The organism is Roseateles paludis (assembly GCF_039872745.1).
Classification (GTDB): Bacteria; Pseudomonadota; Gammaproteobacteria; order Burkholderiales; family Burkholderiaceae_C; genus Pelomonas; species Pelomonas paludis.
In genome coordinates this window covers 464176-571572 of the sequence record NZ_JBDPZD010000002.1, presented here as the reverse complement: position 1 = coordinate 571572, position 107397 = coordinate 464176, and the positions used below count along the sequence as shown (strand labels likewise).

The 107397-nt window shown below is 68.0% G+C and carries 112 protein-coding genes and 2 tRNA genes (2 of these 114 cut by a window edge); 71 read left to right on the top strand and 43 right to left on the bottom strand.

The window, feature by feature from the left end:
• Positions 1-573: the 3' portion of an HD-GYP domain-containing protein gene (locus ABDJ85_RS08595; RefSeq protein WP_347704341.1), read on the top strand. Its footprint begins 537 nt before the window's first position; 573 of the gene's 1110 nt are visible here — the last part of the coding sequence; the start codon falls outside the window, past its left edge; it ends in the stop codon at positions 571-573.
• Between the two features lie 21 nt (positions 574-594).
• Here ABDJ85_RS08595 and ABDJ85_RS08590 read toward each other — a convergent pair whose 3' ends face one another.
• On the bottom strand, positions 595-1230 hold the full coding sequence (locus ABDJ85_RS08590) for a LysE family translocator (protein WP_347704340.1): 636 nt from the start codon (positions 1228-1230) through the stop codon (positions 595-597).
• Between the two features lie 31 nt (positions 1231-1261).
• Here ABDJ85_RS08590 and ABDJ85_RS08585 point away from each other — a divergent pair, with 31 nt between their 5' ends.
• The 5 genes from ABDJ85_RS08585 (at position 1262) to ABDJ85_RS08565 (ending at position 5141) form a co-directional block, all read left to right on the top strand.
• Positions 1262-2101, top strand: coding sequence for a DMT family transporter (locus ABDJ85_RS08585; protein WP_347704339.1), 840 nt, complete (start codon positions 1262-1264; stop codon positions 2099-2101).
• A 49-nt stretch (positions 2102-2150) separates the two neighbouring features.
• Positions 2151-2882: an urease accessory protein UreE gene (ureE, locus tag ABDJ85_RS08580; protein WP_347704338.1), complete on the top strand. Its 732-nt coding sequence runs from the start codon at positions 2151-2153 to the stop codon at positions 2880-2882.
• Positions 2866-3552 (top strand): urease accessory protein UreF, encoded by a 687-nt coding sequence (locus ABDJ85_RS08575; RefSeq protein WP_347704337.1) that lies wholly within the window; start codon positions 2866-2868, stop codon positions 3550-3552. Before ureE ends, ABDJ85_RS08575 begins: the two co-directional genes overlap by 17 nt.
• 109 nt (positions 3553-3661) lie before the next feature.
• The gene (gene ureG / locus ABDJ85_RS08570; protein WP_347704336.1) at positions 3662-4300 is read left to right on the top strand and encodes an urease accessory protein UreG; all 639 of its coding nucleotides are present in this window, start codon (positions 3662-3664) and stop codon (positions 4298-4300) included.
• Positions 4293-5141: an urease accessory protein UreD gene (locus ABDJ85_RS08565; RefSeq protein WP_347704335.1), complete on the top strand. Its 849-nt coding sequence runs from the start codon at positions 4293-4295 to the stop codon at positions 5139-5141. Before ureG ends, ABDJ85_RS08565 begins: the two co-directional genes overlap by 8 nt.
• A gap of 22 nt (positions 5142-5163) precedes the next feature.
• Here ABDJ85_RS08565 and ABDJ85_RS08560 read toward each other — a convergent pair whose 3' ends face one another.
• The 4 genes from ABDJ85_RS08560 to ABDJ85_RS08545 form a co-directional block, all read right to left on the bottom strand.
• Positions 5164-6321 (bottom strand): carboxylesterase family protein, encoded by a 1158-nt coding sequence (locus ABDJ85_RS08560; protein WP_347704334.1) that lies wholly within the window; start codon positions 6319-6321, stop codon positions 5164-5166.
• A gap of 75 nt (positions 6322-6396) precedes the next feature.
• Complete coding sequence (locus tag ABDJ85_RS08555) at positions 6397-7158, bottom strand: TerC family protein (RefSeq protein ID WP_347704876.1); 762 nt, start codon at positions 7156-7158, stop codon at positions 6397-6399.
• 61 nt (positions 7159-7219) lie between these two features.
• Positions 7220-8233 carry a 2-dehydropantoate 2-reductase gene (locus ABDJ85_RS08550; protein ID WP_347704333.1) on the bottom strand — a complete coding sequence of 338 codons (1014 nt, stop codon included), beginning with the start codon at positions 8231-8233 and terminating at the stop codon, positions 7220-7222.
• 171 nt (positions 8234-8404) lie between these two features.
• Positions 8405-8944 (bottom strand): Mpo1 family 2-hydroxy fatty acid dioxygenase, encoded by a 540-nt coding sequence (locus tag ABDJ85_RS08545; protein ID WP_347704332.1) that lies wholly within the window; start codon positions 8942-8944, stop codon positions 8405-8407.
• A gap of 98 nt (positions 8945-9042) precedes the next feature.
• Here ABDJ85_RS08545 and ABDJ85_RS08540 point away from each other — a divergent pair, with 98 nt between their 5' ends.
• The gene (locus ABDJ85_RS08540; protein WP_347704331.1) at positions 9043-9762 is read left to right on the top strand and encodes a YceI family protein; all 720 of its coding nucleotides are present in this window, start codon (positions 9043-9045) and stop codon (positions 9760-9762) included.
• On the opposite strand, the gene ABDJ85_RS08535 is transcribed toward ABDJ85_RS08540, so the two are convergent.
• The 3 genes from ABDJ85_RS08535 to moaA are packed head-to-tail and all read right to left on the bottom strand — an operon-like array spanning position 9740 to position 11958.
• Positions 9740-10279 (bottom strand): GNAT family N-acetyltransferase, encoded by a 540-nt coding sequence (locus tag ABDJ85_RS08535; protein WP_347704330.1) that lies wholly within the window; start codon positions 10277-10279, stop codon positions 9740-9742. The two genes, ABDJ85_RS08540 and ABDJ85_RS08535, sit on opposite strands and share 23 nt — an antisense overlap.
• Complete coding sequence (mobA, locus tag ABDJ85_RS08530; RefSeq protein WP_430765534.1) at positions 10266-10787, bottom strand: molybdenum cofactor guanylyltransferase MobA; 522 nt, start codon at positions 10785-10787, stop codon at positions 10266-10268. Before mobA ends, ABDJ85_RS08535 begins: the two co-directional genes overlap by 14 nt.
• A gap of 55 nt (positions 10788-10842) precedes the next feature.
• Positions 10843-11958 carry a GTP 3',8-cyclase MoaA gene (gene moaA / locus ABDJ85_RS08525; protein ID WP_347704328.1) on the bottom strand — a complete coding sequence of 372 codons (1116 nt, stop codon included), beginning with the start codon at positions 11956-11958 and terminating at the stop codon, positions 10843-10845.
• 94 nt (positions 11959-12052) lie between these two features.
• Between moaA and ABDJ85_RS08520 the strand changes: the two genes are divergently transcribed.
• Positions 12053-12997 (top strand): carbohydrate kinase family protein, encoded by a 945-nt coding sequence (locus ABDJ85_RS08520; protein WP_347704327.1) that lies wholly within the window; start codon positions 12053-12055, stop codon positions 12995-12997.
• 7 nt (positions 12998-13004) lie between these two features.
• Here ABDJ85_RS08520 and ABDJ85_RS08515 read toward each other — a convergent pair whose 3' ends face one another.
• Entirely contained in the window at positions 13005-13739 is a 735-nt protein-coding gene (locus ABDJ85_RS08515; RefSeq protein ID WP_347704326.1) for a LuxR C-terminal-related transcriptional regulator, read from the bottom strand.
• Positions 13740-13856: 117 nt separating this feature from the next.
• On the bottom strand, positions 13857-14831 hold the full coding sequence (locus tag ABDJ85_RS08510) for an NADPH:quinone oxidoreductase family protein (protein ID WP_347704325.1): 975 nt from the start codon (positions 14829-14831) through the stop codon (positions 13857-13859).
• A 95-nt stretch (positions 14832-14926) separates the two neighbouring features.
• Here ABDJ85_RS08510 and surE point away from each other — a divergent pair, with 95 nt between their 5' ends.
• From surE to ABDJ85_RS08480, 6 genes are all read left to right on the top strand, one after another.
• Positions 14927-15670, top strand: a complete 744-nt coding sequence (gene surE / locus ABDJ85_RS08505) for a 5'/3'-nucleotidase SurE (protein WP_347704324.1) — start codon at positions 14927-14929, stop codon at positions 15668-15670.
• On the top strand, positions 15667-16470 hold the full coding sequence (locus ABDJ85_RS08500; protein ID WP_430765525.1) for a protein-L-isoaspartate(D-aspartate) O-methyltransferase: 804 nt from the start codon (positions 15667-15669) through the stop codon (positions 16468-16470). Before surE ends, ABDJ85_RS08500 begins: the two co-directional genes overlap by 4 nt.
• 71 nt (positions 16471-16541) lie before the next feature.
• On the top strand, positions 16542-17510 hold the full coding sequence (locus ABDJ85_RS08495; protein ID WP_347704323.1) for a peptidoglycan DD-metalloendopeptidase family protein: 969 nt from the start codon (positions 16542-16544) through the stop codon (positions 17508-17510).
• A 44-nt stretch (positions 17511-17554) separates the two neighbouring features.
• The gene (gene rpoS / locus ABDJ85_RS08490) at positions 17555-18550 is read left to right on the top strand and encodes an RNA polymerase sigma factor RpoS (protein ID WP_347704322.1); all 996 of its coding nucleotides are present in this window, start codon (positions 17555-17557) and stop codon (positions 18548-18550) included.
• A 48-nt stretch (positions 18551-18598) separates the two neighbouring features.
• On the top strand, positions 18599-19954 hold the full coding sequence (gene rlmD / locus ABDJ85_RS08485) for a 23S rRNA (uracil(1939)-C(5))-methyltransferase RlmD (RefSeq protein ID WP_347704321.1): 1356 nt from the start codon (positions 18599-18601) through the stop codon (positions 19952-19954).
• A 220-nt stretch (positions 19955-20174) separates the two neighbouring features.
• A complete protein-coding gene (locus tag ABDJ85_RS08480; RefSeq protein WP_347704320.1) occupies positions 20175-21698 on the top strand; it encodes a glycoside hydrolase family 5 protein in 1524 nt (507 codons plus the stop codon).
• A 65-nt stretch (positions 21699-21763) separates the two neighbouring features.
• On the opposite strand, the gene ABDJ85_RS08475 is transcribed toward ABDJ85_RS08480, so the two are convergent.
• Positions 21764-22453, bottom strand: a complete 690-nt coding sequence (locus ABDJ85_RS08475; RefSeq protein ID WP_347704319.1) for a Bax inhibitor-1/YccA family protein — start codon at positions 22451-22453, stop codon at positions 21764-21766.
• Between the two features lie 93 nt (positions 22454-22546).
• On the opposite strand from ABDJ85_RS08475, the gene ABDJ85_RS08470 reads away from it, so the two are divergent.
• The 5 genes from ABDJ85_RS08470 (at position 22547) to ABDJ85_RS08450 (ending at position 28650) form a co-directional block, all read left to right on the top strand.
• Positions 22547-22948 carry a GlcG/HbpS family heme-binding protein gene (locus ABDJ85_RS08470; protein ID WP_347704318.1) on the top strand — a complete coding sequence of 134 codons (402 nt, stop codon included), beginning with the start codon at positions 22547-22549 and terminating at the stop codon, positions 22946-22948.
• 198 nt (positions 22949-23146) lie between these two features.
• Complete coding sequence (gene carA / locus ABDJ85_RS08465) at positions 23147-24316, top strand: glutamine-hydrolyzing carbamoyl-phosphate synthase small subunit (protein WP_347704317.1); 1170 nt, start codon at positions 23147-23149, stop codon at positions 24314-24316.
• 15 nt (positions 24317-24331) lie between these two features.
• On the top strand, positions 24332-27607 hold the full coding sequence (carB, locus tag ABDJ85_RS08460) for a carbamoyl-phosphate synthase large subunit (RefSeq protein WP_347704316.1): 3276 nt from the start codon (positions 24332-24334) through the stop codon (positions 27605-27607).
• A gap of 108 nt (positions 27608-27715) precedes the next feature.
• A complete protein-coding gene (gene greA / locus ABDJ85_RS08455) occupies positions 27716-28192 on the top strand; it encodes a transcription elongation factor GreA (RefSeq protein WP_347704315.1) in 477 nt (158 codons plus the stop codon).
• Positions 28192-28650, top strand: coding sequence for a DUF4149 domain-containing protein (locus ABDJ85_RS08450; protein ID WP_347704314.1), 459 nt, complete (start codon positions 28192-28194; stop codon positions 28648-28650). Before greA ends, ABDJ85_RS08450 begins: the two co-directional genes overlap by 1 nt.
• Here the strand turns inward: ABDJ85_RS08450 and ABDJ85_RS08445 are convergent.
• Positions 28628-29101 carry a YhbY family RNA-binding protein gene (locus ABDJ85_RS08445; RefSeq protein ID WP_347704313.1) on the bottom strand — a complete coding sequence of 158 codons (474 nt, stop codon included), beginning with the start codon at positions 29099-29101 and terminating at the stop codon, positions 28628-28630. The genes ABDJ85_RS08450 and ABDJ85_RS08445 overlap by 23 nt on opposite strands.
• A gap of 14 nt (positions 29102-29115) precedes the next feature.
• Here ABDJ85_RS08445 and ABDJ85_RS08440 point away from each other — a divergent pair, with 14 nt between their 5' ends.
• From ABDJ85_RS08440 to glmM, 4 genes are all read left to right on the top strand, one after another.
• Positions 29116-29787 carry an RlmE family RNA methyltransferase gene (locus tag ABDJ85_RS08440; protein WP_347704312.1) on the top strand — a complete coding sequence of 224 codons (672 nt, stop codon included), beginning with the start codon at positions 29116-29118 and terminating at the stop codon, positions 29785-29787.
• Between the two features lie 113 nt (positions 29788-29900).
• A complete protein-coding gene (ftsH, locus tag ABDJ85_RS08435; RefSeq protein ID WP_347704311.1) occupies positions 29901-31805 on the top strand; it encodes an ATP-dependent zinc metalloprotease FtsH in 1905 nt (634 codons plus the stop codon).
• A 56-nt stretch (positions 31806-31861) separates the two neighbouring features.
• A complete protein-coding gene (folP, locus tag ABDJ85_RS08430) occupies positions 31862-32704 on the top strand; it encodes a dihydropteroate synthase (RefSeq protein WP_347704310.1) in 843 nt (280 codons plus the stop codon).
• A gap of 15 nt (positions 32705-32719) precedes the next feature.
• Positions 32720-34048, top strand: a complete 1329-nt coding sequence (glmM, locus tag ABDJ85_RS08425; RefSeq protein WP_347704309.1) for a phosphoglucosamine mutase — start codon at positions 32720-32722, stop codon at positions 34046-34048.
• Positions 34049-34051: 3 nt separating this feature from the next.
• Here the strand turns inward: glmM and ABDJ85_RS08420 are convergent, their stop codons facing one another.
• On the bottom strand, positions 34052-34534 hold the full coding sequence (locus ABDJ85_RS08420; protein WP_347704308.1) for a fasciclin domain-containing protein: 483 nt from the start codon (positions 34532-34534) through the stop codon (positions 34052-34054).
• A 169-nt stretch (positions 34535-34703) separates the two neighbouring features.
• Here ABDJ85_RS08420 and pstS point away from each other — a divergent pair, with 169 nt between their 5' ends.
• The 7 genes from pstS to phoR all read left to right on the top strand — a co-directional run bounded on the left by pstS (position 34704) and on the right by phoR (position 41407).
• Entirely contained in the window at positions 34704-35756 is a 1053-nt protein-coding gene (pstS, locus tag ABDJ85_RS08415; RefSeq protein WP_347704307.1) for a phosphate ABC transporter substrate-binding protein PstS, read from the top strand.
• A gap of 67 nt (positions 35757-35823) precedes the next feature.
• A complete protein-coding gene (pstC, locus tag ABDJ85_RS08410; RefSeq protein WP_347704874.1) occupies positions 35824-36819 on the top strand; it encodes a phosphate ABC transporter permease PstC in 996 nt (331 codons plus the stop codon).
• Positions 36816-37676 (top strand): phosphate ABC transporter permease PstA, encoded by an 861-nt coding sequence (gene pstA, locus ABDJ85_RS08405; protein WP_347704306.1) that lies wholly within the window; start codon positions 36816-36818, stop codon positions 37674-37676. Before pstC ends, pstA begins: the two co-directional genes overlap by 4 nt.
• Before the next feature lie 9 nt (positions 37677-37685).
• On the top strand, positions 37686-38471 hold the full coding sequence (gene pstB, locus ABDJ85_RS08400; protein ID WP_347704305.1) for a phosphate ABC transporter ATP-binding protein PstB: 786 nt from the start codon (positions 37686-37688) through the stop codon (positions 38469-38471).
• Positions 38468-39175 (top strand): phosphate signaling complex protein PhoU, encoded by a 708-nt coding sequence (phoU, locus tag ABDJ85_RS08395; RefSeq protein ID WP_347704304.1) that lies wholly within the window; start codon positions 38468-38470, stop codon positions 39173-39175. The genes pstB and phoU overlap by 4 nt, the downstream gene beginning before the upstream one ends.
• A gap of 130 nt (positions 39176-39305) precedes the next feature.
• Positions 39306-40007 (top strand): phosphate regulon transcriptional regulator PhoB, encoded by a 702-nt coding sequence (phoB, locus tag ABDJ85_RS08390; RefSeq protein WP_347704303.1) that lies wholly within the window; start codon positions 39306-39308, stop codon positions 40005-40007.
• Between the two features lie 29 nt (positions 40008-40036).
• The gene (gene phoR, locus ABDJ85_RS08385) at positions 40037-41407 is read left to right on the top strand and encodes a phosphate regulon sensor histidine kinase PhoR (protein ID WP_347704302.1); all 1371 of its coding nucleotides are present in this window, start codon (positions 40037-40039) and stop codon (positions 41405-41407) included.
• Here the strand turns inward: phoR and ABDJ85_RS08380 are convergent.
• The 4 genes from ABDJ85_RS08380 to trxA form a co-directional block, all read right to left on the bottom strand.
• On the bottom strand, positions 41385-43025 hold the full coding sequence (locus ABDJ85_RS08380) for a hypothetical protein (protein WP_347704301.1): 1641 nt from the start codon (positions 43023-43025) through the stop codon (positions 41385-41387). The genes phoR and ABDJ85_RS08380 overlap by 23 nt on opposite strands.
• Before the next feature lie 100 nt (positions 43026-43125).
• Entirely contained in the window at positions 43126-43380 is a 255-nt protein-coding gene (locus ABDJ85_RS08375; protein ID WP_347704300.1) for a type B 50S ribosomal protein L31, read from the bottom strand.
• Between the two features lie 194 nt (positions 43381-43574).
• On the bottom strand, positions 43575-44840 hold the full coding sequence (gene rho / locus ABDJ85_RS08370; RefSeq protein WP_347704299.1) for a transcription termination factor Rho: 1266 nt from the start codon (positions 44838-44840) through the stop codon (positions 43575-43577).
• Between the two features lie 231 nt (positions 44841-45071).
• Positions 45072-45401: a thioredoxin TrxA gene (gene trxA / locus ABDJ85_RS08365; RefSeq protein WP_347704298.1), complete on the bottom strand. Its 330-nt coding sequence runs from the start codon at positions 45399-45401 to the stop codon at positions 45072-45074.
• An 89-nt stretch (positions 45402-45490) separates the two neighbouring features.
• On the opposite strand from trxA, the gene ABDJ85_RS08360 reads away from it, so the two are divergent.
• From ABDJ85_RS08360 to ABDJ85_RS08350, 3 genes are all read left to right on the top strand, one after another.
• The gene (locus ABDJ85_RS08360; RefSeq protein WP_347704297.1) at positions 45491-48061 is read left to right on the top strand and encodes a PD-(D/E)XK nuclease family protein; all 2571 of its coding nucleotides are present in this window, start codon (positions 45491-45493) and stop codon (positions 48059-48061) included.
• The gene (locus ABDJ85_RS08355) at positions 48058-51261 is read left to right on the top strand and encodes a UvrD-helicase domain-containing protein (protein ID WP_347704296.1); all 3204 of its coding nucleotides are present in this window, start codon (positions 48058-48060) and stop codon (positions 51259-51261) included. Before ABDJ85_RS08360 ends, ABDJ85_RS08355 begins: the two co-directional genes overlap by 4 nt.
• Positions 51262-51273: 12 nt before the next feature.
• A tRNA-Pro gene (locus ABDJ85_RS08350) sits at positions 51274-51350 on the top strand.
• A gap of 46 nt (positions 51351-51396) precedes the next feature.
• Here ABDJ85_RS08350 and ABDJ85_RS08345 read toward each other — a convergent pair.
• A complete protein-coding gene (locus ABDJ85_RS08345; protein WP_347704295.1) occupies positions 51397-52551 on the bottom strand; it encodes an alpha-hydroxy acid oxidase in 1155 nt (384 codons plus the stop codon).
• A 57-nt stretch (positions 52552-52608) separates the two neighbouring features.
• Here ABDJ85_RS08345 and ABDJ85_RS08340 point away from each other — a divergent pair.
• Positions 52609-52685, top strand: a tRNA-Arg gene (locus ABDJ85_RS08340).
• A gap of 96 nt (positions 52686-52781) precedes the next feature.
• Here ABDJ85_RS08340 and ABDJ85_RS08335 read toward each other — a convergent pair.
• The gene (locus ABDJ85_RS08335) at positions 52782-53147 is read right to left on the bottom strand and encodes a hypothetical protein (protein WP_347704294.1); all 366 of its coding nucleotides are present in this window, start codon (positions 53145-53147) and stop codon (positions 52782-52784) included.
• 166 nt (positions 53148-53313) lie between these two features.
• On the opposite strand from ABDJ85_RS08335, the gene ABDJ85_RS08330 reads away from it, so the two are divergent.
• The gene (locus tag ABDJ85_RS08330) at positions 53314-53727 is read left to right on the top strand and encodes a hypothetical protein (RefSeq protein WP_347704293.1); all 414 of its coding nucleotides are present in this window, start codon (positions 53314-53316) and stop codon (positions 53725-53727) included.
• A 180-nt stretch (positions 53728-53907) separates the two neighbouring features.
• On the opposite strand, the gene ABDJ85_RS08325 is transcribed toward ABDJ85_RS08330, so the two are convergent.
• The 4 genes from ABDJ85_RS08325 to ABDJ85_RS08310 all read right to left on the bottom strand — a co-directional run bounded on the left by ABDJ85_RS08325 (position 53908) and on the right by ABDJ85_RS08310 (position 55608).
• Positions 53908-54258: a GFA family protein gene (locus ABDJ85_RS08325; protein ID WP_347704292.1), complete on the bottom strand. Its 351-nt coding sequence runs from the start codon at positions 54256-54258 to the stop codon at positions 53908-53910.
• Positions 54259-54274: 16 nt separating this feature from the next.
• On the bottom strand, positions 54275-54814 hold the full coding sequence (locus ABDJ85_RS08320; protein ID WP_347704291.1) for an SRPBCC family protein: 540 nt from the start codon (positions 54812-54814) through the stop codon (positions 54275-54277).
• Entirely contained in the window at positions 54811-55197 is a 387-nt protein-coding gene (locus ABDJ85_RS08315; protein ID WP_347704290.1) for an ArsR/SmtB family transcription factor, read from the bottom strand. The genes ABDJ85_RS08320 and ABDJ85_RS08315 overlap by 4 nt, the downstream gene beginning before the upstream one ends.
• A 63-nt stretch (positions 55198-55260) precedes the next feature.
• The gene (locus tag ABDJ85_RS08310) at positions 55261-55608 is read right to left on the bottom strand and encodes a thioredoxin domain-containing protein (RefSeq protein ID WP_347704289.1); all 348 of its coding nucleotides are present in this window, start codon (positions 55606-55608) and stop codon (positions 55261-55263) included.
• Positions 55609-55680: 72 nt separating this feature from the next.
• Here ABDJ85_RS08310 and ABDJ85_RS08305 point away from each other — a divergent pair, with 72 nt between their 5' ends.
• Positions 55681-57495: a phage tail sheath family protein gene (locus ABDJ85_RS08305; RefSeq protein ID WP_347704288.1), complete on the top strand. Its 1815-nt coding sequence runs from the start codon at positions 55681-55683 to the stop codon at positions 57493-57495.
• A gap of 29 nt (positions 57496-57524) precedes the next feature.
• Positions 57525-57764, top strand: a complete 240-nt coding sequence (locus ABDJ85_RS08300) for a hypothetical protein (RefSeq protein WP_347704287.1) — start codon at positions 57525-57527, stop codon at positions 57762-57764.
• Here ABDJ85_RS08300 and ABDJ85_RS08295 read toward each other — a convergent pair.
• The gene (locus tag ABDJ85_RS08295; RefSeq protein ID WP_347704286.1) at positions 57747-58781 is read right to left on the bottom strand and encodes a DUF72 domain-containing protein; all 1035 of its coding nucleotides are present in this window, start codon (positions 58779-58781) and stop codon (positions 57747-57749) included. The two genes, ABDJ85_RS08300 and ABDJ85_RS08295, sit on opposite strands and share 18 nt — an antisense overlap.
• Before the next feature lie 23 nt (positions 58782-58804).
• On the opposite strand from ABDJ85_RS08295, the gene tadA reads away from it, so the two are divergent.
• The 7 genes from tadA to ABDJ85_RS08260 all read left to right on the top strand — a co-directional run bounded on the left by tadA (position 58805) and on the right by ABDJ85_RS08260 (position 64741).
• Positions 58805-59365, top strand: coding sequence for a tRNA adenosine(34) deaminase TadA (gene tadA, locus ABDJ85_RS08290; RefSeq protein ID WP_347704285.1), 561 nt, complete (start codon positions 58805-58807; stop codon positions 59363-59365).
• An 8-nt stretch (positions 59366-59373) separates the two neighbouring features.
• Positions 59374-60351: an LD-carboxypeptidase gene (locus ABDJ85_RS08285; RefSeq protein ID WP_347704284.1), complete on the top strand. Its 978-nt coding sequence runs from the start codon at positions 59374-59376 to the stop codon at positions 60349-60351.
• Between the two features lie 585 nt (positions 60352-60936).
• Positions 60937-61575: a hypothetical protein gene (locus tag ABDJ85_RS08280; RefSeq protein WP_347704283.1), complete on the top strand. Its 639-nt coding sequence runs from the start codon at positions 60937-60939 to the stop codon at positions 61573-61575.
• Positions 61576-61668: 93 nt separating this feature from the next.
• Positions 61669-62472 carry a MotA/TolQ/ExbB proton channel family protein gene (locus ABDJ85_RS08275; protein ID WP_347704282.1) on the top strand — a complete coding sequence of 268 codons (804 nt, stop codon included), beginning with the start codon at positions 61669-61671 and terminating at the stop codon, positions 62470-62472.
• Positions 62473-62502: 30 nt separating this feature from the next.
• Positions 62503-62931 carry an ExbD/TolR family protein gene (locus ABDJ85_RS08270; RefSeq protein ID WP_347704281.1) on the top strand — a complete coding sequence of 143 codons (429 nt, stop codon included), beginning with the start codon at positions 62503-62505 and terminating at the stop codon, positions 62929-62931.
• 12 nt (positions 62932-62943) lie between these two features.
• Positions 62944-63381, top strand: a complete 438-nt coding sequence (locus tag ABDJ85_RS08265; RefSeq protein ID WP_347704280.1) for an ExbD/TolR family protein — start codon at positions 62944-62946, stop codon at positions 63379-63381.
• Positions 63382-63481: 100 nt separating this feature from the next.
• Positions 63482-64741: a hypothetical protein gene (locus ABDJ85_RS08260; RefSeq protein WP_347704279.1), complete on the top strand. Its 1260-nt coding sequence runs from the start codon at positions 63482-63484 to the stop codon at positions 64739-64741.
• 103 nt (positions 64742-64844) lie between these two features.
• Here ABDJ85_RS08260 and ABDJ85_RS08255 read toward each other — a convergent pair whose 3' ends face one another.
• The 7 genes from ABDJ85_RS08255 to ABDJ85_RS08225 form a co-directional block, all read right to left on the bottom strand.
• Complete coding sequence (locus ABDJ85_RS08255; protein WP_347704278.1) at positions 64845-65606, bottom strand: 3-hydroxyacyl-CoA dehydrogenase; 762 nt, start codon at positions 65604-65606, stop codon at positions 64845-64847.
• 116 nt (positions 65607-65722) lie between these two features.
• Complete coding sequence (adk, locus tag ABDJ85_RS08250; protein WP_347704277.1) at positions 65723-66376, bottom strand: adenylate kinase; 654 nt, start codon at positions 66374-66376, stop codon at positions 65723-65725.
• 89 nt (positions 66377-66465) lie between these two features.
• Positions 66466-67215, bottom strand: a complete 750-nt coding sequence (gene kdsB, locus ABDJ85_RS08245; protein ID WP_347704276.1) for a 3-deoxy-manno-octulosonate cytidylyltransferase — start codon at positions 67213-67215, stop codon at positions 66466-66468.
• A complete protein-coding gene (locus tag ABDJ85_RS08240) occupies positions 67212-67406 on the bottom strand; it encodes a Trm112 family protein (RefSeq protein ID WP_347704275.1) in 195 nt (64 codons plus the stop codon). The genes kdsB and ABDJ85_RS08240 overlap by 4 nt, the downstream gene beginning before the upstream one ends.
• On the bottom strand, positions 67351-68439 hold the full coding sequence (gene lpxK, locus ABDJ85_RS08235; RefSeq protein ID WP_347704274.1) for a tetraacyldisaccharide 4'-kinase: 1089 nt from the start codon (positions 68437-68439) through the stop codon (positions 67351-67353). Before lpxK ends, ABDJ85_RS08240 begins: the two co-directional genes overlap by 56 nt.
• Positions 68405-68821, bottom strand: coding sequence for an ExbD/TolR family protein (locus tag ABDJ85_RS08230; RefSeq protein WP_347704273.1), 417 nt, complete (start codon positions 68819-68821; stop codon positions 68405-68407). The genes lpxK and ABDJ85_RS08230 overlap by 35 nt, the downstream gene beginning before the upstream one ends.
• 10 nt (positions 68822-68831) lie before the next feature.
• Complete coding sequence (locus ABDJ85_RS08225; protein ID WP_347704272.1) at positions 68832-69452, bottom strand: MotA/TolQ/ExbB proton channel family protein; 621 nt, start codon at positions 69450-69452, stop codon at positions 68832-68834.
• 335 nt (positions 69453-69787) lie between these two features.
• On the opposite strand from ABDJ85_RS08225, the gene xseA reads away from it, so the two are divergent.
• The 6 genes from xseA to ABDJ85_RS08195 all read left to right on the top strand — a co-directional run bounded on the left by xseA (position 69788) and on the right by ABDJ85_RS08195 (position 74952).
• Entirely contained in the window at positions 69788-71074 is a 1287-nt protein-coding gene (xseA, locus tag ABDJ85_RS08220; RefSeq protein WP_347704271.1) for an exodeoxyribonuclease VII large subunit, read from the top strand.
• Between the two features lie 114 nt (positions 71075-71188).
• Positions 71189-71770, top strand: a complete 582-nt coding sequence (locus ABDJ85_RS08215) for a superoxide dismutase (RefSeq protein WP_347704270.1) — start codon at positions 71189-71191, stop codon at positions 71768-71770.
• A 58-nt stretch (positions 71771-71828) separates the two neighbouring features.
• Entirely contained in the window at positions 71829-72521 is a 693-nt protein-coding gene (locus ABDJ85_RS08210; protein WP_347704269.1) for a response regulator, read from the top strand.
• Positions 72490-73890: a sensor histidine kinase gene (locus tag ABDJ85_RS08205; protein WP_347704268.1), complete on the top strand. Its 1401-nt coding sequence runs from the start codon at positions 72490-72492 to the stop codon at positions 73888-73890. The genes ABDJ85_RS08210 and ABDJ85_RS08205 overlap by 32 nt, the downstream gene beginning before the upstream one ends.
• A 37-nt stretch (positions 73891-73927) precedes the next feature.
• Positions 73928-74431: a VOC family protein gene (locus ABDJ85_RS08200; RefSeq protein ID WP_347704267.1), complete on the top strand. Its 504-nt coding sequence runs from the start codon at positions 73928-73930 to the stop codon at positions 74429-74431.
• The gene (locus ABDJ85_RS08195) at positions 74428-74952 is read left to right on the top strand and encodes an HPP family protein (protein ID WP_347704266.1); all 525 of its coding nucleotides are present in this window, start codon (positions 74428-74430) and stop codon (positions 74950-74952) included. Before ABDJ85_RS08200 ends, ABDJ85_RS08195 begins: the two co-directional genes overlap by 4 nt.
• Positions 74953-74976: 24 nt before the next feature.
• Here the strand turns inward: ABDJ85_RS08195 and ABDJ85_RS08190 are convergent, their stop codons facing one another.
• Positions 74977-75441 carry a DUF192 domain-containing protein gene (locus ABDJ85_RS08190; RefSeq protein ID WP_347704265.1) on the bottom strand — a complete coding sequence of 155 codons (465 nt, stop codon included), beginning with the start codon at positions 75439-75441 and terminating at the stop codon, positions 74977-74979.
• A gap of 34 nt (positions 75442-75475) precedes the next feature.
• Here ABDJ85_RS08190 and ABDJ85_RS08185 point away from each other — a divergent pair, with 34 nt between their 5' ends.
• Genes ABDJ85_RS08185 through ABDJ85_RS08145 form a run of 9 tightly spaced genes read left to right on the top strand, consistent with a single transcriptional unit; the run spans position 75476 to position 83075 of the window.
• Entirely contained in the window at positions 75476-77743 is a 2268-nt protein-coding gene (locus ABDJ85_RS08185; protein ID WP_347704264.1) for a heavy metal translocating P-type ATPase, read from the top strand.
• 50 nt (positions 77744-77793) lie between these two features.
• Positions 77794-77958: a cbb3-type cytochrome oxidase assembly protein CcoS gene (ccoS, locus tag ABDJ85_RS08180; protein WP_347704263.1), complete on the top strand. Its 165-nt coding sequence runs from the start codon at positions 77794-77796 to the stop codon at positions 77956-77958.
• Between the two features lie 30 nt (positions 77959-77988).
• Entirely contained in the window at positions 77989-79425 is a 1437-nt protein-coding gene (gene ccoN / locus ABDJ85_RS08175; RefSeq protein WP_347704262.1) for a cytochrome-c oxidase, cbb3-type subunit I, read from the top strand.
• A gap of 14 nt (positions 79426-79439) precedes the next feature.
• The gene (ccoO, locus tag ABDJ85_RS08170; RefSeq protein ID WP_347704261.1) at positions 79440-80057 is read left to right on the top strand and encodes a cytochrome-c oxidase, cbb3-type subunit II; all 618 of its coding nucleotides are present in this window, start codon (positions 79440-79442) and stop codon (positions 80055-80057) included.
• A 5-nt stretch (positions 80058-80062) separates the two neighbouring features.
• Positions 80063-80212, top strand: a complete 150-nt coding sequence (locus ABDJ85_RS08165) for a cbb3-type cytochrome oxidase subunit 3 (RefSeq protein ID WP_347704260.1) — start codon at positions 80063-80065, stop codon at positions 80210-80212.
• Positions 80205-81104, top strand: coding sequence for a cytochrome-c oxidase, cbb3-type subunit III (gene ccoP / locus ABDJ85_RS08160; RefSeq protein ID WP_347704259.1), 900 nt, complete (start codon positions 80205-80207; stop codon positions 81102-81104). Before ABDJ85_RS08165 ends, ccoP begins: the two co-directional genes overlap by 8 nt.
• Positions 81104-82522, top strand: a complete 1419-nt coding sequence (gene ccoG / locus ABDJ85_RS08155) for a cytochrome c oxidase accessory protein CcoG (protein WP_430765524.1) — start codon at positions 81104-81106, stop codon at positions 82520-82522. The genes ccoP and ccoG overlap by 1 nt, the downstream gene beginning before the upstream one ends.
• A 32-nt stretch (positions 82523-82554) precedes the next feature.
• The gene (locus ABDJ85_RS08150) at positions 82555-82782 is read left to right on the top strand and encodes a hypothetical protein (protein ID WP_347704257.1); all 228 of its coding nucleotides are present in this window, start codon (positions 82555-82557) and stop codon (positions 82780-82782) included.
• Entirely contained in the window at positions 82782-83075 is a 294-nt protein-coding gene (locus tag ABDJ85_RS08145; RefSeq protein WP_347704256.1) for a hypothetical protein, read from the top strand. Before ABDJ85_RS08150 ends, ABDJ85_RS08145 begins: the two co-directional genes overlap by 1 nt.
• Positions 83076-83087: 12 nt before the next feature.
• Here ABDJ85_RS08145 and fnr read toward each other — a convergent pair whose 3' ends face one another.
• Positions 83088-83837 carry a fumarate/nitrate reduction transcriptional regulator Fnr gene (fnr, locus tag ABDJ85_RS08140; protein WP_347704255.1) on the bottom strand — a complete coding sequence of 250 codons (750 nt, stop codon included), beginning with the start codon at positions 83835-83837 and terminating at the stop codon, positions 83088-83090.
• Between the two features lie 128 nt (positions 83838-83965).
• On the opposite strand from fnr, the gene hemN reads away from it, so the two are divergent.
• The 3 genes from hemN (at position 83966) to icd (ending at position 87359) form a co-directional block, all read left to right on the top strand.
• Positions 83966-85351: an oxygen-independent coproporphyrinogen III oxidase gene (hemN, locus tag ABDJ85_RS08135; RefSeq protein WP_347704254.1), complete on the top strand. Its 1386-nt coding sequence runs from the start codon at positions 83966-83968 to the stop codon at positions 85349-85351.
• Between the two features lie 42 nt (positions 85352-85393).
• Complete coding sequence (locus tag ABDJ85_RS08130) at positions 85394-86023, top strand: sulfite exporter TauE/SafE family protein (RefSeq protein WP_347704253.1); 630 nt, start codon at positions 85394-85396, stop codon at positions 86021-86023.
• Positions 86024-86096: 73 nt separating this feature from the next.
• Positions 86097-87359 (top strand): NADP-dependent isocitrate dehydrogenase, encoded by a 1263-nt coding sequence (gene icd, locus ABDJ85_RS08125; RefSeq protein ID WP_347704252.1) that lies wholly within the window; start codon positions 86097-86099, stop codon positions 87357-87359.
• Between the two features lie 9 nt (positions 87360-87368).
• On the opposite strand, the gene ABDJ85_RS08120 is transcribed toward icd, so the two are convergent.
• Together ABDJ85_RS08120 and ABDJ85_RS08115 are read right to left on the bottom strand one after the other, a co-directional pair.
• Entirely contained in the window at positions 87369-88520 is a 1152-nt protein-coding gene (locus ABDJ85_RS08120; RefSeq protein WP_347704251.1) for an ABC transporter substrate-binding protein, read from the bottom strand.
• A gap of 139 nt (positions 88521-88659) precedes the next feature.
• The gene (locus ABDJ85_RS08115; protein ID WP_347704250.1) at positions 88660-90897 is read right to left on the bottom strand and encodes an NADP-dependent isocitrate dehydrogenase; all 2238 of its coding nucleotides are present in this window, start codon (positions 90895-90897) and stop codon (positions 88660-88662) included.
• Between the two features lie 223 nt (positions 90898-91120).
• On the opposite strand from ABDJ85_RS08115, the gene ABDJ85_RS08110 reads away from it, so the two are divergent.
• Positions 91121-92869, top strand: coding sequence for a SulP family inorganic anion transporter (locus ABDJ85_RS08110; RefSeq protein WP_347704249.1), 1749 nt, complete (start codon positions 91121-91123; stop codon positions 92867-92869).
• A 7-nt stretch (positions 92870-92876) separates the two neighbouring features.
• On the opposite strand, the gene ABDJ85_RS08105 is transcribed toward ABDJ85_RS08110, so the two are convergent.
• Both ABDJ85_RS08105 and ABDJ85_RS08100 read right to left on the bottom strand, forming a co-directional pair.
• Complete coding sequence (locus tag ABDJ85_RS08105) at positions 92877-94433, bottom strand: sulfatase-like hydrolase/transferase (protein ID WP_347704248.1); 1557 nt, start codon at positions 94431-94433, stop codon at positions 92877-92879.
• A gap of 27 nt (positions 94434-94460) precedes the next feature.
• A complete protein-coding gene (locus ABDJ85_RS08100) occupies positions 94461-95414 on the bottom strand; it encodes a Bug family tripartite tricarboxylate transporter substrate binding protein (RefSeq protein WP_347704247.1) in 954 nt (317 codons plus the stop codon).
• A 110-nt stretch (positions 95415-95524) separates the two neighbouring features.
• Between ABDJ85_RS08100 and ABDJ85_RS08095 the strand changes: the two genes are divergently transcribed.
• Positions 95525-96052, top strand: a complete 528-nt coding sequence (locus ABDJ85_RS08095; RefSeq protein ID WP_347704246.1) for a MarR family winged helix-turn-helix transcriptional regulator — start codon at positions 95525-95527, stop codon at positions 96050-96052.
• Positions 96053-96138: 86 nt separating this feature from the next.
• Here ABDJ85_RS08095 and ABDJ85_RS08090 read toward each other — a convergent pair whose 3' ends face one another.
• Positions 96139-96369 carry a cold shock domain-containing protein gene (locus ABDJ85_RS08090; protein ID WP_347704245.1) on the bottom strand — a complete coding sequence of 77 codons (231 nt, stop codon included), beginning with the start codon at positions 96367-96369 and terminating at the stop codon, positions 96139-96141.
• 238 nt (positions 96370-96607) lie between these two features.
• Between ABDJ85_RS08090 and clpS the strand changes: the two genes are divergently transcribed.
• Positions 96608-96940 carry an ATP-dependent Clp protease adapter ClpS gene (gene clpS, locus ABDJ85_RS08085; RefSeq protein WP_347704873.1) on the top strand — a complete coding sequence of 111 codons (333 nt, stop codon included), beginning with the start codon at positions 96608-96610 and terminating at the stop codon, positions 96938-96940.
• The gene (gene clpA, locus ABDJ85_RS08080; RefSeq protein WP_347704244.1) at positions 96937-99261 is read left to right on the top strand and encodes an ATP-dependent Clp protease ATP-binding subunit ClpA; all 2325 of its coding nucleotides are present in this window, start codon (positions 96937-96939) and stop codon (positions 99259-99261) included. The genes clpS and clpA overlap by 4 nt, the downstream gene beginning before the upstream one ends.
• A gap of 25 nt (positions 99262-99286) precedes the next feature.
• Here clpA and ABDJ85_RS08075 read toward each other — a convergent pair whose 3' ends face one another.
• Genes ABDJ85_RS08075 through ABDJ85_RS08055 form a run of 5 tightly spaced genes read right to left on the bottom strand, consistent with a single transcriptional unit; the run spans position 99287 to position 102410 of the window.
• Positions 99287-100060: a M90 family metallopeptidase gene (locus ABDJ85_RS08075; protein ID WP_347704243.1), complete on the bottom strand. Its 774-nt coding sequence runs from the start codon at positions 100058-100060 to the stop codon at positions 99287-99289.
• Positions 100054-100797, bottom strand: coding sequence for a UDP-2,3-diacylglucosamine diphosphatase (locus tag ABDJ85_RS08070; RefSeq protein ID WP_347704872.1), 744 nt, complete (start codon positions 100795-100797; stop codon positions 100054-100056). Before ABDJ85_RS08070 ends, ABDJ85_RS08075 begins: the two co-directional genes overlap by 7 nt.
• Before the next feature lie 5 nt (positions 100798-100802).
• Complete coding sequence (locus ABDJ85_RS08065) at positions 100803-101309, bottom strand: peptidylprolyl isomerase (protein WP_347704242.1); 507 nt, start codon at positions 101307-101309, stop codon at positions 100803-100805.
• Positions 101306-101860, bottom strand: coding sequence for a peptidylprolyl isomerase (locus ABDJ85_RS08060; protein WP_347704241.1), 555 nt, complete (start codon positions 101858-101860; stop codon positions 101306-101308). The genes ABDJ85_RS08065 and ABDJ85_RS08060 overlap by 4 nt, the downstream gene beginning before the upstream one ends.
• 25 nt (positions 101861-101885) lie before the next feature.
• Positions 101886-102410 (bottom strand): tetratricopeptide repeat protein, encoded by a 525-nt coding sequence (locus tag ABDJ85_RS08055; protein WP_347704240.1) that lies wholly within the window; start codon positions 102408-102410, stop codon positions 101886-101888.
• A gap of 120 nt (positions 102411-102530) precedes the next feature.
• On the opposite strand from ABDJ85_RS08055, the gene cysS reads away from it, so the two are divergent.
• The 5 genes in view from cysS to ABDJ85_RS08030 are tightly spaced (at most 48 nt apart) and all read left to right on the top strand, a layout consistent with a single transcriptional unit that may run on beyond the window.
• Positions 102531-103904, top strand: coding sequence for a cysteine--tRNA ligase (gene cysS, locus ABDJ85_RS08050; RefSeq protein WP_347704239.1), 1374 nt, complete (start codon positions 102531-102533; stop codon positions 103902-103904).
• On the top strand, positions 103904-104551 hold the full coding sequence (locus ABDJ85_RS08045) for a DNA-3-methyladenine glycosylase family protein (RefSeq protein WP_347704238.1): 648 nt from the start codon (positions 103904-103906) through the stop codon (positions 104549-104551). The genes cysS and ABDJ85_RS08045 overlap by 1 nt, the downstream gene beginning before the upstream one ends.
• A complete protein-coding gene (locus tag ABDJ85_RS08040; RefSeq protein ID WP_347704237.1) occupies positions 104551-105522 on the top strand; it encodes an acetyl-CoA carboxylase carboxyltransferase subunit alpha in 972 nt (323 codons plus the stop codon). Before ABDJ85_RS08045 ends, ABDJ85_RS08040 begins: the two co-directional genes overlap by 1 nt.
• Entirely contained in the window at positions 105491-106828 is a 1338-nt protein-coding gene (gene tilS / locus ABDJ85_RS08035) for a tRNA lysidine(34) synthetase TilS (protein ID WP_347704236.1), read from the top strand. The genes ABDJ85_RS08040 and tilS overlap by 32 nt, the downstream gene beginning before the upstream one ends.
• Positions 106829-106876: 48 nt before the next feature.
• On the top strand, positions 106877-107397 hold the start of the coding sequence (locus ABDJ85_RS08030; RefSeq protein WP_347704235.1) for an aspartate kinase. Its footprint extends 751 nt past the window's final position; the window shows 521 of its 1272 coding nt (coding positions 1-521); its start codon is at positions 106877-106879; its stop codon lies off the right edge, out of view.

The following is a 107397-nucleotide window of genomic DNA, read 5'->3' as shown; positions in this document are numbered from 1 at the left end:
CAACTGGCGGCGCGTGGTGGCCGGCCGACGCCGAGCCAGCAGGAGGCCATCACGGCCCACCCTGCGATGAGCGCCACGCTGCTGCGTGCTGCGGGCCTGACCGACCCGGTGTGGCTCGAAGCCGTGGAACAGCACCACGAGGTGCCCGGCGGCACCGGCTACCCCGGTGGCATCAAGGAGCCGAGCGACATCTCGCAGGCCCTGCGCTGGATCGATATCTTCCTGGCCAAGCACGCCGGCCGTGCGGACCGCACCTCGGTGCCGGCGCAGCAGGCTGCGCGCGAGCTGTTTGTGGCGAGCCAGGGGCACCCGGTCGGCGCCATGCTGATCAAGGAGTTCGGCATCTTTCCACCAGGTTGCTTCGTCAAGCTCGCCAGCGGCGAAACGGCGGTCGTGGTGCGCCGTGGCGCAGCGGCCAACACGCCCAGCGCAGTGGCCATCACCAACAAGAACGGTGATGCGCTGGCCGACTTCCCGCGCCGCGACACCGCGCTGCAGCAGTTCTCCATCCTCTCCACCGTGCCCGACCGCTCGGTGATGGTGCGCGTCAACTCAGAGAAGCTCTTCGCCTGAGTATTCGGCCCCGGACGCCCGCTAGCCCGGCAACGCCAGCCGCAGCCCCAGGCCGATGAACAGCGTGCCGGCCAGCCGGTCCAGCCGCGGCCCCACCTCGGGCCGGCGCGTGAGCCACGCGCCCACGTGGCCTGAGAAGTAGCCCAGCATTCCGAAAAGCAACGCCGCCTGGGCCGTGAAGACGACGCCCAGCAACCCGAGCTGCAGTGCCATCGCGCCTTGCGCCGGCCGCACGAACTGCGGCAAAAAGGCCAGGAAGAACAGCACCACCTTGGGATTGATCGCGTTGGCCAGCAGCCCCTTGGCAAACAGCTGGCCCAACGAGGCCGTGCTGCCACCGCCACCGCTGCCGCCTCCCAGCGTCACCCGCCCCGCATGCCGCCAGGCCTGCACTCCCATCCACACGAGGTAGGCACCGCCCAACAACCTGAGCAGGCCAAAGGCCAGTGGCGATGCGGCCAGCAGCGCGCTCACACCCAGCACGGCCAGCAGGGTGTGGCTCAGGCACCCGAGGCCGCAGCCCAGCCCAAAAGCCATGCCGGCGCGGCGCCCGCGTGCCAGGCCCGTACTCAGCACCATCAGGTTGTCGGGCCCCGGGGTGAGCGTCAGCACCACGGCGGCGGCGAGGAAGGCCAGGGTCTGGTCCAGGGCGAGCATGGCGCCATGCTACGCGGCGACACTCGCGGCCATGTTCACGCGTGCCGATTTGCTCGCCCTGACTGCCATCCTGATGTGGGCCTCGCTGGCCGCGCTGGGGGTGAAGCTGGCGCATGTGCCGCCCTTTTTGCTCACGGGTCTGGGGTTGCTGGTGGGCAGCGTGCTGGCCGTGCCGCTGTCGCGGCTTCAATGGCGGGCCTGGGTGGTGCCTTGGCAGACGCTGCTGCTCGGGGTCTACGGGCTGTTTGGCTTTCACCTGCTGCTCTTCATCGCGCTGCGAACGGCGCCGGCCTTGCAGGCCAATCTCATCAACTACCTGTGGCCGCTGGGCATGGTGGTGCTGGCGCCGCTGATCCTGCCCGGCTTGCGCTGGCGGGCCAGCCAGGTGGGCGCGGCGGTGCTGGGCTTTGCGGGGGCGGCAGTGGTCATCCTGGGCCGCTCGGGTGGCAGCCTCGCGGGTGGCTGGCACAGTGGCTATGCGCTGGCGCTGGGCTCGGCGCTGGTCTGGAGCACCTACTCGCTGGGCACGCGCCGGGTGGCGCCTTTTGCCACCAGCGCGGTGGGTGCGTTTGCAGCGGTGTCGGGTGTGCTGTCGCTGGCCTGCCATGCGCTGTGGGAGCCGGCCGCGGACTTGAGCGCGCGGGACCTGGGGCTGATCGTGCTGCTGGGCCTGGGGCCGCTGGGCGGGGCGTTCTTCCTGTGGGACGCGGCGCTCAAGGCGGGCGACCCGCGCCGCATCGGGCTGCTGGCCTTCCTCACGCCGCTGCTGTCCACCGCCGTGGTCTTGCTGACGACGGGGCAAGCGCTGACGGCCTCGCTCGCCCTGGGGGCGCTGATGATCGTGGGTGCAGCCGTCTGGGGCCAGCGATAAGGCCAGGCTGCGGGCCGGTGGTTGGCCCCGCGCTGGGATACTTGTGCCCATGATTCACGCCACCAAACGCATTGCCGGCGGCGCCGGCCTCGCCCCTGTGCTCGTCAAGCGTGCGCCCACGCTGGAGCTGGACTGGGACACCCGCAGCAAGAGCCGCTTCTCGGCCACGGATTCCTCCGGCCGCGAGATCGGCGTGGTGCTGCCGCGCGGCACCACCTTGCGCGGTGCTGATGTGCTGGTGGCCGAGGACGGCAGCCTGGTGCGCGTGCTGGCCGCCGCCCAGCCGGTGCTGCAGGTGCGCCACTGCGCCGAGCACGGCAGCCCCTTCGACCTGCTGCGCGCCGCCTACCACCTGGGCAACCGCCATGTGCCGCTGGAGCTGCAGGCGAGCCTGCTGCAGTTCGAGCCCGACCCGGTGCTGGCCGAGATGCTGCGCCGCCAGCACCTCATCGTCACCGAGGCGCAAGCGGCCTTCGAGCCCGAGGGCGGCGCCTATGGCGAGGGCGCCGGGCATGGGCATCACGGTCACCACGATCACGATCACGGCCATGCCCACGATGACGCTGGCCACGTGCACGGCCCCGGCTGTGGACATGACCATGGGCACGACCATGGTCATGATCACGGCCATGACCACAGCCATGCACCGCACCAGAGCCCCGTCGCGGCGGCGCCGCATGTGCACGGGCCGGGATGCGGGCACGACCATGGGCATGACCATGGCGGCCACGAGCACGGCCATCACCATGGGCATGGCCACTCGCATGACCACGACCACTGAGCCGGGCGCGCTGCTTCACCTGCTGTGGCTGGCCTCGCCAGCCCTGCCGGTGGGGGCCTTCAGCTACTCCGAGGGCCTGGAGGCCGCCGTCGAGGCTGGCACGGTGCGCGACGAAGCCTCGGCCGCGCTGTGGCTGCGGGCTCAACTCGAACTGAGCCAGGCCCGCGCCGAGCTGCCCCTGGTGGCACGCGCGCACGCTGCAGCGCAGCGGCTCGATGTCGCCGCGCTGCAGGCCTGCAATAGCTGGGTGCTGCAAACCCGCGAGACCAGCGAGAGCTTGCAGCAGACTCAGCAGATGGGCCGCAGCCTGCTGCTCTGGCTGCGTGGGCTGGTGGACGCGCACCCGCTGTTGCCGCTCTGCCAGCAACTCAGCCCCGCGCCCACCTGGCCGGTCATCCTGGCCTGCGCCATCGCCGTGCGCGGCGCGCCGCTGGAGCCCGCGCTGCACGCCGCCGCCTTTGGCTGGGCCGAGAATCTGATGCAGGCGGCGGTGCGCTGCGTGCCCCTGGGCCAGAGCGCCGGCCAGCGCCTTTTGGCACAGCTCGTGCAAGCCATTCCAGGCGCCGTGCAGACGGCCCTGGCCGCCGATGAGCCCATCGCCTTTGCCCCGATGCTCGGCATCCTGGGCGCCCGGCACGAAACCCAATACTCCCGACTGTTCCGCTCATGAATCTCTTGATGCTCACCACTTCCAGACGGGCCGAGCGCCGGGCCGCCCCAAGCCGGCCCGCTATCCCCTCGGGGGATCGTTCGGCGTATCCGACGAACGAGGGGCGGACATGATGCACGCCATCCCGAATCGCACCAAGAAGCTCCCCCCGTTGCGCGTTGGCGTGGGTGGCCCCGTGGGCTCGGGCAAGACCACCCTGGTCGAGATGCTCTGCAAGACCATGCGTGAGCGCTGGGACCTGGTCGTCGTCACCAACGACATCTACACCAAGGAAGACCAGCGCCTCTTGACCGTGGCTGGCGCGCTGGCGCCCGAGCGCATCATGGGTGTCGAGACCGGGGGCTGCCCGCACACTGCCATCCGCGAGGACTGCTCGATCAACCTCGAAGCCGTGGACCGCATGCTCGACAAGTTCCCCGACGCCGACATCGTCTTCGTCGAGAGCGGGGGCGACAACCTGGCCGCCACCTTCAGCCCGGAGCTCAGCGACCTCACCATCTACGTGATTGACGTCGCCGCCGGCGAGAAGATCCCGCGCAAGGGCGGCCCTGGCATCACCAAGAGCGACCTCTTCGTCATCAACAAGACCGACCTCGCGCCCCACGTGGGCGCCAACCTCGACATCATGCGCAGCGACACCGCGCGCATGCGGCCGGTCAAGCCCTGGGTGATGACCAACCTCAAGACCCAGGAGGGCCTCGCCGACGTGGTGCGCTTCATCGAGACCAAGGGGCTGCTGGTTGGGTGACCGTGCTGCGGCGGCGCCGCGCTGGCCCGCCCGATTGAGCCTCAGCGCCACGCAAGCGTCCGGCCGCACCGCCGTGCATGCCCGGCACAGCGGGCCGCTGCGGCTGCTCAAGACGCTCTACCCCGAGGGCGAGGCCATCGCGCACGCGGTGCTGGTGCACCCACCCGGCGGCCTGGTGGGCGGAGACCGGCTGGACATCGACATCGACGTCCAGCCCGGCGCCCACTTGCTGGTCACCACGCCCGCCGCCACGCGCTTTTATCGCACCGTGGCCGGCGAGGCCGTGCAGGCGGTGAGCGCCCAGGTCGCTGCGGGCAGCCGGCTCGAATGGCTGCCGCAGGAGACCCTGGCCTACAGCGGCTGCGATGGCCGCAACGAGGTGCGCCTGCACCTTGCGCCCGGCGCGCAGCTGCTGGCGGGCGAGATCCTGGCGCTGGGCCTGCCAGCGGCGGAGCAAGCCTTTGTGGCCGGGCGCCTGCTGCAGCATCTGGAGGTGCCAGGCCTTTGGCTGGACCGCGGCTGGCTGGCCGCGCAGGACACGGCTTTGCTGAATGGCCCGGCGGGGCTGGCCGGCCACCGCGTGCTGGGCACCCTGGTGGCCGTGCAGGACGGCCAGCCCACTGGGCTGGAGGCCTTGCTCGACGACAGCCGCCAATGCTTGGCGAGCCTGCCGGCGTCTGGCGTGAGCCTGCTGGCGCGTGGGGCCCGCTCGGTGCTGCTGGCCCGCGTGTTGGCGCCCGACGTGGAGCAGGCCACCTTGCCCCTGCGGGCACTGCGGGCGCTGTGGCGTCAGCGGCTATGGGGCCTGGCGCCCTGCGAGCCGCGGGTCTGGGCGACCTGAGCGGCCAGCGCGCAGGCCGATCTCAGGGGGCGCCCAGCAGGCGCGCCACCACGTGGTCGGTGCCGGCCAGGAAGCGTTCGACCGAGTCGGTGTACGCGCCGGGCTGCCCAAGTTCGTTGTTCAGCGCGGCATGGCTCTTGGCCTGGGGCAGAGCGCGGGCATTGATGCCCAGGCCCTGGCTCTTCTCGACATAGGCGCGGGCCTGGCCGCAGGGGTCGTCCTTGCGGGTGGTGGAGCAGATGCCCAGCCACGGCGATGCGCCCTTGACCAGGCGGTGCCAGGGCGAGGCGCCCATCCACTGCGGCTCCAGCGTGCCGAAGGCTTCCTCGTAGCGCAGCTTCAGGAAGGGGTAGACCTGGGGCATCTGCTTGACGACGTCGATGGCCCCGGCGTCGATGGACACGGTGGCCAGCGGCATCTGGGCTCCTGCGGCGACGCGCAGGTCAGGGTCGGCATTGACGAGCGAGACCAGGTGCGCACCGGCCGAGTGGCCCATCAGGATCACGCGGCTGGGGTCGCCGCCCCAGGCCGCCGCCTGCTTCTGCACAAAGGCCAGGGCCTGCGCGATGGCCTGCGCCTGGCCGACGGCGCCGTAGCCATCGCCCACCATCGGGTAGTTGACGGACACCAGCATCAAGCCCTTGGGCGTCCAGCGGGCGACCTTGTTGGCGGTGACGCCGGCCATGGCCTTGTCGCCCACGCACCAGCCGCCACCGTGGACCATCACGATCACCGGCGCCGGCGGGCTGCCAGCCGGGCCCTTGGCGCGGAAGACATCGAGCCGCTCGCGCTCCAGCGGGCCATAGGGCACATCGGCCAGATCAGGCTTGAGCCCCGCCGGCGCGCGGTAGCGCGGCAGCCTGGAGATCCGCTCCATGCGTTTGCTCCAGTCGGCGCAGCTGAGGGCAGCGCCGCCGGAGCGGCCGCCGAGGTCGCTCAGCTCGTCGGGGCCCTCGTCGTCGCCCTCGGGGGCGTTGCGCTCGGCGCGGCGTTGCTCCAGCCGCTCCTTCAGCCGCTCGCGCAGCGGGCCGGTGGCAGCTGGGGCGGCTGGGGATGAGGCGGCAGGCGCAGGTTGGGCCATTGCAGGTGCAGCGGTGAGGGCGCACAGGCCGCCGGCCAGCAGCAGGGTGGCGAGGGGCGCAAAACGGGATGCGAAACGGGATGCGGAAGGCTGGGGCATGAGCGTGGGGGTCAGGTCAGCACAGAGGGCGAGTCTGCCCCAGCGCCCGCCGCGCAGCATGTCCGAACGTTTCGCTCAGTCCGGCCCACCGGGTATCTGTTGGCGCAACTTCACTTTGTTTGCAGCCCGCTTGCGCATGTTGATGTTCATCATCTCCACCGCCAGCGAGAAACCCATGGCGAAATAGATATAGCCCTTGGGCACATGGTGGCCAAAGCCCTCGGCCACCAGCACCACGCCCACCACGACGAGGAAGGACAGGGCCAGCATCTTGATGGTCGGGTGGTCCGACACGAAACGGCCGATGGGGCTGGCAAACAGCATCATCAGGCCCACTGAGCAGACCACCGCCGCGATCATCACGCGCACGTCGTCCACCATGCCCACGGCCGTGATGATGGAGTCGAGCGAGAAGACCAGATCGATCACCATGATTTGCAGGATGGCGGCGCCAAAAGCCGCCTTCGCCGGGCCGGCACCATGGGACTCGTCCTCACCTTCCAGCGAGCCATGGATCTCGCCGGTGCTCTTCCAGATCAGGAACAGGCCCCCGCTGAGCAGGATGATGTCGCGGCCCGAGATCGGTTGGTTGAAGACGGGCAGGGTGAACAGTGGCTCCACCATGCCGACGATCCAGGACAGCATCAGCAAGAGGCCGATGCGCATGAACATCGCCATGAAGAGACCCAGGCGCCGGGCCTTCTCCTGCTGGTGCTTGGGCAGCTTGTCCACCAGGATGCTGATGAAGATGATGTTGTCGATGCCCAGCACCAGCTCCAGCGCGGTGAGGGTGGCCAGGGCGATCCAGGCTTGCGGGTCGAACAGCAGGTCCATCAGGGTCTCGGTCAAGAAGGGGTTGCGATTCTCTCAGACAGCTTTCTGCAAGACTGCGTTCGATCTAGCGAACCCCGAGCGCGCGGCACAGGTCCACGGGGCTGAAGTGGCGCGGCCGGGCGGCCACGCCCTGCACCAGGGCCTGCATGCGGGCGTTGCGCGGCGCCTGGCGCCCGAGGCGGGTGGCGAGGCGCACGACCTCGCCGCAGAGCATGTCGATCTCGGTGGGCTGGCCGCGCAGCAGGTCGTCGGCCATGCTGGAACGCGCCTGCGCATCGATGCGCAGCATGCGCGCGGCGACGCGTTTGAACACCGGCGTTGGCAGGCGCAGCACCCGCAGCAAGCCCCGGGGCGAAAGTGGCGTGAGCCGTGCCACCGGCAGGTGGGCGGCATTCAGCAGGTCCAGGGCTTCTTCTTGCAGCGCGGCCAGGCAGCGCCGGTAGCCGGGGTCCAGCAGTTGCTCGCGCAGCGGCAGGCCCGAGAGGGCGTTGATCGGGTTGTTGAGGTTGAGCAGCAGCTTGGCCCATTGGGCGGGGCGCAGGTCGCCGTGCAGCTCAAGCTGCATGCCCACGCGCTGCCAGGCCGTTTGCAAGGCGGCCAGCGCCACGTCGGTGGGCCAGCCCTCGACGGCCAGATGCCCGGCGCTGCCGCGGTGCAGGTGGCCGGGCCCCAGCTCGGTGATGTTGAAAGGCACCATGCCGGGCCGCCAGTCGAGCTGCGGCGCCTGCTCGCGCGCAAGCTGCGCATTGCCCAGGCCGTTCTGCAGGCTGACGACGAGGGTGCCGGCTGGCAGCGCACGGCCCAGCAGGGCAGCGGCCTCGGCCGTGGCGCCGCTCTTCACGCACAGCAGGCAGAGGTCGGGGTGCAGGCCGGGCGGTATTGCCTCGTGCAGCGCAAGGCGTGCGGCGGGCAGGTGCTTGTCGAGGCCATCGATGTCGGTGAGACGCAGGCCATGCTCGCGCAGGCCAGCCAGGCGTGCACCTCGTCCCACGAAGTGCACCGGCACGCCCGCCAGGGCCAGCAAGCCCCCCAGGTAGGCCCCGACCGAGCCGGCCCCCATCACGAGCACGCCGGCCATGGGGAAGGCTCAGAGGGTGAGGGGGAGTCCGGCGCGCCCGAGAGGACTTCCCAAAGCGCCCCGACCTAGGCGCAAAGCACAGCCGTAGCTTGGGCTACGGCGCGCATTTGCAACGACGAGCGGGGTGGTTTGGGGAGTCAAAGCGGGCACGTTGGACTTCCTCTCACCCTCTTAAACCGGTTGGGCCAGGTCGCGGATGTGCGTGGGGCCGACGCGCTGTTCGATCTCGGCGAGCAACTGGCGGCCCCAGCCGATCGAGAACAGCACCTCGCCGGCCACGAACATGGGCCCGACCAGCAGGCCCACCAGGTCGTCCACGAAGGCCGGCTTGCGGCCCTCGTAGTAGTGGCCGATGAACTGGATCACCCAGCCCACCACGAAGCTGCCGATGCCGATGGCCAGCCAGGTGGACCAGGGGCCGATGGCGGCCAGCATGCCGAAGGCCGTCAGCACCCCATTCATGATGGCCGTGGTGGCGCCGAGCACGAGGTTGCCGCGCGTCAGGTACCACAGGGCCGACAGGCCCCAGACGACGATGGCGGCGTTGAGCTCGATGCTGGCCAGCGAGAAGCCGGCGCGTGCCAGCAGCGTGACGACCGCGAACACGATCAGCGGGATGCCGACGAAGTGCGTGGCGATGTTGCGGCGGTCGCGGTGGTAGGCGGCGTATTGCGCCATCAAGTCGGTGGCGGGGCGGAACAGGCTGCTCATTGGGTGCTCCGGGGCGAGGTGGTGCGGGTGGGGCGCGGGTGGGGCATATGCTAGTTCACTCACCTTGCTTGATGCGCCCCCTGCGGTGCCCACGATTGATGCGTAAGACACAGCTGTCACGCCGTTCTTGCCTGGCTGTGGGTGCGGGCCTGGGCTTGCAGCTGTCGGGCTGCGTTGCACCGCCTGCGGGGCCCGTGGGGCCCGCGCCGGCCGGCGAGCTGCCCCCGCCGCCGCCGGGCTGGCGCGAGCGGCTTGACGGGCCGGGCAGCGGGCTGCGGGTTCAGGTGTTCCGCGCCGGGGCGGCTGCGCACCTGGGGCACAACCATGTGATTGAAGCCGGTGACCTGTGGGCTGAACTGATCTGGCCCGACGCCGGGGCCGCGCGCGCCAACGCGTGGTCCAAGGCGACCCTGGTGCTTGGCTTCAGTCTGGATGCGCTGGTAATCGACCCGCCAGCGCGGCGCGCGCGGCTGGGGCCGGACTTTGCTTCGACCCTGAGCGACGAGGACCGTGCGGGCACCCTGGCCAATCTGCGCCGCGCGCTGTCGGCGGAGCGCTTTGCGCAGGTCCGCGTGCAGACCACACGCATCGTGGGCGAGGGGCCATCGTTGGCGGTTGAGGCCGCCGTGGCCTGGCATGGGCAGGTGCGCGCTCTGCCTTTGACCGTCAGCCTGGACGGGCCGCGCGCCCAGGGCCGTGCGGTGCTGCGCCAGAGTGACTTCGGCATCCAGCCCTTCTCGGTGCTTGGCGGGCTGTTGGCCGTGCGGGACGAGGTGGTCGTGGAGTTTGAGCTGGTCAGGCGAACCGCAGGCTCATGAGCGCTTTGTCCAGCTCGCGCCCATCGGGCAGTCGGATGGCGCCGCGCAGGCAGCCGTAGCGCTCAAAGCCGCAGCGCTCGTAGACGCGCACGGCCGGCAGGTTGTCGGCGGTGACGCTCAGGGTCACGAGGCTGATGCCGGGCTCGGTGCGCAGGCGGGCCACGGTCTCGGACAACAGGGCGCGGCCGATGCCCCGCCCCTGGCAGTCCGGCGCCACCATCATGCCCACGAGGTGGGCGGTGTGGTGCACCTTCTGCCGGGCCTCACGCTCGGCCGTGAGCGCCCCCACCAGGCGGCCGCCGGCACGCCGGTCCAGGGCCACGACGGTGAACAGCGTGCCGCCCGCAGCGCCGCCACTCAGGCGGCTGCGGTAGCTGGCCAGGTCCCGGTTGCGCTCGGTCTCGGCGTCGGACGTGAAGGACTCCGGGAAGTCGGCCAGCATCCGGTCGCGCAGGGCCTTGTAGGCCAGCAGATCGGTCTCGACCAGGCTGCGCAACTGCAGGTCAGGCAGGGCCATTCAGGTCCTCCAGGGTGTTGACGTTGCGAAACGCCGCCGCGTCGTCAAAGTCCACGACGGCGGCGTGGCACTGCTCCAGCAGCCAGGCTTGCACGCGCCGGCCGCCATCGGCCAGGTAGGCGGCAAGCCCGGGGCCCAGCGAGGCGTGCAAGAGCGCGCAGGTGGGGTGCAGGCGCCCACCCGAGCGCGCGATGGCCGCTGGGCGGCCCGCCAGCCCAGCGGCCAGGCGATCGCCGAGGTCGAGCGGCAGTTCGGGCAGGTCACAGGCTGCGGTGAGCAGCCACTCGTCGGCGCCAAGCCCGCAAAGGGCCGCGTCGATGCCAGCCAAGGGTCCGGGATAGTCGGCCAGCCGGTCGGCCAGCACGGTATCGCACCACTCGGCATAGACGTCCTGATGGCGGTTGGCGCTGACCAGGACCCGGTCCACCTGCGGCCGCAGCCGGGCCAGCACCTGCAGTGCCAGCGGCTGGCCCTGGTAATGCTGCAAGCCCTTGTCGACGCCCCCCATGCGCTGTCCACGGCCACCCGCCAGCAGCAATCCGGTGGGGCGGGGCCTCAAGCGCTCAGCCTCCGATGTAGTGCATCTCGACCCGCCGCTCGCCCTGCGGCAGCGCCTGGCCACTGGCACGCAGCTGCGAGTAGCGGTCGCCCCGCTGGCTCCAGACTGCGGCGATGGCGTCCTGCAGGGCCGCGTCGCTAACCGCGCTGCCGCGCAACAAATGGCGCAGGTCCCAGCCTTGAGTGGCAAACAGACAGGTGTAGAGGCGGCCTTCGGTCGAGAGCCGGGCGCGGTTGCAGTCGCCGCAAAAGGCCTGGGTCACACTGGAGATCAGGCCGATTTCGCCGCTGCCATCGGCATGGCCCCAGCGCTCGGCGGTCTCGCCCGGGGCCGAGGCCGACAGCGGCTGCAGGTCGAACTCCGCCTGCAGGCGCTGCAGCAGCTCGCGCGAGGGCAGCACCTCGTCCATGCGCCAGTCATTGGTCTCGCCAACGTCCATGAACTCGATGAAACGCAGGGTCACACCCGTGCCCTTGAAGTGCCGCGCCATGGGCAGCACTTCGTGGTCGTTCGTGCCCCGCTTGACCACCATATTGACCTTGATCGGCCCCAGGCCCACGGCCCGTGCGGCCTCGATGCCGGCAAGCACGTCGGCCACCGGGAAGCCGACGTCGTTCATGCGCTGGAAGATGGCATCGTCCAGCCCGTCGAGGCTGACGGTGATGCGCTGCAGGCCGGCGTCCTTGAGGGCCTGTGCCTTGCGCGCCAACAGCGAGCCATTGGTGGTGAGCGTGAGGTCGAGCAGCCGGCCATCCGGCGTGCGCAACTCGGCGAGCTGGGCGATCAGCCGCTCCAGGTGACGGCGCAGCAGGGGCTCGCCCCCGGTGATGCGGATCTTCTCGACCCCCTGGGCCACGAAGGCGCGCGCCACGCGGGTGATCTCCTCAAAGCTGAGCAGGTCGGCGTGGGGCAGGAATTCATAGTGCTTGTCGAAAACCTGCTTGGGCATGCAGTAGCTGCAGCGGAAGTTGCAGCGGTCGGTCACCGAGATGCGCAGATCGCGCAGGGGGCGGCCAAGGGTGTCGGCCAGCGAACCGTCGGCGTGCGGTACCTGCCGCCCGGAGGCCGGGAGCGGCCGGGAGCGGGCATCGAGGAGGGGGATCACACGCGCTGGCGTCATGCCTACATTGTCTCAGCGCGAGGCCGCCGTGCCTCGCCCTCGGGCCGCCTAGCAGGTACGCTCCAGGGCCTTTACTTTGTCGCAACCGGTTTCCATGGCTGCCTCCCTGCTGCACGCTGACCTGCCTCGCTTCATCTCCTTTGGTGAGGCCTTGACCGACTTCATCCGCGAGGGTGAGCAGCAGTGGCGCAGCGTGTGCGGCGGCGGTCCCTGGAACGTGGCCTGCGCGATGGCGCGCATGGGGCAGCTCAGCGCGTTTGGCGGTGCCATCAGTCAGGATCTGTTTGGCCAGGCGCTGTGGCAGGCCAGCGCAGATGCGGGCCTGGATCTGCGCTTCATCCAGCAATTGCCCAAGCCGCCGTTGCTGGCGATGGTGCATGAGCTCAATCCGCCCAAGTACTTTTTCATCGGCACCGACAGCGCCGACCTGCACTTCCGCGCCGAGGGGCTGCCGGCGGGCTGGAACAAGGCGGTGCGCTGGGCGCACTTTGGCAGTCTGTCGCTGGTGCGCCAGCCGCTGGCGGCGCGGCTGGTCGCATTGGCCGAGCAGCTGGCGAGCGAGGGCGTGCGCATCAGCTACGACCCCAACTTCCGCGCGCCGCCCATGGACTCGAACTACGACGAGACCCTGGAGCGCATGTGCAAGCTGGCCAGCTTGGTGAAGGTGTCGGACGAGGACTTGTGCGGGCTCTTCCGTGCCAAGCGCTACCACGTTGGGCTGGCGCAGATTGCCGACTGGAACCCCGAGTGCTGGCTGATGCTGACGCGCGGCAGCCAGGGCGCCACGCTGTTCCGGGGCACGCAGGAGCTGTCGGCTTTGCCGCCCAAGATCAAGGTAGCCGACACGGTGGGGGCGGGCGACTGTTCGCTGGCCGGCCTGCTGGACAGCCTGATGTCGCGTCCCGACGCGGGACTGGAGCCGCACCTGCGCCGCGCGATGGCCGCTGGCGCGGCTGCATGCGAGAAGTCGGGTTTTGTTCCGCCGGCACCTTACCGGGTGAACGAGTTGGAAGCACAGGTCGCCCTGCGCAGCGCTTGAGTCTTTGTCAGACCAGTCCTTGCTTGGACGCCAGCACGGCGGCTTCCGCGCGGCTCGACACGTTGAGCTTCTTGTAGATCGACTTGATGTGGTCGTTGACGGTGAACCACTTGATGCCCATCAGGTTCGCGATCTCCTTGATCGTGAAGCCCTTGCTCAGGTAGGTCAGCACTTCGCTTTCACGCGGCGTCAGGCGCTCCCACTCGGGGGCTGGGTCCAGCGCGACGTTGCGGCTCGGCGCGAAGGGCGCATGTGAGGACAGGGTGCCAAAGCCAGAGTTGAGCGGCGCGTGGCTGCTGTCGGCTGGCCGGAAGTGGCTGAGCAGCCGCCGTGCGATGGCGGGCGACAGCGGCGGCTGGCCGCGCACGATGCGTTGCAACTCCTCGACCAGCACTTCGAAGCGGTCTTCCTTCAGCAGGTAGCCGTCAGCGCCGCATTGCAGCGCGGGGAAGAGGTGGTCGTCGTCCGAATAGAGCGTGGTGACGATCTTGATCGAGGGCGAGCCATTGAGTTCGGTCAGGAACTCCATGCCATTGCCGTCGGGCAGTTCCAGGTCCACGAGGATGAGCTTGAAGCCAGCCTCGGTCATGGGGCCGCCCAGCCGGGCCACTTGCCGGCGCGCGTTCTCAAGATCACCGACTTCGGTGATCTCCATGGCGTCGCTGAAGCTCTCGCGCACCACGCGGCACAGGAAGCTGCGGGCTACCGGGTTGTCTTCGACGATAAGGACTTTGACAGTCATGGGGCGCCCTAATTGGAAACCCTGAAATCCTAGCGCAGCGCGCCAGTCTGCGCGCGGGGGCACGACCCGCATTGCAGCGACACCAGAAGGGGGGTGTCGGGCCCTTGAAACGCGGCGTTACGTCGTCAACACCAACTTACCCACGACATCCCGCGCCGCCAGCCTGGCAAAGGCGGCGGGCAGCTCTGTCATGGGTAGGACGCTGTCAATGATGGGTCGGTACTGGCCTTGGGCATGGCCACTCAGCAGTTCAGCCAGCAGCGCTCGGTTGGCGGCGGGCTCGCGTTTGGCGAATTCGCCCCAGAACACGCCGACCAGCGAGGCGCCCTTGAGCAGGGGCAGGTTGAGCGGCAGCGCGGGAATCTGGCCCTGTGCGAAGCCGACAACCAGGTAGCGCCCGCGCCAGGCGATGCTACGAAAGGCGGGCTCGGCCAGGTCGCCGCCGACGGGGTCGTAGATGACGTCGGGCCCGGTGCCACCGGTCAGGCGCTTGAGGGCTTCGCGCAGGTCCTCGTGGCTGTAGTTGATGGTGGCATCGGCACCCAGGGCCGCGAGGCGCTCGCACTTTGCGGCCGAGCTGGCGGCGGCAATCACGCGGGCACCCGCGGCCTTGGCGATCTGCAGCGCCGCCGTGCCCACACCGCCGGCGGCACCGAGGATCAGCACGGTCTCGCCTGGCTGCAGTGCGGCGCGGTCCAGCAGCGCATGGTGGCTGGTGGCGTAGGTGCAGATAAAGGCCGATGCCGCCTCGAAGCCGAACTCGGGGGGCAGGGGCAGGGCCAGCACGGCCGGCACGACCACCTCGGTCGCAAAGCCGCCGAGGCCGCCAAAGGCCGCCACCCGGTCGCCCGGCTTGAAGCCCTTGACGCCGTCGCCCACCTGCAGCACTTCGCCCGCAAACTCCAGCCCGGGGACGAAGGGCGGCGTGGGCTTGAGCTGGTACTTGCCCTGGACGATCAGCAGGTCGGGGAAGTTGAGGCTGGCAGCGCGGATGCGCACGCGCAGGTGCCCAGCAGGCAGGGCGGGGGCGGGGCACTCGGCCCAGCGCAGTGCGTCCAGGCCGAGTGGGTGGTCGCAGATCCAGGCGTGCATGGTGTGTCCAGTGCAAAACGGCGGGCTTTGAGTCTAGGCCGCGCGCGGGTTTTCGGCCTCCGGGCGGCAGGTGCCGCTCTCTAGAATCGCGGCCCATGCGCATCCTCATTTCGAACGACGACGGCTACCTCGCCCCAGGTTTGCAGGCACTGGTGGACGCCTGTCAGGGCCTGGGTCAGATCGAGGTCATCGCGCCCGAGCAAAACGCCAGCGGTACGTCCAACTCGCTGACCCTGAACCGGCCGCTCAATGTCTACCGCGCAGCCAACGGTTTTCGCTACCTGAATGGCACGCCGTCCGATGGCGTGCACCTGGCCTTGACGGGCCTGCTGGGCTACCGGCCGGACCTGGTGCTCTCGGGCATCAACAACGGCGCCAACATGGGCGACGACACGCTTTATTCGGGCACGGTCGCGGCGGCGACCGAGGGCTATCTGTTCGGCATTCCGTCGATTGCTTTCTCCCAGGTGGACAAGGGCTGGGGCGACCTGGACGCTGCCGCACGCGTGGCGCGCGCCGTGGTGGAGCAGGTGATGGCCAACCGGCCCACAGGCGGCTTCCTGCTCAACGTCAACATTCCCAACCGGCCAGATGCCGATCGCCTGCCGCGCGTCGTCACGCGCCTGGGCCGGCGCCATGCGGCCGAGGGCATCATTGAGCAGATCAACCCGCGCGGCGAGACCATCTACTGGATCGGCCCGGCGGGCGATGCCCGCGACGCGGGCGAGGGCACGGACTTCTTTGCCACCGCCAATGGCCAGGTGTCCATCACGCCGCTGCAGGTGGACCTGACCGACAGCGCCCGCCTGGGTGACTGGCGCAGCCGGCTGCAGGCATGACGACAGCCAAGCGCTTCCCGGCAAGCCTTCCCCAGGGCGCGGGTGGCGCCACAGCCAAGCGTCAGGTCCTGATGCCGCAGCGCCATTTGCGCGAGGCGGCGGCTGATGCGGCGCGCCTGGTGCAGCCGCAAGGGCAGGGGCTGGATTCGGCGTCGGTGCGCCAGCGCATGGTGGCGCGCCTGCGCGCCGAGGGCTTGAACGAGGAACGCGTGCTGGAGGCCCTGGCCCAGGTGCCGCGTCACGAGTTCGTCGACAGCGCGCTGGCTGCGCAGGCCTACGAGGACACGGCCTTGCCCATCGGCCATGGGCAGACCATCTCCAAGCCTTCGGTTGTGGCCCACATGATCGGCTTGCTGTTCAAGGGCCGGTCTGCGGTGGCACAAGGACATCTGGGCCGGGTGCTGGAGATCGGCACGGGCTGCGGCTACCAGGCGGCGGTGCTGGCCTTGCTGGCGCGCAGCGTGGTGTCGGTGGAGCGCGTGCAGGGCCTGCACGAGCGGGCCCGCGCCAACCTCGGCCGTGTGCGCCTGCCGGTGGTGCCCAAGCTGATCTGGGCCGATGGACGCCTTGGCGCGCATGGCCCGTTTGACAGCATCGTGGCGGCCGCCGGCGGTGAAGACCTGCCGCCCGCCTGGTTGCAGCAACTGGCGCCAGGGGGGCGCCTGGTGGCGCCGATGTCCAAGGGCAGCGGCCAGGTGCTCGTGGTGGTGGACCATGTGGTGGAGCGCGGTGTGAGCCAGTGGCTGCGCACCGAGCACGAGGCCGTGCTCTTCGTCCCCCTAAAATCCGGCGTCCTCTGAAGGCCTGAGTGCCTGTCCTGCGGCCGCTTGCTGCCGGACAATCCGGGCTCTTTGCCACACCACCACGCTCGATGTCACGTCGCACCGCCGGTCTCGCCCTTGCCCTCGTCGTCACCAGCATGCTGGCTGGCTGCGGTATCCCGCTGAACCGGGCGCCCGTCGAGGATCGCAGCGCGCCCGCGCGAGGTCAGGCGCCGGTGGCCGCGCCGGTTGCAGTGTCGACGCCAGCGTCGGCCGTGGCTGAAGTCAAACCGCCCCCGGGCGCCGAGAACGCGGGCAAGCCGGGCTACTACACGGTCAAGGCGGGCGACACCGTCAGCGCGATTGCCAAGATCCACAACCAGAAGCAGGTCGATCTGGTGCGCTGGAACGCGCTGCCCAACCCCAATCTGATCGAAGTCGGCCAGGTGCTGCGCATCGTGCCGCCGGGAGCGGACGTCGGCTCTGTCGCGGTGGCCAGCCCGGTTGCTGGTGCGGGTGCCACGAGTTCGCCGGTCAGCCCTGGGGCTGCCAGCGCCGCCAATGCGCCCCGGCCGGGCGATGCCAAGCCAGGTGCTGCTGCGGCCTCCAGTGCCACGGGCGCTGCGCGCCCCGCCTCTGCGGCGGCGCCGGCCGCGTCGGCAGCCACGTCAGCCGTGGCGGCGCCGGTGGCTGCCAGCAAGGACAAGGACGACGATCTCAGCTGGGCTTGGCCGGCAGGCGGGTCCGTGATGTCCGGCTTTGACGAAGTGCGCAACAAGGGCCTGGACATTGGCGGCAAGGCCGGCGACCCGGTCTACGCCGCCGCCGATGGCCGCGTGATCCACGCGGGCACCGGCTTGCGCGGCTACGGCAACTTGGTCATCATCAAGCACAGCGACACCTTCATCACCGCCTATGCGCACAATCAGGCGCTGCTGGTGAAGGAGGATCAGGTGGTCCGCAAGGGCCAGAAGATTGCCGAGATGGGCAACACGGAGTCGGAGACGGTGAAGCTGCACTTTGAAGTCCGCAGGCAAGGCAAGCCGGTTGACCCGGCCAAGCTGCTGCCTGCGCGCTGAGCAGCACACCGCGACTCCCCCCCCGGCGCGCAGCCTCACCACTGATGAAGCGCGCTGTACACCCCCCTTCCGATGGGCCCGAGGCCCCGGCATCCGCGCTGGTAGGTTCGGCGCTGCCGGATGACGACGACGCCCCTGCACTGGGCGCCGCTCCCGCCCCCACGCCACCGCGGCAGGCAGGCGATGACCCCGACCCTGGCAATGCCCTGCAGGTCTATCTGCGCGACATCCGCCGCACGCCGCTGCTGACGCCCGAGGAGGAGTTCAGCACCGCGCTGGCTGCGCGCGCCGGCGACTTTGCAGCGCGGCAGTCCATGATCGAGCACAACCTGCGCCTGGTGGTCAGCATTGCCAAGAACCACCTCGGGCGCGGCTTGCCCATGAGCGACCTGATCGAGGAAGGCAACCTCGGCCTGATGCACGCGATCGGCAAGTTCGAGCCCGAGCGCGGATTTCGCTTCTCGACCTATGCGAGCTGGTGGATCCGGCAGGCCATCGAGCGGGCGCTGATGCACCAGTCCCGCCTGGTGCGACTGCCGGTGCACATCGTGCGCGAACTCAATCAGGTGCTCAAGGCACGGCGCGCACTGGAGGCCTTGCAGAGCGCCCATGGCGAAGCGCGTGTGCGTGCCGAGGACATCGCGGCGGTGCTGCACCGGCCGGTCGACGAAGTGACCGAGCTGCTGGTCTACGCCGAGCTGCCCAGTTCGCTGGACGCGCCGGCCGACCGTGCGGCCGAGACGGGCGAGTCGGTGCTCGACCTGGTGGCCGACGACACGGCCGTGGACCCCGAGGGGCTGCGCCTGTCGCACGAGGTCGAAGACCTGCTCCGCCATGGGCTGGCCAGCCTCAACGAGCGCGAGCGCGAGGTGCTGGCCGGACGCTATGGCCTGTCAGACCGTGAACCCGAGACGCTCGACGTGCTGGCCGTGCGGCTCAAGCTCACGCGCGAGCGCATCCGCCAGATCCAGCTCGAAGCCCTGGCCAAGCTCAAGCGCAACATGATGCGCCACGGGGTGGATCGAGATTCGATCTTCTGAGCTGGCGTACCGCGCGGGACGCTTCAGGCCGTCGAGATAATCCGGCCCATGAGTCAAGAGAGTGAATGGCTGAAGGTTGAGTCGCTCGACCTGGAAGCGCAGGGCGTGGCCCACAACGCCGAGGGCAAGGTGGTGTTCATCGAGGGCGCCCTGCCGGGCGAGATCGTGCAGGCCAGCATTGCACGCCGCAAAAACAACTGGGAGCAGGGCCAGCTCACGGCGATCCGCAAGGAGAGCTCACAGCGCGTGACGCCGGGCTGCCCGCACTTCGGGCTGCACGCGGGCGCTTGTGGCGGCTGCAAGATGCAGCATCTGCAGGCGGGTGCGCAGGTGGCCGTGAAGCAGCGGGTGCTGGAGGACAACCTTTGGCACCTGGGCAAGGTCAAGCCCGAGGTGCTGCTGCGCCCGATCGAGGGCCCGACCTGGGGCTACCGCTACCGAGCGCGCTTCTCGGTGCGCTACGTGGCCAAAAAGGGCGTGGTGCTGATTGGCTTTCATGAGCGCAAGAGCCGCTATGTGGCCGACATGCAGGTCTGCAAGGTCGTGCCGCCGGTGGTTGGCAACATGCTCATGCCGCTGAGGGCGTTGATCGCGTCCATGGCCGAGCGGGACCGGCTGCCGCAGATCGAGCTGGCCATGGGGGACGAGGTGATCGCGCTGGTGCTGCGCCACCTGGAGCCGCTGCCAGCGGGCGACCTGCAGTTGTTGCGCGACTTTGCCGCCCAGCACGGCGTGCAGTGGTGGCTGCAGCCCAAGGGCCCGGACACCGTGCACTTGCTCGACGCAGGCGGGCCGGACCTGGCCTACAGCCTGCCCGAGTTCGGCATCCACATGCCATTCCGGCCGACCGACTTCACCCAGGTCAACCCGCACATCAACGCCGCACTGGTCGGCCGTGCGCTGCGCCTGCTGGCCGTGCGGCCGAACGAGCGCGTGATCGACTGGTTCTGCGGCCTGGGCAACTTCACGCTGCCGCTTGCCACGCAAGCGCGCGAAGTGCTGGGCATCGAGGGCAGCGAGGCCCTGGTGCAGCGTTCGCGCGAGAACGCCCGGGCCAACGGCCTGGCCCACAAGACGTCCTTCGTGGCGCGCAACCTCTTTGAGATGACGCCGGCCCAGTTGGCGCTGGATGGTTCGGCCGAGCGATGGTTGATCGACCCGCCACGCGAAGGCGCCTTTGCCCTGGCCAAGGCCGTGGCCGACGCGGTGCAGGACCCTGCCCAAGCGCCCGGCTGGACCCCGCCGCAGCGCATGGTCTACGTCAGCTGCAACCCAGCCACGCTGGCCCGGGATGCCGGTTTGCTGGTCAACCTGGCCGGCTACCGCTGCACGGCGGCCAGCGCGGTGAACATGTTCCCGCACACGGCGCATGTGGAGAGCATCGCGGTCTTCGAGCGGCCCTGAGTAGCACTGCAAGCAAGATTGTTTAGTAAACGAATTGATGAAGCCTTCAGGCTCAGGCCATCGTTAGCCTGTCTTCTATAGGTTTTCCCGGGATGGATGCGGTTTCAAGCTAGGGAAGAATGGGTAAACACGGAACTGTTTAGTTCTTGTTGCGTTGGCGGCCTTCGCTTGGGTTGAGGGCCGTCGCGTCATCCAACCCTCAAGAGACCCGAGGCCGCCCATGTCCCTCCCTACTGCCTTTTCCCGCGCGCTCGGCGCCTGCCTGCTCGGCCTGGCCTTGACCAGTGCGGCCCTGGCGCAGTCGGCGCCCGCCCTCAGCCTCAAGCGCGGCGTGAACGCGCTGGGCTACGACCCGATCTGGAAAGACCCCGCCCAGGCACGGTTCCAACTGCGCCACCTGCAGGCCATGAAGGACGCCGGGTTCGACCACGTGCGCCTCAACCTGCACGCTTTCGAGCACATGGATGCCGAGCACCGGCTGTCGGCGTCCTGGTGGAAGCTGCTGGACAGCGTGCTCGATGCGGCCGCCAAGGCCGGCCTGCAGGTGCTGGTGGACGAGCACAACTTCAACGAATGCGCGCAGGAGCAAGACCTTGCGCCCTGCCGCGTCAAGCTCAAGGCCTTCTGGCGCCAGGTGTCCGAGCGTCTGCGCGCGGCGCCGCCCTCGGTGGTGTTCGAGATCCTGAACGAGCCCAACCGGGCGATGGATGCCGTCTGGAACGAGGTGCTGGCCGAGAACCTGCAGATCATCCGCGAGACCAACCCAACACGGCGCGTGGTGGTCGGGCCCAAGGTCTGGAACTCGCTGGGCGAGCTTGACACGCTGAAGCTGCCGGAGGCGGACCGCAACCTGGTGGTCACCTTCCACTACTACACCCCGATGGAGTTCACCCACCAGGGCGCGCACTGGACGCCGGAATTCAAGAACCTCAAGGGCATCACCTGGGGCACCCAGGCCGACCACGACCGGCTCAAGGCCGACTTCGACAAGGTCAAAGCCTGGGCCGACAAGCATGGCCGCCCGATCCTGCTGGGCGAGTTCGGGGCGTTGGAATCCGCAGGGATGCCGCTGCGCGCGGTCTGGACGGCTGCCGTTGCACGGGCCGCCGAGGCGCGCGGCTTTGGCTGGAGCTACTGGCAGTTCGATTCGGACTTCGTCGTCTGGGACATGAAGGCCGATGGCTGGGTCAAGCCCATCTTGGACGCGCTGATGTCGGCGCCGGCGCCAGCACCGGTCGCGGCTGCACCGGCCGCCCCGCGTGACCCTGTCCAGGACGCCATGATCAACACGCCAGACGCCGCCGCTTGGGGCGTCTACGGCACCAAGCAGACCAACGAAAAGGTGCCCTGCGAGGCCATGGGCAATCGCTGCCTGCGGGTCAAGGTGCAGGAGCGGATGCCCAACGCCTGGGACGTTGGCGCGCTGGCGCCCATCAAAGGCGCCATCCGCAATGGCGACCGTCTCCAGGTCCTGGTGTTTGGCCGGCTGGTCAGCAGTGACCCCCAGGCAACGGCCACGGTCAACGCCTCGATCCAACTGGCCAGTGCGCCCTACACCAGCGTCATCTCGGGGCCGCTGACCCTCACCACCAAGTTCGAGGCCCTGGTCATCCAGGGCAAGGCGACCGAGAGCTTTGCCGAGGGCACGACCTCGGTGTCGGTGCAACTGGGGCACCTGGCCGAGGCGGTGGAGCTGAGCGCACCTGTCGTGCTGCGCAACTACAAGGCGGGGTCCAAGAACTGATCACCCCCCAGCCATGAAAAAAGGCGGCCCGAGGGCCGCCTTTTTGTTGGTGCTGAGGCAGGGGTTCAGTCGCGCTCGCCGCCAAAGATGCCCAGCAAGGACAGCAGGCTCTGGAACACGTTGTAGAGGTCCAGGTAGATGTTCAACGTGGCGCTGATGTAGTTGGTCTCGCCGCCGTCCACCACGCGCTTGATGTCATAGAGCATGAAGGCCGAGAAGATGCCCAGGCACAGCACCAGCACGGTCAGCATCAGGGCGGAGGACTGCAGGAACATGTTGACGATGCCGGCAATCATCACAACCAGCGCGCCCACGAACAGGAACTTGCCCATGCTGGACAGGTCGCGCTTGATGATGGTCGAGAGGCTGGCCATGGCGAAGAAGATCGCCGCTGTGCCGCCAAAGGCCGTCATGATCAGGCTCGACCCGTTGCGCAGGCCCAGCACCTGGGCGATCAGCCGCGACAGCATCAGGCCCATGAAGAAGGTGAAGCCCAGCAGGGCCACGACGCCCATGCTGCTGTTCTTGGTGCGCTCAATCACGAACATCAGGCCGAAGGCGCCGACGAAGAACAGCAGGGTGCTGAACCCGAAGCCCATCTTGGCCAGGATGCCGGTCGAAACCCCGACCCAGGCGCCCAGCACCGTGGGCACCAGGGACAGGGCGAGCAGCCAGTAGGTGTTGCGAAGCACGCGCTGCCGGTCCGCAGCGATGGCGGTGCCGTAGGCATAAGGGGTCTGCAGGGTGTCATTCATGGCAACCTCCGATCAAGGGAAACTGGAATGCGACGGATTCTAGGGACTCCGAATGACCACAATCTGGTGCCAACCAACTCCATTTTCAAGACCATGAAGACCAAGCCATTTCTCACGCACGACGATGTCAAACGCATCCTGGCCGCCGCCGAAGCCGAGGCGCAGGCCAATGCCTGGGCGGTGAGCATCGCCATCGTTGACGACGGCGGCCACCTGTTGGCGCTTTCGCGGCTGGACGGCGCCGCGCCGCTGACCGCGCAGATTGCCCCGGCCAAGGCCCATTCGTCGGCCCTGGGGCGCCGCGAGTCCAAAGCCTTTGAGGACATCATCAACCAGGGCCGCGTGGCCTTTCTGTCGGCGCCGGCCGTGCAGGGCATGCTGGAGGGCGGCGTGCCCATCCTGGTGGACGGCCAGTGCATCGGCGCCGTGGGCGTGAGCGGCGTGAAGTCCAGTGACGACGCCGCCATCGCGCGCGCCGGCATTGCGGCTTTGTGATCGCAGGCTTGCGTTTCCACGCAGGCTTCGGGGGGACTCCGGCTGGCTCGGGAAAACCCCGGCCGGCTATACTCGATGGGTTTACCTGAACCCCTCGCCGCCCCGGACGCCAACCCCCTTCGGTTTCCTCATGTCGATGCTGCGTGACGCTGTTGCGCGCGGCTCGGCCGGGCGAGCGCGCCAACTGCGGAGACCTTTGTGCTGGCCGACCTGCTGAACCCCCCTCAAGCGATCCTGGCCTTGGCCGATGGCACCGTCTTTCAAGGGGTGGCCGTCGGAGCCCGCGGCCAGACGGTGGGCGAGGTGGTGTTCAACACCGCGCTGACCGGCTATCAGGAAATCCTGACCGACCCCAGCTACTGCCGCCAGATCGTCACCCTGACCTACCCGCACATTGGTAGCTATGGCGTGAGCGGCGAGGACGTCGAGGCGACCCGCGTGCATGCCGCCGGCCTGATCATCAAGGACCTGCCGGTGCGGGCCTCGAACTTCCGCTCGGGCCGCACGCTCGACCAGTACCTGCGCGACGAGAACACCGTGGCCATTGCCGGCCTCGACACCCGCCGCCTGACCCGCATCCTGCGCACCACCGGCGCGCAAAACGGCTGCATCCTGGCCCTGGCCGATGGCGAAGCCATCACCCAGGCCCACATCGACCGCGCGCTGGCCGCCGCCAAGGCGGCGCCCTCGATGGCCGGGCAGGACCTGGCCCAGGTCGTGACACGTGACAAGGCCGAAGTCTGGACCCAGACCGAATGGCAGCTGGGCGCCGGCTATGGCGAGCAGACCGCCCCGCGCTTCCATGTCGTGGCCTACGACTTCGGTGTCAAGAACAACATCCTGCGCATGCTCGCCTCGCGCGGCTGCAAGGTCACCGTTGTGCCGGCGAAGACCCCGGCTAGCGAAGTGCTGGCGCTCAAGCCCGATGGCGTCTTTCTGTCCAACGGCCCTGGCGACCCGGAGCCTTGCGACTACGCCATCGCTGCCACGCGCGAACTCATCGACTCGGGCATCCCGACCTTCGGCATCTGCCTCGGCCACCAGATCCTGGCGCTGGCCAGCGGCGCCAAGACCTTCAAGATGAAGTTTGGCCACCACGGTGCCAACCACCCGGTCAAGGACCTCGACTCGGGCCGCGTCGGCATCACCAGCCAGAACCACGGCTTTGCGGTGGACCAAGCCAGCCTGCCGGCCACGCTGCGGCCCACGCACGTCAGCCTGTTCGACGGCACGCTGCAAGGCATCGCCCGCACCGACAAGCCGGCTTTCAGCTTCCAGGGCCACCCCGAAGCCAGCCCCGGCCCGCACGACATCGCCTACCTGTTCGACCGCTTCATCGGCCTGATGGCCAATGCGGCCAAGGCCTGAACCGCACAGACCCCCATGCCGAAACGTACCGACATCCAGAGCATCCTCATCATTGGCGCCGGCCCGATCATCATCGGCCAGGCCTGCGAGTTCGACTACTCCGGCGCCCAGGCCTGCAAGGCCCTGCGCGAAGAGGGCTACAGGGTCATCCTGGTCAACAGCAACCCGGCGACCATCATGACGGACCCCGACACGGCGGACGTCACCTACATCGAGCCCATCACCTGGCAGGTGGTCGAGAAGATCATCGCCAAGGAGCGCCCCGATGCCGTGCTGCCCACCATGGGTGGCCAGACCGCGCTGAACTGCGCGCTCGACCTGCACCGCAACGGCGTGCTGGCCAAGTACGGCGTCGAGATGATCGGCGCCAACGAGCACGCCATCGAGAAGGCCGAGGACCGCCTCAAGTTCAAGGACGCGATGACCAAGATTGGCCTGGACTCGGCCAAGTCCGGCATCGCGCACACCCTCGAAGAAGCCTGGGCCGTGCAGAAGGCCATCCAGGCCGAGATCGGCGGCAGCGGCTTCCCGATGGTGATTCGCCCCAGCTTCACGCTCGGCGGCACCGGCGGTGGCATTGCCTACAACCCTGAAGAATTCGAGACCATCTGCAAGCGCGGCATCGACCTCTCGCCCACCAATGAGCTGCTCATCGAAGAGAGCCTGATTGGCTGGAAGGAGTACGAGATGGAGGTCGTCCGCGACAAGGCGGACAACTGCATCATCGTCTGCTCCATCGAGAACCTCGACCCGATGGGCGTGCACACCGGCGACTCCATCACCGTCGCGCCCAGCCAGACTCTGTCCGACAAGGAATACCAGCTGCTGCGCAATGCGTCCCTCGCCGTGCTGCGCGAGATCGGCGTGGACACCGGTGGCTCCAACGTGCAGTTCTCGATCAACCCCAAGAACGGTCGCATGATCGTGATCGAGATGAACCCGCGCGTGTCGCGTTCATCCGCGCTTGCCTCCAAGGCCACGGGTTTCCCGATCGCCAAGGTCGCGGCCAAGCTGGCCGTGGGCTACACGCTGGACGAGCTGAAGAACGACATCACCGGCGGCGCGACCCCGGCCTCGTTCGAGCCCAGCATCGACTACGTCGTCACCAAGATCCCGCGCTTCGCCTTCGAGAAGTTCCCGATGGCCGATGCACGCCTGACGACGCAGATGAAGTCGGTGGGCGAAGTGATGGCCATGGGCCGCACCTTCCAGGAGTCCTTCCAGAAGGCCCTGCGTGGCCTGGAAACCGGCATCGACGGCCTGACCGAACGCTCGGCCGACCGCGAGGAAATCATCCAGGAGATCCGCACGCCAGGCCCTGAGCGCATCCTCTTCGTGGGCGATGCTTTCCGCGTCGGCCTGAGCCTGGACGAGATCTTCGAGCTCACTGCCATCGACCCCTGGTTCCTGGCGCAGATCGAGCAGTTGATCCTGCTGGAAGGCGACCTGAAGGGCCGCCAGCTTGAGTCGCTGTCGCTGGCTGAGCTGCGCCTGCTCAAGACCCGTGGCTTCTCGGACAAGCGCCTGGCCAAGTTGCTCGGCACCAACCAGTTCGAGGTGCGCAAGCGCCGCCATGCGCTGGGCCTGCGCCCGGTCTACAAGCGCGTGGACACCTGCGCGGCCGAGTTCTCGACGCAGACCGCCTACATGTACTCGACCTACGAAGGCGAAGGCGCCGAGTGCGAGGCCCAGCCCACCAGCAAGAAGAAGATCATGGTGCTGGGTGGTGGCCCCAACCGCATCGGCCAGGGCATCGAGTTCGACTACTGCTGCGTCCACGCCGCCCTTGCCATGCGCGAGGACGGCTACGAGACCATCATGGTCAATTGCAACCCCGAGACCGTCTCGACCGACTACGACACCAGTGACCGCCTCTACTTCGAGCCCGTCACGCTGGAAGACGTGCTCGAGATCGTCGAGAAGGAAAAGCCCACCGGCGTGATCGTGCAGTACGGCGGCCAGACGCCGCTCAAGCTCGCACTCGACCTGGAGAAGGCCGGCGTGCCCATCATCGGCACCTCGCCTGACAGCATCGACGTCGCCGAGGACCGCGAGCGCTTCCAGAAGCTGCTGCACGCGCTCGGCCTGCGCCAGCCGCCCAACCGTACGGCCCGCACCGAAGAGGCTGCCGTGCAGCTGGCCAACGAGATCGGCTACCCGCTCGTCGTGCGCCCCAGCTATGTGCTGGGTGGCCGCGCGATGGAGATCGTCCACGGCGACAAGGACCTCGAGCGCTATATGCGCGAGGCCGTGCGCGTGTCGGACAAGTCGCCGGTGCTGCTCGACCACTTCCTGCAGGACGCCGTCGAGGTTGATGTCGACTGCATCTCCGATGGCGTCGAGGTCATGATCGGCGGGATCATGGAACACGTCGAAGCCGCCGGCATCCACTCCGGCGACTCGGCCTGCTCGCTGCCGCCCTACACGCTCTCGGCCGTCGTCCAGGACGAGCTGCGTCGCCAGACGGCCGCCATGGCCCGCGCGCTCAAGGTCATCGGCCTGATGAACGTGCAGTTCGCCATCCAGGGCGATGTGACGGGCGATCTCTCCGCCTGCACCATCTACGTCCTCGAAGTGAACCCGCGCGCCTCGCGCACCGTGCCCTATGTGTCCAAGGCCACCGGCCAGCAACTGGCCAAGGTCGCAGCGCGCTGCATGGCCGGCGTCAAGCTGCAAGACCAGAAGGACCGCAACGGCCAGGTGCCGCACGAGGTGGTGCCGCCTTACTTCAGCGTCAAGGAAGCCGTCTTCCCCTTCAACAAGTTCCCGGGCGTGGACCCCATCCTCAGCCCCGAGATGCGCTCCACCGGCGAGGTGATGGGCGCGGCCAAGACCTTTGGCGAGGCCATGCTCAAGAGCCAGATCGGCGCCGGTTCGCGCCTGCCACGCTCGGGCAATGTGCTGATCACCGTGAAGAACAGCGACAAGGCCCGTGCCGTGGCCGTGGCGCGCGACCTGCATGCGCTGGGCTTTGGCATCGTCGCCACCAAGGGCACGGCAGTCGCCATCGAGGCAGCGGGCGTTCCGGTGCGCACCATCAACAAGGTCAAGGACGGCTGGCCGCACGCGGTCGATCTGCTCAAGGGCGGTGAGATCCAGCTGGTGTTCACTACCGTGGACGAAACCCGCACCGCCATCGCCGACAGCCGCCACATCCGCCAGGCGGCGCTGGCCAACCGCGTCACCTACTACACGACCATGGCCGGCTGTGAGGCCGCCGTGGAAGGCATGAAGCACCAGGACGGCCTGCTCGTGCAGTCCCTGCAAGAGCTGCATGCGGAGCTGACCTGAGTCAGAGCCTCGCGCTTCGCGTTTAAGATTTACCGCACTGACTCCGCCGCCGCTGCCCACTGCGGGCCGCTGGCGGCGGCTTCTTTTTGTCCTCAGAGATTGCTAGATATGTCGACGATTCCCATCACCAAGCGCGGCGCCGAGAAGCTCAAGGAAGAGCTGCACCGCCTCAAGACCGTCGAGCGGCATGCCGTCATCAACGCCATCGCCGAGGCGCGAGCGCAGGGCGACCTGTCCGAGAACGCCGAGTACGACGCGGCCAAGGACAAGCAAGGCTTCATCGAGGGCCGCATCCTCGAAATCGAGGGCAAGCTGGCGGCCGCGCAGATCATCGACCCCAGCCAACTGGACGCTGGCGGCCGCATCGTGTTTGGCTCCACCGTGGACCTGGAAGACGAGGACAGCGGCAATGCCGTGACCTACCAGATCGTGGGTGAGGACGAGGCCGACATCAAGGAAGGTCGCATCTCCATCGGTTCACCCATCGCGCGGGCCTTGATCGGCAAGTCGGTGGGTGATGCGGCCGAGGTGCAAGCGCCCGGCGGCGTGCGCCGCTACGAGGTCATGGGCGTGCGCTACGAGTGATGCGCCCCAAGCTCCATGCCCTGCTGGCCGCCCTATGGGGCGGCTTTTTGCTGTGCGTCGCCCTGGCGGCGGCACCCAGTGCCTTTGCGGTGCTGGAGCGCACGGTGGCGGGCCTCTACGTGGGCCGGCTGTTCAGCGTCGAGGCCGAGGTGAGCCTGGCTGCCGCGCTTTTGGCAATCCTCTTTGAGCGGCGGCATGCCCGTGATGCCCTGGACGCGGGCCAGCCCGTGCCGGCCCTGTCGGCCGAACTGCTGCTGCCCGCCGCAGCGCTCTTTTGCACCGTGGCCGGCTACTACGGCTTGCAGCCCCTCATGGCCCAGGCGCGCGCGGGCACGGGCATCGCCAGCTTTGCGGCGCTGCACGGGGTCTCGCTCGGTTTCTTTGGGCTCAAGGGCCTGGCGGTGCTGGCCCTGGCTTGGCGCCTGGTGAGCCGGCTCAGTCCTGGCGCTGCTTCTTGACGCTGCCTTGGCGCGGCTTGGCGCGCTTGACCTCGCCGCCGGCCGTCACGCGCTCATTGCCAAAGACCTTGAGCTTCTTGATGGTGGGGCGGCTGTTGCCGTTCTTGGCGAACTTGACGATCTTGACCACGCGCGGCCCGGGCATGGCGTCCTCGCGCTCGGCCTTGGCCTTGGGCGGCAGCGGGCGCCACAGCACCAGCAGCTTGCCGATGTGCTGGATGGGCGCGGCCGACAGCTCGTCGCACAGCTGGCCCAGCATGGCCTCGCGGGCCGTGCGGTCGTCGCTGAAGACACGCACCTTGATCAGGCCATGGGCCTTGAGGGCGGCGTCGGTTTCCTTGACCACGGCGGGCGTCAGGCCGTCTCCACCGACCATCACGACGGGGTCGAGGTGATGGGCAGCGGCGCGTTGTTCCTTGCGCTCGGCAGGGGTCAGAATGATTGCAGGCATGTCGGGATTATCGAATGAAGACACAGACCAAGAGCAAGAAGCTCAACAAGGCATGGCTGAACAACCATGTGTCGGACCCCTATGTGCAGCAGGCGCAGAAGGACGGCTACCGGTCCCGCGCCGCCTACAAGCTCAAGGAGATCGACGAGGAACTGAAGCTGATCCGCCCTGGGCAGGTGGTGGTGGACCTGGGCGCCACCCCGGGCGCCTGGAGCCAGTACCTGCGCCGCCGCTTCGCGCCCAAGGAGGCGGGCCAGGGCGGGGCGGCCGTGGGGCAGCTCAATGGCACCATCATTGCGCTGGACCTGCTGGACTTCGAGCCCATCGAGGGCGTGCACTTCATCCAGGGCGACTTTCAGGATGCCGCCGTGTATGCCCAGTTGGAGGCCGCGCTGGCCAGCCGCCCGGTCGATGTGGTGGTGTCTGACATGGCGCCCAACCTCTCGGGCATCGCCTCCACCGATGCTGCGCGCATCTCCAATCTCGTCGAGCTGGCGGTGGACTTCTCGCGCCAGCACCTCAAGCCCGACGGGGCGCTGGTGGCCAAGGTTTTCCATGGTGAGGGGTACAGCCAGCTGGTTGAACTCTTCAAGGCCAACTTCCGCAAGGTCAAGGCCGTGAAGCCAAAAGCGTCACGCGATCGCTCGGCAGAAACCTTTCTCGTTGGTGTGGGCAAGAAGCCGTAAGTCGGCTTGCAGCTTGACTCTCCTAAAATCGCCCCCATGTGCGCCGCACGGTCAGCAATCGGGGGGAACCCCTTGCCAGTCGCTGGCCGGTGCCGCCTGACCCAGGAGTCCCTGTGAACAATCAATGGTTTTCGAAATTCGCCGTCTGGATCGTGATCGCCCTGGTGCTGTTCACGGTCGTCAAGCAGTTCGGCGGTGGATCGGCCCCGGGTAACACCATCGGCTATTCAGAGTTCCTCGACGAGGTCCAGGCACGGCGCATCAAGTCCGTCACCCTGCCAGACGGTGCGGGGGGCTCCGAAATCATTGCGGAGACGACCGACGGCAAGAGGCTGCGCGTCACCGCCACCTACCTGGACCGTGGCTTGGTGGGTGACCTGCGCAACGCCGGCGTCAAGTTCGACGTCAAGCCGCGCGAGGAACAAAGCCTGCTCGTCAGCATGCTGATGAACTGGGGCCCCATGCTGCTGCTGATCGGCGTCTGGGTCTACTTCATGCGCCAGATGCAGGGCGGCGGCAAGGGCGGAGCCTTCAGCTTCGGCAAGTCCAAGGCCCGCATGCTGGACGAGAACAACAACACCATCACCTTCGCCGACGTGGCCGGCTGCGACGAGGCCAAGGAAGAGGTGAAGGAGCTGGTGGACTTCCTGAAGGACCCGCAGAAGTTCCAGAAGCTTGGCGGCCGCATCCCGCGCGGCGTGCTGATGGTCGGCCCTCCGGGCACCGGCAAGACCTTGCTGGCCAAGTCCATCGCCGGCGAGGCCAAGGTGCCCTTCTTCACGATCTCGGGCTCTGACTTCGTCGAGATGTTCGTCGGCGTGGGCGCGGCCCGTGTGCGCGACATGTTCGAGCAGGCCAAGAAGAGCGCGCCCTGCATCATCTTCATCGACGAAATCGACGCCGTGGGTCGCCATCGCGGTGCGGGCCTGGGCGGTGGCAACGACGAGCGCGAACAGACCCTGAACCAGATGCTGGTCGAGATGGACGGCTTCGAGACCAATCTCGGCGTCATTGTCATCGCGGCCACCAACCGCCCTGACATCCTGGACCCGGCCCTGCTGCGCCCGGGTCGCTTTGACCGCCAGGTCTACGTGACCCTGCCGGACATCCGTGGCCGCGAGCAGATCCTCAACGTCCACATGCGCAAGGTGCCCATCGGGCAGGACGTCAACGCCTCCATCATTGCCCGCGGCACGCCCGGCATGAGCGGCGCCGACCTGGCCAACCTGGTCAACGAAGCAGCCCTGTTCGCCGCGCGCCGCAATGCCCGCCTGGTCGAGATGATCGACTTCGAGCGTGCCAAGGACAAGATCTACATGGGCCCCGAGCGCAAGTCCATGGTCATGACCGAGGACGAAAAGCGCGCGACGGCGTATCACGAGTCCGGCCACGCCGTGGTGGCCGAGATGCTGCCCGGCACCGACCCGGTCCACAAGGTGACGGTGATGCCGCGTGGCCGTGCGCTGGGCGTGACCTGGCAACTGCCCGAGCGTGACCAGCACAGCCTCTACTTCAAGCAGATGCTCAACCGCATCGCCATCCTGTTCGGCGGTCGCGTGGCCGAGGAGATCTTCCTGAGCGATATCTCGACAGGCGCCTCCAACGACTACGAGCGTGCCACCGGCATGGCCCGCGACATGGTCACCCGCTACGGCATGAGTCCGGCCCTTGGCCCCATGGTCTACGCCGAGAACGAGGGCGAGGTCTTCCTCGGCCGCAGCGTCACGCGCACCACCAGCATCAGCGAGACCACGCAACAGAAGGTGGACTCCGAGATCCGCCGCATCCTCGACGAGCAGTACGCCGTGGCCAAGCAAATCATCGAGACCAACCGTGACAAGATCGAGGCCATGACCGATGCGCTGATGAAATGGGAAACCATCGACCGCGACCAGGTGCTGGACATCATGGCCGGCCGCCCGCCGCGTGCGCCCGGTGAAGGCTCGGCCCCCAGCGGCCCGACCGACGGCGGCGGCAGCCCCAACATCAAGCCGGACAGCGCCCCTCAAGCCGCCTGACCGACGCTGACCCCACCAAGGCCCGATCTGATCGGGCCTTTTTCCATCCCGGCCCCATGCACTGGCAGACCCGCCGCTTCCGCCTCGACCTCAGCCGCCCGCGCGTGATGGGCATCGTCAACGTCACGCCCGACTCCTTCTCGGACGGCGGCCAGTTTGCGGCCGCGCGTGAGGCCATTGCTCATGCCGAGCGCCTGGTCGCCGAGGGCGCCGATCTGCTCGACATCGGCGGTGAATCCAGCCGCCCCGGTGCACCGCGTGTCGAGGCCGAGGCCGAGTGGGCGCGCATCGAGCCCGTGCTGCGCGCCAGCCTGCAGCTGGGTGTGCCCGTGTCTGTGGACACCTGCAAGCCCGAGGTCATGCGGCGTGCCATCGAACTGGGCGTGGACGTGGTCAACGACATCCAGGCCCTGCAGGCGCCCGGCGCGGTGGACGTGGTGGCCGGCAGTGAGGTCGGTGTCTGCCTGATGCACATGAAGGGCGAGCCCGCCACCATGGCCCAGCTCGCAGAGTACGTCGACGTCGTTGGCGAGGTGGCCGCCTTCCTGCGTGAGCGGGCCGACGCGGTGCGCGCTGCCGGCGTGGCGGCCGAGCGGGTGTCCATCGACCCCGGCTACGGCTTTGCCAAGACCCACGAGCAGAACCTGCGCCTGCTGGCCCGGCAGGCTGAACTTGCCACGCTCGGCCACCCCTTGCTGGTGGGCTGGTCGCGCAAGCGGACCCTGGGCGAGATCACCGGCCGTGCGGTGACCGAGCGCCTGCCGGCCAGCCTGGCGGCGGCGCTCAAGGCCGTCCAGCACGGCGCGCACATCCTGCGTGTGCACGATGTCGCGGCCACCGTGGATGCGCTCAAAGTGTGGCAAGCCGTCAGCGACAATGCCGGCCCCAATCAGATCTGATCAGAGGCCTGCTCAATGAGCCGCAAATTCTTCGGGACCGATGGCATCCGTGGCACGGTGGGCCAGTCGCCCATCACGCCGGACTTCATGCTGCGCCTCGGCCATGCGGTGGGCCGCGTGCTGCGCCGTGACCGCGAACATCCGACGGTGCTGATTGGCAAGGACACGCGCATTTCTGGCTACATGATCGAGTCGGCCCTGGAGGCCGGTTTTGCCTCGGCGGGCGTCAATGTGCTGCTCACCGGCCCGCTGCCCACCCCGGGTGTGGCCTACCTGACCCGCGCGCTGCGGCTGGACCTCGGCGTGGTCATCAGCGCCTCGCACAACGCCTACCCGGACAACGGCATCAAGTTCTTCTCTGACAAGGGTGAGAAGCTGCCCGATGCCTGGGAGCTGGCCGTGGAGCAGGCGCTGGACGAGCCGCCAGCCTGGGTCGATTCCGCCAGCCTGGGCCGCGCCCGCCGGCTGGAAGACGCGCGGGGCCGCTACATCGAGTTCTGCAAGAACTGCTTCGGCTCCGACCTGACGCTGCGCGGGCTCAAGATCGTGGTGGACGCCGCGCACGGCGCGGGCTACCACGTGGCACCGGACGTCTTCCATGAGCTGGGTGCCGAGGTCATCCCCATCGGCTGCAAGCCCGATGGCTACAACATCAACAAGGGCTTCGGCGCCACCGCGCCGGCTGCGCTGGTTGCGGCGGTCAAGGAGCACGGTGCCGACTACGGCGTGGCGCTTGACGGCGATGCCGACCGCCTGCAACTGGTGGACGCAGCCGGCCGCCTCTACAACGGCGATGAACTGCTCTACGTGATGGTGCACGACCGCCTGGGCCAGGGCCTCGCCGTGCCCGGCGCCGTAGGCACCTTGATGACCAATATGGCGGTCGAGCTGGCGCTCAAGTCACGCGGGGTGGATTTCGTCCGCGCCAAGGTGGGCGATCGCTACGTGCTCGAAGAGCTGGCCGCGCGCGGCTGGCAGCTGGGTGGCGAAGGCTCGGGCCACCTGCTGGCCCTCGACAAGCACACCACCGGCGACGGCATCGTCAGCAGCCTGCTGGTGCTGCAGTCGGTCTGCCGCACCGGGCGCAGCATCGCCGAGCAGCTGGACGGCGTCAGCCTCTTCCCGCAGACCCTGATCAATGTGCGCCTGCAGCCCGGGCAGGACTGGAAGACCAACACCGCGCTGTCCGACACCCAGGCTGCGGTGACGGCCGAGCTAGGCGACCGGGGGCGGGTGTTGATCCGCGCCTCCGGCACTGAGCCCTTGGTGCGGGTGATGGTCGAGGCCGCCGAAGCCGAGGTGGCCAAGCGCCAGGCCGAGCGCCTGGCTGCCACGCTTCAATAGGGCTTACTTCTTCGCGGGCAGCAGCACGCGGTCGATCACGTGCACCACGCCATTGCTGGCGGCCAGGTTGGCCTGCTGGACCATGGCGTCTTCCACGGTCACGAAGTCGCCGGCCTTGGCCAGGGCCAGGTTGGCGCCTTGCAGGCTCTTGGCCGGGCCGTTCTTGATAGCCTCGGCCGGCAGTTGGGCGGCCACGACGTGCAGGCTCAGCACGTCCTTGAGCTGGGCCGGGCTGGCGCGCAGGCTGGCCAGCGTGGCGGCGGGCAGGGCCTTGAAGGCCTCGTCGCTGGGCGCAAACACCGTGAACGGGCCCGCACCGCGCAGGGCATCGGCCAGGCCGGCCTGCTGCACCAGGGCGGTGAAGGTGCTGAGCTGGGCTTGGGCGGCGGCGGCCTCCGGGATGGGGGCTGGTGCCGGTGTGGTGGCGCAAGCGGCCAGGATCGACGAGAGGGCCAGCAGGCCAACGGTGGTGCGGCGACGCAGCATGGGAGAGTCTCCTGTGGGCAATGACAGGCGCACTCTAGGCAGGCATCATGACGAAGCCGTGACCACCTCAGTCGGGTTGTCACACGGCTTGTTTGGGGTCACGAGGCTGTCATATTCGATTCATAGGATGCCGGACATCGTCAACCACGACCTCTGTGACAGGCCCCTCATGAAGCTCTTCCCGATCACCTCCCCGATCTCTCAGACCTTCGCTGCGCTGGCGCTGGCCGCCCTCTCGGCAGGCGCGATGGCGCAAGACGTCATCGGCGCGGGCGCCACCTTCCCGGCGCCCATCTATGCCAAGTGGGCCGATGCGTATCACAAGGCCTCTGGCGCGCGCATCAACTACCAATCGGTCGGCTCCGGCGCGGGCATCAAGCAGATCAAGACCAAGACGGTCGACTTCGGCGCCTCCGACATGCCGCTGAAGGACGAGGACCTGGCCAAGGATGGCCTGCTGCAGTTCCCCACCGTGATCGGCGGCGTGGTGCCGGTGGTCAATATCAAGGGCATCCAGCCCGGCCAGATCCGCCTGACCGGCCCCGTGCTGGCCGACATCTACCTGGGCAAGATCACCAAGTGGAACGATGCCGCCATCACGGCGCTCAACCCCGGCGTGCCGCTGCCCGAAGCCGTCATCGCTCCGGTGGCGCGCGCTGATGGTTCCGGCACCACCTTCATCTTCACCAACTATTTGTCGAAGGTCAGCGAGAGCTGGAAGTCGTCGGTCGGTGAGGGCACCGCCGTCAAGTGGCCGGTGGGCACGGCAGGCAAGGGCAATGAGGGCGTGGCCGCCTTCGTGCAGCGCCTGCCCAACTCGATCGGCTATGTCGAGTACGCCTACGTCAAGCAGAACAAGATGACCTATGTGCAGCTCAAGAACCGTGACGGCGCCTGGGTCCAGCCCAGCGACGATGCCTTCAAGGCCGCTGCTGCCGGTGCTGATTGGAACAAGACCTTCTACCAAATCACCACCGACCAGCCCGGCAAGGACGCCTGGCCGCTGACCAACCCGACCTACATCCTGATGTACAAGGTTCAGGACAAGCCGCTGAATGCCAGCGCTGCGCTCAAGTTCTTCGAGTGGGCCTACAACAGCGGCGACAAGATGGCCGACGAACTGGACTACGTGCCCCTGCCCGCTGCCGTGAAGGAACTGGTGCGCAAGCAGTGGGCCGCGCAGATCAAGGACGCGGCCGGAAAGCCCGTCGCGTTCAAGTAAATCCTTCATCTCCCCGGGAGCCGCTGTGGCCGCCATCCTTCCTGCCGACGACAGCCCGTTTCACCAACTGGGTGAGCAGCGCGGCAACCAGCGTGTAGAGCCGGCGGCCCCCCCGCCCCCCCGCCGCCGCAACTGGCCCTGGGCCGACGCCGTGTTTGCCGCCCTGGCGCAGGGCGCCGCCTGGCTGACCCTGGCGCTGATGGCGGGCATCATCGGCTCGCTGGTGATGGGCGCGTCGCCGGCCATCCAGGCCTATGGCCTGTCCTTCCTCTGGTCGGCCGAATGGGACCCGGTGCAGGAGAAGTTTGGTGGCCTGGTGATGATCTACGGCACCCTGGCCAGCTCGCTGATCGCGCTGCTGATCGCGGTGCCGGTGAGCTTCGGGATTGCGATGTTCCTGACCGAGCTGTCGCCGAACTGGCTGCGCCGGCCGCTGGGCATCGCCATCGAGCTGCTGGCCGCTGTGCCCTCCATCGTCTACGGCATGTGGGGCCTGCTCGTCTTCGGGCCCATCCTGGCCACCTATGTGCAGCAGCCGCTGCAGGCCGTGCTCACCGGCGTGCCGGTGCTGGGCGGCCTGGTGTCGGGACCGCCGGTGGGCATCGGCATCCTGTCGGCCGGCATCATCCTGGCCATCATGATCATTCCCTTCATCGCCTCGGTGATGCGGGATGTGTTCGAGGTCACGCCGCCGATGCTCAAAGAGAGCGCCTACGGCCTCGGCGCAACGACCTGGGAGGTTGTCTCCAAGATCGTGCTGCCCTTCACCAAGACCGGCGTGGTCGGCGGGATCATGCTGGGCCTGGGCCGCGCGTTGGGCGAGACCATGGCCGTCACCTTCGTGATCGGCAATATGAACCAGCTGAATTCGCTGTCGGTCTTCGAGGCCGCCAACAGCATCACCTCGGCCCTGGCCAATGAGTTTGCCGAGGCGGGCGAGGGTCTGCACCAGGCCTCGCTGATGTACCTGGGCCTGGTGCTGTTCTTCATCACCTTCGTCGTGCTGAGCCTGTCCAAGCTGATGCTCTCGCGCCTCAAGAAGAGCGAAGGGAGCCGCGCATGAAGACGCTCGACGCCAAGCGCTTAGGCCTGCATGCCAAGCGCAAACGCACCAATGCCATCGCGCTGACGCTCTCGCTCGGGGCCATGGCCTTTGGCGTGTTCTGGTTGCTCTGGATCCTCTTTGAGACCGTGACGCTGGGCATGGGAGGCCTTGGCCTCTCCACGTTCACCGAGATGACGCCGCCGCCGCAGGCCGAGGTGGGTGGCCTGGCCAATGCCATCTTCGGTTCCTTCATGATGGTGAGCCTGGCCACGCTGCTGGGCACGCCCATCGGCATCCTCGCGGGCGTCTACCTAGCCGAGTACGGCGTGGGCACCTGGCTCGGGCGCACGGTGCGCTTCGTCAACGACATCCTGCTCTCGGCGCCGTCCATCGTGGTCGGCCTCTTCATCTACGCAGTGGTGGTGGCGCGCTTCAAGGGCTTCTCGGGCTGGGCCGGTGTGCTGGCGCTGGCGCTGATCGTGATCCCGGTCGTGATCCGCACCACCGAAAACATGCTCAGCCTCGTGCCCAATGCGCTGCGCGAGGCGGCCTATGCGCTGGGCACGCCCAAGTGGAAGGTCATCCTCACCGTCACCCTCAAGGCCGCACGCTCGGGCGTGATCACTGGCATCCTGCTGGCCCTGGCGCGGGTGTCGGGCGAGACGGCGCCGCTGCTCTTCACCGCGCTTTCCAACCAGTTCTGGACCAGCTCGCTCTCCGAGCCCATGGCCAGCCTGCCGGTCACCATCTTCAAGTTTGCGATGAGCCCCTACGAGAACTGGCAGAAGCTGGCCTGGGCGGGGGTCTTCCTCATCACCATCGGCGTGCTGATGCTCAACATCCTGGCCCGCGTGCTCTTCAAGAACAAACACTGATCGCACCCCATGGACGCCAAAATCGAACTCCCCATCGCCGAGCGCGCCAAGCTCTCGGTGCGCAATCTCAACTTCTTCTACGGCAACTTCCATGCCCTGAAGAACATCAACCTTGACATCCCCGAGAAGAAGGTGACCGCCTTCATCGGCCCCTCGGGCTGCGGCAAGAGCACGCTCTTGCGCACGCTCAACCGCATGTTCGAGCTCTACCCCGAGCAGCGGGCCGAAGGCGAAATCCTGCTCGATGGCGAGAACATCCTGTCCAGCAAGGATGATGTCTCCCTGATCCGCGCCAAGGTGGGCATGGTGTTCCAGAAGCCCACGCCTTTCCCGATGTCGATCTACGACAACATCGCCTTCGGCGTGCGCCTCTTCGAGACCCTGCCGCGCGCCGAGATGGATGAGCGCGTGGAATGGGCGCTCAAGAAGGCCGCGCTCTGGACCGAGGTGAAGGACAAGCTGGGCCAAAGCGGCTCAGGCCTCTCCGGCGGTCAGCAGCAGCGGCTGTGCATTGCGCGCGGCATCGCCATCAAGCCCGAGGTGCTGCTGCTCGACGAGCCTTGCTCGGCGCTGGACCCGATCTCCACCGGCAAGATCGAAGAGCTGATCCACGAGCTCAAGAACGACTACACGGTGGCCATCGTGACCCACAACATGCAGCAGGCCGCGCGCTGCTCGGACTACACGGCCTACATGTACCTCGGCGACTTGATCGAGTTCGGCCCCACGGCCGATCTCTTCATGAAGCCGAAGAAGAAGGACACGGAAGACTACATCACGGGGCGCTTCGGATGACTGACAAACACCTCTCCACTCAGTTTGACGCCGAGCTCAGCGGCATCTCAACGCGCGTGCTCGAAATGGGTGGCCTCGTTGAGGCTCAAGTGGCGCAGGCCGTGCAGGCGCTGGTCACCTTCAGCGGCGAGATGGCCATCGAGGTCGTGCGCACCGAGGAGAAGGTCAACGCCATGGAAGTGGAGATCGACCGCGAGCTCTCCACCATCATTGCCCGCCGCCAGCCCACCGCGCGTGACCTGCGCCTCTTGATCGCCATCTCCAAGACCATCGCCAACCTGGAGCGCGTGGGCGACGAGGCGGCCCGCGTGGCCCGCACCGCGCAGCGCTTGATCGAAGGCGGTGTGCCCACGCGGCTGCGCCTGCCGATGACGGACCTCTCCTTCGAGGCCGACCTGGCCACGGCCCAGCTGCGCAAGGCCCTCGATGCCTTTGCCCGGCTCGATGTGGAGCGCGCCGTCGAGGTGCTCAAGCACGACGACCAGATCGACAAGGAGTTCGAAGGCCTGCTGCGCAAGCTCATCACCTACATGATGGAAGACCCGCGCACCATCTCCTCATCCATCGACCTGGTCTTTGTGGCCAAGGCCATCGAGCGCGTGGGCGACCACGCCAAGAACCTGGCCGAGGTGGTGATCTATGTGGTCAAGGGCACGGACGTGCGCCACAACCCCCCCGAAGCCGTCGAAGTGATGGTGAAGTGAGCTGGGCCCACCCCCTACCGGCTTCGCCGGCCCCCTCAAGGGGGCGCAGCCAGCAGCCCGGCAAAGCCGGATCTGCGGCTGCCGCTGAGTGGATGCGCCAGTGGGCCTTGCCCACATTTGGAGTGATCGAATGAGTTCCGTACTGGTTGTTGAAGACGAATCTGCGATTGCCGAGCTGATTGCCCTGAACCTGCGCCACGCGGGCTTCGAGGTCACGCTGGCGGCCGATGCCGCGCAGGCACAAGCCGCTGTCGATGCGGTGCTGCCCGACCTGGTGTTGCTCGACTGGATGCTGCCCGGTCAATCCGGCGTGGCGCTGGCCCGCCAGTGGCGCTCGGCCGCGCGCACCAAGGAGCTGCCGGTCATCCTGCTGACGGCGCGGGCCGAGGAGAGCGACAAGGTCGCCGGCCTGGATGCCGGGGCTGACGACTACATCACCAAGCCTTTTTCGACCAACGAGCTGCTGGCCCGCATGCGTGCTGTGCTGCGGCGCAAGGCGCCCGAGGCGCTGGACACCGCCGTCACCGTGGGCCCGCTGACGCTCGACCCCGGCACGCGCCGCGTGTCGCGCGAGGGGCAGGAGGTGAAGGTCGGCCCGACCGAGTTCCGCCTGCTGCACTTCTTCATGACCCACCCGGAACGTGTGCACAGCCGTGCCCAGTTGCTCGACCGCGTCTGGGGCGACCACGTCTTCATCGAAGAGCGCACGGTCGACGTGCACATCAAGCGCTTGCGCGAGGCCCTGGAGCCCGTGCAGTGCGCCCGCCTGATCGAGACGGTGCGCGGCGCGGGCTACCGGCTGACCGAGCACGCGGCGGCGCTGTCGGCTTGATGGTTGTTGATTGAGTTGAGGCAGGGCAGTTGAGTCTCTTCGTTGCACGCCTGCTGCTGGCCATCTTGGCCGGCGCGCTCGGGGCCTTTGCTGGCTGGGCCCTGCTGGGCTTGTTGAACATCCCCGGCCTGGCCTTGGGCGTGGCGGCGCTGGTGGCGGCTGGCTTTGTGGTGGCCGTGGACGGCCTGCGCGGCCTGCGCCTCATCCACTGGCTCAAGGGTGACCTGGCGCAGTCGGCACCGCGTGATGCCGGCCTCTGGGGCGAGATCGGCTACCGCGTGGAGCGCGCGCTGCGCGACCGTGACCGCCAGATCGTGCGCGAGCGCGAGCAGCTGGTGCAGTTCCTTTCCGCCATCGAGGCCTCGCCCAATGGCGTGCTGCTGCTGGACTCGCACGAGCAGATCGTCTGGTGCAATCGCATGGCGGCCGATCACTTTGCGCTCGACCCCGTGCGCGACCTGCGCCAGCGCGTGACCAACCTCGTGCGGCTGCCAGCCTTCGTCAGCTTCCTGCAGCGCGGGGCGTATGACGAGGTGCTGCAGCTCAATCCGCTGCGCGGGCCCGGCGCGCTGTCCGTCATCGTGCGCGACTACGCGGATGGCTACCGCCTCGTGCTCACCCAGGATGTCACCGAGCGCGTGCGCTCCGAGGCCATGCGCCGCGACTTCGTGGCCAATGTTTCGCACGAGATCCGCACGCCGCTGACGGTGCTGGCCGGCTTCATCGAGACCATGCAGTCCCTGCCGTTGACGGGCGTGGAACGCGAGCGGGTGCTGCACCTGATGAGCACGCAGACTGGCCGCATGCAAACCCTGGTGGCCGACCTGCTGACCCTGGCCACGCTGGAAGGCAGCCCGCGTCCGGCGTCTGACCGCTGGGTGCAGCTTGATACCTTGATCGCCCGCGCCGCAGCCGACGCGCAAGCCTTGTCCAACGGCCGACACCCGATCCGCTTTGATGCCGCCACCGGTGTGGAGCTGGCCGGTGTGGAGGCCGAGCTGCTGAGCGCCATCGGCAACCTGGCCTCGAATGCAGTGCGCTACACCCCCGACGGTGGCGAGATCGAGCTGCGCTGGCGGCGGCTGGAAGACGGCACCGGCGAGGTCTCGGTGCAGGACCACGGCATTGGCATCGCGCGCGAGCACATCCCGCGGCTGACCGAGCGCTTCTACCGCGTGGACGGCAGCCGCTCGCGCGAGACCGGCGGCACGGGCCTGGGGCTGGCCATCGTCAAGCACGTGATGCAGCGCCATGGCGGCGAGCTCGTGATCGACAGCGAAGTGGGCAAGGGCTCGCGCTTCCGGCTCGTCTTCCCCGCCGCGCGCGTGCGTGAGGGCGGTGACCACAGCCTCGGCGCCGAGGCCATGGTCGCCCAGCTCACGGCCGGCGCAATACGCTGAGCGCCTGGGCGCCCGAGCGGTCGGTCGGACGGCGCACTTCCGCCACCAGCACCCAGCCTGGCGGCATGCTCTGCCCGGCTTGCAGCAAGGCATAGGGGCAGGCAGAGCTCGCCACGTCGCTGCGCGCTTCCATGCGCCAGCCACCCTGAAACTGCAGAGCCGCCAGCGTCGGCAGGCTCAGGCCACGACCAGCCACACAGGGCGCATCGAGCGGCAAATGCGGCCGCACGCTGGCCAGCAGCGGCGTGAGGCTGCGCGCGTAGTCCAGCGGCGGCAGCAGCAGCGTCATCACCAGCAGCCACACGGCCGCCACGCCGCCCGCCGGCAGGGCCAGGCTCTTCCAGATCGCATGGCGGTGCCGCGCGGTGCGCCAGCGCACCAGGGCCAGCCAGGCCAGCGTGCCAGCTGCGCCCAGCAGCAGGGGCAGCAGCTGGAAGCTGGGCTCAAAGCCGGCCGCCAGCTTGCGCACATTGGCCAGCGGCTGCGCCGGCCAGCCGGTGTGCATGGACAGGTAGTAGATCCAGACAAAGAGCACGAAGGCGCTGAAGAACAGCACCGAGAACCAGTCCACGGCCGCCGCAAAGCCGCGCTGCAGCGTGGGCAGCGCAAAAGCCGCCAGCACGGCCAGGGCCGGCAGGGCCAGCAGCAGCGCACGGTCGGCACCATTCATGGCCACACAGGCGCCCAGCGGCACCAGCGCGCACACCAGCGGGATGGTGATGTGCCGACGCAGGCGGTGGCTGCGCCAGCGCCACAGCGCCCACAGTGACATCGGCAGCGCCGGCCAGGTGAACCAGGCGATGAGATTGATCAGGGCCGGCACGTCGGCCATCGGCCGCAGCCGCCAGGCCCAGGCGTCAAACAGCCAGGCGGCCAGCACGGCGGTGGCCATTGATGCGAGCAGCCACACACGCAGGCGCTGCGCGGCCTCGTAGCTGGAGCGGTGCGCGAGCACCAGCCCCAGCGCCCCCAGCCACAGCGCCACGCTCGGGGCGCCGCTGGCGGCCAGCAAGGGCAGGGCGGCAAACACCGCCAGCCGAGACCGCCCGGGCCGGTAGGGCGCCGCCGCCAGGCCGTACAGGTAGCAGCTGGCCGCCAGCAACTGCAGCAGCTCGGGCGTGGTCTCGTGCCCCAGCAGCAACAGGCCCAGCGTGGCGATCATGGCGAGCAGGGCGCCATCGGCCAGTGCCCGTGCGTAGTCCACCAGTTGCGCCTCGCCGCCAAAGGCAAAGGCGATGGGTTGGGCGGCCTCGGTGCGCGCCAGATGGAAGGCCGCATACCAGACCAGCACCAGCACGCCCGCCAGCACCAACGCATACGGCAACCGAGCCGCCACGGCCGCATCCAGCCAGGGCAGCAGCTTGATGGCCAGCGCACCCAGCCAGTAGGGCAGGGGCCCGCCCTCGGCCGGGATGCCGGCAATCGCTGGTTGCCACCAGGGCGCCGAGCCCTTGGCCAGGCTGGCCATGAAGCCAAAGGCGCTGAGGTCGGCATTGCGCCAGGGGTCCCGCCCAAACACGCCCGGCACCACATAGGCGATGCACAGCAACAGCAGCACCAGGCGCGGGAGCCGCTGCGCGCTGCGCTCTGAGACGATGGCGGGGGTGGGGGTGTTCAAGGTGGCGCGATGATGCCGCACAAAGAAGCCAGCGCAAGTTTGCGCGGGCCAAAAGCAAAGGGCAGCCAGAGGCTGCCCTTCGACGCACAAGCGGTCAGGCTTACTTCTTGATGCCGACGCGGAACTTGTTGCGGAACTTCTCGACGCGGCCACCGAGGTTGTCGATGCTCTTTTGCGTGCCCGTGTAGAAGGGGTGCGACTCGCTCGTCGTTTCCAGCTTCACCAGCGGCATGGTCTTGCCGTCGAGCTCGATGGTTTCCTTGGTTTGCAAGGTCGAGCGCGTCACGAACTGGAAGCCGTTGGACAGGTCAACAAAGACCACGTCACGGTAATTGGGGTGAATGCCTTCTTTCATGGGGACCTCTTGGCTAGGTTGGTAGCCACGCCTTGCTTGAAACTGCTGAGCGGCGCACTTACCAGGGGTGTCTGGGCGGAAAACCCGCGATTCTAGCGGACTTCGTGTCGGCTTGGCTATGCCCGCGCACGCATGACGTGCGCGGTCGTTCGACGAGCGTCGGACAGGACGCAGGTCCTGTCCTCGGTCGCGTCTCACCCACCGCGCCGCATCATGTCGAAGAAGTCCAGGTTGTTCTTCGACGCCTTCATCTTGTCGAGGATGAACTCCATCGCCTCGATCTCGTCCATGTTGTAGAGCAGCTTGCGCAGGATCCAGCTCTTTTGCAGGATCTCGGGCTTGAGCAGCAGCTCTTCACGGCGGGTGCCGGACTTGTTGATCAGGATGGACGGGTAGACGCGCTTCTCGGCCATGCGGCGATCCAGGTGGATTTCGCAGTTGCCGGTGCCCTTGAACTCTTCGTAGATGACTTCGTCCATCTTCGAGCCCGTGTCGATCAGGGCCGTGCCGATGATGGTCAGCGAGCCGCCTTCCTCGATGTTGCGCGCCGCGCCGAAGAAGCGCTTGGGGCGCTGCAGGGCGTTGGCGTCCACACCGCCGGTCAGCACCTTGCCGGAGCTGGGCAGCACATTGTTGTAGGCGCGGGCCAGGCGGGTGATCGAGTCCAGCAGGATGATCACGTCCTTCTTGAGCTCGACGAGGCGCTTGGCGCGCTCGATCACCATTTCGGCCACTTGCACGTGGCGGGCGGCGGGCTCGTCAAAGGTCGAGCTGATGACCTCGCCGCGCACGGTGCGGACCATTTCGGTCACTTCTTCGGGACGTTCGTCCACCAGCAGCACGATCAGGTGGCAGTCCGGATGGTTGGCCACCAGCGCATGCGCCAGGCTCTTCATCATCTCGGTCTTGCCGGTCTTGGGCTGCGAGACGATCAGTGCGCGCTGGCCTTTGCCGATCGGGGCCAGCAGGTCAATGATGCGGCCGGTGATGTTCTCTTCGCCCTTGAAGCCTTCGCGCTCCAGCTTGAACTGCTCCTTGGGGAACAGCGGCGTCAGGTTCTCGAACATGATCTTGTTCTTGATCTGTTCGGGCGTCTGGCCGTTGATGCGGTCCACCTTGACCAGCGCAAAGTAGCGCTCGCCATCCTTGGGCACGCGCACTTCGCCTTCGACGAGGTCGCCGGTGTGCAGGTTGAAGCGGCGGATCTGGCTCGGCGACAGGTAGATGTCGTCGGTCGAGGCCATGTAGCTGGCTTCGATGGAGCGCAGGAAGCCGAAGCCGTCGGGCAGCACTTCGAGGACGCCGTCGCCGAAGACCTGTTCGCCCGCCTTGGCGCGCTTTCGCATGATCGCGAACATCAGCTCCTGCTTGCGCAGGCGGGTGACGTTTTCGATCTCCAGGGCCTCGCCCATCTCGATCAGGGCCGAGACGTGGAGCGCTTTGAGTTCAGACAGATGCATGGGGTGGAACCCGTTCAGGGCCGATGCGCGCGCCAACGCGCAGGGGCAAATACTGCGGCGACCTCCCGCTCGGAAACTGCGTCGAGCGGCGCGATGGAAATGGATGCGGGGGGAGGTGTCGCCGAGTCCATGTCTCGTGCCGCGAGAACGTGCGGCCGGACATGTTGGCAGCGCTGCTGCGGCGGGGCCGGCGATGGAGCCGGTCAGGTGCCGCAGCGAGCGTGGGGGAGATTATAGGTTGGCGTCCAGGAAGGCCGTCAATTGGGCCTTGGACAGCGCGCCGACCTTGGTAGCGGCCAGTTGGCCGTCCTTGAAGAGCATCAGCGTCGGGATGCCGCGGATGCCGAACTTGGCCGGCACTTCGCGGTTCTCGTCGACGTTCATCTTGGCGATCTGCAGCTTGTCGCCATAGCCGGCGGCCACTTCGTCCAGGATGGGCGCAATCATCTTGCACGGGCCGCACCATTCGGCCCAATAGTCCACCAGCACCGGCTTGCCGGCCTGGATGACCTCGCTGTCGAACGAGGCGTCGGATACGTGTTTGATCAGTTCACTGGCCATGAGATGGTCCTGCGGGGGGAAGTGAAAATGATTCTGACATATCGGGTCGCTTGACCCATTTCGCAAGGGCTAAAGGCAAGGGCTACAGGGTGCAAGCATCGGTCATCGAGCTGGGCGGGAGCGAAGCGGGTGCTGCCGGCGCCGATTTCTGGCAGCGGCTGGCCGCTGCGGTGGGCGAATGGCTGCAGCGACAGGGCCTTGCAGCGCGTGATGCCATCGTGCTGCTGCCCTTTGCGCAGCACATCGGGCCCGCGCGGCGCGCCTTTGCCGCGCGGCCGGGCTGGGCGCCCCAGCTCACCACCAGCCGCAGCTTGGCGTCGTCGCTCGGGCCCAGCTTGCTGGCGGCGCCGGGGCAGATCAGCCTCGACGCCGCGATGGACGCCTTCACCGCCGACACCCTGCTTGCCGGCCAAAGCTGGGCCCAGCAACTGCGCCAGCACAGCGACGCCGCTTACCTGGCTGCCCGCACCCAGATGGTCGAGACCGCGCACCTGCTGGCGCGGGGTGCCGCGCAGCGCCCGCCGGTGCAGCGGGCCGCCTGGTTTGAGCAGGTGCGCCAGCGCCTGCAGGCCGTCAGCGGGCCGGGCGAGCTGGAGCGCGCGCTCGGGCTCGTGGCCTTGGCCTGGGTGATGGCCGGCGACCGCCCAGCCCCGACCGACACGCTGTTCACATTGCGCCCCAGCGCCTGGATCGTGCTGGAGGCCGGCGGCCCCGACCCGCTGGCAGAAGCCTTGATGACCGGAGACGTGCCCGCCCTGCGCCTGGTGGCCGACTTCGAACTGGCACCCGGCCTGGCCCCCACTGGCAGCCTGGATCTGGCGCTGTGTGATGACTTCGAGGCTCTCGCCGAGGCCACGGCCACTGCCGTGCTCCAGCACCTCAATGCCGGCCGTGCGCCCGTGGCGCTGCTGGCGCAGGACCGCGTGGTGGTCCGGCGCGTGCGCGCGCTGTTGGGCCGGCAGGGTGTGCCGGTGCTGGACGAAACCGGCTGGACCCTGGCCACCACGCCGGCCGCTGCCGCCCTGATGGCCCTGCTGCGCGCCAACCTCGCCAACCTCGGTCAAGCCGCCATGGACGACTGGCTGGCCTGGCTCAAGTCGCCGCTGACGGTGGGCTGGGAGCCCGAGCCCCTCGCCAGCCTGGAGGCCCTGTGCCGCCGCAAAGGCTGGCGCCAGCCCGAGCGGCTGGACCTGCTTGACCTGCCCGTCTGGCACCGTGCCCGCGACCTGACGGCCCCGCTGCGCGGCGGCCCACGCAAGCTGGGCGCCTGGCTGGCCGACCTGGGCCGCGTGCTGCGTGCGCTGGCGCCGCTGAGCGTCGTCGAAGGCGGCGTGCCGTTGCTGGAGGCGCTTTGGGTGTCGCGCAACCCCTGGGAGGGTAGTGCGCACGAGGCCTTGATCGGCGCCACGCGCCTCAGCCCCGCCGAGTTCCTGGCCTGGGTGGACGCCACGCTGGAAGCCGCGCAGTTCAGCGCCGAGCCCGAGCACCAGGCCGCCGTCGTGATCACGCCCATGGCCCGCGCGCTGCTGCGCCCCTTTGGCGCCGTGGTGCTGCCCGGCGCCGATGCGGCCACGCTGGCCGCGCCCGCGCCGCGCCTGGGTGTGCTGTCGGATGCCGATGCCCAGCAGCTGGGCCTGCCCCATGCGGCGGCCGAGCGCGCCGCCCAGGCCAAGGCCTTTGCCCAGTTGCTGCGCAGCCCTGCGCTCACCCTGCTGCGCTGCCGCTTTGCCGGCGCCGAGCCCTTGCCCGCGAGCCCCCTGCTGGACCAACTGCAAGCCGCCCTGGGCCACCCGCTGCCGGCCTGGCAGGACGAGCGCGCCCTTCAGCCCATCCAACCGCTGCAACGCGCGGCGCCCACCACACGCCGCGCCGCCGCGCCTGCCCGCCTGCCCGCAGCCCTCAGCGCCACCGGCATCGACGCGCTGCGCAACTGCCCCTACCAGTTCTTTGCCGGCCAGGTGCTGGGCCTGCGGCCGGCCGACGAGATCGACACCGAAGCCGACAAGCGCGACTACGGCACCTGGCTGCACGCCGTGCTGCACCGCTTCCATGAGCAGCGGCGTGACACGCCCGGGCAGGACGACGCCGCGCTGCTGCGTGCAGCAGCCGACGCCGAGCTGCAGAGCCTGGATGAAGCCGACTTTCTGCCCTACCGCGCCAGCTTCGAGCGCCTCGTGCCGCGCTATCTCGCCTGGCTGGCCCAGGCCGAATCCGCTGGCCAGCACTACGAGGCCGGCGAGCTGACCCAGCGCCAGCAGCCCTTTGACGGCCAGCTCGCTGGCCTGGTGCTGCAAGGCCGCATCGACCGCCTCGACACCACGCCCCAAGGCCGTTTGCTGCTCGACTACAAAACCGGCCGCGCCAGCGACCTCAGCGCCAAGGTCAAGGCGCCGCTCGAAGACACCCAGCTCGCCGTCTACGCGCTGCTGGCCCCTGACGGCCCCAGCCTGCAGGCCGCCTACCTGGCCCTGGATGAACCCGAGGCCCTGAAGCTGGTGACCCACCCCGACGTGGCCCAAAGCGCCGCCCAGCTGCGCGACGCCCTGCAGCAGGAGCTGAGCGACATCCTGGCCGGCGCCGCCCTGCCAGCCCTCGGAGAAGGCCGCCTGTGTGAGCACTGCGACATGCGCGGCCTCTGCCGCAAGGATGACCAAGCATGAGCGCCGCCGCTTACTTTGCCGACGGTGACCGCGTCCCGCGCGAGCGCTTCTATGCGCTGGCCTGCGACCCCGCGCGCAGCTGCGTCGTTGAGGCCTGCGCTGGCGCGGGCAAGACCTGGATGCTGGTCTCGCGCATCCTGCGGGCGCTGCTGGCTGGCGCGGAGCCGCAGCAGATCGTGGCCATCACCTTCACGCGCAAGGCGGCGGGTGAGATGCGCCAGCGCCTGGCCGAGTGGCTGACCGAGTACGCCGCGGCCGACGCCGCCACGCGCACCCAGGCCTTGCGGGACCGGGGCCTGGGCCCTGACGAAGCCCAGCGCCTGGCACCACGCCTGGCCGCGCTGCAGGCCCAGTTGCTGAGTGGTGGTCGCGGGGTCGAGGTGCGCACCTTTCATGGCTGGTTCTCGCAGCTGCTGCGCGCCGCGCCGCTGAGCCTGCTGGCCGAGCTGGGCATCTCGCCCGAGCTGCAATTGATCGAAGACGAAGAAGAGCTGATGCCGCAGCTCTGGCGGCGCTTCCATGCCCAGGTGCTGGCCGACGCCGAGGGCCTCGCTGACTTTGAAACCCTCAGCATCGAGCGTGGCCGGCACAACCTGCGCGCCTGGCTGCTGGCGGCCTTTGCCAAGCGCGTGGAGCTGGGCCTGGCGGACACGGTGCTAGAGGCCAGCCTGCCCCCGCCCGGCTTCGACCCCGCCACCCACTTTGCCGCGCTGCGCCCGCAGTTGCTGGAGCTGGCTCGCTGGCTGGGCCAGGGCAAGGTCACCGCGCAGAAGGCCGCTGCTGCGCTGGAGCAGGCCACCGACTTCGCCAGCACCTGGGCAGCGCTCTTCACGCAGAAGGACCAGCTGCGCCAGAACCTCGGCAGCAGCCCTCTGCTCGACAACGCCGTGGAGGCGCTGACCGAAATCAAGGCCGCCTTCGATCAACTGGAAGCTAGCCAGCAGCACGCGGCCATGTGCCGCCTGGCGCGCCGCTTGATCGGCGAATACGAAGCCCTCAAGCGCACGCGCGGCCTCGTCGACATGAACGACCTGGAGCGCGGCGCCCTCGCGCTGCTGGCGCGGCCTGAGCTGGCCGGCTGGGTGCAGCAGCGGCTCGACGCCCAGGTGCGCCACCTGCTCATCGACGAGTTCCAGGACACCAGCCCGCTGCAATGGCAGGCCCTGCACGGCTGGCTGTCGGCCTACGCCGGCGCGGGCGGGGGCGCGGCGGTCAGCGTCTTCATCGTGGGCGACCCCAAGCAAAGCATCTACCGCTTCCGCCGTGCCGAGCCGCGCGTGTTTGCCGCCGCGCGGCGCTTCGTCCAGCAAGGGCTGGGCGGCGTGGCCCTGGCCTGCGACCACACACGGCGCAATGCGCCCGAGGTGCTGGCGGCTGTCAACGCCAGCTTGGCTGATGTGCTCGACGACTTCAGGCCCCATACCACCGAGCTGCCGCCAGGCACCGACACGCTCGCCGGCCTGTGGCGGCTCGACGGCCCCGCGCAGGAGCGCAGCGAGCGCGAGCAAGACCCCAGCCGCTGGCGCCCGAGCTTGACCGAGCCGCGCCACGAGCCCGAGTTCCAGCGCCGCGCGGCCGAGTGCCAGCGCGTGGCCGCCTGCATTGCCCAGTTGCTGGCCACGCGGCCGGGGTTGCGCCCGCAGGACATCTTTGTGCTGGCCCGCAAGCGCGAGCCGCTGCGCCAACTGAGCCAGGCGCTCACCAGTGCCGGCATCCCCCACGCCGCACCCGAGGACAACCTGCTGCGCGACGCCCCGGCCGTGCAAGACCTGCTGGCCCTGCTGGACGCGCTGGCCTCGCCAGGGCATGACCTCTCGCTCGCCCAGGCCCTGGCCAGCCCGCTGTTTGGTCTGGATGACGCCGAGCTGCAAGCCGTGGCCGAAGGGGCCGGCAGCGTGACGCTCCTCGGCCAAGACTCCGCGCCCCAGCGCCAGCCCTGGTGGCAGGCGCTGCAGTCTCTGGCCGCGCCCAGCCCCGGCCTTGCACGTGCCCAGCAGCTGCTCGCCGCCTGGCAGGCCGCCGCGTCATCAAGCACGCCGCACGAGCTGCTCGACCGCGTCCTGCACGAGGGCGATCTGCTGCCCCGCCTGCTGGCCAGCGCACCGCCCGCCGAAGCCCCCGGCCGCGTGCGCAGCGTGCAGGCCCTGCTGCGCGCCGCGCTGGACCTGGACGGTGGCCGCTACGCCCAGCTCTATGGCTTTGTGCGGGCGCTCAAGCAGCGGCCCGTCAAGTTTGCCGGCGGGGCGCTGGAGGAGGGCGTGCAGCTCCTGACCATCCACGGCGCCAAGGGCCTGGAGGCCGAGGTCGTGCTATTGCTGGACGCCGATGCCGCCCCCAGCCGCGCCGAGAGCATGGGCCTGCTGCTGGACTGGCCGGTCGAGCAGCCCGCGCCGCGCCAGGCCGCCTTCTTGGCGTCCGAGAGCCGCCCGCCGCCCTCGCTGGCCGCGCTGGTGGCCGCCGAGCAGGCCGCCCGCCAGCGCGAGGAGATGAACGCCCTCTACGTGGCCCTCACCCGCGCGCGGCACTGCCTCATCCTCAGCCGCACGCCACCCAGCCGCGCGCCCAGCGCCGAGGCCCCGCCCAGCTGGTGGGCTCGCCTCGCGCCGCTGGCGCAGGACTGGCCCGCCACCGCGCCGGCCGCGCCCCTCGCCATGGGCGGCAGCCTGAGCTGGCAGCCGCTGCCCGCCTGGCAGGGCCAGGCCGTGCCCCTGCCCGTGGACGCCGCCGAAGACGCCCGCACCGCCCAGGTGGGCGAGGCCTTGCACCGCGTGCTGGAGTGGGCCAGCCAGTCCGGCCAGGCCCAACCGCTGGCGGCCCTGCTGGCCAGCAGCAGCCAGGCCTTTGGGCTCGACGCCGCCGGCCGCCAGCAACTGGAGCGCAGCGCCCGCGCCATCCTGCAAAGCGCCGAGGCCCGGCCCTTCTTCGACCCCGCCGAGCTGCTCTGGGCCGGCAACGAAGTGGCCGTGACTGTGGGTGAGGCGGAAGGCCGCATCGACCGCCTCGTGCAGTGCCGCGCCACGGCCAGCGAACCGGCCACCTGGTGGGTGCTGGACTACAAGCTCGGCCGCACGCCCGAGGCCGTTGAGGCCTACCACGCGCAGCTGAGCGGCTACGTGGCGGCGGTGCAGGCGCTGCAGCCGGGCGAGCTCGTGCGTGCGGCACTCATCAGTGGCGAGGGACGGGTGATCGCCCTCGCATAGAATGCGCGGCTTCGGGGCGTAGCGCAGCCTGGTAGCGCATCTGCTTTGGGAGCAGAGGGTCGCGAGTTCGAATCCCGCCGCCCCGACCATTCTTCAAACGGCCTGCCGGTTCATCCCGGTGGGCCGTTTTCTTTTTCAGGGCTGCTGGACATAGCTCGGGTCCAGGTCGTCGCAGCGGGCAGCACCCACCAGGGCCAGGTCGCGGTGCACCTCGTCGGCCAGCAGCCGGATCGCCTGCGCCACGCCGGCCTGGCCGCCCAGCGCGGCCGCGTAGTTGAAGGGCCGGCCCAGCAACACCGCATCGGCTCCCAGGGCCAGGGCCTTGATCACGTCGGTGCCCCGGCGCACGCCGCTGTCCAGCAGCAAGGGCATGTCCGGCACGGCCTTGCGGATGGCGGGCAGGGCCAGGATGGGCGGTAGCGCGCCATCGAGCTGCCGGCCGCCGTGGTTGGAGACCACGAGGGCATCCACGCCGTGCTCCTGCGCCAGCCTCGCGTCCTGCGGGCTGAGGATGCCTTTCAGGATCAACTGGCCCGGCCATCGCTCGCGGATGGCGGCGAGGTGCGTCCAGTTCAGGTGCTCACGGTTGGCAAAGTCGCGCTCCACGTGGCGCGAGAACGCCGGCGCATTGCGCTCGGCCAGCAGGTTCTCGAAGTGCGGCATGCCCCGCCGCAGCAGCGTTTGCAGCAGCGTGCCGACGAGCCATCCCGGCCGGCGCAGGCCATCCAACGCAAGGTCGAGGCTGGGCTTGAGCGGGATGCTGAAGCCGGCGCGCGTCAGGTTCTCGCGGTTGGCCGGCACGGGCAGGTCCACGGTGATGACGAGGTGCCTAAAGCCCGCACGCGCCACCCGGTCCAGCAGCGCGTTGATGCGCTCGGGCTGGCCCGGCAGATAGGCCTGGAACCAACTGCTGGGGGCGGCGGCGAACACCTCTTCCATCGGCACCAGAGACGAGCCGCTGAGGATGAACGGCACACCCGCCGCCTGCGCGGCACGCGCCATGGCCAGATCGGCCTCGAACCCCGACAGCGCCGCCAGCCCCATGGGCGCGATGCCAAAAGGCTGCGCAAAACGCTGGCCCAGCAGCGTGATGGCGGCCGAGCGCTGCGACACATCGCGCAGCAGGCGCGGCACCAGATGCAGCCGCTCAAACGCCGCACGGTTGGCGCGCAGCGAGACGCCATCCTCCACCCCACCGCTCACATACGCCCAGATTGGCCGGGGGAGCTTGGCCTCGGCATGTGCGTCGAGGTCGAGCAGGTTGAGGACGGTGTCGGGCAAGGCAGCCATGGCCGCGAGATTCTGCGGCAGACCGCGCCTGCCCCACCGGATAATCCCGCGCCTGCACTGCCCGTAGCTCAACTGGATAGAGCAGCTGCCTTCTAAGCAGCAGGTCGGGGGTTCGAGTCCCTCCGGGCAGGCCAAACTAGAAAATCAGAGCAACGCAAGACGTCTCAGGCGTCCAGGCAGATCAACACCGTTGCTACTTCACCCGAATGAGTGCTGCCCGATTGCGCGCTTCAATGCGCCAAGCGGCGTGCTGTGATTGATTGCTGATCATCCATACAGCAGATGCCTGTCGCGATGTAGCACCCCGTGAACAAGGGGACGGTTTCGCACCATTTTTTGGCCCAATCCAAAGGCGGATTGGTACCTTTGTATATACAGTAGGCGAACTCGAACGGAGTAGCGGCTTCCGAGGTAGAAGTCCCAAGCGAGAAGGGGTGAAGCGCTTCTGTATATACAATTTGTACATGCTCATCATCTCGCCAAACATTCGCGCCAAGATCGGTGACCCATCGCACGGGTCGGTCACCGAGCGGGAAGTGCAAGAGTGCTTTCTTAATCGATGTGGCAGGGTCGCCGAAGATGACCGAGAGCAGCATCGAACTGACCCACCGACGCGATGGTTTGTGTCTGAGACGCACCTCGGGAAGCTGCTCAAGATTGTGTACGTGGAAGACGATGAGAACGTTTATCTGAAGTCCGCTTATCCAGCTTCAAAGACCATACAAGACCTTTTCGAATCACTTGCACACTAGGAGTCAACGTATGCCCATTAACCAAGATCTGCTCGCTCGAATTGAAGCGTCGGCGGATGACTGGGGGCCCACTGGCGCACTTGGCAACGATCCAGCCCACGTCCGCAAAGCCGAGGAGTCGACCAAAGTCGACGATCTCCTCGAATTGCATCCGATCTCCATTCGCTTCACCAAGGAGTTGGTGCGCGATTTGAAGGCGATCGCGCAACTGAACGGCATGGGGTATCAACCGCTGATCCGCGAGATTTGCAAGCGCTTTGTTGACGCTGAAAAGCGCGCAATCCTGAGGGATCAGGCTGTGCGGCGTCAGAAAGAGCTGGAGATCGAGCGAGATCTCGCGCGCCAAGCAGAAGAAGCGGCTGCTGCAGCCGAGGAAATGGCTGGATCGCTTGCCGGTCAGGACGAAGGCCGCCTCGCTGCCTGAATTGCGTAAGGACGAAGAGGCCCGCCGCGTGCGGGCCTTTTTTTGCCATCGCCCGACATCTGCAGGGGTACGGCTGCCTTACTGGGGGAACAAGCGGGGGAACGAAGGCGGCTGCCCTGGAACCGTCGCTAGCAGTCGCGGGCTACGGCGGGTAGTGTTCACCCCGGGGCCAAACCCTGGCTACAGCGCCTTGCCGTCGAACTGATGCACGGGCACGCTGGCGAGGTCCAGGTCCTCAATGCACCGCAGGTTGATGGCGGCCACGGGCTCGCCCTTAGGGCTGAGGGCTTCGCCAAACGGGTGGATGCCGCAGCGCGCGCAAAAGCGGTGGCGGATGCGGTGGCTGTTGAAGCTGTAGGTGCTCAAGGATGACTCGGGCGTGAGCAGGCTCAGCTGCTGGCGCGGCACGAACCACAGCAGCGAGCCCTTGCGCGAGCAGATGGAGCAGTTGCAGGCGAGGCCGCTGTCGATGTCGCCATCGACAGCGAACCGCACCTGGCCGCAGTGGCAACTGCCAAGGTGGCGGGGCATGCGGTGTCTCCCTCGCTCAGGCGGTGGCCTGCAGGCGAGCGGTGTAGCGCTCGCGCAGGGCTTGCCAGGTGGGCCAGAAGGCGGGCGAGCTGCCGCCACTGACACGGTCGCGCAGTAGGTCGAGGTGGGCATGCCAGCCCGGGCCCACCATCAGCACGCGGGCCGGGTCTGCCAGGCGTTCGTGGGTGAGCGAGAGCAGTACGTGCTCGCCCTGGGGCTTCAACTCAAAGCGCACGGCGCCGGTGTTGGACCAGGTGAAGGCCAGGCGGTGCGGGGGTGCGAACTCCAGCACCGTGCACTGCATGCGGAACTCTTCGCTGAAGCCGGGAGGGCGCTCGCCGGGCGGGTTGGTCAGCTCGTCATTGCGCCAGATGAGTTCGAACTCCTGATCGAGACCCGCAGGCGAGTCACCCCCGCCCAGCCATTGGCGGCGCAGGTCGGGCTCGACGAGGTAGCGCCAGACGCGCTCGACGGGGCCGGGCAGCACGCGCTGCATGTGCAGGGTGAGGTCGGCGTCAACGTGGCCGAGATCGGTTTCAAAGTGGCGGGTGTTCATTGGGTCTTGCCTTTGCGTTTGGTGGCGGTCGTGGTGGTGTGAGGGGTGCTTGTGTCGTTCATCAGCAGGGCTTCGAGCACATCCAGGCGCTGCGCCCAGAAGCGCTGGTAGCTGGACAGCCAGGCATGCGCGTCGGCCAGCGGGGCGGGGCGCAGACGGCACAGGTGGTTGCGGCCGCGCACTTCGCGCTGGACGAGGCCGGCGCTCTCCAGCGCTTTGATGTGCTTGGACGCGGCGGCGAGCGACATGTCGAAGGGCTCGGCCAACTGGCTGACGGTCTGTTCGCTCTGCTCGGCCAGGCGGGCCAGCATCTGCCGGCGGGTGGCGTCGCCCAGGGCGTGGAAGACGGCGTCGAGCTGCGGGGGGGTGATATGTTCAACCATAAGGTTGAATGTAGGGTGTCACGAGGCGACTGTCAACCAATTGGTTGAATAAATTCTGTCGGGTCAGCCGAGTCGGTGCAGCAGGGCTTGTGCGTCGGCGTCGAGCGGCGTGCCGGCGGCTTGCAACTCACGCAGCAACAAGCCGCGGATGGCTGCGGCGCGGGGTTCAACCGGCCCAAGGAAGCGGGCCTGGCCGCTGCTGGCGATCAGCAGCGTGGGGAAGGTTTCGACGTCGTAGTCGCCCAGGGCGTCAGCTTCGTCCTCGATGTCAACCCAGCGCATTTGCACGCGGCCTTGCAGCTCAGGGTCGGCCAGCACGCTGGCGAGCAGCGGGCGGGCTTCGTCGCAGGTGCGGCACCAGGCGGCGCAGAGGCAGAAGAGGTCGAGCGAGGCGGGCACGTGGGCAAACAAGGGGGGAGCGGATGCGCGATTATTTCCCGTGGCCTGCCTACGATCCGGGCTCATTGCAACGAGGAGTGCCGCATGCCTGAGTACCTCGCCCCTGGCGTGTTCATCGAGGAGGTGTCGTTCCGCGCCAAGTCCATCGAGGGCGTCGAGACCTCGACGGCGGGCTTTGTGGGGGCTTGCGCCTATGGGCCAGTGACGGGTGACGCGCCGCTGGTGACGAGCTTGCTGGAGTTTGAGCGCCTCTTCGGCCCAGCTCTGCCTTTGCAGCACGCGGCGGCGCCCGGTGATGTGCCCGGTGGTGCGGGGCCGAGCAGCACGCCCGGCCTGTGGCCGGCGGTGCGGGCCTTCTTTGCGGAAGGCGGTTTGCGCCTCCATGTGGCGCGGGTGTTTGTGCCGGGTGCACAGGGCGATGGGCGTGCGCGCCTCAGCGTCAACGCGGCCGGCTCAGTCGTGCATTGGGCGGCGCGCTACCCCGGCCGGCTGGGCAACGGCCGCCTGCAGTGGCGTCTGAGCCTGGGGGCCGAGCTGCTGGTGGGCGCGGCGCCGCAAGGACTGCGGCCCGGCGATGTGGTGCTGGTGCAGGGGCCTGGGTGGCCGGTGGGAGGGGGTCTGCTGGGCGGGTGTGCGCGCTTGCAGCAGGACGCTGCTGGCACCTGGCGGCTGCAGGGTGTGGCCACGCCGCCCGAGGGCCTGCCGCTGAGCGCGGCGACGAGCTTGCGGCCGTTGCGCCTGGACCTTGGCTTGCAAAGCGCGGCTGGGCCGGCCTTGGGGCAGCTGTCGGCGCTGAGCCTGGGCGAGTTGGCGGCACGCACAGCGCCCGAGTCCGGCGACGCGCCGGTGTGTCTGTTGCAAGCGCGGGGCCTTGACACCAGTGACGGCCTCGCTTGGCTGCGCTGGCTGCTGGCCCAAGGCCTGCCGGCCAACCCCACACTGTCTGAGCTGGTGGCCGGCTTGCGGCTGGAGATGACGCTCAGCGGTGGGCATGACGGCCAGCGCCCCGGCCCGGCAGACCATGCCGGCAGCGCCGAGCCCCGCAGCGGCCTGCATCGCTTGGCGGGCACGCCGCAGCTCGACGCCATCAGCCAGGTTGCGGCGCCCGTGGCCTTGCTGTGCTCGCCGCGTGCGGCCGACGAGGCGCTGCCGCTGGCCCAGGCCTTGGTGGCGCATGCCGAGGCGCAGCGCTACCGGCTCGCGCTGATCGACCCGCCACCGCGTGCCGACGTGGCGGCGCTGCGCGCCTTCCGCGCCGGGCTCAACAGCTCGCGCGCGGCGCTGTACGCACCGTGGGTGGATGTGCCCGCCGTGGCGGCCAACGAGCCGGCGCTGCGCCTGCCGCCATCGGCCTTGATGGCGGGCATCTGTGCGCGCACCGACGTCCAGCGCGGCGTGCACAAGGCGCCGGCCAATGAGTTGCTGCAGAGCGCGCTGGCCTTGGAGTTCAACTTCGCGACGGGCCAACAGGAGCTGCTCAACCCCGAGGGCATCAATCTGCTGCGGCGCTTTGAGGGGCGCGGCCTGCGCGTCTGGGGCGCGCGAACCTTGAGCAATGACCCCGAGTGGCGCTATGTGTCGGTGCGGCGCTTGTTCAACTATCTGGAGCGTTCGATCGACCTGGGCACACAGTGGGCGGTGTTCGAGCCCAATGGCGAGCCGCTCTGGGCCCAGGTGCGCCAGGCGGTCGAGGACTTTCTGTTCAACCAGTGGCGCAACGGCGCGCTGCTGGGCAGCAAGCCCGAGGAGGCCTACTTCGTCCGCTGTGACCGCACGACCATGACGCAGGCCGACCTGGATGCTGGGCGCCTGATCGCGCTGGTGGGGGTGGCGGTGGTGAAGCCGGCCGAGTTCGTGATCTTCCGGGTGGGCCAGTTCACGACGCAGGCCGTATCCTGAGCCTTGTTCCAACCCCACCGGTCTTCGTCATGCGCGCCATGTTCAGCCTGCTCGGCCTTTTGATCGTTGCGGCCATCGTCCTGATGCTGGTCAAGCAGCAACTGGGTGTCCACAAGGCGCCCGCGGCCTCGGCGCCGGCCACGGCGGCCAGTGGTGCGCCTTCGGGCGGCCCCATCCGCCCTAAGGACGTGGGCCAGCAAGTGCAGGGCGCGTTGGACGACGCCGCGCGGCGCACGGCCGAGGCGGCTGCGTCAGCCGCCGGCAACTGACTCGCTGACGACGGCACGCGCCAGCTCGCGCACGCTCCAGGGCGCCGAGCCTTCAGCCTTGTTGCTGATGGTCACGTAGCAGGGCTGGCCTGCTTCGGCCGTCGCGCGGATGACGCGGGCCAGGGTCTGGCGTGTTTCCAGGTCGGGGTCTTGCATGCGCTCGAACTCGCCGTACTCGGCCACGGCATCCTCGTAGCCGAAGGCGCCATGCTTGCGGTGCAGGTTCCAGCGGCAGACCAATGGGCCGGGCCACAGCGCCCTGAGCAGAGGCAGTTGTTCGTCAATCGGCGGCAGTTTGGGGTGCAGGCCCAGGCAGTAGCGCGCACCGCGTGTCTTGAGCACGGCTGCGAACTCGGGGCAGAGCCACTGCGGGTCTCGCACCTCGATGGCCACCACACCCTGAGGCAGTGGGGGCAGGGCGGCCAGCATGGTGTCCAGGCGCTGCAGCAGCTCGGGCATGCGGCGGCGCAGTTGGGGCGGCAGGGGGCTGAGCTGAAAGACCAGCGCCCCGAGCTTGGCCCCAAGCCCTTCGATGGCGGGCTCGACGAATTCGCGGCGCGCCAGCTCGCCGTCCAGGAAGCCAGGATTCAGGGATTCGCCCTGGCCACGTTCCCCGCGCACGAGCGCGTCAGTCACGAAGCTCGGTCCTTTGACGGTGAAGCGAAAGCTCTCGGGCACTTGCTGGGCCAGGCGTTCGAACTCGCTGGCCGCCAGCGGGCGGTAGAAGCCCCGGTCGATGCTGACAGCGCCCAGCAGCGGGTGCTGGCCGTAGGCGCTGAGGCCCTGCTTGGCCAACTGGGTCTCGCTGTAGCGCTCGGCCCAGACGGTGCCGGTCCAGCCGGGGTAGCTCCAGCTGGAGCAGCCAAGGTGGACCAAGGGCGGGAGCTGAGACGCCAGTGACAGCTCGTCGGCGTCGGGCGGCGCGGGCTGAACGCTGCGCGAACGCGTCGCCGGCTTCACTGGCTGAGTGGTGGGCTTGGGCGGATCGGCGGCATCGCCAAACAGATCGTCCTGCATGGGGCAAGCCTACACTGGCGGCCATGGCCGACGCCCCGTTCTCCCCCGCTGACGAGTACGCGATGCGGCTGGCCCTCGACCAGGCTCAGAACGCCTGGTTGGTCGGTGAAGTGCCGGTCGGCGCCGTCATCATGCGGGCCGGCCAGGTGATCGCCACCGGCTACAACCGCCCCATCACCACGCACGACCCGACGGCCCACGCCGAGATCGTGGCACTGCGCCACGCGGCCACCTTGCTGGAAAACTACCGGCTGCCCGAGTGCGAGCTCTTCGTGACCCTGGAGCCCTGCGCCATGTGCGCGATGGCGCTGATGCACGCACGCTTCAAGCGCGTGGTGTTTGCGGCGCGCGACCCGAAGACGGGCGTGGCCGGGTCCGTGGTCGATCTCTTCGGCATTCCCCAACTCAACCACCACACCACCGTGCAGGCCGGTCTGCTCGAAGAGGGCAGCGCCGCCTTGCTGCGCCAGTTCTTCGCCGAACGCCGCGAGGCCGCGCGCGCACGCCGTCTGGCCCAAGCCGCTGCAGCCGGGGGCGGCGACCCTGACCCCATCCCGACCGGTGAAGTGACCGAACTCCCTTGAAGCCATTGATGAGCACCTTGACCCTTTTCTCGCCCGCTGGCGCCCTGCCGGCGGCCACGCCCCTGCGCCGTGCCGCCAAGCGCCTGGCCTCCTGGGGCTTTGAGGTGTCCATCGACGCCGATGCCCTGAGCCGCGATCAACGCTTTGCCGGCGCCGATGCCACGCGCCTGGCCGCTTTCCATCGCATTGCCAAGGCGGCGCCTGATGTCGCCCTGGCCACGCGCGGCGGCTATGGCTGCACGCGCCTGCTCGACCAACTCGACTGGAAGGCCATTGCCCACAGCGTCGAGCACGGCACACGCTGGGTCGGCTACAGCGACTTCACGGCCTTCCAGAACGCCTTGATCGCCCATGCCAAGGGCTTGGCCACCTGGGCCGGCCCGCTGGCCTGCAGCGACTTTGGCCGCAGCGAGGCCGAAGGCGGCGTGGACGACATCACCCAGGATTGCTTCCTGGAGGCCATGTCGGGCGCGCTGGAGGCTGTGGGCTTCCGCGAGTCTGGTGCGCCGCGTGGTACTCAGCCTTTTGATGGCCTGGAGGCGCGCGGCCTGCTGTGGGGCGGCAATCTCACGGTGCTGTGCGCACTGCTGAGCACGCCGCATTTCCCCAAGGTCAAGGGCGGCGTGCTCTTCCTGGAGGACGTGGGCGAGCATCCCTACCGTGTCGAGCGCATGCTGCTGCAACTGCAGCAAGCTGGCGTGATCGACGCGCAGGCGGCGGTATTGCTTGGCGACTTCAGCGGCTGGACGCGCCAGAGCACCGACCGGGGCTACGGCCTCAAGGACGCCGTGGCGTCCCTGCGCGCCCGCACCCGCACACCGGTGCTGACCGGGCTGCCGATGGGGCACTGCGCCACCAAGGTCTGCCTGCCCGTGGGCGCCAAGGTGGACCTGTTCGTGCAAGGGCGCGAGGTGATCCTGGGTTGGCAGTCAGACCATCGGCTGGCGCACCGTCATGCGCACTCGGAAGCCGCCCACGCCCACTGATCGCGCCAGGTGGCAGCGCCTGCTTGTGCCGAGAGGCCGACGGCCGCCGAACGGTTACACATCAACCCAATTGGTTACATCGCGGGCTCGGCGGAACTTGGCCCCTACAAAGGATTTTGGGCGGGCAGACACGCTGGCGTGGATGCCGCGCCGTCAGCCCTTAGCGATCGGATCTGGATAGCGCTGCCCAGGCACACGGATCCGGACGGCGCAAAGCTGCTGCAAGCTGGGTGGCCCGCAGGTCCACTCTCCTGGGGCACACTTGCCAAATACGCCCGGGATGTACCTGCGTTTTTCTGGGGTAAGCCCCAACGGGTCCACCCGAATGCCAGGACTAAACTGCCGGCCCGGCTTCGGTTAGGGCGTGTTTTCTTGTAGTTTTGCTACATCCGTCGACCGGTCGCTAAGCGCTCTGCCCAGCGATGGATGGACGTACGAGACCGACTGCAGCGTGTGGAATGTGGTGGCTGAACCCAGGTTCTGTTGCTACAGGCCGGCGAAGCAAGCGGTACACGCGTCAGTGAGTGCCTTCTGCTGTTTAGAACGGTGTTTGGTTTTGCCTCGTAGTTGGAAGAAGGAGCGCGCATGAATTTTGCGCAGGAGAAGCAGGGCGCATCCCGCTTTACGGGCTTGGGCGTGGTCATCCTGATCCACGTCTTGATCGTCTGGGCCTTGGCCAGCGGCCTTGCGCGCAAGGTGGTCGAAAAGGTGGCCGGTCCTCTCGACGTCAAGGTCATCGAAGAGCAGGTGAAGCCGCCGCCGCCACCCGAGAAGGTGGTCCCGCCGCCGCCGGACCTCAAGGCGCCGCCGCCGCCGTTCGTGCCGCCGCCCGAGTTCCTGGTAACCGCTCCGGCCCCGCCGGCGCCGGCGATCCAGTCCACGCAAGTGGCGCCGCCCGCAGCGGCCGTGGTCGCGCCTCAGGCGCCGGTTGCCGCAGCCCCCGCGCCCGCACCGAGGCCCGCCGTGATCACGGCAGCCATGGTGTGCACCAAGATGTCCAAGCCAGAAGTTCCGAGTGTGAACTTCTCAGGCGAAGCGGCCTTCAAGGTCGTGGCCACGGTGAAGGCTGGCAAGGTGTCTGGATTCACGTTCACCAATCTGCGTGCAGGTGTGGACCGCAAGGTTCAGCGTGCATTCCAGTCTGAAATCGAAACAGCGCTCCAGGCCTATGTGTGTCCGGGCGACCATGTTTTCGAGCAGGAGTTCGTGTTCCGGATCGATTGATCCAACCCTCCCTTTTCGTCCTGGCTTCGGCCCTCGCGGCTTGCAGCCAACCCTCCCCGAATCTGAATCGCTTTCACCGCAGGAGTTAACTCCATGATCTCTCGTCTCTCCGGCTTCTTCGCCGCTCTCGCCATGGCTGCCTCGCTGGCCATGTCCCCTGCCTACGCTCAAGACCAAAAGCCGGCTGAAACCGCTCCTGCCGCCGCCCCGGCTGCCTCGTCCACCAAGGACATCGAGAACCCCTACAGCCTGGGCAACATCGTTGCGCACGGCAACGTGGTGGACCAGATGGTGCTGGCTGTTCTGGCCATCATGTCCGTCGGTTCCTGGTACATCATGATCGTCCGCGTGTGGGACACCCACAAGCTGGGCAATGAAGCCAAGGAGGTCCGCACCGCCTTCTTCAAGAAGGCCAGCCTGTCCGACGGCCTGCGTGGCCTGAAGGAAGAGAGCGCCTTCCGCTACATCGCTGCCACCGCCATCGAGGCCTCTGAGCACCATGAAGGCGCGCTGACCGAGAACATCGACCACAGCAGCTGGGTGACCATGAACGTCGAGCGCGCTGTCGCCGAAGTGAACGGCAAGCTGGGTGCAGGTCTTGGCTTCCTGGCCACCGTCGGTTCCACCAGCCCCTTCATCGGCCTGATGGGTACCGTTTGGGGCATTCTGCAAGCCCTGACCGCCATCGGCGTTGCGGGTCAAGCATCGATTGACAAGGTGGCCGGCCCCGTCGGCGCCGCGCTGATCATGACCTTCATCGGTCTGGCCGTCGCTGTGCCTGCCGTGCTGGGCTACAACTGGCTGCTCAACCGCAACAAGGCTGTGATGGGCCAAGTGCGTGCCTTCGCCGCTGACCTCCACGGCGTGCTGATGGGCAACCGCTCGGTCAAGCGCTAAGCCCTCGCAGCTCAAGCAGGAGCCACAAACATGGCCATGAACGTCGGATCCTCTTCCGGCGAAGAAGAAGTGGTCTCGACCATCAACACCACGCCCCTCGTGGACGTGATGTTGGTGCTCTTGATCATCTTCCTCATCACCGTGCCGGTGGTGACCCAGTCGATCGCGTTGAATCTCCCCAAGGAGACCAATCAGGTCCGTGTCACCAAGCCGGAAAACGTCGAAATCTCGGTCAGCAAGGACGGCGACGTCTACTGGGGCACCAAGATCGTTCCTGACATGGAAGACCTCGTGCAACGGCTGGGCAAGGAAGCGGTCAAGAACCCGCAGCCTGAGGTCCATGTCCGTGGCGACGACAAATCCCGTTACGAGTCGGTTGGGCGTGTCATCTTCGCCGCGCAGCGCGCAGGCATCATGAGCATCAAGTTCGTCACCGAGCCGCCGGCTCGCGGGGGCTGACCGGAGTCAAGCATGGGAATGAATGTTGGAAGCTCATCGGGGGGCGAACCCGATGTGATCATGGACGTCAACACGACGCCCCTGATTGACGTGATGCTGGTGCTGCTGGTGATGCTGATCATCACCATCCCAATCCAGTTGCATTCGATCAACCTCGACATGCCGCCGCCGAACCCGAATGCGCCTTTGAAGGATCCGGTGTTCCATGAAGTCATGATCGACTTCGACGGCACGGTCTACTGGGACGCGGTTGCCATGCCCAACCATGAAGCGGTCGAAGCCAAGCTGGCCGAAGTCGCAGCGGTGCAGCCGGCAGAGGATCAGCCCGAAGTTCGCATCAAGCCCAACAAGCTTGTTGACTATGGTTCCGTGGCGAAGGTGATGGCCTCCGCACAGCGCCTCAATGTCAAGAAGATGGGCATGGTCGGCAACGAGCAGTTCTTGAAGTGATCGGCCGGGTCCACTAGGACGTAGCGGCCAATGCCGACGCAATACGACTGAACACGCGCTGCCCGAGAGGGCGGCGCGTTTTTCTTCGCAGGAGAGAGCTTTGAAGCAAATGAAGACCTGGGTGGCTGTCGCGGTGGGAGCGGTGGCCTTGGCGATGGGGCAAAGCCCCAGCGGTCGCCTTGAGTTCGTGGGTGCCGCCAGTGCGCAAGAAGGCGTTCGTCCCGAGGTGGGCAAGCACCTGCGTGATGCGGCCAACTTCATCAAGGGTGGTAAGTACAAGGAAGCCCTGGCCAAGGTCCGCGATGCGGAAAACGTCGGCGGGCGCAACGCCACCGAGAACTACAACATCGAGGCCATGCGTGTGGCAGCGGCCTCGGGCGCTGGCGACGCGGACAGCATGGTCCGTGGCTACGATGCGATGAAGGCCTCGGGCAAGCTCGCCCAGGCTGAGCAGCTTCGCATGATGGAGTCGATTGCCGGCACCTACCTGCGCAGCAAGGACAACGCCAAGGCGCTGTCTTGGGCGCAGCGCTACTTCAAGGAAGGCGGCAGCAGCCCTGCGATGAAGCAAGTGCTGCAGAACGCGCAGTTCCTGTCGGGCGACATGACGGCGACCATCAAGGACACGCTGGAAGAAATCTCTGCCGACGAGAAGGCGGGCCGCGCTCCGAGCAAGGACAAGCTCAACCTGCTGCTCTTTGCTGCCCAGAAGAAGGGTGACGCTGCGGCCGAGGCGCTGGCCACGGAAAAGCTGCTGAACTTCTACCCCGATCCCAAGCTGTGGGCCCAGATCCTGGGCAGCCTGCCGCAGAAGAAGGGCTTCGCGAGCGACCGCTATCAGCTGGACCTGTTCCGCCTGCGTCTGGCCACCGGCAATATGCGCACGGCCGACGACTACATGGAAATGGCCCAGCTCGCCGCCCAAGCCGGTGTGCCCGAGGAAGGCAAGCTCGTCGTTGACAAGGGTTTGGCAGCGGGCCTTCTCGGCCAAGGCAACGAGGGTGCCCGCCACAAGCGTCTGGCTGACCTGATGGTCAAGAAGATTGCCGAGGCCAAGGCTGGTGAAGCGGCCAACCTCAAGGCTGCCGATGAAGCCCGTGATGGCAATGCCTACGTCCAGCTCGGCCTGGCCGCTGCTTTTCGCGGTGATTCCAAGGGTGGTGTGGTGCTGATCGAAAAGGGCATCGCCAAGGAAGGTCTGAAGCGCCCCGAGGACGCCAAGCTCTACCTCGGCCTTGCGCACTTCCTGGGCGGTGATCTGTCCAAGGCTCAAGCGGCCTGGAAGTCGGTCCGTGGCTCGGATGGCTCGGCCGACCTCGCTCGCCTCTGGATCATCCAGTCGCGCACCGGCAAGCGCTGAGTTCTCGACTGCGGCGCTTGCGAGCCCGCAGATCCACCTCAAGCATCAAGGCCTCGGCCCCTCTAGGGTCGGGGCCTTGTCACATGCGCTGGCGAAAGCCTGCTCAGCGCGGTGGAAGCCGTACGGCGCCGTCCAGGCGGATGACTTCGCCGTTCAGCATCTCGTTCGAGATGATGTGCAACACCAGGCGTGCGAAGTCCTGAGGCGTGCCAAGCCGAGAGGGGAAGGGCACGCTGGCCGCCAGCGCGTCCTGCACTTCCTGCGGCATGCCGAAGAGCATCGGCGTGCCGAAGATGCCGGGCGCGATGCTCATGTTGCGGATGCCCAGGCGCGCCAGATCGCGTGCGATCGGCAGCGTCATGCCCACGATGCCGCCCTTGGACGCCGCGTAGGCCGCCTGGCCGATCTGCCCGTCGTAGGCGGCGACCGAGGCGGTCGAGATCAGGACGCCGCGTTCGCCCGTGCTGGGGTCCGGTGGGTTGCTTGCCATCGCCTCGGCGGCCAGGCGAATCATGTTGAAGCTGCCCAGCAGGTTCACGCGCAGGGCCTTGCTGAAGAGATCCAGGCTGTGCGCGCCCTCTTTGCTGACCGTCTTGGCGGCCGGGGCGATGCCAGCGCAGTTGATCAAGCCTGCCAAACGCCCCATGGCCGTGGCCGCATCCACCACGGCGCGCCCATCGGCCTCCTGGCTCACGTCACAGGCCACAAACTGCCCACCGATGTCAGCGGCCACGCGTTGCCCGGCCTCGCGCTGCAGATCCGCAATCACCACCTTGGCACCCTGTGCGGCCAGCAGGCGCGCCGTACCTTCGCCTAGGCCCGAGGCCCCGCCGGTGACGATGAACACATGGCCTGCAACTTCCATTGGACGCACCTCGCTGGCTGCGATTGTTGCGCGCTGCCTGCCAGCGTGTTCGGGGTGGGCCCAAAAAAAAAGCCGCAGCGGTCAGCTGCGGCTTTACGCCGTGGCGCAGGCCGGGTTCAGGACAGCGCTTGCAGCGCGCGCGCGGTGATGTCGTCCACGCTGCCCAGGCCTTCGATCTTGCGGTACTTGGGGGCGCTGGCGTCGCCGCCGTCGGCCCAGCGGGAGTAGTAGTCCACCAGCGGGCGGGTCTGGGCCTGGTAGACCTCCAGACGCTTGCGCACCGTGGTCTCCTGGTCGTCGTCGCGCTGGATCAGGTCTTCACCCGTGACGTCGTCCTTGCCGGCCACCTTGGGCGGATTGAACTTGACGTGGTAGGTGCGGCCCGAGGCCACGTGCACGCGACGGCCGCTCATGCGCTCGATGATGGCGCTGTCGGGCACGTCGATCTCAAGCACGAAGTCGAGCTTGACGCCGGCGGCCTTCATGGCGTCGGCCTGCGGGATGGTGCGGGGGAAGCCGTCGAACAGGAAGCCCTTGGCGCAGTCCGGCTGGGCGATGCGTTCCTTGACCAAGCCGATGATGATGTCGTCACTGACCAGGGCACCCGAGTCCATCACGGACTTGGCGGCCAGACCCAGCGGCGTGCCGGCCTTGATGGCGGCGCGCAGCATGTCGCCGGTCGAGATCTGCGGGATACCGAATTGTTGGCACAGGAAAGCGGCCTGAGTGCCTTTGCCAGCGCCGGGGGCGCCCAGAAGAATGAGTCGCATGGGTGGGTCTCTCTAAGCTCGGAATCTCAACGGCAGGCCCGCGCCAAAACGGGGAGGGCGAGTATCTCACGGGGTGTCTTGCCCAGCCCTTACTTGGTGACCTCGGCCCCCAGTAGCGCGCGCACGCGCGCCAGGTCTTCCGGGGTGTCCACACCAGGCCCTGGCTTCTCGGCGCTCACGTGAACGGCGATGCGCTCACCGTGCCAGAGCACGCGCAGCTGCTCCAGCGACTCGGTCTGCTCCAGCGGGCTGGCGGCCAGCTGCGGGAAGCGGCGCAGGAAGCCGGCCCGGTAGGCATAGAGGCCGACATGGCGCAAGGCACCGCGCGGCGCACCGGCGCCATCACGCCACCACGGGATGGGGGCGCGCGAGAAGTACAGCGCACGCCCGGCCGCATCCATCACCAGCTTGACCACGTTCGGGTTGGCGAACTCGCCAGCATCGTCCAGTGCATGGCCCACCGTGGCCATCACGCAGTCGGGGCTGTCGGCCAGGCGCTGGGCGCAGGCGTCGATCATCCCGGGGGCGATCAAAGGCTCGTCGCCCTGCACATTGACGACCAGGTCGGCATCCTTCAATCCCAGCAGATCCACAGCCTCGGCCAGGCGGTCCGAGCCCGAGGGGTGATCGGCACGCGTCATGAGCGCCTGGACGCCATGGGCCGCACACGCCTCGCGCACTTCGGGCGCGTCGGTGGCCACCACCACGCGGCTGGCCTTTGAGAGCGCTGCGCGCTGCGCCACGCGGACGATCATGGGCAGGCCGGCGATGTCGGCCAGTGGCTTGTTGGGCAGGCGTGTGGAGGCCAGGCGCGCCGGGATGACAACCGTGAAGCTCATGCCGAGGCCGGCGTGTCTTCAGGGTCCCAGGCGCGGGCTTCGCTCTCCAGCATCAAGGGGATGCCGTCGCGGATGGGAAAGGCCAGGTGATCGGCCCGGCAGCCCAACTCCCGAACGCTGTCGCGGCGCAGCAGTTCAAGCGGGCCCTTGCACAGGGGGCAGACCAGCAGTTCGATCAGGCGTGGATCCATGGGGCAGCAATCGGTTCAGGTGGGTGTCGAGTTCAGCCAGGAACTCCGGCCCGGGCTCAAAGTCTAGCGGCAGCACCCAGACGGGCAGGGCGCCCACGCGCTCGGGCCGGATCTTCACCGCGTCCTTCTCGGTCAGCAGCACGCCTTGGGCGCTGGCCGGCCAAGGCAGCTCGGCATAACTGGCATGGTCAGGCTGCGGCAGGGGCTCGAAGTGCAGGCCCAGGTCGCTCAGCATGTCGAAGAAGCGCTGCGGCCGGGCCACGCCGGCCACGGCCGTCCAGACGCCCTGGCGCAGCGCGACCAGGCTCGCAGCCTCGGCCGGCCGGCCGGCCCACCAGTCCTGCAGGCGCACCGCCCCACGCAGCCGGCGCCGGCCCAGATGGCCGGCGCGGCGGGTGCTTGGGCGCGCGGCGTTGTAGATCACGATCTCGTCCGGCGCGGGCGCCCAGCGTGGCGCCTGGCGCAGCGGCCCGGCGGGCAACAGGCGGCCATTGCCAACGCCGCGCTCGTCAAACACCAGCACGCTCAAGGCGCGCGGCAGCCGCAGGTGCTGCAGGCCGTCGTCGCTCACGATGAGCTGGATCTCGGGGTGGGCGGCCAGCAGGGCCCGGGCGGCGGCCACGCGGTCACGGCCCACGGCCACTGGCACGCGACCACGCAGGTGCACCAGCAGGGGCTCGTCGCCAGCATTTTGGGCCGTGGAGCTGGGGCCGAGCAGCTCGACGCCATCGCCCTCGCGTCGGTAGCCGCGCGACACCACGCCGACCCGCAGGCCACGCGCCTTGAGGTGCTCCAGCAGCGCGAGCAGCGTCGGCGTCTTGCCGGCGCCGCCGACGATCCAGTTGCCCACCACGATCACGGGCACCGGCAACTCTGCAGGTTGCAGCAGGCGTGCGCGCAGCCTGGCCACCAGGCCATAGACGAGGCTCAGCGGCAGCAGCAGCGTCGAGAGCGGCCCGCCGGTCAGCCATTCGGCCTGCAGCCGGGCCGACAGCGCCTCAGCGAGCGTCTGTCTGCGCGGCGAAGGTGACACGCGAGAGGCCCTCGCGACGCGCGGCCTCCATCACGTGGATGACGGACTGGTGCGCGGCCGCAGCGTCGGCGGAAATGATCAGCGACGCGTCATTGCGCCCCTGGGCGGCGTCGCGCAGCGCCAGCGCCAGCGATTCGACCGTGCGGCCTTCCACCGGCTGGCGGTTGATCACATAGCGCCCATCGGCCGCCACGCTGACGATGATCTCCTGCGGCCGGTCCTTGAGCTTCTCGGCGTCGGCCGAGGGCAGGGTGATCTGCAGCTCGGTGAACTTGGAGTAGGTCGTCGACAGCATCAGGAAGATCAGGATCACCAGCAGCACGTCGATGAAGGGGATCAGGTTGATCTCCGGCGGCTCGGTGTTGGGGCGGCGAAAGCGCATGGCCCAGCCTTCAGTGAGCGGTGAAGCGCTTGAGCTGGCTCAGCAGGCGGTCGGCACCCGCTTCCAGCTCCAGCACATAGGCCTCGATGCGGCCCTTGAAGTAGCGGTGGAACATCAGCGATGGGATCGCCACCATCAGGCCGAAGGCGGTGTTGTAGAGCGCCACCGAGATGCCATGCGCCAGTTGCGCGGGGTTGCCGCTGCCGGGGGTCTGGCTGCCGAAGATCTCGATCATCCCGACCACCGTGCCCAGCAGGCCCAGCAGCGGGGCGGCCGTGGCGATGGTGCCCAGGGTGTTCAGGTAGCGCTCGAGTTGGTGCACGGCGCGGCGGCCCGCAAACTCGAACACCTGGCGCAGCTTTTCTTCGGGGAGCTTGGTGTCATGGCTCACCGCGCGCAGGCCGGCGGCCAGCACGCTGCCCAGCAGCGACGACTCTTCCAGCCGGTCCACCACATCGGCGGCAGGCAACTGCTTTTGCGTCACGCCAAGCACGTCGTCCAGCAGGCCGTTCGGCGCCACGCGGCGCGCGCGCAGTGAGGAGAGTCGCTCGATGATCAATGCCAGCGCAATGACCGAACACAGAAGCAAAGGCCAGATCGGCCAACCAGCGGCTTGAATGATCGAGAACAAAGCTTTCCCCGCTCAAAGATGAACCGGCTCAGGGGCGAGCCGCGGGGCATTATGGCGGCAGGGCGTACCGCCGCCATCAATCCTCGGCGCCGGTTTCGAGTGCTGACAATCCACTGCGCCTGTGGACAACTTTGTGGGCAAGCCCGGTCTGGGACCGTGCGGGCCGCGCAAAATCAAGGCCTTGAACAATTTGCCTCAACTTTAAGCAGTGGATTTGGACTTGCAGAACAAGGTCTTAGCGCTTCGTGACGGCTTCGTGAAGGGCTGGGCGGCCCGCCAGCCCAGCATTGGCGCGGTTGTGGAGTTCCGACCCCGCGCCAGTATTGGGCTGCAGCGTGATTGAGCCGCGCGAAGCCGCATCAGGCCGTCGCGTCTGGGGTGTCGCGGGCCTGCTCGCGGCGCTGACGGAGAGCCTGAGCGCCCGATTTGGCGCGGTGACGGTGTCGGGCGAGTTGTCCGGCTTCACGCGCGCGGCCAGCGGCCATTGCTACTTCAGCCTCAAGGACGCCGACGGCCTGGCCGCCTCGCTGCGCGGCGCGATGTTCCGGCGCGCGGCCGGGCTGCTCGACTTCGAACCCGGCGACGGCATGCGCGTTGAGATGCGGGGCCGTCTCGCCGTCTACGAGCCCCGCGGCGAGCTGCAGTTCGTGGCCGAGGCCATGCGCCTGGCCGGCGCGGGCAGCCTCTACGAGCAGTTCCTGCGCCTGCGCGAGCGGCTCGAAGCCGCAGGGCTCTTCGCGCGCGAGCGCAAGCGCCCGCTGCCCAGCTTCCCGACACGCATCGGCATCGTCACTTCGCTCGGCGCGGCGGCCTTGCACGACGTGTTGACCGCATTGGCGCGCCGTGCGCCGCAGGTGGCCGTGGTCGTTTACCCCAGCCTGGTGCAGGGCAGCGAGGCGCCACGTGCCCTCGTTGCGGCGCTGGAGCAGGCCAACGCCCGCCAGGAGGTGGACCTGCTGCTGCTGGTGCGTGGCGGCGGGTCGTTGGAAGACCTCTGGGCCTTCAACGACGAGCGTGTGGTGCGCGCGGTGGCGGGCTCGGCCCTGCCCATCGTCTGCGGCGTCGGCCACGAGACCGACATCACCCTGGCCGACCTGGCCGCTGACCTGCGCGCCCCCACGCCCACGGCCGCTGCCGAGCTGGCCGCGCCCGCGCGGGCTGACTGCCTGGATTGCCTGCACACGCTGGGCCGACTGCTGCAGCTGCGCAGCGCGGCGCGGCTGGATGGGCATGCGCAGCGCCTGGACCGCCTCGCCCTCAAGCTGGCCCGGCCCAGCGAACTCGTCAGCCGCCAGGGCCGCCTGCTGGCCCTGCTGGCCCAGCGCACCCGCGCCGCCCCGGCGCGGCGGCTGGAGCTGGAGACGCAGAAGCTGACGCGCCTGGCCGAGCGCCGCGAGCAAGCCCTGGCCCGGTGGCTGCAGCGCCAGCAGGCGCGGCTGGACACCGTGGCCGCGCGACTTGGTGCGCTGGACCCCCAGCACGTGCTCGCGCGGGGCTATGCCTGGCTGCAGGACGAGGGCGGCCAGCCCATCACCTCGGTCGCGCGGCTGCGCATCGGCCAGGCGGTGGAGGCGCGGCTGGCCGATGGCGCCGCCGAACTGGAAGTCCGCAAGACCCGCTAGCGCCATGGCCTTTGCCTCTGGGCGACACGGTGGCCTGCCTACAATCTTTTCCGATCCCGGCCGAGCTCCTGGCCTGCCTTTGTTCTGAACCACTCCCCTCACTACGGAATCCCCATGGAACACACCCTGCCGCCGCTGCCCTTCGCCATTGACGCCCTGGCGCCTCACTACAGCAAGGAAACGCTGGAGTTCCACCACGGCAAGCACCACAACGCCTATGTGGTCAACCTCAACAACCTGCAAAAGGGCACCGAGTTCGAGTCCAAGACGCTCGAAGAGATCGTCAAGACTTCCAGCGGTGGCATCTACAACAACGCCGCCCAGATCTGGAACCACACCTTCTTCTGGAACTGCATGAAGCCGAACGGCGGCGGTGAGCCCAGCGGCGCGCTGGCCGCAGCCATCAACGCCAAGTGGGGCAGCTACGCCGCCTTCAAGGAAGCCTTCGTCAAGAGCGCCGTCGGCAACTTCGGCTCCGGCTGGACCTGGCTGGTCAAGAAGGCCGACGGCTCGGTCGACATCGTCAACACCGGCGCCGCTGGCACCCCGCTGACCACCGCCGACAAGGCCCTGCTGACCGTCGACGTCTGGGAGCACGCCTACTACATCGACTACCGCAACCTGCGTCCCAAGTTCGTCGAGACCTTCCTGTCGAACCTGGTGAACTGGGGCTTTGCCGAAGCCAACTTCGCCTGAACAGTGGCATCCTGAAGAGGGCCGGCACTTGCCGGCCCTTTTTGCATTCAAGCCCCCTATGCGCATCCTCCTCGTTGAAGACGACGAAGCCCTGGCCCTGGGCCTGACGCGCAATCTGGAGCGCCAAGGCTGGCAGGTGGACCGGCTGGCCGATGGCCGCCAAGCCATGGCCAAGGGGCTGGTCGAGCAGTACGACGTCTGCGTGCTCGACCTCGGCCTGCCCGGCGCCGATGGGATGACCGTGCTGCGCGAGTGGCGCAGCCAGGGCGCTGCCCAGCCCGTGCTGGTGCTGACCGCGCGCGACACCTCGCACGACCGCGTGGCGGGCCTCGATGCCGGGGCCGACGACTACCTCGTCAAACCCTTTGACCCGCCCGAGCTGGCCGCGCGCCTGCGGGCCCTCAAGCGGCGCTCGGAAGGGCGCACCTCCGAGACCCTGCGCCTCGGTCGCCTGCGCATGGACCTGGCGCACCGCGAGCTCTTCCTGGATGACGAGCCCTTCTACCTGAGCCCGCGCGAGTTCGCGCTGACCGAGATGCTGATGCAGCGTGCCGGCCGCGTGCTCAACAAGGAGGCCATCGTCGCCAAGCTCTCCAGCTGGGAGTCGGACTTCAGCGAGAACTCGGTCGAGGTCTATGTGCACCGCTTGCGCAAGCGCCTGGCGCCTTGCGGGCTGGCCATCCGCACCGTGCGCGGCTTTGGCTATGTGATGGAACTCGATGCCCCCGCCGCGCAATCGCAGCCTGCGTAGCCAGCTGCTGGCGCCGCTGCGCTGGATCTGGCTGCTCGGGCTCACGGCGGCCGCTGCTGGCGCTTACTGGCTGGCCACGGCCAGCGCCAACATCGCCTTTGATCGTGGGTTGCAGGACGAAGCTTCGGCCTTGGCGGCCAAGATCGTCTGGACCGATCGCGGCCCCTTGCTCGACGTCAGCCGTCAGGCGCTGGAGCTGCTCACCTGGGACAACGCTGTGCGCAATGCCTTCGTCGTGGTGGACGAGAGCGGCCGCGCCATCGCAGGCGATGCCCATGTGCCCTTGCCCGACCGGCGCGACACCAGCTTTGCCAGCCCGCAGGTGTTTGACGCCGAGTTCGAGGGTGAGGCGGTGCGCGGTGCCATCTTTTCGCTCAGCTCGCCGATGCTGGACCGCAGCGTGTCCATCGTCGTCGTCGAGACGCGTCACCGCCGCCAGCGCCTGCTGCGCGACGTGGCGCTGGCAATGGCCATGCCGACGTTGGCGATTGCCTTGCTGACTACCGGCCTGCTGGCCTGGGGCATTCGCCGTGGCCTGGCGCCGCTGCGCGAGACCGCCAGCGAAGTGGCGCGCCGCGCGCCCTCTGACCTGCGCGCCTTGCCGGTGGAAGGCGTGCCCGCCGAGGTGGTGCCGCTGATCGAGCGCATCAATTCGCTGCTGGCCGATGTGCAGCAGTCAGTGAGCCTGCAGCAGCGCTTTGTGGCGGACGCTGCCCACCAGTTGCGTACGCCCGTGGCCGGGCTGCGCGTGCTGATCCAGGAGCTGGCGCAGGAGTTGCCGCTTGACGCCAATCTGGCCCCGCTGGTGCAGGCCCTGTCCTCGTCGGGCGAGCGGCTGAGCCGCTTGATCGGCCAGCTGCTCAGCCTGGTGCGCACCCAAGGCGCGCTGGGCGTGGAGACCGAGGTGGAGGCCCTGGATGTGGCCGTGCTGCTGCGCCAGGCCGCCGAGCCTGCCGCCGTGCGCGCGGCCCGCGCCGGCCGTGAGCTGGAGCTGCAAGCCCCTGCACCAGGCTTGCGCGTGCGGGCCCATGCCTTCTGGCTCGGCGAGGCGCTGAGCAATGTGCTGGACAACGCGCTGCGCTACGGTGGGCCGCACATCGTGCTGCGCGCAAGCAGCACGCCAGAGGGGCATGTGCGCATCGAGATCGAAGACAACGGCGCCGGCGTGCCGCCTGAGGACCTGCCGCGCCTGATCGAGCCCTTCTGGCGCGGCCAGCGCGCCGACGTGCGCGAGGCCGGCGGCAGCGGCCTTGGCCTCGCAATTGCTTACGAGATCATCACCCGCCTGGGTGGCCATTGGGTCTTGAGGTCGCGGCCCGAGGTCGATGGCTTCCGGGTCGAATGGCTGCTGCCGGCCGCTGAGGCCTGATCCCTCTTTCTTGACCCCTGCTCGCTTCGTTTCGTCCATGCTCAAGACCCCCGTAGGCCATGTCTTTGCGTCTGACCCCGCCCTGGCGCTGCCCCCCAGCCAGCGCCTGCACCTGATCCTGCTCGGCGTGCAGGACGTCGCACGCTCGACCCGCTTTTATGAGGCGCTGGGCTGGCGCAAGTCCGCCACCGGCAACGAGGGCTTCGCCAAGTTCGACCTGGGCGGCCAGGCCCTGTGCCTGATCTCGCGCACCGCGCTGGCGCAAGACGCAGGGCTGGAGGTGCCAGCGAGCGCTACGTACGCGGGCATGGCCCTGATTCACCTGGCACGCCGGCCCGAGGAGGTGCCCGCCATCCTGGCTCAGGCGGTGGCGGCCGGTGGGCGCATCGTCAAGCCCGCGACGCGCACGCGTTGGGGCATCGCCGGCTACTTTGCCGACCCCGATGGCCATCTCTTCGAGGTGGACTACGAAGACGCCTGGGTGTTCGACGCCGAGCACCGCCTGGTGGTGGACCGGGTGAACCCGTCGGAGGTGCTGTGAGCCGCCCTCGCTGGCACGAGCAGCAACTGGTGCGCTGGGCCTGGTGCGTGCTGGGCGCGGCCTGTGGCATCGGGCTGGCGCTGGCAGTGGTCGGGCCGCCGCACCACGCCTTTGTGCTGGCCTCGCTGGGCGGCAGCACGGTGTTCCTGTTCGGCCTCACGCGGGCGCCCGCCGCACAACTACGCGCCTTGCTTGGCGGCCATGTGCTCACGGCCTCGGTCGGCATCGCCTGCGCACAGTGGCTGGGCAGCTCTTTGCTGGCCTACGCCGTGGCGGTGAGCCTGGCGCTGGGCCTGATGCTGCTGACCCGCACCGTGCACCCGCCGGCCGGGGCCAATCCGGTCATCATGGTCTACGCGCATGCGTCCTGGTCGGCCTTGCTCGACCCGGTGCTGCTCGGCCTGGCCTGCCTGCTGGGTGTGGCCGTGGTGTGGAGCCGGCTCTACCCCGGCCTGGCGCGCTACCCGGTGAACCCGCTGGAGCCCTCGCCGTCCAGCATCAACTGGGGCGGCTGGGGCTAAGTCCTGTTGATCAACGCTGCGGGATTAGCGCTGCCATGGCGCGCCGCTGAGCTTGAAGCCGGCCTTGATGCCCTTCTTGGCAAACCAGCCCTGGTTCATCTCGAGCACGAAGCGCACCGGCTTTTGCGAGCAGTGCGAGGTCTCGTCCAGGGGCTTCATGTCGGTGATGTTGACCACGGCGCCGTCGTCGCCGATGAAGGCGATGGACAGGGGCAGCAGGGTGTTCTTCATCCAGAAGCACTGCACCTGGGGCGACTCGAAGACGAACAGCATGCCGTGATTGAGCGGCATGTCGCGGCGGTGCATGAGGCCGATCTGGCGCTGTTCGGGCGTCAGGGCCAGCTCGGCCTCGATCACGTGCATGCCGGCCTGCAGCGGGATGCTGCGCAGGCGCTGTGGGGCGTCCTGCGCCAGGCTGGTGGTGGCGGCCAGTGCGGCCAGGCAGAAGCCGGCGAGCAGGCGGAGGAGGCGGTGGTTGATGCAGGTCATGACGAAGGGCGGCGTGCTGGCTTAGATTATCGGCGTGCACCCTGTCCCGCCCCTGTCGGCCCCTGCGGCTGAGCCTTTGAACTCGCCCGTGCCGGGTGATGTCGCGCCTGCTTCTTTGGCGCGCGATGGGCTCGATGCACTGGCGGGCTTCACCAACTGGGATGCTGCAGGCCATGCACAGTCGCAGTTCCAGCTCTCGGGCCTGCATTGCGCGGCGTGTGCGTTCACCATCCAGGATGCGCTGGCGCGCGTGCCCGGCGTGCGGGCCGCCCGCGTGAATGCAGCCAGCGCCCGCCTGGTGCTGGATTGGGATCCGGCTCAGGCCAGCCTGGACGACGTGACGACAGCCATCGAACGAGCTGGCTACCGCGCCGCGCCCGATGTGGTCGAAAGCAGCCAGGCGCTGCGCCGCGCGGAGCGGCGCCAGATGCTGTGGCGCGTGTTCGTGAGCAACTTCGTGGCCATGCAGGTCATGATGCTGGTGGTGCCGGTTTACGTGGCTGAGCCCGGCGACATGCCGCCCGACATCGAGCGCCTGCTGCAGTGGGCGAGCTGGGTGCTGTGCCTGGTGATGCTGCTGCTGTCGGCAGGCACCTTCTTCAAGGCGGCGGTGCAGCAGCTGCGCTCGCGCCGCCTGGGCATGGACGTGCCGGTGGCCTTGGGGCTGGCGGTCACCTTTGTGGCCAGCACCGGCGCGCTCTTCGACCCAACGGGCCCGCTGGGGCACGAGGTCTACTTCGACACGCTCAGCATGTTCGTCGCCTTCCTGATGCTGGGGCGGTGGTTCGAGATGGGCGCCCGCCACCGGGCGGCGCAGGCGCTGGAGTCAGTCGCCTCGGCCCTGCCGGACCGTGCACAGCGCCTGGCTGCCGATGGCCGCCTGGAGAGCGTCCACGTGGCCGAATTGCGTCTGGGAGACCGGCTGCACGTGCCGGCCGGCGAGCGCTTTGCGGCTGACGGCGTGGTCGAGCAGGGCGAGGGCTGTGTGGACGAAGCCATCCTGACCGGCGAATCGCAGCCCCTGCTCAAGGCCGTGGGCGCCGAAGTGGCGGCGGGCAGCATCAACCTGGAGGCGCCGCTGGTGGTGCGCATCACGCGCGTCGGGGCGGACACCACAGCCCAAGGCATCGTGCGCCTGATGCGCGATGCCCAAGGGCAGCGCGTCGAGCAAAAGCTGGTGATCGACCAGGTGGCGCGTGGCTTCACCTTCGGTGTGCTGCTCTTGGCCCTGGGGGCGGCGCTGGCCTGGACCTGGTGGGCACCCGAGCGCGCGGTGGCCGTGGCCGTGGCGGTGCTCATCGTCACCTGCCCCTGCGCGCTGACACTGGCTGCCCCGGCGGCCTGGCTGGCGGCAGCGGGCGCCTTTGCGCGGCGCGGCGTGATGCTGGTGCGGCTGGATGTGCTGGAGCGATTAACGGCGGTGGACCTGGTTGTCTTTGACAAGACCGGCACCGTGAGCGAGGACGCGCCGGTGCTGGCCGGCATGACGGCCGTGGGCGCCGACGAGGCGGTGCTTCAGCACAAGGCGGCGAGCCTGGCGCGGCTCTCGCGTCACCCGTATTCACGCGCGCTGGCGGCGGACGATGGCGCGCTGGAAGCCTGGGTGGACGTGCGCGAGCACGCGGGCCTGGGCCTGGAGGCGCGCGACGCGGCGGGCCAGGTCTGGCGCCTGGGGTCACCCGCGTGGGTGGCAGCGTTTGCCGAGCGCGCCGTGGCACCCGGCGCGCAGCTGGCCTTCGGGTCGCCGCAGGCCTTGCTCAGCCTCTCGCTGACCGAGCGGCCGCGCGCCGGTGCGCTGGAGGCCGTGGCCGCGCTGCGCGCGCAAGGCTGCGAGGTGCATCTGCTGTCGGGTGACGCACCGGCGGCCGTCGAGCGCATGGCCGGCCAGCTCGGCAGCCTGCCCTGGGTGGCGGGCGCTACGCCGGCCGACAAGCTGGCGCGCGTGCGCGCCTGGCAGGCCCAGGGGCGCCGCGTGATGATGGTGGGCGACGGGCTCAACGATGCCCCCGTGCTGGCCGCCGCCGATGTGCGCGTGGTGATGGGGCAGGGCGCTGGCCTGGCCCGTGCCAATGCCGACCTGCTGTTGGTCTCTGACCGATTGACCGACCTACCCTGGGCGCGCGAGCGCGGGCGCCTGACGCAGCGCGTGCTGCGGCAGAACCTCGGCTGGGCCCTGCTCTACAACCTGGCCTGCGTGCCGCTGGCCTTGGCCGGCTGGCTGCCTCCGCTGGCCGCAGGCATCGGCATGGCTGCCAGCTCGGTGCTGGTGGTGGCCAATGCGCGGCGACTTGCTCGACCGTGACAGCGCGCGCTTGACTTCAAGCCTCTGACATCAGCCTGACGAGACCATCCGTGGACATCCTTTATTTGTTGATCCCGCTCTCCGTGGTGTTGCTGCTGGTCATCGTGGGCGTGTTCGGCTGGGCGGTGCACAGCGGGCAGTTCGACGAGCTCGAATCACAGGGCCGTCAGCCTCTCCTTGATTCGGATCAAGACCGCGACCACGTTGAACCTTAAGAATGACCCTGCTTGCAATGAGGACGCACGATGTCTCAAGACCTGACACGCAATAACTTCTATGAGGACGGCCCGGTACGGGCCTTCGCGCTGGCCGCCGTCCTGTGGGGCGTGGTCGGCATGCTGGTGGGTGTGGTGATCGCCGCCCAGCTTGCCTGGCCCGAACTCAACCTGGGCATCCCCTGGCTCAGCTATGGCCGCTTGCGGCCGCTGCACACCAATGCAGTGATCTTTGCCTTTGGCGGCTGCACGCTGTTCGCCACCTCGTATCACGTGGTCCAGCGCACCTGCCAGACGCGCCTCTTCGCGCCGGCCATCGCCTGGTTCACGTTCTGGGGCTGGCAACTCGTCATCCTGGCGGCCGCCATCACGCTGCCGATGGGTTTCACCCAGGGCAAGGAATACGCCGAGCTCGAATGGCCGATCGACATCCTGATCGCCGTCGTCTGGGTGGCCTATGCGCTGGTGTTCTTCGGCACGGTGGGCACGCGCAAGATCCGGCACATCTATGTGGCCAACTGGTTCTTCGGCGCCTTCATCATCGCCGTGGCGCTACTGCACATCGTCAACAGCGCGGCCATCCCGGTCTCACTGACCAAGAGCTACTCGGCCTATGCCGGGGTGCAGGACGCGATGGTGCAGTGGTGGTACGGCCATAACGCCGTGGGCTTCTTCCTCACGGCCGGCTTCCTGGGGATGATGTACTACTACATCCCCAAGCAGACGGGCCGTCCGGTCTACAGCTACCGGCTCTCCATCGTCCACTTCTGGGCGCTGATCTTCACCTACATGTGGGCGGGCCCCCACCACCTGCACTACACGGCGCTGCCGGACTGGGCGCAGAGCGTGGGCATGGTGTTCAGCCTGGTGCTGCTGGCGCCGTCCTGGGGCGGCATGATCAACGGCATCATGACCCTGTCGGGTGCGTGGCACAAACTGCGTGACGACCCGATCCTGAAGTTCCTGATCGTGTCCCTGTCGTTCTACGGCATGAGCACCTTCGAGGGCCCGATGATGTCCATCAAGACAGTCAACGCCCTCAGCCACTACACCGACTGGACGGTCGGCCACGTGCACAGCGGTGCGCTGGGCTGGGTGGGCCTGATCTCGATGGGCTGCCTCTACCACCTGATCCCGCGCATGGTGGGCCGCACGGAGATGTACTCCAAGCGCGCCATCGAGCTGCACTTCTGGGTGGCCACGCTCGGGATCGTGCTCTACATCGCCGCGATGTGGATTGCCGGTGTGATGCAGGGCCTGATGTGGCGTGCCACCAATACCGACGGCACCCTGGTCAACACCTTCGTCGAGAGCGTGAAGGCGACCTATCCCTTCTACGTGATCCGTTTGGGCGGGGGCCTGCTCTACCTGAGCGGCATGTGTGTGATGGCCTGGAATGTGATCAAGACCGTGCAGGCAGGCAAGCCTGAACTGGTGCGCATCCCCGCCGTGGCGGCCCAGGCCTGAGAGGAGCAAGAACCATGAGCAATCACGCCGTCAATGGCCACCAAAAGATCGAGACCAGCAACTTTCTGATGATCGTGCTGATCCTGCTGACCGTCGCGATCGGTGGCATCGTCGAGATCGTCCCGCTGTTCTTCCAGCGCTCCACCACGCAGCCGGTGGCGGGCCTCAAGCCCTACACCGCCTTGCAACTGGCTGGGCGCGACATCTATGTCCGCGAGGGTTGCTACAACTGCCACTCGCAGATGATCCGCCCGCTGCAGGCCGAGACCCTGCGCTACGGCCACTACTCGCTGGCGGGTGAGTTCGTCTACGACCACCCCTTCCAGTGGGGCAGCAAGCGCACCGGCCCGGACCTCGCTCGCGTGGGTGGCAAGTACAGCGACGAGTGGCATCGCGTCCACCTCAACAACCCGCGCGATCTCGTGCCCGAGTCCAACATGCCCGCCTACTCGTGGCTGGAGCGCTCGCCGGTGGATGCCGCCGGTATGCCCGTCCGCCTCAAGGCCATGCGCACCCTCGGGGCTCCCTACACCGACGAGGAGATCAATGACTCCGCCAAGGCTGTGACCGGCAAGACCGAGCTCGACGCCCTGGTGGCCTATCTCCAAGTCCTCGGTACTGCCGTCAAGTGATCGCCATGACACTCAACGATTTAAGAATTGCCGTGACCCTGCTGTCATTCGCTGCCTTCGTCGGCATCCTGATCTGGGCCTGGTCGGCGCGCAACCGCGCGAGCTTCGAGCAGGACGCCTTGTTGCCTTTCCAGGAGGAGGATCGCCATGAGTGACTTTTTCAGCGACGGCTGGTCAACCTTCATTGCCGCTGTGACGGTGATCGGCCTGGTCTTTTGCATTGCCATCCTGTTGGTTGCGGCACGCCGCCGCCCGATGGCGAACGACAACACCACGGGCCACGTGTGGGACCAAGACCTGCGCGAGCTCAACAACCCGCTGCCCATGTGGTGGATGGGGCTGTTCGTGATCACCGTGCTGTTTGCCGGCGCCTACCTGGCGCTCTACCCCGGGCTCGGTAGCGCCAAGGGCACGTTGGCCTGGTCCAGCGTGGCAGAGCACGACCGCGACACCGCCGCCGCGCGTGCGGCCATGGCCCCGGTCTACCAGCGCTTTGCCAGCATGACGCCTGCGCAGCTCGCGGCCGACAACGAGGCTCGCGGCATTGGCGAGCGCCTCTTCGGCAACTACTGCGCCGGCTGCCATGGTGGTGATGCCAAGGGCTCCAAGGGCTTCCCCAACCTGACCGACAAGGACTGGCTCTGGGGCGGCGAGTACGACAACATCGTCGAGACCCTCACCAAGGGCCGCCAGGGCCAGATGCCGCCCATGGCCGCCGCCGTCGGCTCGCCGGAGGACGTGAAGAACGTTGCCAACTACGTGCTCTCGCTGTCGGACAGCCCGCACAACTCTCTGGCCGCCCAATTGGGCAAGGAGAAGTTCGTTGTCTGCGCGGCTTGCCACGGCCCGGCCGGCAAAGGCAACACCGCCCTCGGTGCGCCCAACCTGACCGACAAGACCTGGCTGCACGGCTGGGGCGAAGACGCCGTCATGGCCATGGTCAACAACGGCAAGACCAATGTCATGCCCGCCCATGGCGAGAAGTTGACGCCTGAGCAGATCCGCGTGCTCGCGGCGTATGTCTGGGGCTTCTCCAACGCTCGCTGATGACGCAAGGCCCCGCGCCCGTGAAACAGACCGTTGAGCAGACCGTCCGGCTGTACCGGTCTGAGGACAAGATCCAGCCGCGCGCTGTCAGCGGCTGGTTTGCCGGCTGGCGCTGGGCCCTCGTCGCCTTCACGCAGATCCTCTACTACGGCCTGCCCTGGCTGCAGTGGGGCGAGCGCCAGGCGGTGCTGTTCGATCTGGGCGCGCGGCGCTTCTATCTGTTCGGCCTGGTGCTCTATCCGCAGGACTTCGTCTATCTCACGGTCCTGCTGCTGATCTCGGCCTACGGGCTCTTCCTGTTCACGGCGGTGGCCGGGCGGCTGTGGTGCGGCTATGCCTGCCCGCAGACGGTCTACACCGAGATCTTCATGGCCGTGGAGCGCTGGTTCGAGGGCGACCGCAATGCGCGCATCCGCCTCGACAGCGGCCCCTGGACGCTGAACAAGCTGGCCCGCAAGTCCGGCAAGCAGGCGGTCTGGATCGCCATCGGCCTGTGGACGGGCTTCACCTTCGTCGGCTACTTCACGCCCATCCTGACCCTGGGCCATGAAGTGCTGCACCTGTCGCTCGGGCCCTGGGAGAGCTTCTGGCTGCTGTTCTACGGCTTTGCCACCTATGGCAACGCCGGCTACATGCGCGAGCAGGTCTGCAAGTACATGTGCCCCTATGCGCGCTTCCAAAGCGCGATGTTCGACAAGGACACGCTGATCATCAGCTACGACGTCGAACGTGGCGAGCCGCGCGGTGCCAAGCGCGAGAAGAAGGGCGAGACCCGAGCCGAAGGTGTCGGCGACTGCGTCGATTGCAAGCTCTGCGTGCAGGTCTGCCCAACGGGCATCGACATCCGCAATGGCCTGCAGTACGAGTGTATCGGCTGCGCGGCCTGCATCGACGTGTGCAATGGCGTGATGGACAAGGTCGGCTACCCGCGTGGCCTGATCCGCTATGACACCCAGAACGGCATCGCCCAGCACCTGTCGGCCGGGCAACGCTGGCGCCGCGTGTTCCGGCCCCGCGTGCTCATCTACGGCAGTGTGCTGGTGCTGATCTTTGCGGCGCTGGTGGCCAGCCTGACCCTGCGCCACAGCTTCCGGGCCGATGTCGTGCGCGACCGCGCCACCCTGGCCCGCCAGGTCGAGGACGGCTACATCGAGAACCTCTACCGCCTGCAGTTGATGAACGCCAGCGAGCGCGTGCAGCGTTTCAGCGTCACCGCGCAAGGCCTTCCCAGCCTCGTCGTGACGCCTGAGTTGCGTGACATCGAGGTGGGCCCCGCGCAAGCACGCTGGGTCTCGCTCGGGGTGAGGCTGCCCCCCGGGCATGGCCTCAAGCCTGGCGCCCACCCCATGAGCTTCCGTGTCGAGGCCGATGGCGGCGAACACCTGAATGAGAAGACCACCTTTGTGGTGCCGCGATAGCGGCGACACAGACCGGATCGGAGAACGAGACCATGAGTGAAGCCCCAACCCAAGCCAGCCGCCCCTGGTGGCGCGAGCCGATGATGTATCTCGTTGTCGGCGGCCCGCTGACCGTGGTCATCGCCAGCTTCTTCACCCTCTCCTTGGCGCTGCGTCACCCTGACCCGCCGGTGCAAACCCGCCAGGTGGCTGCCGATGACGTGGCCGAGCAGCCTGCCATCACGGCCCGCAACCACGCTGCCACGGGCGGGCAACGCTGATGGACGGGCAGCAGGCTGCCGGGCGCGCTGCCCGCATCCTGATGGCCAGCATCTGGCCGGCCTTCGTCATGGCGGGGGTGCTGGAGGGCCTGGTGTTCTCGGTCATCGACCCGCAGGACCTGCACTGGTTCGGCGGCGAGGCCATCGAGTGGTCGCGCTCAGCGATCTACTCGGTCAGCTTCCTGATCTTCTGGCTGGTCACCACCATCGCCTGCAGCATGACGGCGCTGCTGGTGCAACTGCCCGACCACGAGGAACCCGGGCGCCGCAGCGCGCCGAATTGGCCCCGATAACCGGCGCCCAGCTCAGCGGGTGGCGTTGGCCACCATCTGCTGCAGGGCGTCGGCCCGCAGCACGCGGATCTGGCGCTGCTTGACCTCCAACAGCCCTTCGTCCTGGAACTTGGAGAAGGTGCGGCTCACCGTCTCCAGCTTCAGACCCAGGTAGCTGCCGATCTCCTCGCGCGTCATGCGCAGCACCACGGCCGTGCCGGAGAAGCCGCGCGCCTCCAGGCGCTCGGTCAGGTTCAGCAAGAAGGCCGCCAGACGCTCCTCGGCGCGCATGCTGCCCAGCAGCAGCATCACGCCCTGGTCACGCACGATCTCGCGGCTCATGATCTTGTGGAAGCTGTGCTGCAGCGCCGTGAAGTGCTGGGACAGCGACTCCAGGTCGGCATAGTTGATCACGCAGACGGAGGAGTCCTCCAGCGCGGTGGCATCACAGTGGTGCCGGTCGGTACTGATGCCGTCCAGCCCCAGCAGTTCGCCCGCCATCTGGAAGCCCGTGACCTGGTCACGCCCGTCTTCGCTGGTGACCGATGTCTTGAAAAAGCCGGTGCGCACCGCGTAAAGCGCCGCAAAGTTGTCACCGCTGCGGAACAACTGCTCGCCCTTGGGGACGGTGCGTCGTCGGTTGACCAGGGTGTCGAGCCGGTCCAGGTCGTTCGTCGAGAGGCCCAGGGGCAGGCAGAGCTCGCGAAGATTGCAGGACGCGCAGGCGACTTGCAGCGACTCGACCGGGCGAATGGGCGTGCTGTGGGGCGTGCTGTTCTGCATGGCAAAGAATTATGCTGGTTTAAGTCCGTGAATGACCATGGGCGCGCACAGCAAATGGGCATTGCGCTGCAACGCCACCGTTGATCCACGTCAACCGGGAGAGGCGGGTGCTCGGGCACATTCGCCCCATGACATCGACCGTCCTCTCTCCAGAAATCGACGCCGAACTGCTGCGGCGTTATGACATCTCGGGGCCACGATACACCTCCTATCCAACGGCGGATCGGTTCGTCGAGGCTTTCCAGGCCGACCAGCACCGCCTGGCGCTGCAGCAACGCGTGCCCGGCGCGCCGATGTCGATCTACGTCCACATCCCGTTCTGCGAGTCGGTCTGCTACTACTGCGCCTGTAACAAGATCATCACCAAGCACCACGAGCGTGCGGCTGAATACCTGGCCGTGCTCTACGCCGAGATGGATCTCTACCGGGCCGAGTTGGGCCCCGGCATCCAGGTGTCGCAACTGCACCTGGGCGGGGGCTCGCCCACCTTCCTGAGCGACGACGAGCTTGTGCAGCTGATGGCCGAGATCGGCAAGCGCTTCAAGCTCGTGCCCAGCGCCGAGCTGTCCATCGAGGTGGACCCGCGCACCGTTGACGCCGGTCGCCTGGCACGGCTCAAGGCCATGGGCTTCAACCGCCTGTCCTTCGGCGTCCAGGACTTTGACCCCGAAGTGCAAAAGGCGGTGCACCGCATCCAGCCGCCCGAGCAGGTGCAGGCGCTTGTCGAGGCCGCCCGGGCATTGAAGTTCGACTCCATCAATGTCGACCTGATCTACGGCCTGCCGCAGCAGACGCCGGTCAGTTTCCGCCGCACCATCGAGCAGGTCTGCGCGCTGCAGCCCGACCGCATCGCCCTCTATGGCTATGCCCACCTGCCGGCGCGCTTCAAGCCGCAGCGCCGCATCGTGGCCGAGTTGCTGCCGCCGGCGGGTGACAAGCTGACCATGCTGGCCGGCGCCATCAGTGACTTCCTGGCCGCTGGCTACGAGTACATCGGCATGGACCACTTTGCCAAGCGTGACGACAGCCTGGCCATCGCCAAGCGCCAGGGCCGGTTGCACCGCAACTTCCAGGGCTATTCCACCCAGCCGGACGCTGACCTGATCGGCCTGGGGGTGTCGTCCATCGCCCGCATCGGCGCCACCTACAGCCAGAACGCCAAGACCCTGGACGAGTACTACGACGCCGTGCGGCGCGGTCAGTTCCCGACCCAGCGCGGCCTGGCCCTGAGCCGCGATGACCTGCTGCGCCGCAGCATGATCATGGGCCTGATGTGCCAGGGCCGCGTCGAGTTCGAGTCCATCCGCCTGGCCTACCTGGTGGACGTGCCCACCTACTTCGCGCCCGAGATGGAGCGCCTGCAGGGCCTGGCCGACCAGGGCTTGGTAACGCTGGAGGCCGATGCCATCCAGGTCACGCCGCTGGGCTGGTACTTCGTGCGCGCGGTGGCCATGGTGTTTGACCGGTATTTGCAGGCCGACGCCAGCCGCGAGCGCTTCTCGCGCATCATCTGAACCTTTCCATAGCCCGCTCGCGCTGTGTCGCGAGTTGCCCGGATGCTCGAAGTCACCTTGGTCGGCTCGGCGGCCCTGATGGGTCTGGCCGGCAGCCCGCACTGCGCGTTGATGTGCGGTGGGCCCTGCGCGGCCACTTGCGGGCAGGCCAAGCGATCACAGGCTCAGTTCCTCGCCGGGCGCGCGCTCAGCTACGCGCTGGCGGGCGCCGTGGCGGCCACCGCCGTGCAGGCGCTGGGCTGGATGACGCAGGGCCGTGCGGTGATGCAGCCCGTCTGGGCGCTGGCGCATGCCGCGCTGCTGATGCTGGGCCTCAGCCTGCTCTGGCTCGGCCGGCAGCCGGTGTGGCTGGACGGCATTGGCGCCGGCTGGCTGCGCCGCTCGTCGCGGGCGCCGGGACTGGCCGGCCTGGCCTGGGTGGCCTGGCCCTGCGGGCTGCTGCAATCGGCCTTGCTGGTGGCGGGGCTCACCTCGTCGCCCCTCGGTGGCGGCCTGGCCATGCTGGCCTTTGCGCTGGCCAGCAGCCCGGGCCTGGTGGCCGCGCCTTGGGTGCTGCGCCGGCTCAAGCTGTCGCCCGCGTGGTCGGCGCGGCTGGCGGGCCTGGGCCTGGCGCTGGCCTCGGGCTGGGCGCTGGCGCATGGGGTGTGGGAGACGATTCGCCTCTACTGCTGAGGCCGGCAAACCCCGGGCACCCCCCCAGTAAACTCGCGCGCTTTCCTCTTTGCCCTCCCGGAGCCCATCCACCATGTACCAGCACGTCACGGTGCCCGAAGGCGGCCAGAAGATCACGGCCAACGCCGACGCCACGCTCAATGTGCCTGACCAGCCCATCATTCCCTTCATCGAGGGTGACGGTGTGGGCGTGGACATCACGCCGGTCATGCTCCAGGTGGTGGATGCCGCCGTCGAGAAGGCTTATGGCGGTGCCCGCAAGATCCATTGGATGGAGGTCTATGCCGGCGCCAAGGCTGCGCGGCTCTACGGCCCCGAGGTCTCGCTGCCCCTTGAGACCGTGCAGGTCCTCAAGGACTACCTGGTCTCCATCAAGGGCCCGCTCACCACGCCCGTGGGTGGCGGCATCCGCTCGCTCAACGTGACGCTGCGGCAGGAGCTGGACCTCTACGTCTGCCTGCGCCCGGTGCAGTACTTCGACGGTGTGCCCAGCCCGGTGAAAGAGCCGCACAAAGTCGACATGGTCATCTTCCGTGAGAACTCGGAAGACATCTATGCCGGCATCGAGTTCGAGGCCGGCAGCGACAGCGCGCGCCGCCTGATCAAGTTCCTGCAGGACGAACTCGGGTCCAAGAAGGTCCGCTTCCCCGAGACCTCGGGCGTGGGCGTCAAGCCCGTGTCACAAGAGGGCACCGAGCGCCTGGTGCGCAAGGCCATCCAGTACGCCATCGACAACGACAAGCCCAGCGTCACCCTGGTGCACAAGGGCAACATCATGAAGTTCACGGAAGGCGCCTTCCGGGACTGGGGCTATGGCCTGGCGCAGAAGGAGTTCGGCGCCACCCTCATCGACGGCGGCCCCTGGTGCCGCCTCACCAACCCGAGGACGGGCCGCACGATCACCATCAAGGACGTGATCGCCGACGCCTTCCTGCAGCAGATCATCCTGCGCCCGGCAGAGTACTCGGTGATCGCCACGCTCAACCTCAATGGCGATTACATCTCCGACGCGCTCGCCGCGCAGGTGGGCGGCATCGGCATTGCGCCGGGCGCCAATATGTCGGACAGCATCGCCGTGTTTGAAGCGACGCACGGCACCGCGCCCAAGTACGCCGGCAAGGACTACGTGAACCCCGGCTCAGAGATCCTTTCGGCCGAGATGATGCTGCGCCACATGGGCTGGACCGAGGCCGCCGACCTGCTGCTGGCCAGCATGGGCCGCGCCATCCTGACCAAGAAGGTCACCTACGACTTCGCCCGCCTGATGGAGGGCGCGATCCAGGTGTCCTGCTCGGGCTTTGGCAAGGTGATGATCGAGCAGATGGACGAGGCCTGAGGCCTCGCTTCAGTAGATGAGCTTGCCGCGGCTGTCGATCACGCCAATGTCCACGAAGGCGCTGCCCTCGTTGGATTTGCTGAAGTTGACGACGTAGCCGCCGATGTCGAGGTTGCCCAGGCCCTTGAGCGCACGGGCCAGTGAGTCGGCATTGATCTCGCCATTGACCTGGCGCAGCCCTTCCACCAGCACCCGGGCGCTGACATAGCCTTCCAGATGGAAGGCCGTCCAGGCCTTGGCGCCGGGCTGTAGTGCGCGCATGGCGGATTGGAAGTCGCGCTGCAGACGCAGCGAGACGCCATTCGGGTTGGGAAAGGTCTGGGCAATGCCCACGCCGCGCGCGCCGTCCTCGCCCGCCAGCTTGTAGGCCAGGCCGGCTGGCATGTAGGACAGCGCAAAGAGGAACTGCCGCGCCCCAGCCTTGCGCAGCGCCGCCACCGCGTCGGCCATGAACTTGGGCGCGCCAATGACCACGACGGCCTGTGGCTGGGCCGCCAGGGCCTGCGTGGCCGCAGCGGTCAGGGCGTCGGCGTCGGGTTTGGCGAGTGTGCCGTTGACGCTGAGCGGCGTCTGGCCCGCCTGTGCGGCCAGCTCCTGCACCACCTTGAGCCCGGCGGTGCCGATGGGCAGGTCCTGGTACAGCACGCCGAGCCGGCTCACGCCCAGGGTGCGGGCGTGCTGCACGATCTTTTCCAACTGCTGCCGGTCGCTGGCGCGCACGTGAAAGAGCAGCGGGTGCCCCGGCTTGCGGAAGGGCTCCGAGCCCGGGATCGCGTTGATGACGGCGATGGCGTGGCGGTCCAGCAGCTTCTCGTTGACCAGCTTGCCCAGCGCCCCGGAGCCGATCGGGGAGATCAGCGCCACCGGCTTGCGTGGCAGCGCGGCCTGCAGTTGCCGCGCAAAGCCGTCCGCGGTGAACTGGTCGTCCAGCTCAAACAGCTCGATGCTGCGACCACGGACGCCGCCCGCCCGGTTGACCTGCTGGAACACCGCACGCGCACCTTCGTTGATCTCCTTGGCGTCGGGCGAGGGCAGGCCGGTGAAGGGCCCGATCTGCGCGACCACGATGGGTTGCGCCTGCGCGGCCAGCCCCACCAGCACAGCGCCCAGCACGGCGCCCAGCTGGCGCAAGAGTTGGCCCGTCCAGGCAATGCATTGCATGTCGCCTCCGTCTTCATATCGTTAGACAGGCTAAGTATGCGTGCACTTGGGCGCCCGCGCGTGCCCTCATTCGCAGGGGCGCCGGCCATGCAAAAGGGGCGCACGCGGCGCCCCTTGGATGAAAGACAGCGATCGAGCGTCAGGCAGCCAGGCTTTGCAGGATGCTGTTGAAGGTGCTGCTCGGCCGCATCACGGCGTCCATCTTGGCCACGTCGGGCAGGTAGTAGCCGCCGATGTCGGCCGGCTTGCCTTGCACGGCCTTGAACTCGTCAACGATCTTGGTCTCGTTGGCGGTCAGGGCTTCAGCCAGGGGCTTGAAGCGGGTGGCCAGCTCGGCGTCTTCCGTCTGCGCGGCCAAGGCCTGGGCCCAGTACAGCGTCAGGTAGAAGTGGCTGCCGCGGTTGTCGAGCTCGCCGGTCTTGGGGCTGGGGCCCTTGCCGTTGTCCAGCAGCTTGCCGGTGGCGGCGTCGAGGGCCTTGGCCAGCACCTTGGCCTTGGCGTTGCCGGTCTTGATGCCCAGCTCTTCAAAGCTCACGGCCAGGGCCAGGAACTCGCCGAGCGAATCCCAGCGCAGGTGGTTCTCTTCCACCAGCTGCTGCACGTGCTTGGGGGCCGAGCCGCCGGCGCCCGTCTCGTACATGCCGCCACCGGCCATCAGGGGCACGATGGACAGCATCTTGGCGCTGGTGCCCAGCTCCATGATGGGGAAGAGGTCGGTCAGGTAGTCGCGCAGGATGTTGCCGGTGGCGCTGATGGTGTCGAGGCCGCGGATCACGCGCTCCAGCGTGTAGCGCATGGCGCGCACCTGGCTCATGATCTGGATGTCGAGCCCGGTGGTGTCGTGCTCGTGCAGGTACATCTTGACCTTGGTGATCAGCTGCGCCTCGTGCGGGCGGTAGGCATCGAGCCAGAAGACCACCGGCATGCCGGAGTTGCGGGCGCGGTTGACGGCCAGCTTGACCCAGTCGCGGATGGCGGCGTCCTTGCACTGGCACATGCGCCAGATGTCGCCTTGCTCGACGTCCTGGCTCATCAGCACTTCGCCGGTGGCCAGGTCGGTGATGTTGGCGACACCGTCCTCGGGGATCTCGAAGGTCTTGTCGTGCGAGCCGTATTCCTCGGCCTGCTGGGCCATCAGGCCGACGTTGGGCACCGTGCCCATGGTGCGCGGGTCGAAGGCGCCGTGCCATTTGCAGAAGTTGATCATCTCCTGGTAGATCCGGGCGAAGGTCGATTCCGGCATCACGGCCTTGACTTCCTTCAGGCGGCCATCGGCGCCGTACATCTTGCCGCCGCTGCGGATCATGGCCGGCATCGAGGCGTCCACGATCACGTCGTTGGGCGAGTGGAAGTTGGTGATGCCCTTGGCCGAATCGACCATGGCCAGCTCGGGGCGGTGCTCCTGGCAGGCGTGCAGGTCGCGCTTGATCTCGTCCTGCTTGCTCTGCGGCAGCGCGGCGATCTTGGTGTAGAGATCGACCATGCCGTTGTTGACATTGATGCCCAGCTCGTCGAAGAGCTTGCCGTGCTTCTCGAAGGCTTCCTTGTAGAAGATCTTGACGCAGTGGCCGAACACGATGGGGTGCGAGACCTTCATCATGGTGGCCTTGACGTGCAGCGAGAACATCACACCGGTCTTGCGCGCGTCCTCGATCTCCTTCTCGTAGAAGTCCAGCAGGGCCTTCTTGCTCATGAACATGGAGTCGATGACCTCGCGGTCGAGCAGCGCGACCTTGGGCTTCAGGACGATGGTTTTGCCGCTCTTGGTGATGAGCTCCATCTTCACGTCACGGGCGCGGTCCAGGGTCATGGACTTCTCACCGTGATAGAAGTCGCCGGCGTGCATGTGCGAGACGTGCGAGCGCGAGGCAGCGCTCCAGGCGTCCATGCGGTGCGGGTTCTTGCGGGCATATTCCTTGACGGCCTTGGGCGCACGGCGGTCGGAGTTGCCCTCGCGCAGCACCGGGTTCACGGCCGAGCCGATGCACTTGTTGTAGCGGGCGCGGATGTCCTTCTGCTCGTCGGTCTCGGGCTTCTCGGGGAAGTCGGGGATCTTGTAGCCCTTGTCCTGCAGCTCCTTGATCGCGGCCTTGAGCTGGGCGACGGAGGCGCTGATGTTGGGCAGCTTGATGATGTTGGCTTCGGGCTTGAGCGTGAGTTTGCCCAGCGCGGCGAGGTTGTCCGGGGCGCGTTGTTCCTCGCTCAGGTACTCGGGGAACTGGCCCAGGATGCGCCCCGCGACCGAGATGTCGCTGGTGACGACGTCGATGCCGGCCTGCGCGCCAAAGCGCTGGACGACGGGCAGCAAGGAGGCGGTGGCCAGACGAGGGGCTTCGTCGGTCAGGGTGTAAACGATCTGGCTCTTGTCGGCGCTCATGGCATGGGTCCCGGTGGTCCTGAGGGTGGAGAGGGCGCGGCGCCAGGCGCCGCAACTGCGTAGCCCGCAACTCTAGCAAGCGGGCCCCCGTCAGGGGGCGCGGCCGCCTTCGCGGTGCACACCTGGTGGGTTGTCGCCACGCCTGAACTTGGGGCGTCAGGCTCATGTCATGGCGTGCTTTCCCGATCCATGCGGGTAGGGGCCGGGTGCTAGGCTCTGCGGCATGCCCAAGAGCCCCGCCGCGCACCCCGTCAAGCCGGGGCGCATTGGGGCCCGCTGGCTCGGCCCCTGGGTGGCCGAGGTGAACGGTGCCACGCTGCGGGCCGATGCGCTGGCCGCTGTGCTCGCGGCAGTGCTGGCGGTGCCGCAGGGCATTGCCTTTGCGGCGCTGGCCGGGGTGCCGCCCGCGTGGGGCCTGTATGCCTCCATCCTGCCCACGGCGGTGGCAGCGCTGCTGGGCGCCAGCCGCCTGATGATCACGGGGCCTACCAATGCGCTCTCGCTGGCGCTCAGCGCCGGGCTGGCGCCGCTCGCCGTGGCCGGTAGCCCCGAGTACCTGCGCCTGGCGCTGGCCTTGACGCTGTTCGTGGGCGTCATCCAGTTGGCAGTGTGGGCGCTGCGCCTGGGGGCCGTCACGCATTTCATCTCGCCGACGGTGCTGCTCGGCTTCACCAGCGGAGCAGCGCTGCTGATTGCGCTGCACGCCGCGCAGGCCTGGAGGCAGGAGGCCGGCGATGCCCGCGCAACCCTGCTCGTGGGGGCGCTGGCCCTGGGGCTGGCCGCAGCGGCACGACGCTGGTGGCCGCGTGCGCCGGGCTTGCTGCTGGCGCTGGGGGCGGCCACGTTGCTGGCGGCCATCGGGGCCTGGCAGTGGGGCTGGCAATTGGCCACCGTGGCGGCGCCGGCCGAGGCCTGGCCTCCGCTGGCCTGGCCGGCGCTGCAGTGGCAGGACCTGCCGCGCCTGGCCACGTTGGCGCTGGCGCTCACGCTGGTGGCCCTGGGGCAGAGCATCGCCATCGCCAAGGCACTGGCCGCGCGCACCGGCCAGGCCTTTGACGTGAACCGCGAATGCCTGGGCCAGGGCCTGGCCAATGTGGCGGGGGCGTGCAGCTCGGCGCTGGTGAGCTGTGGCTCGCTCAACCGCTCGGCCCCGCACATCGAGGCCGGCGCTCGCACGCCGCTGGCGGCCGTGATGGCGGCGGTGTTGGTGCTGCTGCTGGTGGGCTGGGCGGGGGCTGCGCTGGCCTGGGTGCCGATGGCGGCCATTGATGCGTTGCTGCTGCTGGTGGCCTGGAGCCTGGTGGACCTTGGCCAGTGGCGCGAGCTGTGGCGCGTGGACCGGCGCGAGGCGGGCGTGGCGGCCGGTACGCTGGTGGCCACCTTGGCGCTGCCGCTGGAGGTGGCCGTGCTGGCCGGCGTGGCGGCGTCCCTGGTGCTCTACCTGCACCGCACTGCGCACCCGGCGCTGCGCAGCATGGGTTTTGCAGCTGCGCCGTTGCCGGGCAGCGAGCGCCGCTTCGTCGTGCTGGAGCCCGGGGCGCCTGAGTGCCCGCAGCTCAAGCTGCTGCGCATGGAAGGCCCGGTCTGGTACGGCGCCGAGGCCCATGTGGCCGAGACCCTGCGCCAGCTGCGCGAGCCCGATGCCAACGGCGCCTCACCGCCGAGTCACCTGCTGGTGATGGGCAAGAGCATGAACTTCATCGACCCCGCAGGCGCGGCACTCTGGGAGCGCGAGCGCGCGCTGCGCAGCCAGCCGGGGCAGGGCCTGTATTTCCACCGGCCTCGCCCGGAGGTGCTGGTGGCCTGGGAGCGCAGCGGCTTCCTGCAGCGGCTGGGGCCGGGCCACATCTTCCCGGACAAGCGCAGCGCCATCGCAGCCATCGTGCCGCAGCTGGACCCTGCGGTGTGCGCACACTGCCGGGCGCGGGTCTTTGAAGAGTGTGGGGCTCAGCCTGGGGCGGCGCCCGGCTGAACGCCTTTCACCACTGGCCGTAGAAGACGCCAGCCTGCTTGTGCTGGTTGGTGCGCTGCTCGATGAACTCGTCGCTCACCGTCGTGCGGTGTTTGCGCCGGGCCAGGAAGTCGAGCAGCTGCTCGCGCATCTGGCGGCGCACCGCTTCGGTGGCGGGCTCGCGCCCGAGGTCGACCAGTTGGTTGGGGTCGGCCTGCAGGTCATAGAGCTGTTCGGGCAGATCGAGCCAGTAGACATAGCACCAGCGCGTGGTGCGCAGCGAGAAGGCGCGTGATTGCTGCGGCGAGCGGCCCAGCTGCAGGCGCGCCTCGCGGAAGCTGTAGTCCAGCTCGCTGTAGACGGCCTGGCGCCACGCAGGCTGCTGGCCATGCAGCAGCGGCAGCAGGCTCTCGCCCTCGATGCGGTGGTGCGGGATGGGCAGGCCCAGTGCGTCCAGCACGGTGGGCACCACGTCCACGCACTCCACAAAGCGCTCGTCGGTGCTGCCCCGCGTGACGTCGGCCTCGGGGCGGGGGTCCACCACGATGAAGGGCACGCGCTGCACGGTGTCGTAGAACAGCTCCTTCTCGCCCAGCCAGTGGTCGCCGAGGAAGTCGCCATGGTCAGCGCAGAAGATGATCAAGGTGTCCTTGAGGCGGCCGAGTTGGTCCATGGCCTCGAAGAGCCGGCCGAGGTGGTCGTCGAGCTGATGGATCAGCCCCTGGTAGGCGGGGCGCACCTTGCGCACCACCTCGTCGCGCGCAAAGGCCAGGCATTCCTCGTGTTGGCGGTAGGCGGCCAGGGCGGGGTGGGCGTCGGCCAGCTCGGCCTCGGTCTTGACCGTGGGCAGGCATTGGTCATCGCGGTAGCGCGCGTGATAGGGCGACGGGGCCATATAGGGCCAGTGCGGCTTCACATAGCTGAGGTGCAGCACCCAGGGGCGGCTGCCCTGGCGGCGCATGAAGCCGATGGCTTGGTCGGTCATGTAGGCGGTTTCGGAGTGCGCCTCGGCCACGCGTGCGGGCAGGTGCACGTTGCGCATCTGCCAGCCGCTCACCACCTGCCCAGCCTTGTCGATGGCCGAGATCACGTAGTCGCTCCAGGGGTGCTCGCTGGCATAGCCCTGGTCCCGCAGGAAGCGCGAGTAGGCGTCGCCCGGGCCGGTTTCGTGATGGCCGTCGTAGCGCTCGACCTCGCGGAAGCCGCCGTGCGCCAGCAGATGCCCGAGCTCGGTCTGGCCCTCGATGGACAGGCGCTTGAGGCCCTCGATGTCGGGCAGCACATGGGTCTTGCCGGCCAGCCACAGGTCCTGCCCGCCTCCTGCGGCGCGCAGGTACTCGCCCAGCGTCATCTCGCCCACCGAGAGCGGCACGCGGTTCCAGGTGGCGCCGTGGCTGATGGGGTAGCGGCCGGTGTAGTAGCTCATGCGGCTGGGGCCACAGACGCCGCTGTTCACATAGGCCTGCGTGAAGCGCACGCCGCGTGCGGCCAGTGCATCGATGTTGGCCGTGCGCAGATAGGGGTGACCGGCGCAGGACACATGGTCCCAGCGCAGCTGGTCCGACATGATGAAGAGGACGTTCATCCTCGGGGCAGCAATCAATCCAAGCAATCAATCCAGTCCGAGCTGGATCTTGCGCGCGATCTCGCCCCATTTCTTGGAGTCGGCGGCCAGCACGGCGGCGGTCTTGGCGCCGTCATAGCCCACCACGACCTGGTCGCTGGCCTTGAGGCGGGCCACCACGTCGGGCGCCCTCAGCGCTTCAAGCAAGGCCGCGCGGAACTTCTGCACGATGGCCTCCGGCGTGCCCTTGGGGGCCATCGCGACCAGGTAGAAGTTGGCCTCATAGCCCTTGATGCCGGCCTCGGCTACGGTGGGCACATCGGGCAGGGCGGGCGAGCGCGTGGCGCTGGACACCGCGAGCGCGACCAGTTTGCCCGCTGCGACATGCGGGAGCACCGTGGGGCCGGCCAAAAATCCGCAGGGCACTTGGCCCCCCAGTACATCCTGCGTGGCCGGCCCCGGGCCTTTATAGGGAATGTGGGTCATGTCGAAGCCGGCCAGCGACTGCAGCAGCTCCATCGTCAGGTGGCCGGGTACGCCGAGGCCGCCTGAGGCGTAGTTCATGCGCTGGCCCTTGGCCTTGGCGACCAGTTCCGTCACCGTGTGAACGCCCACGCTCGGGTGGCAGACCAAGGTCTGCCCAAACTGGGTGAGCATGGCCACGGGGATCAGGTCGTCGGGCTTGAAGCCCAGCGATTTGTAGACGTGCGGGTTGACCGTGAAGGTCGTGTCGGTGGAGACCAGCCAGGTGTGGCCGTCGGGCGCCGCGCGCGAGACCTCGGCGGTGCCCAGGTTGCCGCCGGCGCCGGGCTTGTTGTCGATCACCAGCGGCTGCTTGAGGCTGACGAGCATCTTCTCGCCCGCAGCCCGCATCACGATGTCACTGGGCCCCCCGGGCGGGTAGGGCAGCACGATGCGGATCGGCTTTTCCGGCCAGGCGGTCTGCGCGCCGCTCAGCAGGGGCAGGCACAGGCTCAGGGCAAGCAGCAGCGATCGGGTCATGCGGGTCTCCGGGGTAGCGGTGTCCACCAGGGGAAGCTCCCCTCTGGCGGACGCAATCTAGCCCCCGTAGCATGGATTGATCTAATCAATCCACCCCCGGGTGAACGCTGATGTCCCAGCCCTCGCAGCGCCTGCGCGACCCCCAGTCCGTTGAAGACCTGCTGCTCTACCGCCTGGGGCGGCTCTACGCCACGGCTGGCAGCATGGTGGTGCGGCTGTGCGAGGGCGAGTTCGGCATCACCCGGCGCGAGTGGCGCTTCATCGGCTGGCTGGGCGGTGCGGGGCCGACTCAGCCTTCGGTGCTGGCCGAGCGCGCAGCGCTGGACCGCGCCCGCACCTCGCGCACCTTGTCCACGCTCACCGAGAAAGGCTTGGTCAGCCGCGTGCCCTTGCCGAGAGATCGGCGGCTCATCGTCGTGGACCTCACCGACGCAGGGCGGGCGCTCTACCAGCGCATCCTGCCCCGCGTGGCCGCACTCAATCGCGAGTTGTTGGCCGGCCTGGACGATGCCAGCGTGGCCACCCTGACCCAGGCGCTCGACACGCTGCAGTCACGCGCCACCGGCTTGCTGGCCACCACGCCTCTGCCCAAGGCCGAGCGCCGGCGCGGCCGGGCGGGGTTCACCCACCAGCGCTGACCCGGCGGCAGAAAAAAGCCCCGCACCCCCTTACGGGTTGCGGGGCTGACGATTCGAGAACGGTGCCTGGCGGGCGGGGCCCAGCCTCAGGCAGCTTCGCTCGAAGGTGCCGTCTCCATCGGCGTGATGTTCTGCGCCAGCTGGCCCTTGGGGCCCTGCACCAGTTCGAACTGGACCTGGCTGCCCTGCTTCAGCGTGCGAAACCCTTCCATCTGGATTGCCGAGAAATGGGCAAAAACGTCACCGCCACCGGCCTCGGGTTCGATGAACCCAAACCCCTTGGCGTCGTTGAACCACTTCACTTTGCCCACAGCCATGATCCAGCCTCCATCGTTGTAGTTACTTCGAGGTGCATTTTTCCGGTAGCGCTAGCATTGGCCCATTAGGAGCCGCCCGGTTGGGGCAGACCCTCACTTTCGTGGGATGAACAAACAAAGTCGACGCGGTAGTAAAACGACTCGAAAAGCCCTTGTCCACGGGCGTAGGGCCTTTTCCGGCCAACCCTAGAATCAAGGCATGGTCGCGGCTGAATTTGTTCGAATCGTTAACCAGGCTATGCCTCCCGCACCCGCCCAACCCGGCGGCGGCGAGGGCGATGGCAGCGTGGCGCTCGAACGGGTTCCGCAGCGCACCGAACCCCCCCGCCTGTATCAGGTGTTGCTGCTCAATGACGATTTCACGCCGATGGAATTCGTCGTCATGGTTTTGCAGGAGTATTTCCGGCACGACCTCGATACGGCGACCCAGATCATGCTCAAAATCCACCACGAGGGGCGCGGGGTCTGTGGGGTCTATACCCGGGACGTTGCGTCCACGAAGGTGGAACTGGTGCTGGCCGCTTCCCGGCGGGCGGGCCACCCCCTTCAATGCACGATGGAGGCCGCATGATTGCGCAAGAGCTTGAGGTCAGCCTGCACATGGCGTTTGTGGAGGCTCGGCAGCAGCGGCACGAGTTCATCACCGTGGAGCACCTGCTGCTCGCGCTGCTGGACAACCCCAGCGCCGCCGAGGTGCTGCGCGCCTGTGCCGCCAATGTGGACGATCTGCGCAAGAGCCTGACGCAGTTCATCAAGGAAAACACGCCGACCGTGGGTGGCACCGACGAGGTGGACACCCAGCCGACCCTGGGCTTCCAGCGCGTCATCCAGCGCGCCATCATGCATGTGCAAAGCACGGGCAATGGCAAGAAGGAAGTGACCGGCGCCAACGTCATCGTGGCCATCTTTGGCGAGAAGGACTCGCACGCCGTCTACTACCTGCACCAGCAGGGCGTGACGCGCCTGGACGTCGTCAACTTCATCGCCCACGGCATCAAGAAGACCGAGCCCGAGCCCCCCAAGCAGCCCGAGAACCCCTCGGGCGGCCAGGAAGGCGAGCGCGAGGAAGCGGGCGAGCAAGGCGCAGCCAAGGCCTCGCCGCTGGAGCAGTTCACCCAGAACCTCAACCAGCTCGCCAAGGACGGCAAGATCGACCCGCTGATCGGCCGTGAGCCCGAGGTGGAGCGCGTGGTGCAGGTGCTGTGCCGCCGCCGCAAGAACAACCCGCTGCTGGTGGGCGAAGCCGGCGTGGGCAAGACCGCCATCGCCGAAGGCCTGGCCTGGCGCATCACCGAGGGTGCCGTGCCCGAAGTGCTGGCCGACAGCGTCGTCTACGCGCTCGACATGGGCGCGCTGCTGGCCGGCACCAAGTACCGCGGCGACTTTGAGCAGCGCCTCAAGTCCGTGCTCAAGGCGTTGAAGGAGCAGCCGCATGCGGTGCTCTTCATCGACGAGATCCACACCCTGATCGGCGCCGGCGCGGCGTCGGGTGGCACGCTGGACGCCAGCAATCTGCTCAAGCCGGCGCTGTCCAGTGGGGCGATGAAGTGCATCGGCGCCACCACTTTCACCGAGTACCGCGGCATCTTCGAAAAGGACGCGGCGCTGTCGCGGCGCTTCCAGAAGATCGATGTGGCCGAGCCTTCGGTGGAGCAGACCATCGAGATCCTCAAGGGCCTCAAGTCGCGCTTCGAGGAGCACCACAGCGTGCGCTATGCGCTCGGGGCCCTGCAGGCGGCGGCCGAGCTGTCAGCCAAGTACATCAACGACCGCCACCTGCCCGACAAGGCCATCGACGTGATCGACGAGGCCGGCGCCGCCCAGCGTGTGCTGCCCAAGAGCAAGCAGAAGAAGACCATCACGCGTGCTGAGGTCGAGGACATCGTCGCCAAGATCGCGCGCATCCCGCCCGCCTCGGTGTCGAGCGACGACCGCAGCAAGCTCAAGACCCTGGACCGCGATTTGAAGAGCGTGGTGTTCGGGCAAGACCCGGCCATCGACGCGCTGGCGGCCGCCATCAAGATGGCGCGCTCAGGCCTGGGCCGTCCGGACAAGCCGATCGGCTCCTTCCTCTTCAGCGGCCCCACCGGCGTGGGCAAGACTGAGGTGGCCAAGCAGTTGGCCTACATCCTCGGTGTCGAGCTGATCCGCTTCGACATGTCCGAGTACATGGAGCGCCACGCGGTGAGCCGCCTCATCGGCGCGCCTCCCGGCTATGTGGGCTTTGACCAGGGCGGCCTGCTGACCGAGGCCGTCACCAAGAAGCCGCATGCCGTGCTGCTGCTCGACGAGATCGAGAAGGCCCACCCCGACGTCTTCAATGTGCTGCTGCAGGTCATGGACCACGGCACGCTGACCGACAACAACGGGCGCAAGGCCGACTTCCGCAACGTCATCATCATCATGACGACCAATGCGGGCGCCGAGATCATGAACAAGTCGACCATTGGCTTCACCACCCAGCGTCAGCAGGGCGATGAGATGGCCGACATCAAGCGCCTGTTCACGCCCGAGTTCCGCAACCGGTTGGACGCCATCGTGTCCTTCCGCGCGCTGGACGAGGACATCATCCTGCGCGTGGTCGACAAGTTCCTGCTGCAGTTGGAGAGCCAACTCGGCGAGAAGAAGGTCGAGGTCACCTTCACCGACGCGCTGCGCCAGATGCTGGGCAAGAAGGGCTTCGACCCGCTGATGGGCGCACGCCCCATGCAGCGCCTGATCCAGGACACCATCCGCCGCGCGCTGGCCGACGAGTTGCTGTTCGGTCGCCTGGTCGATGGGGGCCGCTTGACGGTCGATGTCGATGCCGACGAGCAGGTCAAGCTCGACATCCAGTCCACCGGCAAGCCTTCCAAGGATGGCAAGCCGCGGGCTGAAGCAGCGACGGTCTGATCAAGGGCCAGGCGCCTCAGCGGGCCTAGCCGTAGAACCCACCCAGCAGCGCGAAGAGCTCCGGCTCCTCGCGCTGAATTTCTTTGGGCGCGATGAAGAAGGCCTCGGTCGCGACGGCAAAGAACTCTTCCACCGCCTCGGCGCCATAGGGGTCGATCAAGGTTTCCTCCCCGGCATCCACGCGTGCACAGAAGCGCTCCCAGGCGGGATCGATGACGGCGACCCAGGCTTCACGTTCCGCCGCTGAGGCGAGCAGAGGCACGCCATCGGCCACGCCATCCTCCATGTCCAGCACATGGGCGAACTCGTGGATGACGACGTTGTAGACGGCGTCGGTGCCCACCAGCGCCGGGTCATCACTGCTGGCGACGGCCTGCCAGGCGAGCATGACCGGGCCGCCCTCCATGGCCTCGCCGGCCAGCTCTTCGTCGTAGGCGTGGACGATGCCGTCGTCATCAAGCACCTCGCGGCGCGCCACGACCTCGCCCTCGTGCATCACGATGCCCACGAAGCCCTCGTAGTGCTGGAGGCCGAGGTACAGGATGGGCAGGCAGGCTTGTGCCGCCACAGCCACGGCGATTTCGTCGGTGACCTCAAAGCCGTTTGCGCCGTGGAACTCCTTGGTGGCCAGGAAGAGGCTGGAGAGGCGCCGCAAGCGGGCAAGGTCGGCCGCGCTGCGCTGCGCGAGGAAGGGGTGGCGCAGCAGCGTCAACTGCCACAGCGTGTCGGGGATGGCGTGCCGGGCGACGTGCTGCTCGTCGCGCCAATCACGCCAGCGCTCGAGCCAGGCGCTCAGCATTCAAGCGCGATGCGTTCCAGCCCGGCCGCACTGAGGCGCAGCACGTCGCCGCGAGTGGCGGTGTCGAAGTCCCAGTCCGACAGCACATGGCGCCGCAGGCCGTCGCCCAATTCGTGTGTGGCCGGCCGATGGGTGTGGCCGTGGATCATCTCCATCGCACCAGCGGTTTGCAGTTGAGCGCGGCAGGTGTCGGCGTCCAGGTCGGCGTGCGCGAGCATGGCGGCCTGGGCACTGCGGCTGGCGTCGCGCGCTTGGGCGGCAAAGGCGCGGCGCTCGGCCAGGGGTTTGGCCAGAAAGGCCTGCTGCCAGGCCGGGTTGCGCAGTTGCAAGCGCAGTTGCTGGTAGGCGGCATCGCCCAGGCATTGCGCATCGCCATGGCTCAGCAGCCAGCGACGGCCAAAGGCTTCCAGCACGGTCGGGTCGGCCAGTGGCGGCGGCATGCCGCAGGCGGCCAGCATGTCGGCGCCGACGAGGAAGTCGCGATTGCCGGGCATGAAGAAGAGCGCGCGCCGGCTGCTGGCGGCCTTGAGCATCTGCACGACGCTGTGCTCGCAGGGCGCAAAGCGGGCGTCGTCGCCAACCCAGACTTCGAACACATCGCCCAGCAGGAACACGGCCTGGGCCGGCGTCTCGGCCAGGTGGCGTGCCAGCCGCGCGAGGGTGCGCGGTGTCTCCGGGCCGAGGTGCAGATCCGACAGCAGATCAATCTGCTGCCAGTGCGGCTCGGCCCGCAGCACCGGGATCAAGACAGTTCGACCGCGCGCTCGATCACCACGGCATCGACCGGCACGTCGCGGTGGAAGCCAGCATTGCTGGTGCGGACCTTCTCGATCTCGTCCACCACGGCCGTGCCTTCGACGACCTTGCCGAACACCGCATAGCCCCAGCCGTCCTGGCTGCTGGCGCGGTCCAGGAAGGCGTTGTCGGCGGCGTTGATGAAGAACTGCGCCGTGGCCGAGTGCGGTGCATTGGTGCGCGCCATGGCCAGGGTGTACTTGAGGTTTTGCAGGCCGTTGGCCGACTCGTTTTCGACGGCGGCGTCGGTCGGCTTCTGGTTCATGCTGGCATCAAAGCCACCGCCCTGGATCATGAAGCGCTTGATCACGCGGTGAAAGATGGTGCCGTCGTAGTGGCCCTTGCGCACATAGGCGAGGAAGTTCTCGACCGTCTTGGGTGCCTTTGCGGCATCCAGCTCGATCTTGATGACGCCGAGATTGGTGGTCAGTTCGACTTGCGGATTGGTGCTCATTTCGGGGTGGGCTCGATCAGAGCCTTGGTGATGAGGATGGGGGTGACGGGAAAGTGCTGGTGCACGCCTTGAGGCGCCACCGGCACGACGCGGATCTTGTCGACGACGTCCATGCCTTCGATGACCTTGCCAAAGACCGCGTAACCGGGCTTTTCTTCGGTCCGATTCAGGAAGGCGTTGTCGACCACGTTGATGAAGAACTGCGAGTTGGCCGTGTTGGGCTCGGACATGCGCGCCATGGCGACGGTGCCGCGCACGTTGAGCAGGCCGTTGGCGGACTCAAGCGGGATGGGCGGCTTGGTGGGGCGCTGGTTCAGCTTGGCGTCATAGCCGCCGCCCTGGATCATGAAGTTCTCGATCACGCGGTGGAAGACGGTGCCGTTGTAGTGCCCGGCCTTCACGTACTGCAGAAAGTTGGCGACGGTCTTGGGGGCCTTTTCGGCATCCAGCTCGATGCGGATCTCGCCTTCGGTGGTGATGAGCTTGACGGTCTGCGCCTGCGCGAGGGTGGCGGCGAGCAGGGTGGCGACGGCAATCAGGGATCGAAACATGGCGAGGGCTCCAGAGCTGCGGGGCTCAATGGGTCAAGTTGAGGTCGCGGGTCAGGGACTGCGTGCGCTGCAGCTTGGTCTGCACCGATGGCGTGGCGGGTGTCGGCCCCTGGGCGGCTCGTTCGTAGGCACGCGCGGCCAGCCGCAGCAGCACGTCGCCCAGGTTCTCCTGAGCCTGCTGGTGGTCGGGCTGCAGGCGCAGCGCTTGTTCCAGCGAGTCGCGGGCGCCGTCCAGGTCGCCCGCGGCCGCTTGCAGCACGGCGAGGTTGTTGTGCGGGTCGGCGAGGTCAGGATGTTCCTGCGTCAGCGCCTGGAAGACGGCGCGGGCGCGGGCCTGCTGGCCCAGCTCCATGGCCATCACCCCGAGCGCAAAGCGCAGGCGGAGGTCGTCGGGCGTCTTCTTGAGGGCCGCCTCGACCTGGGCGACAGCCTCGCCGCGCCGCTGCGCCAGCCACAGCCGCTGGGCCTCGGCCAGCTCGTCGGCGCGCGCAGGCACGGCGCAAGCCAGCGTCAGCAGGGCCAGCAGGGCGCGAAAGGGGAGGGGGAGCATCGGTCTCGTGGGGCAGGGGGCGCTGGGGGTGGCCCGCTATACTGGATTTCATTCTATGGGCCGCGTCTGCGCGGCTTTCGTTTTTGGGGCCTTCGCCCCCACATCCCCCTCCCCCTTGCGATGTCCCTGCGTGTCTACAACTCGCTGAGCCGAGCCGTCGAAGATTTTCAACCCCTCGTGCCCGGCCAGGTCGGTATGTACGTCTGCGGGATGACCATCTACGACCTCTGCCACATGGGGCATCTGCGGATGATGATGGCCTTTGACGTGGTCTACCGTTGGCTCAAGGCCAGCGGCTTCCAGGTCACTTACGTGCGCAACATCACCGACATCGACGACAAGATCATCAAGCGCGCGCTGGAGCGGGGCATTCCCATCCGCCAGCTCACCGAAGAGATGACCGAGGCGATGTATGAAGACTTCGCCAAGGTCGGCGTTGAGCGCCCCACCCACGAGCCGCGCGCCACGCAGTACGTGCCGCAGATGCTGTCCCTGATCGAGCGCCTCGAAGCCCGTGGCCTGGCCTATCGGGCCGACAACGGCGACGTGAACTACGCGGTGCGCAAGTTCGACGGCTACGGCAAGCTCTCGGGCAAGAGCCTCGATGACCTGCGGGCTGGCGAGCGCATTGCCGTGGACGGCGCCAAGCACGATCCGCTCGACTTCGTGCTCTGGAAGGCCGCCAAGCCCGAGGAGCCGGCCGACGCCAAGTGGGACGGCGCCTACGGTGCCGGTCGGCCCGGCTGGCACATCGAGTGCTCGGCCATGAGCTGCGCGGTGCTGGGTGAGCAGTTCGACATCCATGGCGGTGGTCAGGACCTGCAGTTCCCCCACCACGAGAACGAAATCGCCCAGAGCCAGGGCGCTGGCTATCCGTTTGCGCGCTACTGGCTGCACAACGGCTTCCTTAATATCGATGGCGAGAAGATGTCCAAGAGCCTGGGCAACTTCTTCACCATCCGCGATGTGCTGGCCAAGTTCGACGGCGAGACCCTGCGCTTCTTCATGCTGCGCACGCACTACCGCCGGCCGTTCAACTTCAGCGACAGCCACCTGGAAGACGCCCGCGTGGCGCTGACCCGGCTCTACACGACGCTCGACGCCGTGCCGCCCGCCGAGGTCCAGGTCGACTGGACCCAAGGCCCGGCAGCCGACTTCAAGGCCGCGATGGACGAGGACTTCGGCACGCCGGGGGCCCTGGCCGTGCTGTTCGATCTGGCGAATGAGGTCAATCGCGATCGCGCGCCCGCACAGGCCGGGCTGCTCAAGGCGCTGGGCGCGGTGCTCGGCATCCTGCAGGGCGACCCGCGGGCCTACCTGCAAGGTGGCGGCAGTGCCGACGATGCCGCCTGGATCGAGGAGCGCATCGCCGCCCGGGCGGCCGCCAAGGCTGCGCGCGACTTTGCCGGGGCCGACGCCATTCGCGCCGAGCTGACGGCCAAGGGCGTGACGCTCAAGGACGGCCCGACGGGCACCACCTGGGTCAAGAGCTGATGGCCCCCAAGGGAAGCGAAGCGGGCGTCACGCCCGACTACTGGGACGACGCCTGCAAGCACTTGGTCCGCCGTGACCGTGTGCTCAAGAAGCTCATCCCCCAGTTCGGCGAGGCCCGGCTGCAAAGCCGGGGCGATGCCTTTGCGACCCTGGCGCGCTCCATCGTCGGTCAGCAGATCTCGGTCAAGGCCGCGCAGTCGGTCTGGGACCGCTGGGCCGGCCTGATGCCCGGCAAGCTGCAGCCGGCGCAGGTCCTGAAGCTTGGGGTCGACGAGCAGCGCGGCGCCGGCCTCTCGGCCCGCAAGGTCGAGTACCTGCACGATCTGGCCGCTCACTTCGACGCTGGCCAGGTTCATGTGCGCCAATGGGCGCAGATGGACGACGAAGCCATCATTGACGAACTGGTCGCCATCCGCGGCATCGGCCGCTGGACGGCCGAGATGTTCCTGATATTTCACCTGATGCGCCCCAACGTACTTCCGTTGGACGATGTGGGCCTGATGAAGGGCATCAGCCTCAATTACTTCTCGGGCGAGCCGGTGTCGCGCGCCGAAGCCCGCGAGGTGGGTGAGGCCTGGGCCCCCTACCGCTCGGTGGCGGTTTGGTACATTTGGCGCAGCCTCGACCCGCTGCCAGTGGATTACTGATGAGTAAAAAACACTTCCTCGAGTTTGAGAGCGGTATCGCCGAACTTGAAACCAAGATCGACGAACTGCGCTATGTACAGAGCGAGTCAGCCGTGGACATCTCTGAAGAGATCGACCGGCTGTCCAAGAAGAGCCAGCAGCTCACCAAAGACGTCTACGCCAACCTGGCGCCGTGGCAGGTCTACCAGATCGCCCGGCACCCCCAGCGTCCGCAGACCCTCGACTACTGCGCCGAGGTCTTCACCGAGTTCACCGAGCTGCACGGCGACCGCCACTTTGCCGACGACGCCGCCATCGTGGGCGGCATCGCGCGCTTCAATGGTCAGTCCTGCATGATCATCGGCCACCAGCGCGGCGCCGATGCCAAGGAGCGCACGCTGCGCAACTTCGGAATGCCCCGCCCGGAGGGCTATCGCAAGGCCCTGCGCCTGATGAAGCTGGCCGAGAAGTTCGGCATGCCCGTGTTCACCTTCATCGACACCATGGGTGCCTACCCCGGCATTGGTGCCGAGGAGCGCGGCCAGAGCGAAGCCATCGGCCGCAACATCCTGGAGATGGCCCAGCTCGAAGTGCCCATCGTCGCCACCGTGATCGGTGAAGGCGGCTCGGGCGGCGCCCTGGCCATCGGCGTGGCCGACCAGGTGCTGATGCTGCAGTTCAGCGCCTACTCGGTGATCTCGCCCGAGGGCTGCGCCTCCATCCTCTGGAAGAGCAGCGAGCGGGCCTCTGAAGCCGCCGAGGCGCTGGGCATTACGGCCCACCGCCTCAAGGCGCTGGGCCTGATCGACAAGATCGTCAACGAGCCTGTGGGCGGCGCCCACCGCGACGCCAAGCAGGCCTCGTCCAACCTCAAGCGCGCGCTCTCGGATGCGCTGCGCCAGGTCAGCGATCTCAAGACCCGCGAACTGCTGGACCGCCGCTATGAGCGGCTGCAGGCCTATGGCCGGTTCGGCGACACCAAGGCCCGCTGAGCCCCCCGCCGCCGCGCCATGCGGCGGCTTTGACATCGCCGTCGCCTTCAGCGGCGGCCTCGATTCCACCGCCCTGCTGCATGCCACCGCCCGCTCCTGCGGGGGGCGGCGTGTGCTGGCCTTGCACGTCAACCATGGGCTGCAAGCGGCCAGCGAAGCCTGGGAGGTGCATTGCCGCGCGCAGGCTGCAGCGCTGGGCGTCGGCTTTGCCAGCGTCCAACTGAGCGGCAAGCCAGCGCCCGGTGAGAGCATCGAAGCCTGGGCCCGTGCAGGCCGCCACGCCGCCCTGCAGGCCATGAGCTTGGACGCTGGCGCCGACCTGCTGCTGCTGGCTCACCACCGCCGCGACCAGGCCGAAACCTGGTTGCTGCAGGCCATGCGCGGGGCTGGCTTGGCCGGGCAGGCGGCGATGCCGGCCGCCCAGTGGCGCGACGGCGTTTGCTGGGCCCGGCCCTGGCTGGCACAGCCACGTGAGCGCATCGAGGCCTATGCGCACGAACATGGCCTGCGCTGGATCGAAGACCCCAGCAATGCCGACCCGCGCTTTGCCCGCAATGCCTTGCGCCAGCATTGGGCTGCGTTTGCCGAGGCCGAGGCGGGGTTGGCGCAGTCCGCCGTCTGGGCGCAGCAAGCGCTGCACCTGGCCGAAGAGGTGGCCGAGGCCGATTTGGGCGTGGTGGCGCCGGCTGGCCCGTTAGATCTGGCCGCCTGGGCCGGCCTCACGCCGGCGCGTGCCAGCAATGCGCTGCGTGCCTGGCTGGCAGAGCAGGTCGGGCAGGCCCCAGCGAGCCTGGTTCAGCGACTGGTGCGAGAACTCGCACCTGCCGCCTCGGCACGCTGGCCCGCGCCCGGTGGCTGGCTGGAGGCCTACCGAGGGCAACTGCAATGGCGGCCTCAGTCTGAATCGCTGCAAGGCACTGAGCGCCTGCTCGACCTGTCCCAGCCGGGTTGCTACCCGCAGCCCGATTGGGGCGGCGTTTGGCGTGTGGCGGCGACGGAGCATGGCGGGGTCCCGGCCGAGTGCCTGCGTGCGCTGCGCCAGCACGCGCGTGTGGGGGGGGAACAGTTCCAGTCCGCCCCGCGCAGCACCGCTCGGGCACTGAAGAAGGCCTACCAAAGCGCAGCCCTCTCGGCCAGCCAACGGGGCGGCCCTTTGCTGTCACTCGGCGAGCACTTGCTGTACGCCCCGGGCCTGGGGCTGGATGCCCGGGCCAGCCAGCTGCCGGGCCAGCCGCGCTTCTTCATCGAATGGCAAGCGGACCCAGACTTGCCTCAGGGCGAAGGGGCGGCGAGCCCGAGTGAATAAAATCGAGGGTTTGCGAGCGAGTCTCGCTCCGCAGCCTTCGCAAAACACATGGCACTCATCGTTCACAAATACGGCGGCACCTCGATGGGGTCGACCGAGCGCATCCGCAATGTCGCCAAGCGCGTCGCCAAATGGGCGCGTGCCGGCCACCAGATGGTGGTCGTGCCCTCGGCCATGAGCGGCGAAACCAACCGCATCCTGGGCCTGGCGAAGGAGCTGATGCCCAATGCCAACACGGCCGCCGCCATGCGCGAGCTGGACATGATCGCCTCCACTGGCGAGCAGGTCTCGGTCGGGCTGCTGGCCCTGGCCCTGCAGGCCGAAGGCATGGAGGCTGTCAGCTACAGCGGCTGGCAGGTGCCCATCGCCACCGATTCGTCCTACACCAAGGCCCGCATCGAGAGCATCGACGACCAGCGCGTGCGCGCCGATCTGGCCGCTGGCAAGGTCGTCGTGATCACGGGCTTCCAGGGTGTGGATGCCAACAAGAACATCACCACGCTTGGCCGTGGCGGCTCTGACACCTCGGCCGTGGCCGTGGCGGCCGCGATGAAGGCCGACGAGTGCCT

What these genes read in the sequence shown, in the direction of transcription:
- ABDJ85_RS08345 (WP_347704295.1), bottom strand. Translation starts at nt 52,551, where the DNA reads ATGGCTGCCTTGCCCGACACCGTCCTCAACCTGCTCGACCTCGACGCA.
- ABDJ85_RS08200 (WP_347704267.1), top strand. Translation starts at nt 73,928, where the DNA reads ATGCTCAAGACCCCCGTAGGCCATGTCTTTGCGTCTGACCCCGCCCTG.
- phoB (WP_347704303.1), top strand. Translation starts at nt 39,306, where the DNA reads ATGAGTTCCGTACTGGTTGTTGAAGACGAATCTGCGATTGCCGAGCTG.
- ABDJ85_RS08115 (WP_347704250.1), bottom strand. Translation starts at nt 90,897, where the DNA reads ATGAGCGCCGACAAGAGCCAGATCGTTTACACCCTGACCGACGAAGCC.
- ABDJ85_RS08165 (WP_347704260.1), top strand. Translation starts at nt 80,063, where the DNA reads ATGACACTCAACGATTTAAGAATTGCCGTGACCCTGCTGTCATTCGCT.
- ABDJ85_RS08280 (WP_347704283.1), top strand. Translation starts at nt 60,937, where the DNA reads ATGAATTTTGCGCAGGAGAAGCAGGGCGCATCCCGCTTTACGGGCTTG.
- hemN (WP_347704254.1), top strand. Translation starts at nt 83,966, where the DNA reads ATGACATCGACCGTCCTCTCTCCAGAAATCGACGCCGAACTGCTGCGG.
- trxA (WP_347704298.1), bottom strand. Translation starts at nt 45,401, where the DNA reads ATGGCCAGTGAACTGATCAAACACGTATCCGACGCCTCGTTCGACAGC.
- ABDJ85_RS08450 (WP_347704314.1), top strand. Translation starts at nt 28,192, where the DNA reads ATGCGCCCCAAGCTCCATGCCCTGCTGGCCGCCCTATGGGGCGGCTTT.
- glmM (WP_347704309.1), top strand. Translation starts at nt 32,720, where the DNA reads ATGAGCCGCAAATTCTTCGGGACCGATGGCATCCGTGGCACGGTGGGC.
- ABDJ85_RS08545 (WP_347704332.1), bottom strand. Translation starts at nt 8,944, where the DNA reads ATGAGCAGCCTGTTCCGCCCCGCCACCGACTTGATGGCGCAATACGCC.
- tilS (WP_347704236.1), top strand. Translation starts at nt 105,491, where the DNA reads ATGGCCGGTTCGGCGACACCAAGGCCCGCTGAGCCCCCCGCCGCCGCG.
- ABDJ85_RS08060 (WP_347704241.1), bottom strand. Translation starts at nt 101,860, where the DNA reads ATGTTTCGATCCCTGATTGCCGTCGCCACCCTGCTCGCCGCCACCCTC.
- ABDJ85_RS08075 (WP_347704243.1), bottom strand. Translation starts at nt 100,060, where the DNA reads ATGCTGAGCGCCTGGCTCGAGCGCTGGCGTGATTGGCGCGACGAGCAG.
- ABDJ85_RS08550 (WP_347704333.1), bottom strand. Translation starts at nt 8,233, where the DNA reads ATGGCCGGCGTGCTCGTGATGGGGGCCGGCTCGGTCGGGGCCTACCTG.
- ABDJ85_RS08325 (WP_347704292.1), bottom strand. Translation starts at nt 54,258, where the DNA reads ATGCCCCGCCACCTTGGCAGTTGCCACTGCGGCCAGGTGCGGTTCGCT.
- ABDJ85_RS08110 (WP_347704249.1), top strand. Translation starts at nt 91,121, where the DNA reads ATGCCCAAGAGCCCCGCCGCGCACCCCGTCAAGCCGGGGCGCATTGGG.
- tadA (WP_347704285.1), top strand. Translation starts at nt 58,805, where the DNA reads ATGGCCGACGCCCCGTTCTCCCCCGCTGACGAGTACGCGATGCGGCTG.
- ABDJ85_RS08585 (WP_347704339.1), top strand. Translation starts at nt 1,262, where the DNA reads ATGTTCACGCGTGCCGATTTGCTCGCCCTGACTGCCATCCTGATGTGG.
- ABDJ85_RS08095 (WP_347704246.1), top strand. Translation starts at nt 95,525, where the DNA reads ATGTCCCAGCCCTCGCAGCGCCTGCGCGACCCCCAGTCCGTTGAAGAC.
- surE (WP_347704324.1), top strand. Translation starts at nt 14,927, where the DNA reads ATGCGCATCCTCATTTCGAACGACGACGGCTACCTCGCCCCAGGTTTG.
- ABDJ85_RS08510 (WP_347704325.1), bottom strand. Translation starts at nt 14,831, where the DNA reads ATGCACGCCTGGATCTGCGACCACCCACTCGGCCTGGACGCACTGCGC.
- kdsB (WP_347704276.1), bottom strand. Translation starts at nt 67,215, where the DNA reads ATGAGCTTCACGGTTGTCATCCCGGCGCGCCTGGCCTCCACACGCCTG.
- rho (WP_347704299.1), bottom strand. Translation starts at nt 44,840, where the DNA reads ATGCATCTGTCTGAACTCAAAGCGCTCCACGTCTCGGCCCTGATCGAG.
- rpoS (WP_347704322.1), top strand. Translation starts at nt 17,555, where the DNA reads ATGAAGCGCGCTGTACACCCCCCTTCCGATGGGCCCGAGGCCCCGGCA.
- ABDJ85_RS08420 (WP_347704308.1), bottom strand. Translation starts at nt 34,534, where the DNA reads ATGCTGCGTCGCCGCACCACCGTTGGCCTGCTGGCCCTCTCGTCGATC.
- ABDJ85_RS08065 (WP_347704242.1), bottom strand. Translation starts at nt 101,309, where the DNA reads ATGAGCACCAATCCGCAAGTCGAACTGACCACCAATCTCGGCGTCATC.
- ABDJ85_RS08145 (WP_347704256.1), top strand. Translation starts at nt 82,782, where the DNA reads ATGGACGGGCAGCAGGCTGCCGGGCGCGCTGCCCGCATCCTGATGGCC.
- clpS (WP_347704873.1), top strand. Translation starts at nt 96,608, where the DNA reads ATGCCTCCCGCACCCGCCCAACCCGGCGGCGGCGAGGGCGATGGCAGC.
- ccoN (WP_347704262.1), top strand. Translation starts at nt 77,989, where the DNA reads ATGTCTCAAGACCTGACACGCAATAACTTCTATGAGGACGGCCCGGTA.
- adk (WP_347704277.1), bottom strand. Translation starts at nt 66,376, where the DNA reads ATGCGACTCATTCTTCTGGGCGCCCCCGGCGCTGGCAAAGGCACTCAG.
- pstB (WP_347704305.1), top strand. Translation starts at nt 37,686, where the DNA reads ATGGACGCCAAAATCGAACTCCCCATCGCCGAGCGCGCCAAGCTCTCG.
- greA (WP_347704315.1), top strand. Translation starts at nt 27,716, where the DNA reads ATGTCGACGATTCCCATCACCAAGCGCGGCGCCGAGAAGCTCAAGGAA.
- ABDJ85_RS08440 (WP_347704312.1), top strand. Translation starts at nt 29,116, where the DNA reads ATGAAGACACAGACCAAGAGCAAGAAGCTCAACAAGGCATGGCTGAAC.
- ABDJ85_RS08480 (WP_347704320.1), top strand. Translation starts at nt 20,175, where the DNA reads ATGTCCCTCCCTACTGCCTTTTCCCGCGCGCTCGGCGCCTGCCTGCTC.
- ABDJ85_RS08150 (WP_347704257.1), top strand. Translation starts at nt 82,555, where the DNA reads ATGAGTGAAGCCCCAACCCAAGCCAGCCGCCCCTGGTGGCGCGAGCCG.
- ABDJ85_RS08590 (WP_347704340.1), bottom strand. Translation starts at nt 1,230, where the DNA reads ATGCTCGCCCTGGACCAGACCCTGGCCTTCCTCGCCGCCGCCGTGGTG.
- ABDJ85_RS08240 (WP_347704275.1), bottom strand. Translation starts at nt 67,406, where the DNA reads ATGGATCCACGCCTGATCGAACTGCTGGTCTGCCCCCTGTGCAAGGGC.
- ABDJ85_RS08275 (WP_347704282.1), top strand. Translation starts at nt 61,669, where the DNA reads ATGATCTCTCGTCTCTCCGGCTTCTTCGCCGCTCTCGCCATGGCTGCC.
- phoU (WP_347704304.1), top strand. Translation starts at nt 38,468, where the DNA reads ATGACTGACAAACACCTCTCCACTCAGTTTGACGCCGAGCTCAGCGGC.
- ABDJ85_RS08540 (WP_347704331.1), top strand. Translation starts at nt 9,043, where the DNA reads ATGCGTAAGACACAGCTGTCACGCCGTTCTTGCCTGGCTGTGGGTGCG.
- ABDJ85_RS08205 (WP_347704268.1), top strand. Translation starts at nt 72,490, where the DNA reads ATGCCCCCGCCGCGCAATCGCAGCCTGCGTAGCCAGCTGCTGGCGCCG.
- ABDJ85_RS08470 (WP_347704318.1), top strand. Translation starts at nt 22,547, where the DNA reads ATGAAGACCAAGCCATTTCTCACGCACGACGATGTCAAACGCATCCTG.
- ABDJ85_RS08520 (WP_347704327.1), top strand. Translation starts at nt 12,053, where the DNA reads ATGGCTGCCTCCCTGCTGCACGCTGACCTGCCTCGCTTCATCTCCTTT.
- ABDJ85_RS08130 (WP_347704253.1), top strand. Translation starts at nt 85,394, where the DNA reads ATGCTCGAAGTCACCTTGGTCGGCTCGGCGGCCCTGATGGGTCTGGCC.
- ABDJ85_RS08495 (WP_347704323.1), top strand. Translation starts at nt 16,542, where the DNA reads ATGTCACGTCGCACCGCCGGTCTCGCCCTTGCCCTCGTCGTCACCAGC.
- ABDJ85_RS08305 (WP_347704288.1), top strand. Translation starts at nt 55,681, where the DNA reads ATGCCTGAGTACCTCGCCCCTGGCGTGTTCATCGAGGAGGTGTCGTTC.
- ABDJ85_RS08560 (WP_347704334.1), bottom strand. Translation starts at nt 6,321, where the DNA reads ATGCCCCAGCCTTCCGCATCCCGTTTCGCATCCCGTTTTGCGCCCCTC.
- ABDJ85_RS08295 (WP_347704286.1), bottom strand. Translation starts at nt 58,781, where the DNA reads ATGCAGGACGATCTGTTTGGCGATGCCGCCGATCCGCCCAAGCCCACC.
- ABDJ85_RS08375 (WP_347704300.1), bottom strand. Translation starts at nt 43,380, where the DNA reads ATGAAAGAAGGCATTCACCCCAATTACCGTGACGTGGTCTTTGTTGAC.
- ABDJ85_RS08210 (WP_347704269.1), top strand. Translation starts at nt 71,829, where the DNA reads ATGCGCATCCTCCTCGTTGAAGACGACGAAGCCCTGGCCCTGGGCCTG.
- clpA (WP_347704244.1), top strand. Translation starts at nt 96,937, where the DNA reads ATGATTGCGCAAGAGCTTGAGGTCAGCCTGCACATGGCGTTTGTGGAG.
- ABDJ85_RS08330 (WP_347704293.1), top strand. Translation starts at nt 53,314, where the DNA reads ATGCCCATTAACCAAGATCTGCTCGCTCGAATTGAAGCGTCGGCGGAT.
- ureG (WP_347704336.1), top strand. Translation starts at nt 3,662, where the DNA reads ATGATGCACGCCATCCCGAATCGCACCAAGAAGCTCCCCCCGTTGCGC.
- ABDJ85_RS08535 (WP_347704330.1), bottom strand. Translation starts at nt 10,279, where the DNA reads ATGGCCCTGCCTGACCTGCAGTTGCGCAGCCTGGTCGAGACCGATCTG.
- ABDJ85_RS08215 (WP_347704270.1), top strand. Translation starts at nt 71,189, where the DNA reads ATGGAACACACCCTGCCGCCGCTGCCCTTCGCCATTGACGCCCTGGCG.
- ABDJ85_RS08320 (WP_347704291.1), bottom strand. Translation starts at nt 54,814, where the DNA reads ATGAACACCCGCCACTTTGAAACCGATCTCGGCCACGTTGACGCCGAC.
- ABDJ85_RS08355 (WP_347704296.1), top strand. Translation starts at nt 48,058, where the DNA reads ATGAGCGCCGCCGCTTACTTTGCCGACGGTGACCGCGTCCCGCGCGAG.
- folP (WP_347704310.1), top strand. Translation starts at nt 31,862, where the DNA reads ATGCACTGGCAGACCCGCCGCTTCCGCCTCGACCTCAGCCGCCCGCGC.
- ABDJ85_RS08090 (WP_347704245.1), bottom strand. Translation starts at nt 96,369, where the DNA reads ATGGCTGTGGGCAAAGTGAAGTGGTTCAACGACGCCAAGGGGTTTGGG.
- ABDJ85_RS08315 (WP_347704290.1), bottom strand. Translation starts at nt 55,197, where the DNA reads ATGGTTGAACATATCACCCCCCCGCAGCTCGACGCCGTCTTCCACGCC.
- ABDJ85_RS08120 (WP_347704251.1), bottom strand. Translation starts at nt 88,520, where the DNA reads ATGCAATGCATTGCCTGGACGGGCCAACTCTTGCGCCAGCTGGGCGCC.
- ccoG (WP_430765524.1), top strand. Translation starts at nt 81,104, where the DNA reads ATGACGCAAGGCCCCGCGCCCGTGAAACAGACCGTTGAGCAGACCGTC.
- ABDJ85_RS08300 (WP_347704287.1), top strand. Translation starts at nt 57,525, where the DNA reads ATGCGCGCCATGTTCAGCCTGCTCGGCCTTTTGATCGTTGCGGCCATC.
- ABDJ85_RS08255 (WP_347704278.1), bottom strand. Translation starts at nt 65,606, where the DNA reads ATGGAAGTTGCAGGCCATGTGTTCATCGTCACCGGCGGGGCCTCGGGC.
- ABDJ85_RS08105 (WP_347704248.1), bottom strand. Translation starts at nt 94,433, where the DNA reads ATGAACGTCCTCTTCATCATGTCGGACCAGCTGCGCTGGGACCATGTG.
- ABDJ85_RS08285 (WP_347704284.1), top strand. Translation starts at nt 59,374, where the DNA reads ATGAGCACCTTGACCCTTTTCTCGCCCGCTGGCGCCCTGCCGGCGGCC.
- ABDJ85_RS08445 (WP_347704313.1), bottom strand. Translation starts at nt 29,101, where the DNA reads ATGCCTGCAATCATTCTGACCCCTGCCGAGCGCAAGGAACAACGCGCC.
- carB (WP_347704316.1), top strand. Translation starts at nt 24,332, where the DNA reads ATGCCGAAACGTACCGACATCCAGAGCATCCTCATCATTGGCGCCGGC.
- cysS (WP_347704239.1), top strand. Translation starts at nt 102,531, where the DNA reads ATGTCCCTGCGTGTCTACAACTCGCTGAGCCGAGCCGTCGAAGATTTT.
- ABDJ85_RS08500 (WP_430765525.1), top strand. Translation starts at nt 15,667, where the DNA reads ATGACGACAGCCAAGCGCTTCCCGGCAAGCCTTCCCCAGGGCGCGGGT.
- ABDJ85_RS08335 (WP_347704294.1), bottom strand. Translation starts at nt 53,147, where the DNA reads ATGCTGCTCTCGGTCATCTTCGGCGACCCTGCCACATCGATTAAGAAA.
- pstS (WP_347704307.1), top strand. Translation starts at nt 34,704, where the DNA reads ATGAAGCTCTTCCCGATCACCTCCCCGATCTCTCAGACCTTCGCTGCG.
- ABDJ85_RS08515 (WP_347704326.1), bottom strand. Translation starts at nt 13,739, where the DNA reads ATGACTGTCAAAGTCCTTATCGTCGAAGACAACCCGGTAGCCCGCAGC.
- ABDJ85_RS08055 (WP_347704240.1), bottom strand. Translation starts at nt 102,410, where the DNA reads ATGCTCCCCCTCCCCTTTCGCGCCCTGCTGGCCCTGCTGACGCTGGCT.
- ccoO (WP_347704261.1), top strand. Translation starts at nt 79,440, where the DNA reads ATGAGCAATCACGCCGTCAATGGCCACCAAAAGATCGAGACCAGCAAC.
- ureE (WP_347704338.1), top strand. Translation starts at nt 2,151, where the DNA reads ATGATTCACGCCACCAAACGCATTGCCGGCGGCGCCGGCCTCGCCCCT.
- ABDJ85_RS08475 (WP_347704319.1), bottom strand. Translation starts at nt 22,453, where the DNA reads ATGAATGACACCCTGCAGACCCCTTATGCCTACGGCACCGCCATCGCT.
- rlmD (WP_347704321.1), top strand. Translation starts at nt 18,599, where the DNA reads ATGAGTCAAGAGAGTGAATGGCTGAAGGTTGAGTCGCTCGACCTGGAA.
- pstA (WP_347704306.1), top strand. Translation starts at nt 36,816, where the DNA reads ATGAAGACGCTCGACGCCAAGCGCTTAGGCCTGCATGCCAAGCGCAAA.
- ABDJ85_RS08045 (WP_347704238.1), top strand. Translation starts at nt 103,904, where the DNA reads ATGGCCCCCAAGGGAAGCGAAGCGGGCGTCACGCCCGACTACTGGGAC.
- ABDJ85_RS08100 (WP_347704247.1), bottom strand. Translation starts at nt 95,414, where the DNA reads ATGACCCGATCGCTGCTGCTTGCCCTGAGCCTGTGCCTGCCCCTGCTG.
- ABDJ85_RS08230 (WP_347704273.1), bottom strand. Translation starts at nt 68,821, where the DNA reads ATGCGCTTTCGCCGCCCCAACACCGAGCCGCCGGAGATCAACCTGATC.
- ABDJ85_RS08190 (WP_347704265.1), bottom strand. Translation starts at nt 75,441, where the DNA reads ATGACCTGCATCAACCACCGCCTCCTCCGCCTGCTCGCCGGCTTCTGC.
- ABDJ85_RS08270 (WP_347704281.1), top strand. Translation starts at nt 62,503, where the DNA reads ATGGCCATGAACGTCGGATCCTCTTCCGGCGAAGAAGAAGTGGTCTCG.
- ABDJ85_RS08040 (WP_347704237.1), top strand. Translation starts at nt 104,551, where the DNA reads ATGAGTAAAAAACACTTCCTCGAGTTTGAGAGCGGTATCGCCGAACTT.
- moaA (WP_347704328.1), bottom strand. Translation starts at nt 11,958, where the DNA reads ATGACGCCAGCGCGTGTGATCCCCCTCCTCGATGCCCGCTCCCGGCCG.
- mobA (WP_430765534.1), bottom strand. Translation starts at nt 10,787, where the DNA reads ATGGGGGGCGTCGACAAGGGCTTGCAGCATTACCAGGGCCAGCCGCTG.
- ABDJ85_RS08575 (WP_347704337.1), top strand. Translation starts at nt 2,866, where the DNA reads ATGACCACGACCACTGAGCCGGGCGCGCTGCTTCACCTGCTGTGGCTG.
- ABDJ85_RS08265 (WP_347704280.1), top strand. Translation starts at nt 62,944, where the DNA reads ATGGGAATGAATGTTGGAAGCTCATCGGGGGGCGAACCCGATGTGATC.
- fnr (WP_347704255.1), bottom strand. Translation starts at nt 83,837, where the DNA reads ATGCAGAACAGCACGCCCCACAGCACGCCCATTCGCCCGGTCGAGTCG.
- ccoP (WP_347704259.1), top strand. Translation starts at nt 80,205, where the DNA reads ATGAGTGACTTTTTCAGCGACGGCTGGTCAACCTTCATTGCCGCTGTG.
- icd (WP_347704252.1), top strand. Translation starts at nt 86,097, where the DNA reads ATGTACCAGCACGTCACGGTGCCCGAAGGCGGCCAGAAGATCACGGCC.